The 115,343-nt window shown below is 63.4% G+C and carries 104 protein-coding genes, 1 tRNA gene, 1 pseudogene and 4 riboswitches (2 of these 110 cut by a window edge); of the genes and pseudogenes, 52 read left to right on the top strand and 54 right to left on the bottom strand.

The genetic code is table 11. From position 1 onward, the window contains the following. Together ahcY and RI103_RS00765 are read right to left on the bottom strand one after the other, a co-directional pair. Positions 1-1,115 carry the 5' portion of an adenosylhomocysteinase gene (gene ahcY / locus RI103_RS00770; RefSeq protein ID WP_310813607.1) on the bottom strand. Its footprint begins 307 nt before the window's first position, so 1,115 of the gene's 1,422 nt are visible here — the first part of the coding sequence; the start codon lies at positions 1,113-1,115; its stop codon lies off the left edge, out of view. A 33-nt stretch (positions 1,116-1,148) separates the two neighbouring features. Continuing rightward, positions 1,149-1,283: riboswitch (S-adenosyl-L-homocysteine riboswitch) on the bottom strand. 128 nt (positions 1,284-1,411) lie between these two features. Then, entirely contained in the window at positions 1,412-2,188 is a 777-nt protein-coding gene (locus RI103_RS00765; RefSeq protein WP_310813606.1) for a glycosyltransferase family 2 protein, read from the bottom strand. A gap of 254 nt (positions 2,189-2,442) precedes the next feature. Here RI103_RS00765 and RI103_RS00760 point away from each other — a divergent pair, with 254 nt between their 5' ends. Then, positions 2,443-3,405, top strand: coding sequence for a LysR substrate-binding domain-containing protein (locus RI103_RS00760; RefSeq protein WP_310813605.1), 963 nt, complete (start codon positions 2,443-2,445; stop codon positions 3,403-3,405). A 59-nt stretch (positions 3,406-3,464) separates the two neighbouring features. Here RI103_RS00760 and RI103_RS00755 read toward each other — a convergent pair whose 3' ends face one another. Both RI103_RS00755 and RI103_RS00750 read right to left on the bottom strand, forming a co-directional pair. Beyond that, on the bottom strand, positions 3,465-5,234 hold the full coding sequence (locus RI103_RS00755) for an OmpA family protein (protein ID WP_310813604.1): 1,770 nt from the start codon (positions 5,232-5,234) through the stop codon (positions 3,465-3,467). Positions 5,235-5,406: 172 nt separating this feature from the next. Continuing rightward, positions 5,407-7,065, bottom strand: coding sequence for a GMC family oxidoreductase N-terminal domain-containing protein (locus RI103_RS00750; protein WP_310813603.1), 1,659 nt, complete (start codon positions 7,063-7,065; stop codon positions 5,407-5,409). Between the two features lie 308 nt (positions 7,066-7,373). On the opposite strand from RI103_RS00750, the gene RI103_RS00745 reads away from it, so the two are divergent. Beyond that, entirely contained in the window at positions 7,374-9,059 is a 1,686-nt protein-coding gene (locus RI103_RS00745) for an isovaleryl-CoA dehydrogenase (protein ID WP_310813602.1), read from the top strand. An 81-nt stretch (positions 9,060-9,140) separates the two neighbouring features. Next, positions 9,141-10,559, top strand: coding sequence for a coniferyl aldehyde dehydrogenase (locus RI103_RS00740; RefSeq protein WP_310813601.1), 1,419 nt, complete (start codon positions 9,141-9,143; stop codon positions 10,557-10,559). 3 nt (positions 10,560-10,562) lie between these two features. Here RI103_RS00740 and RI103_RS00735 read toward each other — a convergent pair whose 3' ends face one another. The 5 genes from RI103_RS00735 to fliE form a co-directional block, all read right to left on the bottom strand. Then, on the bottom strand, positions 10,563-10,922 hold the full coding sequence (locus RI103_RS00735) for an EscU/YscU/HrcU family type III secretion system export apparatus switch protein (RefSeq protein WP_310813600.1): 360 nt from the start codon (positions 10,920-10,922) through the stop codon (positions 10,563-10,565). Next, a complete protein-coding gene (locus RI103_RS00730) occupies positions 10,919-12,373 on the bottom strand; it encodes a flagellar hook-length control protein FliK (protein ID WP_310813599.1) in 1,455 nt (484 codons plus the stop codon). Before RI103_RS00730 ends, RI103_RS00735 begins: the two co-directional genes overlap by 4 nt. Positions 12,374-12,459: 86 nt before the next feature. Then, on the bottom strand, positions 12,460-12,786 hold the full coding sequence (locus RI103_RS00725) for a flagellar protein FliT (protein WP_310813598.1): 327 nt from the start codon (positions 12,784-12,786) through the stop codon (positions 12,460-12,462). Further along, the gene (fliS, locus tag RI103_RS00720) at positions 12,783-13,217 is read right to left on the bottom strand and encodes a flagellar export chaperone FliS (RefSeq protein WP_310813597.1); all 435 of its coding nucleotides are present in this window, start codon (positions 13,215-13,217) and stop codon (positions 12,783-12,785) included. Before fliS ends, RI103_RS00725 begins: the two co-directional genes overlap by 4 nt. A 226-nt stretch (positions 13,218-13,443) precedes the next feature. Continuing rightward, a complete protein-coding gene (fliE, locus tag RI103_RS00715) occupies positions 13,444-13,779 on the bottom strand; it encodes a flagellar hook-basal body complex protein FliE (protein WP_310813596.1) in 336 nt (111 codons plus the stop codon). Between the two features lie 235 nt (positions 13,780-14,014). On the opposite strand from fliE, the gene fliF reads away from it, so the two are divergent. From fliF to fliR, 13 genes are all read left to right on the top strand, one after another. Further along, positions 14,015-15,820, top strand: coding sequence for a flagellar basal-body MS-ring/collar protein FliF (gene fliF, locus RI103_RS00710; RefSeq protein WP_310813595.1), 1,806 nt, complete (start codon positions 14,015-14,017; stop codon positions 15,818-15,820). After that, positions 15,810-16,805 (top strand): flagellar motor switch protein FliG, encoded by a 996-nt coding sequence (gene fliG, locus RI103_RS00705; RefSeq protein ID WP_310813594.1) that lies wholly within the window; start codon positions 15,810-15,812, stop codon positions 16,803-16,805. Before fliF ends, fliG begins: the two co-directional genes overlap by 11 nt. Then, entirely contained in the window at positions 16,792-17,475 is a 684-nt protein-coding gene (gene fliH, locus RI103_RS00700; protein WP_310813593.1) for a flagellar assembly protein FliH, read from the top strand. The genes fliG and fliH overlap by 14 nt, the downstream gene beginning before the upstream one ends. Continuing rightward, on the top strand, positions 17,469-19,118 hold the full coding sequence (gene fliI, locus RI103_RS00695; protein WP_310813592.1) for a flagellar protein export ATPase FliI: 1,650 nt from the start codon (positions 17,469-17,471) through the stop codon (positions 19,116-19,118). Before fliH ends, fliI begins: the two co-directional genes overlap by 7 nt. Before the next feature lie 2 nt (positions 19,119-19,120). After that, positions 19,121-19,570, top strand: a complete 450-nt coding sequence (gene fliJ / locus RI103_RS00690; protein ID WP_310813591.1) for a flagellar export protein FliJ — start codon at positions 19,121-19,123, stop codon at positions 19,568-19,570. Between the two features lie 61 nt (positions 19,571-19,631). Beyond that, positions 19,632-21,158 carry a flagellar hook-length control protein FliK gene (locus tag RI103_RS00685; RefSeq protein ID WP_310813590.1) on the top strand — a complete coding sequence of 509 codons (1,527 nt, stop codon included), beginning with the start codon at positions 19,632-19,634 and terminating at the stop codon, positions 21,156-21,158. 475 nt (positions 21,159-21,633) lie between these two features. Then, positions 21,634-22,140, top strand: coding sequence for a flagellar basal body-associated protein FliL (fliL, locus tag RI103_RS00680; protein ID WP_310813589.1), 507 nt, complete (start codon positions 21,634-21,636; stop codon positions 22,138-22,140). A 65-nt stretch (positions 22,141-22,205) separates the two neighbouring features. Continuing rightward, positions 22,206-23,204, top strand: coding sequence for a flagellar motor switch protein FliM (gene fliM / locus RI103_RS00675; RefSeq protein ID WP_310813588.1), 999 nt, complete (start codon positions 22,206-22,208; stop codon positions 23,202-23,204). After that, entirely contained in the window at positions 23,197-23,661 is a 465-nt protein-coding gene (gene fliN / locus RI103_RS00670; RefSeq protein WP_310813587.1) for a flagellar motor switch protein FliN, read from the top strand. Before fliM ends, fliN begins: the two co-directional genes overlap by 8 nt. After that, positions 23,658-24,269, top strand: a complete 612-nt coding sequence (fliO, locus tag RI103_RS00665; RefSeq protein ID WP_310813586.1) for a flagellar biosynthetic protein FliO — start codon at positions 23,658-23,660, stop codon at positions 24,267-24,269. The genes fliN and fliO overlap by 4 nt, the downstream gene beginning before the upstream one ends. After that, positions 24,269-25,093 carry a flagellar type III secretion system pore protein FliP gene (fliP, locus tag RI103_RS00660; RefSeq protein ID WP_310813585.1) on the top strand — a complete coding sequence of 275 codons (825 nt, stop codon included), beginning with the start codon at positions 24,269-24,271 and terminating at the stop codon, positions 25,091-25,093. Before fliO ends, fliP begins: the two co-directional genes overlap by 1 nt. Before the next feature lie 51 nt (positions 25,094-25,144). Then, the gene (fliQ, locus tag RI103_RS00655; RefSeq protein ID WP_310813584.1) at positions 25,145-25,414 is read left to right on the top strand and encodes a flagellar biosynthesis protein FliQ; all 270 of its coding nucleotides are present in this window, start codon (positions 25,145-25,147) and stop codon (positions 25,412-25,414) included. A gap of 37 nt (positions 25,415-25,451) precedes the next feature. Then, positions 25,452-26,234 carry a flagellar biosynthetic protein FliR gene (gene fliR, locus RI103_RS00650; protein WP_310813583.1) on the top strand — a complete coding sequence of 261 codons (783 nt, stop codon included), beginning with the start codon at positions 25,452-25,454 and terminating at the stop codon, positions 26,232-26,234. 96 nt (positions 26,235-26,330) lie between these two features. On the opposite strand, the gene flgL is transcribed toward fliR, so the two are convergent. The 12 genes from flgL to flgB form a co-directional block, all read right to left on the bottom strand. Then, entirely contained in the window at positions 26,331-27,560 is a 1,230-nt protein-coding gene (gene flgL / locus RI103_RS00645; RefSeq protein WP_310813582.1) for a flagellar hook-associated protein FlgL, read from the bottom strand. A gap of 10 nt (positions 27,561-27,570) precedes the next feature. Further along, positions 27,571-29,544 (bottom strand): flagellar hook-associated protein FlgK, encoded by a 1,974-nt coding sequence (flgK, locus tag RI103_RS00640; protein WP_310813581.1) that lies wholly within the window; start codon positions 29,542-29,544, stop codon positions 27,571-27,573. 108 nt (positions 29,545-29,652) lie between these two features. Then, on the bottom strand, positions 29,653-30,426 hold the full coding sequence (locus tag RI103_RS00635; RefSeq protein ID WP_310813580.1) for a flagellar regulator YcgR PilZN domain-containing protein: 774 nt from the start codon (positions 30,424-30,426) through the stop codon (positions 29,653-29,655). A gap of 337 nt (positions 30,427-30,763) precedes the next feature. After that, positions 30,764-31,762: a flagellar assembly peptidoglycan hydrolase FlgJ gene (gene flgJ / locus RI103_RS00630; protein ID WP_310813579.1), complete on the bottom strand. Its 999-nt coding sequence runs from the start codon at positions 31,760-31,762 to the stop codon at positions 30,764-30,766. Between the two features lie 12 nt (positions 31,763-31,774). After that, positions 31,775-32,959: a flagellar basal body P-ring protein FlgI gene (locus RI103_RS00625; protein WP_310813578.1), complete on the bottom strand. Its 1,185-nt coding sequence runs from the start codon at positions 32,957-32,959 to the stop codon at positions 31,775-31,777. A 2-nt stretch (positions 32,960-32,961) separates the two neighbouring features. Next, positions 32,962-33,660 carry a flagellar basal body L-ring protein FlgH gene (gene flgH / locus RI103_RS00620; protein WP_310813577.1) on the bottom strand — a complete coding sequence of 233 codons (699 nt, stop codon included), beginning with the start codon at positions 33,658-33,660 and terminating at the stop codon, positions 32,962-32,964. Between the two features lie 32 nt (positions 33,661-33,692). Then, positions 33,693-34,481 (bottom strand): flagellar basal-body rod protein FlgG, encoded by a 789-nt coding sequence (gene flgG / locus RI103_RS00615; RefSeq protein ID WP_179735001.1) that lies wholly within the window; start codon positions 34,479-34,481, stop codon positions 33,693-33,695. 41 nt (positions 34,482-34,522) lie between these two features. Continuing rightward, positions 34,523-35,281, bottom strand: coding sequence for a flagellar basal-body rod protein FlgF (gene flgF, locus RI103_RS00610; protein WP_310813576.1), 759 nt, complete (start codon positions 35,279-35,281; stop codon positions 34,523-34,525). A gap of 20 nt (positions 35,282-35,301) precedes the next feature. Continuing rightward, the gene (locus RI103_RS00605; RefSeq protein ID WP_310813575.1) at positions 35,302-36,813 is read right to left on the bottom strand and encodes a flagellar hook protein FlgE; all 1,512 of its coding nucleotides are present in this window, start codon (positions 36,811-36,813) and stop codon (positions 35,302-35,304) included. A gap of 43 nt (positions 36,814-36,856) precedes the next feature. After that, entirely contained in the window at positions 36,857-37,576 is a 720-nt protein-coding gene (locus RI103_RS00600) for a flagellar hook assembly protein FlgD (protein ID WP_310813574.1), read from the bottom strand. A 10-nt stretch (positions 37,577-37,586) separates the two neighbouring features. Beyond that, complete coding sequence (flgC, locus tag RI103_RS00595; protein ID WP_007179953.1) at positions 37,587-38,012, bottom strand: flagellar basal body rod protein FlgC; 426 nt, start codon at positions 38,010-38,012, stop codon at positions 37,587-37,589. 149 nt (positions 38,013-38,161) lie between these two features. Beyond that, a complete protein-coding gene (gene flgB, locus RI103_RS00590; protein ID WP_310813573.1) occupies positions 38,162-38,656 on the bottom strand; it encodes a flagellar basal body rod protein FlgB in 495 nt (164 codons plus the stop codon). Between the two features lie 217 nt (positions 38,657-38,873). On the opposite strand from flgB, the gene flgA reads away from it, so the two are divergent. From flgA to RI103_RS00565, 5 genes are all read left to right on the top strand, one after another. Beyond that, entirely contained in the window at positions 38,874-40,397 is a 1,524-nt protein-coding gene (gene flgA, locus RI103_RS00585) for a flagellar basal body P-ring formation chaperone FlgA (RefSeq protein ID WP_310813572.1), read from the top strand. Between the two features lie 201 nt (positions 40,398-40,598). Then, the gene (gene flgM, locus RI103_RS00580) at positions 40,599-40,955 is read left to right on the top strand and encodes a flagellar biosynthesis anti-sigma factor FlgM (protein ID WP_310813571.1); all 357 of its coding nucleotides are present in this window, start codon (positions 40,599-40,601) and stop codon (positions 40,953-40,955) included. Between the two features lie 94 nt (positions 40,956-41,049). Then, on the top strand, positions 41,050-41,496 hold the full coding sequence (locus RI103_RS00575) for a flagellar protein FlgN (RefSeq protein ID WP_310813570.1): 447 nt from the start codon (positions 41,050-41,052) through the stop codon (positions 41,494-41,496). Between the two features lie 310 nt (positions 41,497-41,806). Further along, entirely contained in the window at positions 41,807-41,989 is a 183-nt protein-coding gene (locus RI103_RS00570; RefSeq protein ID WP_310813569.1) for a type II toxin-antitoxin system HicA family toxin, read from the top strand. Beyond that, positions 41,986-42,396 (top strand): type II toxin-antitoxin system HicB family antitoxin, encoded by a 411-nt coding sequence (locus tag RI103_RS00565; protein WP_310813568.1) that lies wholly within the window; start codon positions 41,986-41,988, stop codon positions 42,394-42,396. The genes RI103_RS00570 and RI103_RS00565 overlap by 4 nt, the downstream gene beginning before the upstream one ends. 70 nt (positions 42,397-42,466) lie before the next feature. Here RI103_RS00565 and RI103_RS00560 read toward each other — a convergent pair whose 3' ends face one another. The 20 genes from RI103_RS00560 to flhD all read right to left on the bottom strand — a co-directional run bounded on the left by RI103_RS00560 (position 42,467) and on the right by flhD (position 64,676). Next, positions 42,467-43,201, bottom strand: coding sequence for an RNA polymerase sigma factor FliA (locus RI103_RS00560; RefSeq protein WP_310813567.1), 735 nt, complete (start codon positions 43,199-43,201; stop codon positions 42,467-42,469). A gap of 26 nt (positions 43,202-43,227) precedes the next feature. After that, the gene (locus tag RI103_RS00555) at positions 43,228-44,097 is read right to left on the bottom strand and encodes an AAA family ATPase (RefSeq protein ID WP_310813566.1); all 870 of its coding nucleotides are present in this window, start codon (positions 44,095-44,097) and stop codon (positions 43,228-43,230) included. Further along, positions 44,090-46,045 (bottom strand): flagellar biosynthesis protein FlhF, encoded by a 1,956-nt coding sequence (flhF, locus tag RI103_RS00550; RefSeq protein ID WP_310813565.1) that lies wholly within the window; start codon positions 46,043-46,045, stop codon positions 44,090-44,092. Before flhF ends, RI103_RS00555 begins: the two co-directional genes overlap by 8 nt. A 328-nt stretch (positions 46,046-46,373) precedes the next feature. Continuing rightward, the gene (gene flhA / locus RI103_RS00545; RefSeq protein WP_310813564.1) at positions 46,374-48,476 is read right to left on the bottom strand and encodes a flagellar biosynthesis protein FlhA; all 2,103 of its coding nucleotides are present in this window, start codon (positions 48,474-48,476) and stop codon (positions 46,374-46,376) included. After that, positions 48,473-49,696: a flagellar biosynthesis protein FlhB gene (flhB, locus tag RI103_RS00540; protein WP_310813563.1), complete on the bottom strand. Its 1,224-nt coding sequence runs from the start codon at positions 49,694-49,696 to the stop codon at positions 48,473-48,475. Before flhB ends, flhA begins: the two co-directional genes overlap by 4 nt. A 226-nt stretch (positions 49,697-49,922) precedes the next feature. Continuing rightward, positions 49,923-51,218 carry a DUF3443 domain-containing protein gene (locus RI103_RS00535; protein WP_310813562.1) on the bottom strand — a complete coding sequence of 432 codons (1,296 nt, stop codon included), beginning with the start codon at positions 51,216-51,218 and terminating at the stop codon, positions 49,923-49,925. A 15-nt stretch (positions 51,219-51,233) separates the two neighbouring features. Beyond that, positions 51,234-51,791 (bottom strand): DUF2844 domain-containing protein, encoded by a 558-nt coding sequence (locus RI103_RS00530; protein WP_310813561.1) that lies wholly within the window; start codon positions 51,789-51,791, stop codon positions 51,234-51,236. Between the two features lie 286 nt (positions 51,792-52,077). Then, positions 52,078-52,788 (bottom strand): protein phosphatase CheZ, encoded by a 711-nt coding sequence (gene cheZ / locus RI103_RS00525; RefSeq protein WP_310813560.1) that lies wholly within the window; start codon positions 52,786-52,788, stop codon positions 52,078-52,080. Position 52,789: 1 nt separating this feature from the next. After that, positions 52,790-53,185 (bottom strand): chemotaxis response regulator CheY, encoded by a 396-nt coding sequence (cheY, locus tag RI103_RS00520; RefSeq protein ID WP_095417937.1) that lies wholly within the window; start codon positions 53,183-53,185, stop codon positions 52,790-52,792. 75 nt (positions 53,186-53,260) lie between these two features. Continuing rightward, positions 53,261-54,349 (bottom strand): chemotaxis response regulator protein-glutamate methylesterase, encoded by a 1,089-nt coding sequence (locus RI103_RS00515; protein ID WP_310813559.1) that lies wholly within the window; start codon positions 54,347-54,349, stop codon positions 53,261-53,263. A 5-nt stretch (positions 54,350-54,354) separates the two neighbouring features. Further along, positions 54,355-55,107, bottom strand: coding sequence for a chemoreceptor glutamine deamidase CheD (cheD, locus tag RI103_RS00510; RefSeq protein ID WP_310813558.1), 753 nt, complete (start codon positions 55,105-55,107; stop codon positions 54,355-54,357). Then, complete coding sequence (locus tag RI103_RS00505; RefSeq protein WP_310813557.1) at positions 55,104-56,060, bottom strand: CheR family methyltransferase; 957 nt, start codon at positions 56,058-56,060, stop codon at positions 55,104-55,106. Before RI103_RS00505 ends, cheD begins: the two co-directional genes overlap by 4 nt. 204 nt (positions 56,061-56,264) lie before the next feature. After that, positions 56,265-58,124, bottom strand: a complete 1,860-nt coding sequence (locus RI103_RS00500; RefSeq protein ID WP_310813556.1) for a methyl-accepting chemotaxis protein — start codon at positions 58,122-58,124, stop codon at positions 56,265-56,267. A gap of 43 nt (positions 58,125-58,167) precedes the next feature. Further along, positions 58,168-58,704 carry a chemotaxis protein CheW gene (locus RI103_RS00495; protein WP_310813555.1) on the bottom strand — a complete coding sequence of 179 codons (537 nt, stop codon included), beginning with the start codon at positions 58,702-58,704 and terminating at the stop codon, positions 58,168-58,170. Between the two features lie 63 nt (positions 58,705-58,767). After that, entirely contained in the window at positions 58,768-61,080 is a 2,313-nt protein-coding gene (gene cheA / locus RI103_RS00490) for a chemotaxis protein CheA (RefSeq protein WP_310813554.1), read from the bottom strand. An 87-nt stretch (positions 61,081-61,167) separates the two neighbouring features. Continuing rightward, entirely contained in the window at positions 61,168-61,545 is a 378-nt protein-coding gene (locus RI103_RS00485; protein ID WP_007179975.1) for a response regulator, read from the bottom strand. 83 nt (positions 61,546-61,628) lie between these two features. Then, positions 61,629-62,636 carry a flagellar motor protein MotB gene (motB, locus tag RI103_RS00480; RefSeq protein WP_310813553.1) on the bottom strand — a complete coding sequence of 336 codons (1,008 nt, stop codon included), beginning with the start codon at positions 62,634-62,636 and terminating at the stop codon, positions 61,629-61,631. Between the two features lie 32 nt (positions 62,637-62,668). After that, positions 62,669-63,529 (bottom strand): flagellar motor stator protein MotA, encoded by an 861-nt coding sequence (gene motA / locus RI103_RS00475; protein ID WP_310813552.1) that lies wholly within the window; start codon positions 63,527-63,529, stop codon positions 62,669-62,671. 214 nt (positions 63,530-63,743) lie between these two features. Beyond that, positions 63,744-64,304, bottom strand: a complete 561-nt coding sequence (gene flhC / locus RI103_RS00470) for a flagellar transcriptional regulator FlhC (protein WP_310813551.1) — start codon at positions 64,302-64,304, stop codon at positions 63,744-63,746. 51 nt (positions 64,305-64,355) lie between these two features. Continuing rightward, positions 64,356-64,676, bottom strand: a complete 321-nt coding sequence (gene flhD / locus RI103_RS00465; RefSeq protein WP_013589958.1) for a flagellar transcriptional regulator FlhD — start codon at positions 64,674-64,676, stop codon at positions 64,356-64,358. 679 nt (positions 64,677-65,355) lie between these two features. On the opposite strand from flhD, the gene RI103_RS00460 reads away from it, so the two are divergent. Continuing rightward, a complete protein-coding gene (locus tag RI103_RS00460; protein WP_310813550.1) occupies positions 65,356-66,420 on the top strand; it encodes a glycosyltransferase family 4 protein in 1,065 nt (354 codons plus the stop codon). Between the two features lie 292 nt (positions 66,421-66,712). Here the strand turns inward: RI103_RS00460 and RI103_RS00455 are convergent, their stop codons facing one another. Beyond that, positions 66,713-67,015 carry an H-NS histone family protein gene (locus RI103_RS00455; protein ID WP_310813549.1) on the bottom strand — a complete coding sequence of 101 codons (303 nt, stop codon included), beginning with the start codon at positions 67,013-67,015 and terminating at the stop codon, positions 66,713-66,715. 290 nt (positions 67,016-67,305) lie between these two features. On the opposite strand from RI103_RS00455, the gene aqpZ reads away from it, so the two are divergent. The 3 genes from aqpZ (at position 67,306) to RI103_RS00440 (ending at position 69,503) form a co-directional block, all read left to right on the top strand. Further along, entirely contained in the window at positions 67,306-68,046 is a 741-nt protein-coding gene (aqpZ, locus tag RI103_RS00450; protein ID WP_310813548.1) for an aquaporin Z, read from the top strand. A 157-nt stretch (positions 68,047-68,203) separates the two neighbouring features. After that, positions 68,204-68,899 (top strand): histidine phosphatase family protein, encoded by a 696-nt coding sequence (locus RI103_RS00445; protein WP_310813547.1) that lies wholly within the window; start codon positions 68,204-68,206, stop codon positions 68,897-68,899. 286 nt (positions 68,900-69,185) lie between these two features. Continuing rightward, the gene (locus RI103_RS00440) at positions 69,186-69,503 is read left to right on the top strand and encodes a PXPV repeat protein (protein WP_310813546.1); all 318 of its coding nucleotides are present in this window, start codon (positions 69,186-69,188) and stop codon (positions 69,501-69,503) included. A 169-nt stretch (positions 69,504-69,672) separates the two neighbouring features. On the opposite strand, the gene RI103_RS00435 is transcribed toward RI103_RS00440, so the two are convergent. Continuing rightward, positions 69,673-70,494, bottom strand: coding sequence for a Cof-type HAD-IIB family hydrolase (locus RI103_RS00435; protein WP_310813545.1), 822 nt, complete (start codon positions 70,492-70,494; stop codon positions 69,673-69,675). A gap of 130 nt (positions 70,495-70,624) precedes the next feature. Further along, on the bottom strand, positions 70,625-71,506 hold the full coding sequence (locus RI103_RS00430) for a BadF/BadG/BcrA/BcrD ATPase family protein (protein ID WP_310813544.1): 882 nt from the start codon (positions 71,504-71,506) through the stop codon (positions 70,625-70,627). A gap of 140 nt (positions 71,507-71,646) precedes the next feature. On the opposite strand from RI103_RS00430, the gene RI103_RS00425 reads away from it, so the two are divergent. Both RI103_RS00425 and RI103_RS00420 read left to right on the top strand, forming a co-directional pair. Next, positions 71,647-72,243 (top strand): DNA-3-methyladenine glycosylase I, encoded by a 597-nt coding sequence (locus RI103_RS00425; protein WP_310813543.1) that lies wholly within the window; start codon positions 71,647-71,649, stop codon positions 72,241-72,243. A gap of 404 nt (positions 72,244-72,647) precedes the next feature. Beyond that, positions 72,648-73,073, top strand: coding sequence for a hypothetical protein (locus RI103_RS00420; protein ID WP_310813542.1), 426 nt, complete (start codon positions 72,648-72,650; stop codon positions 73,071-73,073). A gap of 209 nt (positions 73,074-73,282) precedes the next feature. Here RI103_RS00420 and rpsU read toward each other — a convergent pair whose 3' ends face one another. Both rpsU and RI103_RS00410 read right to left on the bottom strand, forming a co-directional pair. After that, complete coding sequence (rpsU, locus tag RI103_RS00415) at positions 73,283-73,495, bottom strand: 30S ribosomal protein S21 (RefSeq protein ID WP_006050883.1); 213 nt, start codon at positions 73,493-73,495, stop codon at positions 73,283-73,285. A gap of 362 nt (positions 73,496-73,857) precedes the next feature. Then, entirely contained in the window at positions 73,858-74,799 is a 942-nt protein-coding gene (locus RI103_RS00410; RefSeq protein ID WP_310813541.1) for an aldo/keto reductase, read from the bottom strand. 268 nt (positions 74,800-75,067) lie between these two features. Here RI103_RS00410 and RI103_RS00405 point away from each other — a divergent pair, with 268 nt between their 5' ends. From RI103_RS00405 to fliT, 3 genes are all read left to right on the top strand, one after another. Next, on the top strand, positions 75,068-76,510 hold the full coding sequence (locus tag RI103_RS00405; protein ID WP_310813540.1) for a flagellin: 1,443 nt from the start codon (positions 75,068-75,070) through the stop codon (positions 76,508-76,510). Between the two features lie 146 nt (positions 76,511-76,656). After that, positions 76,657-78,474, top strand: coding sequence for a flagellar filament capping protein FliD (gene fliD, locus RI103_RS00400; protein ID WP_310813539.1), 1,818 nt, complete (start codon positions 76,657-76,659; stop codon positions 78,472-78,474). Positions 78,475-78,493: 19 nt separating this feature from the next. Then, a complete protein-coding gene (fliT, locus tag RI103_RS00395) occupies positions 78,494-78,793 on the top strand; it encodes a flagellar protein FliT (protein WP_310813538.1) in 300 nt (99 codons plus the stop codon). A 404-nt stretch (positions 78,794-79,197) separates the two neighbouring features. Here the strand turns inward: fliT and RI103_RS00390 are convergent, their stop codons facing one another. The 3 genes from RI103_RS00390 to RI103_RS00380 form a co-directional block, all read right to left on the bottom strand. Next, positions 79,198-80,172 (bottom strand): transporter, encoded by a 975-nt coding sequence (locus RI103_RS00390; RefSeq protein ID WP_310813537.1) that lies wholly within the window; start codon positions 80,170-80,172, stop codon positions 79,198-79,200. 32 nt (positions 80,173-80,204) lie between these two features. Then, the gene (locus tag RI103_RS00385; protein WP_310813536.1) at positions 80,205-80,669 is read right to left on the bottom strand and encodes a hypothetical protein; all 465 of its coding nucleotides are present in this window, start codon (positions 80,667-80,669) and stop codon (positions 80,205-80,207) included. A gap of 129 nt (positions 80,670-80,798) precedes the next feature. Further along, entirely contained in the window at positions 80,799-81,074 is a 276-nt protein-coding gene (locus tag RI103_RS00380; RefSeq protein WP_310813535.1) for a hypothetical protein, read from the bottom strand. Between RI103_RS00380 and RI103_RS00375 the strand changes: the two genes are divergently transcribed. Next, on the top strand, positions 81,073-82,143 hold the full coding sequence (locus tag RI103_RS00375; RefSeq protein ID WP_310813534.1) for an HAD family hydrolase: 1,071 nt from the start codon (positions 81,073-81,075) through the stop codon (positions 82,141-82,143). The two genes, RI103_RS00380 and RI103_RS00375, sit on opposite strands and share 2 nt — an antisense overlap. A gap of 80 nt (positions 82,144-82,223) precedes the next feature. On the opposite strand, the gene RI103_RS00370 is transcribed toward RI103_RS00375, so the two are convergent. The 3 genes from RI103_RS00370 to RI103_RS00360 all read right to left on the bottom strand — a co-directional run bounded on the left by RI103_RS00370 (position 82,224) and on the right by RI103_RS00360 (position 84,578). After that, a complete protein-coding gene (locus RI103_RS00370) occupies positions 82,224-83,234 on the bottom strand; it encodes a sodium:calcium antiporter (protein WP_310813533.1) in 1,011 nt (336 codons plus the stop codon). Between the two features lie 82 nt (positions 83,235-83,316). Continuing rightward, a riboswitch (yybP-ykoY riboswitch) is annotated at positions 83,317-83,485 on the bottom strand. Positions 83,486-83,585: 100 nt separating this feature from the next. Beyond that, entirely contained in the window at positions 83,586-84,107 is a 522-nt protein-coding gene (locus RI103_RS00365) for an outer membrane beta-barrel protein (RefSeq protein WP_310813532.1), read from the bottom strand. 395 nt (positions 84,108-84,502) lie between these two features. Beyond that, a tRNA-Arg gene (locus RI103_RS00360) sits at positions 84,503-84,578 on the bottom strand. Positions 84,579-84,852: 274 nt separating this feature from the next. On the opposite strand from RI103_RS00360, the gene RI103_RS00355 reads away from it, so the two are divergent. Further along, positions 84,853-85,752, top strand: a complete 900-nt coding sequence (locus RI103_RS00355) for a c-type cytochrome (RefSeq protein WP_310813531.1) — start codon at positions 84,853-84,855, stop codon at positions 85,750-85,752. A 164-nt stretch (positions 85,753-85,916) separates the two neighbouring features. On the opposite strand, the gene RI103_RS00350 is transcribed toward RI103_RS00355, so the two are convergent. After that, the gene (locus RI103_RS00350; protein ID WP_310813530.1) at positions 85,917-88,007 is read right to left on the bottom strand and encodes a UvrD-helicase domain-containing protein; all 2,091 of its coding nucleotides are present in this window, start codon (positions 88,005-88,007) and stop codon (positions 85,917-85,919) included. A gap of 324 nt (positions 88,008-88,331) precedes the next feature. Here RI103_RS00350 and RI103_RS00345 point away from each other — a divergent pair, with 324 nt between their 5' ends. The 8 genes from RI103_RS00345 to RI103_RS00310 all read left to right on the top strand — a co-directional run bounded on the left by RI103_RS00345 (position 88,332) and on the right by RI103_RS00310 (position 99,719). Next, entirely contained in the window at positions 88,332-89,381 is a 1,050-nt protein-coding gene (locus tag RI103_RS00345; protein WP_310813529.1) for an oxidoreductase, read from the top strand. Positions 89,382-89,577: 196 nt separating this feature from the next. Next, a complete protein-coding gene (locus RI103_RS00340; RefSeq protein ID WP_310813528.1) occupies positions 89,578-89,928 on the top strand; it encodes a hypothetical protein in 351 nt (116 codons plus the stop codon). A gap of 142 nt (positions 89,929-90,070) precedes the next feature. Then, positions 90,071-90,172, top strand: a riboswitch (glycine riboswitch). A gap of 33 nt (positions 90,173-90,205) precedes the next feature. Continuing rightward, positions 90,206-90,359: riboswitch (glycine riboswitch) on the top strand. Positions 90,360-90,439: 80 nt separating this feature from the next. Next, on the top strand, positions 90,440-91,558 hold the full coding sequence (gcvT, locus tag RI103_RS00335; RefSeq protein WP_310813527.1) for a glycine cleavage system aminomethyltransferase GcvT: 1,119 nt from the start codon (positions 90,440-90,442) through the stop codon (positions 91,556-91,558). 145 nt (positions 91,559-91,703) lie between these two features. Continuing rightward, on the top strand, positions 91,704-92,084 hold the full coding sequence (gene gcvH, locus RI103_RS00330; RefSeq protein WP_310813526.1) for a glycine cleavage system protein GcvH: 381 nt from the start codon (positions 91,704-91,706) through the stop codon (positions 92,082-92,084). Between the two features lie 72 nt (positions 92,085-92,156). Further along, positions 92,157-95,093: an aminomethyl-transferring glycine dehydrogenase gene (gcvP, locus tag RI103_RS00325; protein WP_310813525.1), complete on the top strand. Its 2,937-nt coding sequence runs from the start codon at positions 92,157-92,159 to the stop codon at positions 95,091-95,093. A gap of 139 nt (positions 95,094-95,232) precedes the next feature. Beyond that, complete coding sequence (locus RI103_RS00320) at positions 95,233-96,363, top strand: alginate lyase family protein (RefSeq protein WP_310813524.1); 1,131 nt, start codon at positions 95,233-95,235, stop codon at positions 96,361-96,363. A gap of 30 nt (positions 96,364-96,393) precedes the next feature. Next, positions 96,394-97,782, top strand: coding sequence for an L-serine ammonia-lyase (locus RI103_RS00315; RefSeq protein WP_310813523.1), 1,389 nt, complete (start codon positions 96,394-96,396; stop codon positions 97,780-97,782). A 212-nt stretch (positions 97,783-97,994) separates the two neighbouring features. Next, the gene (locus RI103_RS00310; protein WP_310813522.1) at positions 97,995-99,719 is read left to right on the top strand and encodes a thiamine pyrophosphate-binding protein; all 1,725 of its coding nucleotides are present in this window, start codon (positions 97,995-97,997) and stop codon (positions 99,717-99,719) included. A gap of 113 nt (positions 99,720-99,832) precedes the next feature. Here the strand turns inward: RI103_RS00310 and RI103_RS00305 are convergent, their stop codons facing one another. Further along, the gene (locus RI103_RS00305; protein ID WP_310813521.1) at positions 99,833-100,318 is read right to left on the bottom strand and encodes a hypothetical protein; all 486 of its coding nucleotides are present in this window, start codon (positions 100,316-100,318) and stop codon (positions 99,833-99,835) included. Between RI103_RS00305 and RI103_RS00300 the strand changes: the two are divergent. From RI103_RS00300 to tssF, 12 genes and pseudogenes are all read left to right on the top strand, one after another. Beyond that, a pseudogene (locus RI103_RS00300) lies at positions 100,305-100,808 on the top strand (transposase); the annotation flags it as partial. The gene RI103_RS00305 and the pseudogene RI103_RS00300 overlap by 14 nt on opposite strands. A gap of 231 nt (positions 100,809-101,039) precedes the next feature. Next, positions 101,040-101,249 carry a hypothetical protein gene (locus RI103_RS00295; RefSeq protein ID WP_310813520.1) on the top strand — a complete coding sequence of 70 codons (210 nt, stop codon included), beginning with the start codon at positions 101,040-101,042 and terminating at the stop codon, positions 101,247-101,249. A 389-nt stretch (positions 101,250-101,638) separates the two neighbouring features. After that, the gene (locus RI103_RS00290; RefSeq protein ID WP_310813519.1) at positions 101,639-104,011 is read left to right on the top strand and encodes a type VI secretion system tip protein VgrG; all 2,373 of its coding nucleotides are present in this window, start codon (positions 101,639-101,641) and stop codon (positions 104,009-104,011) included. Between the two features lie 6 nt (positions 104,012-104,017). Next, a complete protein-coding gene (locus RI103_RS00285; RefSeq protein ID WP_310813518.1) occupies positions 104,018-106,396 on the top strand; it encodes a hypothetical protein in 2,379 nt (792 codons plus the stop codon). Positions 106,397-106,398: 2 nt separating this feature from the next. Beyond that, a complete protein-coding gene (locus tag RI103_RS00280; protein WP_310813517.1) occupies positions 106,399-107,151 on the top strand; it encodes a hypothetical protein in 753 nt (250 codons plus the stop codon). 515 nt (positions 107,152-107,666) lie between these two features. Then, positions 107,667-108,083, top strand: a complete 417-nt coding sequence (locus RI103_RS00275) for a hypothetical protein (protein ID WP_310813516.1) — start codon at positions 107,667-107,669, stop codon at positions 108,081-108,083. A gap of 142 nt (positions 108,084-108,225) precedes the next feature. Continuing rightward, positions 108,226-108,690 carry a hypothetical protein gene (locus RI103_RS00270; RefSeq protein ID WP_310813515.1) on the top strand — a complete coding sequence of 155 codons (465 nt, stop codon included), beginning with the start codon at positions 108,226-108,228 and terminating at the stop codon, positions 108,688-108,690. Between the two features lie 25 nt (positions 108,691-108,715). Further along, positions 108,716-109,339, top strand: coding sequence for a PAAR domain-containing protein (locus RI103_RS00265; RefSeq protein ID WP_310813514.1), 624 nt, complete (start codon positions 108,716-108,718; stop codon positions 109,337-109,339). A 93-nt stretch (positions 109,340-109,432) separates the two neighbouring features. Next, entirely contained in the window at positions 109,433-109,693 is a 261-nt protein-coding gene (locus RI103_RS00260; RefSeq protein WP_310813513.1) for a PAAR domain-containing protein, read from the top strand. Continuing rightward, positions 109,693-110,976 carry a hypothetical protein gene (locus RI103_RS00255; RefSeq protein WP_310813512.1) on the top strand — a complete coding sequence of 428 codons (1,284 nt, stop codon included), beginning with the start codon at positions 109,693-109,695 and terminating at the stop codon, positions 110,974-110,976. Before RI103_RS00260 ends, RI103_RS00255 begins: the two co-directional genes overlap by 1 nt. Then, positions 110,957-114,619: an ImcF-related family protein gene (locus RI103_RS00250; RefSeq protein ID WP_310813511.1), complete on the top strand. Its 3,663-nt coding sequence runs from the start codon at positions 110,957-110,959 to the stop codon at positions 114,617-114,619. Before RI103_RS00255 ends, RI103_RS00250 begins: the two co-directional genes overlap by 20 nt. Continuing rightward, a protein-coding gene (gene tssF / locus RI103_RS00245; RefSeq protein WP_310813510.1) for a type VI secretion system baseplate subunit TssF crosses the window boundary here: on the top strand, positions 114,616-115,343 show its 5' end (the start). Its footprint extends 1,132 nt past the window's final position; 728 of the gene's 1,860 nt are visible here — the first part of the coding sequence; it begins with the start codon at positions 114,616-114,618; its stop codon lies beyond the right edge, outside the window. Before RI103_RS00250 ends, tssF begins: the two co-directional genes overlap by 4 nt.

Here is a 115,343-nt window from a genome sequence, read left to right as displayed (position 1 = left end):
GGGAAAATGATGTGGTCGACTTGCGGCTTGATGTTGTCCCACTGGTACTGGCGGGTCGACGCCACGTCGATTTCCGAATCGAAGTGACCGATGTTGCAGACAATCGCGTTGTGACGCATCGCCTTCATGTGGTCGTGGCCGATCACATGGTAGTTGCCGGTCGCCGTCACGAAGATGTCGGCCTTGTCCGCCGCGTATTCCATCGTCACGACGCGGTAGCCTTCCATCGCGGCCTGCAGCGCGCAGATCGGATCGATTTCGGTGACCCACACGGTCGCGCCGAGACCGCGCAGCGATTGCGCGCAGCCCTTGCCCACGTCGCCGTAACCGGCGACCACGGCGATCTTGCCCGCGATCATCACGTCGGTCGCGCGCTTGATACCGTCGACCAGCGACTCACGGCAGCCGTACAGGTTGTCGAACTTCGACTTGGTGACCGAGTCGTTGACGTTGATGGCCGGGAACGGCAGGCGGCCTTCTTTTTCCATCTGATACAGACGGTGCACGCCGGTCGTGGTTTCTTCCGTCACGCCCTGAATGTGCGCGAGGCGCGTGGAGTACCACGTCGGGTCCGCGTCGAGATGCGAAGCGATCGACTTGTACAGCGCGACTTCTTCTTCATTCGTCGGCTTCGAGATCACCGAGCGGTCTTTTTCCGCTTTCGAGCCGAGGATCAGCAGCAACGTGGCGTCGCCGCCGTCGTCGAGGATCATGTTGGCGAATTCGCCGTTCGGCCATTCGAAAATACGGTGCGAGAATTCCCAGTACTCGTCGAGCGATTCGCCCTTGAATGCGAACACCGGCGTGCCGGCCTTGGCGATCGCCGCGGCGGCGTGATCCTGCGTCGAGAAGATGTTGCACGAGGCCCAGCGCACGTCGGCGCCGAGCGCGGTCAGCGTCTCGATCAGCACACCGGTCTGAATGGTCATGTGCAGCGAACCGGCAATGCGTGCGCCCTTCAGCGGCTGCTGCGCCTTGTACTCTTCGCGCGTTTGCACGAGACCGGGCATTTCCGTCTCGGCGATGTTGAGTTCCTTGCGGCCCCAGTCGGCAAGCGACATGTCGGCAACAACGAAGTCCTGGGAATTTTTGGAATCGATAACTGCGGCGTTCATCACGCCCTCCTTTCTAAAAAATTGACTAGAAATTTGACGTGAGCGCGGTTCGATGCGGTGGATAGGAAAGCGCAATGCGCATCCGAGCCCTCCGATTGAAGTCTCCGAGCCTGGCGGGCGGCCGGCGAATGCTGATTCGCGGTACCCGTCGCAACGCTCCTCGAAGACGAACGGCGATTGTAGCAAATCGAGATGGCTTCGGGGCGTGGATCGGGTTTTCGAGCGACGTGTGTTTTCTTGCGTTTTTGTGTGCGCGCGCAGCCGTGCCGACGGACGCCTCGCAGGCGTCACGCGGCCTACGACGCGGCAGCGCCGGTCGTCAGGTTGGCCGTGCGCAATTGCGCGATGCCCGAGCGCGCGGTGTCCAGGAACTGCCGGGAGAAACGAAACGCATCGGCTGTGTCGGTGGGATCGGGCACTTGCAGGCCCAGCGCGATGCGGAAGTAGCGTTCGGCGTGAATGCCCGCGTGGTAATGCATGCGCACGCGCTTCACGTCGTCCAGACGCTGGTTGCCAAAAATATCGCGCAACGCCCACGAAAACGCGCCGTCCTCTCCGCCGATGCGGCGAAACGCTTCGTCCATCGGAAAGCCGCCGAGCGCCAGGTAAACCGCACGGTGGATGATCAGACTGCTCGGCACCGTATTGCTGAGCGTTGCCGCGTGCGCGGCGAAGTCGGGGTGAGCCGTGAGTTCCCGCGGAAAATCCGTGTACTCGACGTCGAGCCGCACGGACACTTCTTTCGGGTTGTGCGCGAGAAAAGCGCCCGCGGCGGCGAGGGCGCCGGGCAGATACTCGTCGTCGGCGTCGAGGAAGGCGATCAGATCGTGCGACGCATGCATCGCCCCCCAGTTGCGCGCTCGCGCCGCGCCGCCGTTGTACGGCATCCGCAGAAGACCCACGCGCGCGTCGAAGCGGCCGCATTGGGCCACGATGTCCGCGGAGGCATCCGTCGAGCCGTCGTCCACCACGATAATCTGCGCAGCCTCAGGTTGCATCCGGCAACTTTGCAAAGCACGAGCGAGCGTCGCCGCGCCGTTGTAGCAGGGAATGATGATCGAGATGGGCGTCATGATGAACGGGCGCGTTGGGCGGATCGACGGTGGAGATCCGGCAATGTTATTCCGCTTACGGTCGAGCCCATCTTGAAATCGGTGAAGCACCTTCGGATCGGCAATCAGCCCGGCATCGGACACGGCGGCCGCGACCACGGTGCCCGCCATAACTCCGACGGTCAGCGCCATCCCCTAAGTTGCGCCGTCAACATAAATACCATGACTTACAATCATTCAAACCATTCCATTTTGGAATTCTGGAGCCTGAGATCGTGGAACTACGTGCACTGCGGTATTTCGTCGAAGTGGTGCGTCAGCAGAGTTTCACCGTCGCCGCCGAGCAGATGTTCGTTACGCAGCCGACCATCAGCAAAATGGTGAAGTCGTTGGAGGACGAAATCGGCTCCCCGCTGTTGCTGCGCGACGGACGTCAGATGGTGCTGACCGATGCCGGCCGGATCGTCTACCAGCGCGGCCAGGACGTGCTGGCGGCGCACGCGCAGTTGCAGGCAGAACTGAACGATCTCGGCACACTCGGCCACGGCGAACTCACCATCGGCATTCCGCCCATGGGCGGCTCACTCTTCACGCCGGCCATCGCCGCGTTTCGCCAGCGCTATCCGAAAATCGAGTTGAAACTGTTCGAGCAAGGTTCGCGCGCCATCGAGACGGCGCTGATCAACGGCGAGCTGGAGCTGGGCGGCGTGTTGCAACCGGTGGACCCGGAAAATATCGACGTGCTGCCCGTGACGCGTCAGCTGCTATGGCTCGTCGCGCGCACTGGCTCGCGTTGGGACGATCTGCACGAGGTGCCGCTCGCGCAACTCGCCAACGAGCCGTTCGTGTTCTACGGCGAAAGTCTCGCTCTCAATGATGTCGTGCTGACCGCGTGCCGTACGGCCGGCTTTGCGCCGACCATCGTCGGGCGCAGCGGGCATTGGGATTTCATGGCGGCGCTGGTGCTGGCCGGTGTCGGCATCGCGCTGTTGCCGGCGCCGTACTGCCGGCGGCTCGACCCGGCGCGCTTCACCTGCCGGCCGGTGGTGGAACCGGAGATTCCGTGGGAAATGGCGATCGGCTGGCGCCGCAATGGTTACCTGTCGCACGCCGCGCGCGCGTGGCTCGAGGTCGCGCGCGAGGCGCTGCCCGGCCAGGCCGGCGATGATTTCATGCTCGGGCCGGGCATCGGCATGACCGGCATCACGACGCCGTTTCCGGCACCGCCCGCCAAATGACACAATGCCGCCCGGCGCGAACCGGGCGGCATGTCTCGCACGCTTATTCCAGCCCGCAGTTACGGCTGTGCGACAAACTCGATGCGGCGGTTGGCGAAGCGACCGCTCGCCGTGTCGTTGCTCGCGACCGGACGCACCTGGCCGTAGCCTTGTGCGATCAGCGAATCAGCCGGCACGCCCGTCTTGACGAGGTAGGCGCGCACCGCTTCGGCCCGCTGCTTCGACAATTGCAGATTGGCTCGTTCGCCGCCGAGATTGTCCGAATAGCCCGCCACTTCCAGTCGTGCCGTCTTGCCATTGCCTGCGCAGGCGTTCAGCACGCGCGCCGACTGGTTCAGATCTTCCACCGCCGAAGCCGGCACTCGCGCGCTTGCACTCGCGAAGTTGATCACTTGTAGGTTCAGAACCTTGACCACGTCCGCTGCTGCGCATGAGCTGTCCGGCGCGAGCAGGCTCTTGATCGCGCTACGGAAGTTCTCGGTGGCATCGGCGACTGCATGCGCGACGTCGAACGAACCGATCTGATACGACGTGCCGAACAGCGATTTCAGCTTGTCGAGCCAGCCGAGCTTCTTATCCGCTGCGGTGCCGCTGAGTTCGATATGCGTGCCGTCGACTTTCACTTCCGCGCCCGGCAGCGACATCAGCGGCAGCAGGCCGTCGAGGTGGGCCAGCCAGTCGGCCGGCCTGGTGGCAGGATCGACGGATATGTTCGGGACGAAGTTGTATTGGCCGAGGCGCTTCGTCAGTTCGTCGAGCAATTGCGCTTTTTCGGCTTCGCTGCCGACCGTGGCCGTGAGCGTCGGCTTACCGGCGGCGTCGACGGTAAAGCTGAGCTGGCTGTCTTTGGTCGGTGCGGGTGTGGCGGCCGGTTGCTGCGCGGCGCTTGCGCCACTCGGCGCACTGGCGGACGCTGCGGCGCTGGCCGTGGGCGCGGACGCTGCCGCATCGCTGGCCGCGACTACGGCTGCAGAAGCCTGGACCGGCGCCGACGCAGGCGGCGTGGCAACTGCCGCATCGGAACTGACGTGCCCGGCGGCACGGTCAGCGTTCTGCTCGCCCATGCAGCCCTTCAGAAACAGAAAGGCCAGCAACGCCGCGATGGCGATGGCCGCGAGCAACCACCAGAGCCAACCGCGCGAGCAGCGCTCTTCGCGCACCACAGCGTCCGCGGGCACGTGGATGTTCGGCAGCGCTTCGGCCACCGGCTTGGCCGCGGGCGTCGGATGATCGATATGCGCCGACACGGCCTTCAGCTGCGCCAGAATATTGCTGGAAAACGCGCCGAGCCCGCTCAGGCCGAGCGCGGCCATCAGGCGGTCGTTCAGATAGGGCGCAACGAGCGGCAGTTGATGGCCCAGCAGCGTCGGCAACTGACCGGCGTTGCCCTGACCTTCGAGACAATGCCGCTTCAGCACGCCGAGCAGGATCGCACCGACAATGCCCGTCATGGCATGCGTGGCATGGGCCGGCACACCGGTTTGCGCGGCGACTTCGTCGCTCAGCGCGTCGACGCGGCGGTCCAGCGCGCGCTCGAGCAACTGCCGCCCGCCGATTTCCAGCTGACTCACACCGTTCGTGCTGCCGATCAGATGCGGCAGTTGTTCGGCGATATGGCCATTCACCTCCGGCGCGAGGATCGTAGTGAACAGGGAACGCGCGCCATCGAGCGTCGCGCCCTTTTGCATCAAGCCGGCGACGAGCGCCGGAGCCGTGACAGCCAGTACCTTTTGAGTCGCGTCCGGTGGCAGGCCGAAGCGCCCCGCCAGCTGTCGCACGACACCGTCCGTGATGGCGGACTGAATCAATTGAATTGCATTGATGCTCATCGCTTCGCTTCCTTGAGTTCCCGAACGCGCCACCTGACGCACTCCTTTTTGCGGCGCGATTATAGGTTTCGGGAAGTCTCATAAAAGAAGCGGCACAATTTATGACGAATTGCCGGACGTTCACCCAATTTGTCTCATATTTAGCTGGCAAATCTGAAATATCGCCTAAAGCTCAGGCGGCATTCGTCGTCACGCCAACTCCGCTCGCTGGCGCCAGCTTCAGGTCAGCTTGCAACTCGCGACGGGCCGCCGCGATCAGCTCGGCCGCGCGTTCCCCGATCATCACTGTCGGCGAATTGGTGTTGCCGCCGATCAGCGTCGGCATCACCGAGGCATCGACGATCCGCAGCCCCGTCACGCCTCGCACCCGCAATTGCGGATCGACCACCGAGCGCGCGTCGCCGCCCATCCGGCAGGTCGCCACTGGGTGATAGATCGTGTCGGCATGCCCGGCGATCGTGCGGCGCAATTCCGCGTCCGACTGGCCGGGATGCGTGTACAACTCGCTGCCGCCATGCAATGCGAGCGAGGGCGCATCGAGAATGCGCCGCGCCATCCGCGCGCCTTCCACCAGCAGATCGAGATCGCGCGAGTCGCTGAAAAAGCGCGGGTCGATCACCGGCGCGATGCGCGCATCGGCGCTTGCCAGCGTCACGGTCCCGCGACTATGCGGCCGCAATACGCACACGTGCAGCGAATAACCGTGGCCCCAATGCATATGGCGGTTGTGATCGTCGACGATGGCCGCGCAGAAATGCAATTGCAAATCCGGCCTGTCGAGTCTCGGATTGCTCTTCAGAAAACCGCCCGCCTCGGCGACATTGCTCGACAGCATGCCGCGTCCGTGACGCATGAACGTGACGAGCTGCGGGAGCATCCGCGCGATGCCGCGAATCGAAAACCCAGTCGGCTCGATCGACGAAACCCGCTTGTTGATCGTGAAATCGATGTGGTCGATCAGGTTCTGGCCGACTTCCGGCGCGTCGTGCAGCACGGAGATGCCGAGCGACTTCAGGTGCGCCGCCGGTCCGATGCCCGAGCACATCAGCAGCTGCGGCGAATTGAATGCACCGGCGGCAAGCACCACCTCGGCGCGCGCTTCAAGCGTTTCGGCGCGGCCGCCGCGCACGATCTCCACACCGCTCGCGCGCTTGCCGTTGAAGGCGACACGCAACACCGTCGCGTCGGCGATCGTGTGCAGGTTGGGGCGCTCGCGGTCGTAAATATAGGCGCGCGCCGCACTGCAGCGGCGTCCATCGCGCTGCGTCACCTGATAGAAGCCGATCCCTTCCTGATCCGCGCCGTTGAAGTCGCTATTCGGCTTGTAGCCGGCTTCCATCGCCGCCTGCACGAAACGCAGCGAAAACGGATTCTGATAGCGCAGATCGGAGACGGTCAGCGGACCGCTGTCGCCATGCCATGCGTCGGCGCCGCGCTGGTTGCCTTCGGCGCGGCGGAAATACGGCAGCACATCCGCCCATGACCAGCCTTCGCAACCCAGTTCCGCCCACTCGTCGTAATCGAGCGGGTGGCCGCGCGTATAGATCATCGCGTTGATCGCACTCGATCCGCCGAAGCCGCGCCCGCGCGGCTGATACCCTTGCCGTCCGGCGAGCCCAGGCTGCGGCGTGGTCAGATAACCGTAGTTGGTTTTGAGTTTGTGGGGCACCACGGCGGCCACGCCGACCGGCATGTTGACGAACAGATTACGGTCCGTGTGCGGGCCCGCTTCGATCAGGGCGATCGTCGCGTCCGGACAGCTATCCGCGAGGCGGCTCGCCAGCGCGCAACCGCCCGAGCCTGCACCGACGATGATGTAGTCGTATCGCATCCGCTCCTCCTGATGGACTCGCGTTGCTCGCGAACCCTCTTCCGTGCACACTTGTCTACGTGTGTTTTACCGGCATTGTAGGGAGCGTTCAGACGCCGCGGCAGGCCCGCGCCAGAGCGATTCCTCTAAACGGAAGTGGCGCCGCGACCCTATGATGGAAGACGCGTTTGCGCCGGCCGGGCGGCCGCGCACGGCATTCGAACACGGCGCCGCATGCGCCTTCCTCGCAGCGCGCGGCACGACGCGCGGCAACTAAACAGCGCACCGTCGATCGACAGCGGCGAGCATGCGCTGAACGGAGACAGCAGATGGAACGGCACAGCTTCGGCCAGACCCACGAGGTGACCAATCAGGTTCCGCCGCTGGCGGACTACAACCTGTTTTCCAGCGACGCCGCGTTGTCCGCCGCCCTCGAACGCGACGGCGCCGCGTGGCATCGCGGCGCGTTGCTGCGGCATGGCGCGGCGCTCACCACGCCCGAGACATTGGCGCTCGCCGAACTGGCAAATCGCCATGCGCCCGAATTATTGACCCACAGTCCGCGCGGCGAGCGTATCGACGCGCTGGAGTTTCATCCTTCGTGGCACACGCTGCTCGCGCTCCTGCGCCGGGAAGGTCTGCACGCGCTGCCGTTTTCCGATCCCCAACGCGGCGCGATGGTGGCGCGCTGCGCCGGTTACTTCCTGCATGCGCAAATCGAATCCGGTTCGCTCTGCCCGCTGACGATGACCTTCGCGAGTATCCCGGTATTGCAACGCGAACCCGCGCTATTCGCCACGTTGCGCGACAAGCTCTACGCGCGCGAGCACGATTCGCGCGATGTGCCGCTCAAGCGGAAAACCTCCGCGATGATCGGCATGGGCATGACCGAAAAACAAGGCGGCTCGGACGTGCGCAGCAATCAGACCCGCGCCTACTCCACCGCCGGTAACGGCCGCGGCGCCGCCTATCGGCTCGTCGGCCACAAGTGGTTTTTCTCCGCGCCGCAGTGCGATGCCCATCTCGTGCTCGGTCGCACCGACGAACACGAAGGTCTCTCGTGCTTCTTCGTGCCGCGCTTCGCGCCGGATGGCCGCAAAAACAACGTGCAGATCCAGCGCCTGAAAGACAAGCTCGGCAATCGCTCGAACGCGAGCAGCGAAGTCGAATTTCTCGACGCGTTCGGCATCATGATCGGCGACGAAGGACGCGGCGTGCCGACCATCATCGAAATGGCGAACTACACGCGGCTCGATTGCGTGATTGGCAGCGCGGCCCTGATGCGCGCGGCGCTCGTCCAGGCCATCCACCATGCGCGTCATCGCAGCGCTTTCGGCCGGCATCTCGCCGATCAGCCGTTGATGCGCAACGTGCTCGCCGATCTGGCGCTGGAATCGGAAGCGGCGACGGTGCTGTTCATGCGTCTCGCGCGCGCTTTCGAAGAGTCCACCGACGCCGCGTCCACCTCGCTTGCCGAGCGCGCGTGGCGTCGCGTCGTCACGCCCGCGGCGAAGTACTGGGTCTGCAAGCGCGCGCTCGAATTCACCGGCGAGGCGATGGAAGTCTGGGGCGGCAACGGCTACGTCGAAACCGGTCCGATGGCGCGCTTCTATCGCGAGGCGCCGGTGAATTCGATCTGGGAAGGTTCCGGCAACGTGATGTGTCTCGACGTGCTGCGCGCGCTGGAGCGCGAGCCGGAAGCCGCGCAGGCGTTGTTCGCCGCGTGGCAGGCGGACGCCCAGGCGCATCCGGCCTTGAACGCCGCGCTCGCGAGGCTCGTCGCCACGCTCAACGGGCCGGCTGGGCATCGCGAAGCCTCGGCGCGGCGGATCGCGCAACAGGTCGTGCTGATCGCGCAGGCCACGTTGCTGCTCAAGCACGCGCCTGGCGAAGTCGCCGAGGCGTTCATTGCCACGCGTCTTGCCGACGGTTGCGGCGAGAGCGGTCGCGTGTACGGCACACTGCCGGCCACGTTCGATCACGCGGCGATCGTCGAACGGGCTTTTCCGGGCTGACGCACGCCGCGACGCAGTACCCGCACATCCAATAAAAGCGCGACTCGACGCGCAACGATATTGACCAGGAAGTGGACACACATGAAAAACGATCTGCCGGAGGTCGCCGCACTCGAAGCGCTGCTGCGCGAGCAACGCCACGCTTATCTGCGCGCGCCGTATCCCTCATGGGAGACGCGCGCCGCGCATCTGAAAGCGCTGCGCAAAGTCATGCTCGACAATCGCGACGCGCTCGCCGACGCGATGAACGCCGACTTCGGCAATCGCGCGAAACAGGAAGTGCTGCTCGCCGAATTCCTGCTGGTGAAGGAGGAAATCGACGGCGCGCTGCGGCACGGCAAGCGCTGGATGAAAGCGCAGCGCCGCAGCACCAACAAATGGCTGCTGCCGGCGCGCGCGAAAGTCGTGCCGCAGCCGCTCGGCGTGGTCGGCATCATCGTGCCGTGGAATTATCCGGTGCTGCTCGCCGTCGGGCCGCTCGTCAGCGCGTTGACCGCCGGCAATCGCGCGATCATCAAGATGTCCGAACTGACGCCGCGCACTTCGGCGCTGTTCGAGCAGTTGATCGGCCAGACCTTCGCGCGCGATCACGTCGCGGTGGTGAACGGCGACGCCGCGCTAGCCGCCGCGTTCAGTGCGCAGCCCTTCGACCATCTGCTGTTCACCGGCTCGACCAAAGTCGGCCACGAAGTGATGCGCGCCGCCGCCGAGCATCTGACGCCGGTCACGCTCGAACTGGGCGGCAAGTCGCCGGCCATCATCGGCGCGCACGCGCGCTTCGACAACGCGGTGGACAACCTCGTCGCCGGCAAGACGCTCAATGCGGGGCAAACCTGCGTCGCGCCGGACTACGTGCTGGTGCCGCGCGGCAAGGAGCAGGCGTTCGTCGAGCGGGCGCGCGCGCGGATGGCGAAGATGTATCCGAATTTCGCCAGCAATCCGGATTACACCTCGATCATTTCAGAGCGCCACTTCGCGCGGCTGGAGCGTCTCGCCGACGAAGCACAGGCCGCCGGCGCGCAACTGCATGCGCTCACCGACACTTCGCCCGATGCGACGAGCCGCCGCTATCCGCTGATCGCCGTCACCAACGCGCCGGACGAATGCGCGTTGATGCAGGAGGAAATCTTCGGGCCGCTGCTGCCGGTCGTGCCCTACGACACGCTCGATGACGCGATCGCCTGGATCAACGCCCGGCCGCGTCCGCTCGCGCTGTATCTCTACGCCGACGACGCCGCCACGATTGCCCGCGTGACGCACGAAACCATCGCCGGCGGCATGGCGATCAATGAGACGCTGATGCATCTGGCGTGCGAAAGCCTGCCGTTCGGCGGCGTCGGGGCGAGCGGAATGGGTGCATATCACGGCTACGAAGGCTTCGTGACGTTCTCGAAGATGAAGCCGGTGCTGACGCAGGCGCGTCTGAACGCCCGCGGATGGATTTCGCCGCCGTACGGCAAACGGGTGAACGCGCTGCTGAAGCTGATGATGCGGTTTTGACGCTCAGCGCGCTGCCGAGCCGCCGTCGATTTCGGTGGCCACCACGTCGATGACGTCCTGCGCGCCGGCATTCGCGCCGTGCGCCGGCTCATTCTCCGCGCCGCTTTCCAGCCGATGCAGCCACGCGAGCATTTCTGCTACCGCCTGGTAAAGCTGCGGCGGAATCCGCGCGTCGAGATCCACCTGCATCAGCAGGGAGACCATTTCGGGCGCCTCGTGCACATACAGGCCGGCTTCCTTGGCGCGTTGCACGATCATCTCGGCCAGCATGCCGTAGCCCTTGGCGATCACGCGCGGCGCGGCATCGCCGCTTTGGGCGTCGTAGACGAGCGCGGCCGCGCTGCGGCGGTGTTTGCGGCTCATGACATGTCCCAATCGAAGTCGTCGAGCGGCGCGGCTTCGGTGCGGCTGGTGCGCGCCGTGCGACGCCCGCCCGCGGTTCGGTTCGCTGCCGAACCGGCCGCACTGCCCGCATCCGCCGAACTGGTCGCCGAAGCCGACCGTGCATAGGCCGACGCCGCCGCCTGAGCAGCCGCCGCAGAACCCGCGGCATGCGCGCCGGTGGCCGGCGCGCCCCCGCCGATCTCGCGAATCGTCAAGCCATTCAATTGGATACCGGCCGCCGCGAGCCGCTGACGGAAGCTCTCGCCCTGCATGGCGAGGCGCGCGGCGCCGCCGGGACTCGCCTGCACGCGCGCGACGAGCCGCGTGCCGGTGAGCGTCAATTCCGCATCGACGGTGCCGAGCGTCGGCAGCGACAGCGTCAAACGGGTACGCCACGGCTGGTCGTCCTCGCTCGCGGTGCCGCCGCCGCTGCGGTCCCATTCGTCGCCTTCCTGTTCGATGGTCCAGTCGAGTTTGGCACCCGGCCACGCTTCGCCAGTCCAGCGGAACTGCCCGGTCGCCAGCAGATCGAGTTGCTGGCGCACGAGAGGCGCGGTCGCGGGATGAACCGTGGCTGCCATCGACTGCGAATTCTGCGAGGCGCCGCCGTCGACGGTTTGCGCCGCCGCGCTGTGCGGGCTCGCGCGCGCGGGCTGGCCGTTCAGATCGGACAGCGAACTGGCCAGCACTTCGCCGGCCACGAAACGCGCGGCTTGCGCGTTAGGAATCGAGGGCGTTGCGCGAGCGGCGGCACCTGAGTCCGGCGCGCCGCCGTTCGATGATCCATTCGGCGCCGCACCCGTACCTTGACGGGCGGCCGAATTGGCGGGAGGCGCCTCGCCGGCGTCATTGGCCCAGTCGAGCGGCACCTGCGCGGCTGCGGCCACCAGTTTGTTTTGCGCTTCGCCGGCGAGCGAAGCGGGCGCACGCTGGCCCGCCAGCCATTGCGCGAGATGGGCTTCGTAAAAGAGGCCGCTGTCGCCGACGGTCCGTTCGAGCGCGGCCGCGAGCGCCGCGACCGGCACCTGAGTGGCCGCCACATTGGCGGTGGCCGTGGTCGCGGCGGCATTCGGATTGGCGCTGGGAGCAGTGGAAGCTGTCGGCGCCCCAGCCGTATCGAGTAGCGGTGACGCGCCGAATTCGACATCGAGCGCCGGCGCGGCCGGCCAGATCGGCGTCTGGCCGAGCACCGCGGGCGTCGCCTCGCCGCCCGAGCGCACGATCGCATTGAGCGCCAGCGCGACAGCAGACAGTGCGGTCTGGGCGGAAGGCTGAGGCGCGGGCGTCTCAATGAGCGCCGGCATGGTCGGCGCGGTTTCGACGCCCGCCGTGCCGGCCTGCGACGCGGCCGCACTGCCGGGCGCGATATTGAGCAGACTGTCGATCCGGCTCGCGAGCACCGAAGCGACGGCCGTGTCGATTCCGTTCATGCCGATTCCTTGGTCACATTGCCGGCGCGCTCAAACAGAGTCAGTCAGCCGGACATAGAGAGGCGCGGGCGCACGCGCGGCAAAACTCAGCGCGCCCCGTACAGCTCCTTGAGCACGCGCGTCGGCCGTCCGGCAAACAGCGCGGACAGATTGGCCATGCGCGGATTCGCCAGATCGCGGATCGCGGCGTCGTCGGCGAGGATCTGGCGGATCAGCGCATATTTGCGCAGACGCTCCGACTCGTCGAGCTTCACCCCCGTTTCGGCGTCTCTCAACCCGTCCACCAGATCGCGGTATTCCTCCTGCAAGTGGAGCAGATCGTTCCACAGTGCGCGCCGGGCAGCCATCAGCATGCGGCAGGAAATCGCTGCAATCGCCTCATAACGGGCAAAGTATTCTGCGTTCGATGTCATCTCATGCTTTCCGCGGCGGGCTGGGCTGCCATCCGCGCGATCTCCGGGGCAATCCCGATCCACGCCTCTTCGAGTGTGGCCAGAAGACCATCCACCTCGACCAGCATCGCCTCGCTCTGTTTTATATTGGCTTCGAGCAGCCGGCGCGCCATATAGCTATATAGCGCGTTCAACCGCTCCGCAATCTCGCCGCCCGCCTCCAGATTGAGCGACTGCTGCAGTCCGCTTTCGACGATCTGAATCGCCTTGCCGATCGCTTCTCCGCGAGCCGGCACATTGCCTTGCTGCACATGCATGCGCGCCTGCGCGATCGCCTGCCGGGCGCCCTGATACAACATCACGATCAGACGATGCGGACTCGCGCCCATCACCCCTGTCTCGACGCCGACGCGTGCGTACGCATTGGCTCCAGAGTGTCCTGGGGAAAACATCGGCGCTCCTCCTCTCTTGCACTGCGGTTGGTCGTGGCACCTCATCCGGGCACGCTGCCGCACCCCAATCTCTGCCCGTACCTGGTTATCGGATAGGCCGCGGGAAAGCTTTAGGCCGGTGTAAGGAAGATTGACGGGCCGGATGGCGCGAGCCACGCGACCCACGAGCGCCACACGGCATACACGCGTTCGGGCGGGCGGGACAGCCTGGCCGCCCGAGGCGCGTTTACACCGACATCTGCATGATGTCGTTGTAGGCGGACACCAGCTTGTTGCGCACTTGCAGGCCGAACTGGAAGCCCACGTTGGCCTTCTGCATATCGACCATCACGTCGTTCAGCGACACGTTCGACGAGCCGAGTTCGAACGCCTGCGATTCGCCGGCCGCCTTGGTCTGATCGCCGCTGATCTTGTCCAGCGAAGCTTTGAGCGCCGAGGCAAAACCGGTGGGCGTCGCCGCGCCGGACGTGTCGGCGACCGCATTGCTGCCGCCGGCCGCTTGCGCCGCCATCGACTGCATCTGTTGCAGCGCCGACGAAAGCGCGTTCACGGGGAAAGTCATGTTTTCTCCAGGGAAGGACGACCGGCATGCCAAACCGTACCGATCTGGACGAAAGCATAGCAGCGGGCCATCCGGGAAAGCCCCGAAACTAGGGGGGAAACCCGGCTCTATTCAAGCAATCGGGTTGAGCGGCGCTGCGGATAATTTCAAGGGTGAAAGTCTCTGTCCGTGCGCCCGCCGACCCTCGGTGCGGTAGCGGGCAGAACGCAAAAGGCATCCCGGAGAAACCCGACGCATGGATTCGTCAGCCAACTCTTTGATCAACCCCGACGCCCGCATGGGCCTCGCCGGCGCGCAGCCCGGCGCCGGTGCGGCCGGTGTCGGCCAGGCCGGCGGCGCAGCAGACCTGGGCGGCCTGGGGGGCAACCTCGGTGGCAACTTCGGTCAACGCCTGTCAGGCCTCGCGCAAATGCGCGGCAATCCGCGCGCCCCGCTGATTTTCGCGGTCGCGCTGCTGGTCGCCGTGGTGGCGGGGCTGTTCCTGTGGTCGCGGGCGCCGGACTACAAGGTGCTCTACAGCAACCTGTCGGACCGCGACGGCGGTGCCATCATTACCGCGCTCCAGGCAGCCAACATCCCCTATAAGTTTTCCGACGCCGGCGGCGCGATCCTCGTGCCGGCAGAACAGGTGCATGAAATGCGTCTGCGCCTCGCATCGCAGGGCTTGCCCAAGAGCGGCTCGGTCGGCTTCGAACTGATGGACAACCAGAAGTTCGGCATCAGCCAGTTCGCCGAGCAGATCAACTATCAGCGCGCGCTGGAAGGCGAACTGGAGCGCACGGTCGAATCGATTTCGTCGGTGAAGTCGGCGCGCGTGCATCTGGCGATTCCCAAGCCTTCCGTATTCGTGCGCGACAAGGAAGCGCCGTCCGCCTCTGTGCTGGTCAACCTCTATCCGGGCCGCGCGCTCGACGAAGGCCAGGTGCTGGCGATCACTCATATGGTGTCGTCGGCGGTGCCGGATATGCCGGTGAAGGGCGTGACCATTCTCGATCAGGACGGCAATCTGCTGACGCAGCCGTCCACCGGCAGCGGACTCGACGCCTCGCAACTGAAGTACCGCCAGCAGATCGAGCGCAGCACCCAGCAGCGCATCGACGCCATCCTCGCGCCGCTGTTCGGCTCGGGCAACGCGCATTCGCAGGTCAGCGCCGACATCGACTTCTCGCATAGCGAGCAAACCTCGGAAAACTACGGCCCGAACGGCAACCCGCAACAGGCGGCGATCCGCAGCCAGCAATCGAGCACCGCCACCGAAATGTCGCAAGGCGGCGCCTCGGGCGTGCCGGGCGCGCTGTCGAACCAGCCGCCGCAGCCGGCTTCCGCGCCGATCAACGCGCCGAACGGCGCGAGCGGCGCGACGACCACGCCGGTCAGCGACCGCAAGGACTCGACCACCAACTACGAACTCGACAAGACCGTGCGCCATCTCGAACAGCCGATGGGCGGCATCAAGCGTCTGTCGGTGGCGGTGGTGGTGAACTACATGCGGGTAGTCGACGCCAGGGGTCACGCGAGCATGCAGCCGGTCACCGCCGACAAGCTCGCGCAGGTCAACCAGCTGGTGAAAGACGCAATGGGCTTCGATCAGGCGCGCGGCGACTCGGTCAACGTGGTCAACAGCCCGTTCACCACCGAGGTCGACCCGAACGCCGACCTGCCGTGGTGGCGCACGCCGGATATGATCGCGCTCGCCAAGCAGATCGCGACTTACCTCGGCATCGGCGCGGTGGCCCTGTTCCTCTACTTCGTGATGGTGAAGCCGGCGCTGCGCCGCGCTTTCCCGCCGCCTGAGCCGGTTGCCGCCGCGGCGCTGCCGTCGCCGGACGAGCCAATCCTGCTGGACGGCATCCCCGCCGCCGAGCGCGCTGGCGCGAATGGCAGTACGGTCGCCGAACTGGAAAGCGACAGCGAACTGCTCGCCCTCGAAAACGCCAAGCACAAATATGAGCGGAACCTGGAATTCGCGCGCAACATCGCGCGCCAGGATCCGAAGATCGTTGCAACCGTCGTGAAAAATTGGGTGTCCGATGAGCGCTGAAGGCGTAATGAAGAGCGCGCTCCTGCTGATGTCGATCGGCGAGGAAGAAGCCGCGCAGGTGTTCAAGTTCCTCGGGCCGCGTGAAGTCCAGAAGATCGGCGTCGCGATGGCCGCACTGAAGAACGTGACCCGCGAGCAGGTCGACGAAGTCCTGCAGGAGTTCGTGCGCGAGGCCGAGCAGCACACCGGCATGTCGCTGGATTCGAACGAGTACATCCGTTCGGTGCTGACCAAGGCGCTCGGCGACGACAAGGCCGGCGCGATCATCGACCGGATTCTGCAAGGCAGCGACACCAGCGGTATCGAAGGCCTGAAGTGGATGGACTCCGCGGCGGTCGCCGAACTCATCAAGAACGAGCACCCGCAGATCATCGCGACCATCCTCGTGCACCTGGACCGCGATCAGGCGTCGGAAATCGTCGCCTGCTTCACGGAACGGCTGCGCAACGACGTGCTGCTGCGGATCGCGACGCTCGACGGCATCCAGCCGGGCGCGCTGCGCGAACTCGACGACGTGCTGACCGGCCTGCTGTCCGGCAGCGACAACCTCAAGCGCAGCCCGATGGGCGGCATCCGCACGGCGGCGGAAATTCTCAACTTCATGTCGAGCAACCATGAAGAAGGCGTCATCGAGAACGTTCGCCAGTACGACGCGGAACTCGCGCAGAAAATCATTGACCAGATGTTTGTGTTCGAGAACCTGCTCGATCTGGAAGACCGCGCGATCCAGTTGCTGCTGAAGGAAGTCGAGTCCGAGGCGTTGATCATCTCGCTGAAGGGCGCGCCGCCCGCGCTGCGCCAGAAGTTCCTGTCGAACATGTCGCAGCGTGCCGCCGAACTGCTCGCCGAAGACCTCGACGCGCGCGGTCCGGTGCGCGTCTCCGAAGTCGAGACGCAGCAGCGCCGCATCCTGCAGATCGTGCGCAACCTGGCCGAAGGCGGCCAGATCGTTCTAGGCGGCAAGGCCGAAGATGCGTATGTCTGATCAGAACTCCGCAGCGAAGGAACGCCTCTCGGCCTACCAGCGCTGGGAGATGGCCTCGTTCGATCCGGTGCCGCCCGCACCGCCCGAGCCCGAAATCGACGACGGCGCGTTCGAAGCCGAACTCGAACGCCTGCGCGACGCCGCGCATGCACAGGGCATCGCCTCGGGCCACGTGGCCGGTCAGGCGCTCGGCTACCAGGCCGGTTACGACCAGGGTCACGCGCAGGGTTTCGAGCAAGGCCAGAGCGAAGCACGCGAAGAAGCCGCACGGCTCGCCGCGCTGGCCGAAACCTTCAAGGCCGCGCTCGACGGCGCTCAAGGCGCGATCTCCGAGACGCTGGTCGCGCTCGCGCTCGACATCGCGCAACAGGTGGTGCGCCAGCACGTGCAGCACGATCCGACCGCGCTGATCGCCGCCGCGCGTGAGGTGCTGGCCGCCGAGCCCACGCTGGTCGGCGCGCCGGCTTTGATCGTCAGTCCTGCCGATCTGCCGGTGGTCGAAGCCTATCTGATGGAAGAACTGCAAACGCGCGGCTGGACCGTGCGCACCGATCCGGCGGTGGAGCGCGGCGGCTGCCGCGCGCAAGCCAACACCGGCGAAGTGGACGCCGGCATCGACACGCGCTGGGAGCGTGTGGCTGCCGCCCTCGGCAAGGTGAGCACATGGTGAAGCCGACGCTCGAAGAGATCCGCGCAAGCGACCTGACGCCGCTCGAGCGCGAACTGGCGCTGGCGTCGTTCGGTGCCGAGGCGCTCGCGGAAGAACCGGCTGCGGTGACGCCCGCTGCGGCCGCAGTCGCGGCCATCGAAGCCGCCTTGCGGGATCCGGCGCATGCCCATCCGGGGACGGGCGCCGCCGCGAGCCGCGTCGCCGCTGCCGCGAGCCCTGCTTCCGCCGCGATCGCGTACCCGCCGCACGATCCCGCGCTCGACAGCAACCCGCACGTGCAAGCGTGGCGCGGCCGCCTCGACGCACTGCGCGCGCGCAATGCGATCGCCAAGCCGATGCGCGCCTGCGGACGTTTGACGCGCGCGGCCGGTCTGGTGCTCGAAGCCGTGGGCCTGCGTCTCTCCGTGGGCGCCGAAGTGATGATCGAACTGCCGCAAGGCAGTTCGCTTTCGATGGCTGAAGCCGAAGTCGTCGGCTTCTCCGGCGACAAACTGTTTCTGATGCCGACCACCGAAGTGATCGGCTTGCTGCCCGGCGCGCGCGTCTTTCCGCTCGAAAGCGCGCCGATCGCCGATCCGATGGCGGGCGCCAAGCGTCTGCCGGTCGGTTGGGAATTGCTCGGCCGTGTGCTGGACGCCTCCGGCCGTCCGCTGGATGGCCTCGGTCCGCTCGGCGCGCATGCCGACGCGCCGCTGTCCTCGCCGGTCATCAATCCGCTGCACCGCGAACCGATTCACAAGGTGCTCGACGTCGGCGTGCGTGCGATCAACGCCCTCCTGACCGTCGGCCGCGGCCAGCGCATGGGCCTGTTCGCCGGTTCGGGCGTCGGCAAATCGGTGCTGCTCGGCACGATGGCGCGCTACACCAGCGCCGAAGTGATCGTGATCGGCCTGATCGGCGAACGCGGCCGCGAAGTGAAGGAATTCATCGAGCAGATTCTCGGTGAGGAAGGCCTGGCGCGCTCCGTCGTGATCGCCGCGCCGGCCGACGTCTCGCCGCTGCTACGCATGCAGGCCGCATCGTATTCGACATCGCTCGCTGAATATTTCCGCGACCAGGGCAAGCACGTGCTGCTGCTGATGGACTCGCTGACGCGTTATGCGATGGCGCAGCGCGAGATCGCGCTGGCGGTGGGCGAACCGCCCGCCACCAAGGGCTATCCGCCTTCGGTGTTCGCCAAGCTGCCGGCGCTCGTCGAGCGGACCGGCAACGGGCCGGCGGGCGGCGGGTCGATCACCGCCTTCTACACCGTGCTGACTGAAGGCGACGACCAGCAGGATCCGATCGCCGACTCCGCGCGGGCAATTCTGGACGGCCACATCGTGCTGTCGCGCTCACTGGCTGAAGCCGGCCACTATCCGGCGATCGACATCGAAGCGTCGATTAGCCGGGCAATGACCGCGCTGATCGACGATAACCATCTGGACAAGACGCGTATGTTCAAGCAGATGCTGTCGCGCTATCAGCGCAACCGCGATCTGATCAACGTCGGCGCGTATTCGAGCGGACGCGACGCGCTGCTCGACCGGGCCATCGCGCTGTATCCGCGGATGGAAGCATTTTTGCAGCAAGGTTTTCGCGAGTGCGCGAACTTTGAACCGAGTCTCGCGATGCTGGACGCGCTGTTTGCCCAAGGAGGCTGACGATGGCGAAACACTTTCCGATCAAGACCCTCATCGGCCTCGCCCAGGACGATGTGGACGCCGCCGCGCAACGTCTGGGCCGCGCGCAGCGCGAGCGCAACGACGTGCAATCGCAGCTCGACGCCCTCATTCAGTACCGCGACGAATATCACGCGCGCTTCACCGCGACTGCCCAGACCGGCATGCCTGCGGGCAACATGCGCAATTTTCAGGCGTTCATCGACACGCTCGACGCCGCCATCGAACAGCAGCGCAACCTGCTGGCGACGGCGAATGCGCGCGTCGAGGCCGCCAAGCCTGACTGGCAGCGTCAGAAGCAGAAGCTCGGCTCGTACGAAGTGCTGCAGGCGCGCGGCGAAGCAGCCGAAGCCAGGACCACGGCGCGGCGCGATCAGCGCGACGCCGACGAACACGCCGCCCGAATTCTGAGGATGCGCGCCGAAGGCGTGTGAGGTGCAATGAGCGGCGCCTTTGACAGACTGAACACCGTTTGACCGATTGACAGGATTCCCTATGTCGCCTCTTTCACAGATCGGCTCGCTGCTCGGCTCCGCCAGCAGCACGTCAGCCAGCGCGGCCATGGCCGCGGCGGCGAACGCCATACCGTTCTCGCAAACCCTTCAGCAGAGCATCGACCAGCAGAACAGCGCGGCTGCGCAGAGCGCGAGTCAGCAGCAGACTTCGGCGTCCTCTTCCGGATCGGCGGCTTCTTCCGGATCGCCGTCCTCGTCTGGATCGGCGCCTTCGTCGAGCGTGCACGACGCTCCGCCGCCGGCTGATCCGGCCACGAAAAGCGCGGACGACACGAGCAGCAGCAAGCCAACGAGCTCAACGTCGACTACGGCTGCGTCGAACAATACGCAGCAGGCTTCGAGCGACCAGGCAAGCGCCACGCCGGCGAAGACCGGCAATAACGCGAACCAGACCGACGCGGGTACTGCGGCGGCGGCTGCCGCTGCCGCTCAGGCGCAGGCACAGGCGCAAGCTCAAGCCGATGCGAACAACGCCGCCACGCCTGCAACCGCCGACCCTGCCACGGCGTTGACCGCCGCCGCGATCGCGCTGCCCGGCACGACCACGGCCACGGACACCACGACCGGCGGCACGCCGGGAAAAAAAACCACCGCCACGGATCCGAAGTCACTGCAAGACGCACTGCAAGCGGCGCTGGCCGCGTTGGCGAACGGCCAGGGCGTTCCGGCACAAGCGCTGTCGACCGGCGCGGCAGCGAACGCGGCGACCTCGGCAAACGGCTTGGCTGGTAAGAACGCCGGACTGAATGGCACCGCGGACGGCAAGACCTTGGCGACCGGGCTGTTCGGCGACGGCAAGGGATCGACGGCATCGAAAACCGCCATGACGACGACGGCGACGACCGCGGCCGAGCCATCTGCTGCGGCAAAAGCGGCGGCCGATGCGTTGACGGCAACGGCAGCCACAGGCGCTCAACCCGACGACCTGGCCTCGTTCAAGGTTGCCGCCGACGCGGCCACAGCGGCGCTCGCCGCTTCGCAGGCCGCGGCGAGCGCCGCGAGCACGACGGCCGCCGTCCAGACCACCGGCAACGCTGGCGCGGCGCAAGCCGCGAACGCGTTGTCACCGCAGGTCGGCACGACTGACTGGGAGGACGCGTTGAGCCAGAAGGTGGTGTTCCTGTCGAACGCGCATTCGCAGAGTGCCGAGCTGACCTTGAACCCGAAGGATCTGGGGCCGCTACAGGTTGTCTTGCAGGTTGCCGATAACCATGCACATGCGTTGTTCGTTTCGCAGCACCAGTCCGTGCGCGAAGCCGTCGAGGCCGCGTTGCCGAAGCTCCGCGAAGCGATGGAATCGAACGGCATCGGCTTGGGGAGCGCGAGTGTGAGCGACGGCTTTGCGCGTCATGGCAGCCAACAGCAGAGCGCTGACTCTGGCCGTTCCGGCGCCCACTCGAACGGCGCGAGCGGATCGTATGGTGGCGGCAGCGGCACAGATTCGATCGACACGGCGGTCAATGTCCCGGTGCGTCGCACGGTGGGCCTGGTCGACACATTCGCGTGACGTCGATGCCTTGAGCGCAGGCGTTCGCCGCGCGCCAGGGCATCAACCGAACTTGATTTGCAGATAGCTGGTCATCGGCGCCCTCCAGAGGGCGCCGATTTGCGTCCAGCGGTCGAATGAAGTACCGCAACGGCGCGCGCAGCGCCGCCGGAAGAATGACGGCCTTGTCACTCACGCGGAGTGTGCGAGAACACGGATTCCAGATGTGCCACTAACGCGACTGCGCGAGGGGTCCGCTTGGAGGCTGGCGGTGTGAAGCGGCTTTCTTTGCCTACTTTCTTTGCCGCAGCAAAGAAAGTAGGTGCCGCCCCGCACAGGGGCAACGCCAATAGACCACAGCGATCTCAAGGAAAGGCCAACAAAACCCCAAAAACAAGAGATAGCCCGCAATCCCCCTTCTTTTCGACCCATCGCGCCGCAGGCAAATCAACAACAATCACCATCACCAGCACTAAAGGCAAGCAAAGCAAACCTCATGGCAACCACGACCGCACCCCAGCAAGCCGCGCCCGCCTCCCCGGGCCCGATGAAGCGCATCATCCTGATCGTCCTCATAGCGATCATTGCCGCGGCCGCAGCCGGCGCGGGCGTGTGGTTCTTCATGTCCAAGCGTGCCCCCGCGGCCGCGTCGGCTGAAACCGCCAGCGCGCCAGCGCCCCTCGCCGTGCCGCTGTTCTTCCCGCTCGAATCGATGACCGTCAACCTGCAATCGGACGACGGTCAACAGCATTTCCTGCGCATCGGCCTGACACTCAAGCTCAGCGACGCAAAGACCCAGCAGGAGCTAGCCGACCATATGCCCGAAGTGCGCAGCCGCATCCTGCTCGCACTCTCGAACAAGCACCCCGACGACCTGGCGCCGCTCGAAGGCAAGCGCGCGCTCGCCACGGAACTGCGCACGCTGATCGAGCAGCCGACCGACAAGGGCGCCGCGCCGATCCAGGTCCAGGACGTGCTGTTCACCGAATTCGTCGTGCAGTGACCTCGGTCTTGACGTTAATCAGCGCTGCCATCATCAACCGCCACGGGACGCACGAGGAATAAGGAATGGGCCACGAAGAGTTCATGTCCCAGGAGGAGGTCGATGCCCTCCTCAAGGGCGTAACCGGCGAAACAGACTCAGAAGCCGAGCAAAGCGAGCGTGCGGGCGTACGGCCCTACAACATCGCGACGCAGGAACGCATCGTCCGCGGCCGGATGCCCGGCCTGGAAATCATCAACGACCGGTTCGCGCGCCTGTTGCGCGTCGGTATTTTCAACTTCATGCGGCGCTCGGCGGAAATCTCCGTCGGTCCGGTGAAGGTGCAGAAGTACAGCGAATTCACCCGCAACCTGCCGATCCCGACCAACCTGAACCTGGTCCACGTGAAGCCGTTGCGCGGCACCTCGCTGTTCGTGTTCGATCCGAACCTGGTGTTCTTCGTGGTCGATAACCTGTTCGGCGGCGACGGGCGTTTCCATACCCGCGTCGAAGGCCGCGATTTCACGCAGACCGAGCAGCGCATCATCAACAAGTTGCTGAACCTGGTATTCGACAACTACACGACCTCGTGGAAAAGCGTGCGTCCGCTGCAGTTCGAATACGTGCGTTCGGAAATGCATACGCAGTTCGCCAACGTGGCGACACCGAACGAAATCGTCATCGTCACGCAGTTCTCGATCGAGTTCGGCACGACGGGCGGCACGCTGCACATCTGCATGCCGTACTCGATGATCGAACCGATCCGCGACATTCTCTCGTCGCCGATCCAGGGCGAGGCGCTCGAAGTCGACCGCCGCTGGGTCCGCGTGCTGTCGCAGCAGGTGCAGGCGGCGGAAGTGGAACTGACCGCCGACCTCGCGCAGGTGCCGGTCACGTTCGAACAGATCCTGAACATGCGCAAAGGCGATGTTCTGCCGATCAACATTCCCGAACACATCACGGCGAAAGTCGATGGCGTGCCGGTGATGGAGTGCGGCTACGGAATTTTCAATGGTCAGTATGCGTTGCGGGTCCAGAAGATGATCAGCGCAGCCGAAACGATGAAGGAAGGTGGATATGAGTGACCTGAACGCAAAGACTGAGGCCGAACTGGCCGCTGGCGAGCCGCAATTCGCCGCCGACGCGGCCGCTGCCGAAGACGACGCGGCCATGGCGGACTGGGCCAGCGCGCTGGCCGAGCAGAACGACAATTCGGAAGTCAGCGCAACGACGGCCGGCGTGTTCCAGCCGCTGTCGAAAGTCGAGCCGACCTCGACGCGCAACGACATCGACATGATCCTGGACATTCCCGTTCAGATGACCGTCGAGCTCGGCCGCACCAAGATCGCGATCCGCAACCTGCTGCAACTCGCGCAGGGTTCGGTGGTGGAGTTGGACGGCATGGCCGGCGAACCGATGGACGTGCTGGTCAACGGCTGTCTGATCGCGCAGGGCGAAGTGGTGGTGGTGAACGACAAGTTCGGCATCCGTCTGACCGACATCATCACGCCGTCCGAACGTATCCGGAAGTTGAATCGATGAAACGCGTTGCCGGTCGCGCCGTGTTGCGCGCTGTTCTGATTGGCGCTGCACGGGCTGCGAATGTCGTGGCGCCGATCTGCGCCCTGGCGTCGATCTTCGCGCTGGTCGCACCGTCGGCCGCTCACGCGGCGGACATGAACGCGGTCAACAACGCCGCGAAAATCGCCTCGGCCGTCGGCGCGGGAACGGCTGTTCCGGCGCTCGGCGTCGGCGCCGTGCTGCAAACCATCGTCGGCCTGCTGGTGGTGATCGGTCTGGTGTTCGGTTGCGCATGGCTCGCTCGCCGCTTCGGCTTGCAGCCGGCGAGCCGCGGCGGCCTCGTGAAGACGATCGGCGGCGCCTCGCTCGGCGGCAAGGAGCGGGTCGCGGTGGTCGAGATCGGCGATACGTGGCTCGTGCTCGGCACGGCACCCGGCAATGTCCGTCTTCTTCACACGATGCCCGCAGGTTCGGCCGCCATCGACCCGCTCGGCGCCACGCAATCCGGTCCGGCGAGCACGCGAACTACGGGCACGACACTGCCTGGCACCTTCGGCCAACGCTTTCGCGACGCGCTGAAAAGCGAAGTGGGCAAACGTTTCAACGGGCAAGGCGCCGGAGTTCGGTAATGCAGTTCAGTCTATCTTCGGCGCGTCGCGCGCAATCCGCTCGCATGTCCGGCACCACCTCGAAAGTCGTTTCGGCCGTGCGCCGCGTCGCGCCCGTCGCGCTGCCGGCGCTGATGCTCGCGCTGCCGACATTGTCGTTCGCTCAAGCCGCCGGCTTGCCGGCCTTCAACACGAGTCCCGGCCCGAACGGCGGCACGACCTACTCGCTGAGCGTGCAGACGATGCTGCTGCTCACGATGCTGTCGTTCCTGCCGGCAATGGTGTTGATGATGACCAGCTTCACGCGCATCATCATCGTGCTCTCGCTGCTGCGCCAGGCGCTCGGTACGACCACGACGCCGCCTAACCAGGTGCTGGTCGGGCTCGCGCTGTTCCTCACGCTGTTCGTGATGTCGCCGGTGCTCGACAAGGCCTACACGGACGGCTACAAGCCGTTTTCGGACGGCACCATGCCGATGGAGACCGCAGTGAACCGCGGCCTCGCGCCGTTCAAGACGTTCATGCTGCGCCAGACCCGCGAAAGCGATCTCGCCCTCTTCGCCCGCATCTCGCACGCCGCGCCGATGCAAGGTCCGGAAGACGTGCCGCTGTCGTTGCTGGTGCCCTCGTTCGTGACGAGCGAGTTGAAAACCGGCTTCCAGATCGGTTTCACGATTTTCATCCCGTTCCTCATCATCGACATGGTGGTGGCGAGCGTGCTGATGTCGATGGGTATGATGATGGTGTCGCCCGCGACCATTTCGCTGCCGTTCAAGTTGATGCTGTTCGTGCTGGTCGACGGCTGGCAACTGCTGCTCGGCTCGCTGGCACAGAGCTTCGTTTAACCGCGCTTTTTAACCGCGCCCCGCGCCCTTCACGCTTCCGGTCCCATCGCCATGAATCAAGAATCCGTCATGACGCTCGCGCACCAGGCCATGTATGTCAGCCTGCTGCTTGCCGCGCCGTTGCTGCTGGTCGCGCTGGTGGTCGGTCTGGTCGTCAGCCTGTTTCAGGCCGCCACGCAGATCAACGAAACCACGCTGTCGTTCATTCCGAAACTGCTCGCGATTGCTGTCACGATGGTGATCGCCGGGCCGTGGATGCTGACAACCATGCTCGACTATCTGCGCCAGACACTCACCAATATTCCGACGCTCGTCAACTGAGCGGCGCGCCGGTCCTCACCTTCCCTTCCCACCCGCGATGTTTTCCGTCACCTACGCGCAACTGAACGCCTGGCTCACCGCGTTCCTGTGGCCGTTCGTGCGCATCCTCGCGCTGGTCGCCGCTGCGCCGGTACTCGGCAACCGCTCGTTGCCGATGCGCGTGAAGATCGGCCTCGCGGCCTTCGTGACGATCATCGTCGCGCCCACGCTCGGCACGCTGCCGCAAGTCACGGTGTTTTCCGCCGAAGGCGTGTGGATCATCGTCAACCAGTTCCTGATCGGCATCGCGCTCGGCCTCACCATGCAGATCGTGTTCGGGGCGATCAGCGCGACGGGCGACTTCGTCGGGCTCGGCATGGGTCTCGGCTTTGCGACCTTCTTCGACTCGCAGGCAAGCAGTTCGAGCCAGGTGCTGGCGAGCTACATGAACACCATCGCCATGCTGGTGTTTCTGGTGATCGACGGGCATTTGCAGATGATCAGCGCACTGCTCGCCACGTTCCAGTCGCTGCCGGTGTCGGCGAACATTCTCGGCGCGCCCGGCTGGCGCACGCTGGCGAACTTCGGCGGCACGGTGTTTTCAGCGGGACTGCTATTGTCGCTGCCGGTGGTCGCCGCGCTGCTCATCACCAATCTCGCGCTCGGCATTCTGAATCGCGCCGCGCCGCAGATCGGCGTGTTCCAGATCGGTTTCCCGCTGACCATGCTGATCGGCATGCTGCTTCTGCAACTGATGATCCCGAACATGATTCCGTTCTTCACGCGGCTGTTCGATGTTGGGATTGATCAGATGGGGCGGGTGGCGGCGGGGTTTAAATAGCAAGGTTCGCCCGCCACGTCGTGCAATGAAAAAGAAGAAGGGCGGAGCCGGTTCACACCGGCTTCCGCCCTTCTCCGTTTCAGACTACGTGCGCTATCAGTTCAGGTACTGGAACAGCGAGATGTTCTGAATCTTCGCAAACGCCTGCTGCGCGGCTTGCAGCGCGTTCTGCGTCATGGTGTACTGGCCGATCACCTTGACCATGTCCGTCTGCGTCAGATCCGCAAGATTACTTGTGTTCTGGAGCGTGTTGGTCTGCGTGACCGTCTGCAATGCCTGCACTTCCTGCTCGCGGCCGCCCACGGCTGCTTGTGCCGTCACGACGTTGTTCATCGTGTTCTCGAGCTGCGTCATGCTGGTGGTCAGCGCGCTCTGGAAGCTGGCCGTCGAGGCGGCGCCCGACACCGGCGTTTGCAGCGTGGTGATCAACTGGCTCAGATTGGCGAACACGTCCATGCTGCCTTGCGTGGCCGGCGTCACCGTGAAGCTGTCGTTCGCATTCGGCGCGCCGGAGATCGATACCGACTGGCCACCGTTTCCCAGCGGGATCGACGAGCCGGCCGTGAACGCCTGCGGGCCGGTCGTGGTCACCACGCCGGTAGCCGGATCCTTCTGGCTCACGGTGTAGGTAGTCGCCGACGAGAAGTTGATCGTGTACGTGTCCGCATTGGTCGGATCGGTCGGATTGTTCAGACTCACCGTGCTGATCACGCCCGTGCCGCCGTTGCCGTTCGCTGCGGCCGGCACGGAACTGGTGCCGATCGACGCCACGCTGCCGAAGATCGCAAGGCCGTTGTCGCCGGTCTGCACGGTGTGTGAGTCGGTGATCTGCACGACGGGCGTGCCGGTGTCGCCGGAATAGGTCACGACGCCTGCCGAATTGGTGGTGTACGGCTGCGCGCTGCTCTGATAGCCGGCGAACAGGTAGTTGCCCTGCGGGTCGGTCGAATTGGCGAGCGTCATCAACTGGCTGCGCAGGCTTTGCAATTGCGTCGCGATCGAGCCGCGGTCGTTATTGTTCAGCGAACCGTCGCCGGCACGCAGCACCAGCGTATGAATGGTCTGCAGCACGGAATTGACGCTGCCGAGCGTGGAGTCTTCCTGCTGCAGCGAGGCCAGCGCGGTGCCCTGATTGCTCGTGTATTGCGACAGGGCCGTTGCCGTCGAGCTCAACTGCACGGCCTGCGCCGCGCCGAGCGGATTGTCCGACGGCGTGGAGAGGCTCACGCCGCTCGAAATCTCGGCATACAACTGCGACAACTGAGCTTGCTGATCGCTCATCGTCGCGACGTTCATGTTGAAGTACTGCGTGCTGGAGATGCGCATTGTCAACGCCTCACTGGAAGATGCCGAGTATCGTCTGGAACAGGGTCTGCGCGGTCTGGATGACCTTGCTGTTCGCCTGATACAGCTGCTGATACTGAAGCAGGTTGGCTGCTTCTTCGTTGATGTTCACGCCCGAAACCGATTGCTGCGCGGTGGTGATCTGCGTCACCAGCGCGCTTTGTGCCGTGCTCGAGGTCTGAATCTGGTTGGTCTGGTTGCCGACATTGTTGACGTAGTTCGCATACGCGCCCGTCAGCGTGACCGTGCCGCCCGAGAGCACCTTCGCGGTGGACAGGTTCGACAGCGCCAGCGCGTTGCGGCCGTCGTTGGTCGCGCCGGTGTTCGGGCCAATGGTGAACTTGTCGCCGGCGGCCGGTGCGCCGCTGATTGTCACCGAGACGTTGTTCATCTGGCCGGCGGTGGCGTTGTTGATCGTCAGCGTGGCACCGGTGGCGGCCGAATACGGCACGACGGTCGTCGCGCTGGTGATCGAAAACGTGGTGGGAGGGGAACCTGCCACCGTCACCGTCGAACCGACCGGGAAGCCCGACAGACCCGTGCCGTCGTACGACAGCGTGGTGGTCGAATTCGGCATGGTGTAGCCGGCCGTCACCGTGCCTTGCGTGATCGTGCCGGTGCCGGTGTTGGTCGACTCGGCGGCGCCCAGCACCGGCGCTGCGGCGGCGATCGCCGATGCGTCGGTGGTGGCGGTCGCGAAACTGTTCAGTGCGCCACGGGTCGGCTCGACCGTGAACGAGTCACCGGGTTTCATCGTGCCGGTGGTCGAGAAATTCAGGCCGTTGATCGGCTGGCTCAGATTGGTCGCCGAACCCACCACGTTGCCGGTCGAATTGTCGGTGAGCGTGTAGGTGGTGCCGTTGTAGGCCAGCGTGTAATCGCCGGTGGTCGGCTGCGTGGGGTTCGCGAACGATACGTTCAGCGACGCATTGCCGGTGTTCTGCGTGTTCGCATAGACCGTCGGGCCGCCCACCGAGAACAGCGCGCCACCCTTGGCGCCAGCGAGCGTAATACCCAGCCCGTTCTGCGCATTGACCTGCGCCGAGAAGCTCACGGCGATCGCGCCGAGTTGCGCCTCGCCCGGATCGAGCGTCTGGCTGCGGAACGCGACCAGGCCGCCGAGCGCGCCGCCGTCGATCTTGCTATCGGGCAGGTTCTGCGGCGGGGTTGCCGGGTTCGCGCCTGCCTGGCCGAGATACTGCACGGACAATTCGCTGGTGTCGCCGGTCGAAGGCGCCGTGCCCAGGTTGTAGCTGTTGGCGGAGGACACCAGCGGCTGGCCGTTGCTCATGAAGACGCTGTAGCTGCCGTTGCTGTTCACGACGTTCACGCCGATCAGTTGCGACAGATTCGACACGGCGAGATCGCGCTGGTCCATCAACTGGTTCGGCGGTTGCCCTTGCGTGCTGGCCTGGGCGATCTGAGCGTTCAGCTGCGCGATTTGCTGCGAGTAGCTGTTGATCTGCGAAACGGTGTTGGTGAGCTGCGTATTGACGCTCTGGCGCAGCGCGTCGTATTGCTGACCCGCGGCGTTGATCTGGTTCACCAGCGTCTGCGCGCCGCTCATCGCGGTCTGACGCGTGGCCAGACTCGACGCATTGTTCGAGACGTTCTGCAAGCCGGTGAAATAGCTGGTGATCGAGCTCGCAATCCCGGAGGTCGGGCTGCCGATCAGATTGTTCAGTTGCGAGATCAGCGAGTTGTACGTCGACAGCGCGCTGCCCGACGACTGCGCATTGTTCAGCTCAGTGGTCAGATACTGGCTGTACTGGCGCGTCACGGTCGTGGTCGAGACGCCTTGCGGCAGGTAGCCCGAGCCCGTGTACTGGCCGCCGCTTTCCGCATACACCGGCGTTTCGATGGTGTAGCCTGGCGTCGACGCGTTGCTGATGTTCTGGCCGGTCGTCGTGAGTCCCCACTGAGCTGCGTTCAGTCCACTGAGGCCGAGATTGATGAGATTGGACATGCGTCATCCTGAAGGGCGACACCGTACACATGCCGCCGCGTTACTAGAACATCTTGTTTAACGGCCTCAACAACGAAAAATTGAGGTCATTCCGATGCGTGCCGGACATCAGCGCACCAGCGAACGGCGCTTCATCTCGAGCTGCGTGATCAGACGTTGCAGCGTGTTTTCCGTGCTGCCCGGCAGCGTCAGAAAACGGAAGCCGAGTTGGAAACGCTGCGTGCCGTTCGGCAGCGCGGTAGAGCGATGCGACACCAGCTGCAGATCGAGCGAGAGGCGGCCGAGCGCACCGAGCACCAACTCGCAATCGAGCAGGCGCGTGCCCATCGGCAATTCGGCCACGCGTTCGTCCGTGGTGCGCATGCCGACACCGCCGAGCGACAGATCGTGCACCTCGAAGCGAAACGTATCGCCTTCGGGCAAACGGCCAGAGCACATGTACGGATCGAGAATCGGTGCATCGACGCGGAAGTACTCGCGGCGCTGCACGTAGAACAGCACCTCGGGGAAGTCGGCCTCGAATGCGGGCAGTCCTTCGAAACGAGTCTCGCGCGGCGTGCCGGTGGCGAATTCCACGCGCACGCCGTCCGGCTGCGCGTGGAACTGGCAGCGCGGTGCGCCCAGCAGGCCTTTGTTCTGATCGGACAATGCGCCCCAATCGAACGTGAAGGTGCGGCCGCGCACGTCGACGTCGAGTAGACGCGTAACGAGCTGTCCGCCTGCGTATTGAACCGTGAGGAAATCGCCGCGATTGACGAGATTGCGCAACTGAACGCCGATCTCCAGCGGATTGCGACGGCCGAAATCGTTGCCGCCTTCGTCGGTCTGAGCGTGCAGCTGGCCGTGTGTGTCGGTCTGGCCGTTCGACTGGGTAGTATCCATGGGCTTGCCGGTATGCTTGTTCTTGCGGGCGCGTGCCAGGGCTCCTGCCGGGGCTTTCGCGCGGTCTTCACCGAAGCCGCAGCACGCGCATCCCAACCAGACATTACAACGCTTTCCGGTATCGGGTCTAACTGATTAGCGGCAGCATCCGGCCAAAATTTAGGGGCGTGTAATGAATTTTTTTGCCGCAAACGTTAAAACGCGCCTTACTTGTCGCGGGTAAGCCGGCCGTCTGTGGGCGGCCAGCCTCGGCCGTTTTGTTATGCGCCTGGCCCCGTCGCGCGCATGCTTTCGATTCGGTTAAGTGAGTGAGCGACTCGAATTGCGCTCACACGGCTCAGCCCATCTTCTGCATGATGGACATCAGTTTTTTTGCGTAATGCGGGTCGGTGGCGTAACCGGCGCGCTGCATGCCGGTGGCGAAACCGTTCACGTCGTGCGCCGAATTGATCACCTGGGCATATCGCGGATTGCCCCTGAGCAGGCTCGCGTAATCGGTCATGGCTTCCTGATACGAGTCGTACGCACGGAATTTTTCTACCGTGCGCTGCGGCTTGCCGTTCACATATTCGGTCGTGACCGTCGACACGGTCTTGCCGGTCCAGTCCTTGGTCGCCTTGATGCCGAACACGTTGTGGCTGGTCGAACCGTCCGCCTTCCTGATCTCGCTCTTGCCCCAGCCCGATTCGAGCGCCGCCTGGCCGATGATGAAGCGCGCCGGAATGCCGGTCGCGGCGCTGGCGGCCTGGGCCGGCGCGGCGAGCTTGTCGACGAAAGCGTCGACCTTCGGCGAGCTGCCGTCGCCCTTCAGCGGCGGCGTCAAAGCGCTGTTGGCCGAGTAGCCCTTGCCCATCGCCAGCTGGCCGTTGGCCTGCGCATTGCCGTACGCCCTGGCGAGCGCGTTCAGCGCCGCGGTCTGGCCTTCGTCGCCGCCGCTGCCGCCGCCCAGTGCGTTGGCCATGCCGGCCAAACCGCCCGCGCCACCCGCGCCGCCGCCCACCTGCATGCCCTGATTGCGCATCAGCTGCTTGAGCATCGCGTCAGCCACGCCAATGCCCTTTTGCGACATCTGTTGCGACAACTGCTGATCCATCATCGACGTGAACGTGGCGCTGTCGTGCGAATCGAACGGTCCGTCTTGCGGCGTCGCGTCGCGCATGCTCTTCAGCATCATCTGCGTGAACACCGCGTCGAACTGCTGCGCGGCCATCTTCATGCCGGCTTGCGGCGACGCCTTGGCCTGCGCGCTCAGCTTCGCGAACCCCTGCACGTCGAGCGCGAAGCGCTGGGTCAGGTCGTTCGCCGAGGCGGCGGAATTGGTCGTATCCGAATTCATCCTGTGTCTTCCTTAGATGATTTCCAGGTCGGCGCGCAGAGCGCCCGCCGCTTTCATCGCCTGCAGGATCGACATCAGATCCGCGGGCGTCGCACCCAATGCGTTGAGCGCCTTCACCACATCGGCAAGATTGGCGCCGGCGGACACCATCTTCAGTGCGCCGTTGTCCTGCTTCATCTGAATCTGCGACTGCCTGGCGGCCACCGTCTGACCGTTCGAGAATGGGCCTGGCTGGCTCACCACCGGCTGTGTATTGATCACGACCGAGAGGTTGCCGTGCGCCACCGCGCAGTTCTGCAGCGTGACCATCTGATTCATCACAATCGAGCCGGTGCGCGCGTTGAGGATCACCTTCGCGGCCGCTTGCGCCGGCTTGACGTCGAGATTCTGCAATTGCGCCATGAACGCGACCTGCTGCTCCGGATCGCTCGGCGCGCGCAGTTGAATCGTGCGGCCGTCGAGCGCGGTCGCCGTGCCGCCGCCGAACGCGTTGTTCACCGCGGCCACCACGCGCTGCGTGGTGTCGTAATCCATTTCGTTCAGGTCGAGCTGCATGGTGCCCGCTTGCGACACCGAGGTCGACACCGCGCGTTCGACGATCGCGCCGCCTGCGATGCGGCCCGCGGCCAACGTGTTCACCTGCACTCTGCTGCCGTTCGCGCTCGCGCCCGCGCCGCCGACCGCCAGATTGCCTTGGCCGAGCGCGTACACCTGGCCGTCGGCGCCCTTCAGCGGCGTGAGCAGCAGCGTGCCGCCGCGCAGGCTCTTCGCATTGCCGAGCGACGATACCGTCACGTCGATCGCTTCGCCCGGGCGAGCGAACGGCGGCAGCACCGCCGTCACCATCACCGCGGCGACGTTCTTCAACTGGATGTTCGACAGCGACGACTGCTGGTTGGTCGAGCCGGCCGCCTGGTTGTTGATCGAAATGCCGAGGTTCGCCAGCATGTTGGCGAGCGTTTGCGTGGTGAACGGCGTCTGCGTGGTCTGGTCGCCCGTGCCGTCCAGGCCAACGACGAGGCCATAGCCGATCAGCGGATTGTCGCGCACGCCCTGAATCTGCACGAGGTCCTTCAGACGTTCGGCATGAGCAGGCGTGGCCGCCGGCAGCGCCGCGCAGGCGAGCGCGACGAAGGCCAGCGCACGGCACAAACCGCTGAATCGCGCGAGACGGGTGCGGGAAAAGACGGTACGCATGATCACCACGGCGACACGTTGAGGAAGAAGCGCTGCAACCAGCCCATGTTCTCGGCTTCGTTGAGATAGCCCTTCGCTGAATATTCGATCTTCGCGTCGGCCACCTGGGTCGAGTACACGGCGTTCAGGTTAGAGATCGTGTTCGGATTCACCACGCCGGAGAAACGCACGAATTCATCGCCCTGGTTGATCAGCATCTGCTTTTCGCCGCTCACCATCAGGTTGCCGTTCGGCAGCACGCCCGTTACCGTCACGGTGATCGTGCCGTTAAACGTATTCGACGCGTTCGCGCCGCCCGTACCGTTGAACACGTTGGCGCCATTCGCGCTCAGATTGGCCTTGCCGAACAGGCCGGCAAGGAAGCCCGCGGTCGGCACGTTGATGTTGGTGCTGCCGGAGCGGTTCGCATTGGCGCCCGACGACTTGGTTGCGTTGACGTTTTCCTGAATCACGATGGTCAGGATGTCGCCGACATTGCGTGGCCGCTGGTCTTCGAACAGCGGCCGGCCTGCGTAACCCGGGTTGTAGATCGAGCCCGGCGATTGCGCCTGCGGCGGCATCGGCGGCAGCGCCGTCATCGGCTGCTGCGTGATCGGCTGCCTCGGCACGAGGCCGCAGCCACCCAGGGCCGCGAGCAGCGTGAGCTGCACGAGCGCCTGAGCGGTGCGCGAATGAACCGGATTACGAGTGAAGTGCGACATCTTGATTACTGCCTTTCGAGAAAACGCCGGCCTTAAACCTGCATCTGGCTCAGGGTCTGCAGCATCTGGTCGGAAGTCGTCACGGCCTTGCTGTTGATTTCGTAAGCGCGTTGCGTCTGGATCATGTTCACCAGTTCCTGCACCACGTTCACGTTGGATGCTTCCACGTAGCCCTGATTCAGCGTGCCGGCGCCGTTCAGGCCCGGTTGCGCGACGTTCGGCGCGCCCGACGAAGCGGTTTCCGCGAACAGGTTTTCACCCTTCGCATCGAGGCCGGCCGGGTTGATGAAAGTCGCGATCTGCATCGAGCCGAGCTGCTGGGTGTTGGTCGAGCCGGCCACGGTGATCGACACCACGCCGTCGCTGCCGATGGTGAGCGAGGTCGCGTTGTTCGGGATCGTGATCGCCGGGATCACCTGGTAGCCGCTCGAGGTCACGAGCTGCCCTTGCGCGTTGGTCTGGAACGAGCCGTCGCGGGTATAGGCGGTCGTGCCGTCGGGCATCTGCACCTGGAAAAAGCCCTGGCCGTTGATCGCGACGTCTTTCGAGTTGCCGGTCTGCTGCAGGTTGCCCTGCGTGTACAGACGTTCGGTGGCGACCTGCTGCACGCCTGTGCCGAGCTGGATGCCGGACGGCAGTTCGGTGTTCTGCGTCGAGTTCGCGCCCGGCTGGCGGATGGTCTGATACAGCAGATCCTCGAACACCGCGCGCGAACCCTTGAAGCCGTTGGTGCTGACGTTCGCGAGGTTGTTCGAGATCACGTCCATCTGCGCCTGTTGCGCATTCATGCCGGTCGCGGCGATGTAGAGTGAGCGATTCACAATTCTTCTCCTGGAAGTCCGGGCGAAGCCGGGGCAATCCGTTAGCTAAAGCTGAGCAGCTGGTTGGCGGACTGGTCGTTCTTGTCGGCGTTCTCCAGCAGCTTGGTCTGCATCTGGAACTGGCGCGCGTTGGTGATCATCGCGACCATCGCGCTGACCGGATTCACGTTGCTGCCCTCGAGCGAGGCCGGCGCCAGCGTGACGGTCGGGTCGGCGTCGGCGGCATTGCCGTCGCCGGTGCGAAACAGACCGTCGTCGCCGCGCGTCATGGTTTGCGGATCCGGATTCACCAGCTTCAGCTGATCGACGGTCACCACTGCCGTCGGCGGATCGCCCGGCGTCAGCGCGGACACCGTGCCGTCCTTGCCGATGGTGATTTCCGCGCCCGGCGGCACCGACACCGGGCCGCCGTTGCCGAGCACCACCTGATTGGTGGCGTTCACCAACTGGCCGTTTTCATCGACATGCAGATTGCCGGCGCGCGTATAGGCTTCGCCGCCGTCGGCGGTTTGCACCGCCAGCCAGCCCGGCCCCTGAATCGCCACGTCGAGCGGGTTGCCCGTCTGCTGGATCGGCCCGGGCGTGTAGTCCGCGCCCGGCGTCGACGACAGCACGAAAGTGCGGGTGGTGTCGTCGTTGATCGAACTGCCGTCGCCGAACGACATCGGCACGGCGCGGAAAGTCGCCAGTTGCGCGCGAAAACCGGTGGTCGATGCGTTGGCCAGGTTGTTCGCGACGATTGCCTGCTGTTCGAGCGCCTGCGTGCTGCCCGACATCGCGGTATAGATCAGCCGATCCATGATGGGTGGGTCCCGGTCGCTTACAGGTTGATCAGGGTCTGGTCGACGGTCTGCTGGGTCTTGATCGTCTGCGCGTTCGCTTGATAGTTGCGTTGCGCGGTGATCAGGTTCACCAGTTCGCTCGTCAGATCGACGTTCGAGTTTTCCACCGCGCCGCCTTGCAGCACGCCGTGGTTGGTCGAGCCCGGCGCCGAAATCTGCGCGACGCCCGATTGCGAGGTCTGCTGGAACTCGTTGTTGCCGAGGTCCACGAGACCGTTCTGGTTCGAGAAGTTCGCCAGCACGATCTGACCGAGTGCCGCGGTTTGCTGGTTCGAATAGTTGCCGGTCAGCGTGCCGTCGGCGCCGATCGTGAAGCTCGTCAGCGTGCCGGCGGCGTAGCCGTCGGGCTGCAGCGAGTTGACGCCGTCTTTGCCGCCGAACTGCGTCGTGCCGGCGATGTTCAGCGTCAGATTCTGCGGCGTCGACGAGCCGTCGGTAGTCGGGATCGAGAAGTTGAAGGCAAACGGCGTGGTGGTCGCGACACCGGCTGCGTTCGTCGTGCCGAGCAGCGTACCCGACGAGTTGAAGTTCGCGTGGCCGATCAGTTGCGCGGTGCCCGTCGAGGTGCCGGCATACACGTTCCACGTACCGGCCGAGGTCTTGGCGAAGTACATGTTGACCGTCTGCGAGCCGCCGAGCGAGTCGTACACCGTCGTGCTGGTCGAGTAGTTGTACGTCGACGAGCTGTTCTGATTGAACGCCACCGGGGTCGGCGCGATCGCGACGCTGTCGCCGGTCGCCGGCACGCCGTTGAACGTGATGGTCTGGCCGTTGCCGAGCGAGATCGCCGTGCCCGCCGTGTACGGCGCGGCGGCAGTCGTCGTGCCGAGCGTGGTGTCGGTGACCGTATAGGTCGTCGGGCTCGTGAAGTTGACGGTGTAGTTGTCGTTGTTCGTGCCCGAAGCGGTGTTCGTGACGGTCGGGCCGGGCGTCGTCAGCGTGCTGCCCGCGACGAGCGTCGGCGTGAAGGCCGGCGTGCCGAGCATCAGCGGATCCTGCGCGTTCAGGTTCAGGCCGGCGGCGATCTTGGTGGTCGGTTGCGGCGCGATGTTCGCGGTCGGCACGCTGAGCGGCACGGTCTGCGCGGTGTTGATGATGCCCGAGCTGTTCGCGGCGTAGCCCATCAGCTGCAGGCCTTGCGCGTTGGTGATGAAGCCGTTCTTGTCGAGCTGGAACACGCCGTTGCGCGAGTACACCAGCGAGCCGTTGTTGGACAGCTGGAAGAAACCGTTGCCGTTGATCGCGACGTCGAGCGCCTGGTTGGTGCTGGTGATCGTGCCTTGCGAGAACTGCTGCTGGACTTCGGCGAGCTTGGTGCCGATGCCGACCTGGTTGCCCACCGACGTCGCCACCGAATTGGCGTACATGTCGGCGAATTGCGCGGCGCCGCTCTTGAAGCCAACCGTATTCGCGTTGGCAATGTTGTTGCCGATCACGTCGAGGTCGCTCGACGATGCCGACAAACCGCTCAAACCTTGCTGGTAACCCATGACGGTCTCCGTATCTGGAAAGTCGTAGTTGACTGAATCTGAATCAGAGGATGGCGGCGACGCTGGTCAAGCCGACTGTCGAGCCGTTCGAGAGCACGAGGCCCGGCGCGCCGTTCTGCATGACGACGCTCTGCACCGTGGCGCCCGTGAGCGTGGTGGCCGTGGCCTGCTGACCGTTGATCGTGCCGACCGCGCTGATCGTGTAGGTGCCGTCGGGCAGCGTGGCGCCCGTCGTATCGGTCGGCGTCCAACCCACCGGAATCGTGCCGGCCGACTGCTTGCCGAGGTCGATCGTGTTGACGATCTGGCCGGCCGAGTTCTTCACGACCACTTGCAGATCGCCCACCGAGTTGGCGAGCTGCACGCCGAACGCGTCCGCCTTGCCGCTCGCGACCGACACCGAGCTGCCCGGCGCGAGCACGGTCGAGCCGATCAGCAGCGCGGCTTGCGACTGCTGGCCCGCCGACATCTGCGTGGCGAGCGAGCTGAGTGTCGTGTTCAACTGGCTGATGCCCGAGACCGTGTTGATCTGCGCCAGCTGGGAGGTCATCTGCGAGCTGTCCATCGGATTGGTCGGATCCTGGTTCTTCATCTGCGCGACGAGCAGTTGCAGAAAGGTGTTCTGCAGATCGGTCGCCGAGGTGCCGGACGTGCTGCCGGTCGAACTCGTGGAACTCGAGGCACTGTTCGTGCCGTTCATCGTATCGAGCAGCGTCTGCGACACGGTCGTGCCGCTGCTGCCGATGGTGGTGTTGGTGGTCAAGGAGCTCTCCTCAGGTTCCGATCGTGAGCGTTTTCAGCATCAGTGTCTTGGCGGTGTTCAGCGTCTCGACGTTGGCCTGGTACGAACGCGAGGCCGAGATCATGTTGACCATTTCCTGCACCGGATCGACGTTCGGCAACGTGACGTAGCCGTCCGCGTTCGCGGCCGGATTGCCGGGGTCGTAGGCGGTCTTCATCGGCGTCGGGTCGTCGACCACGCCGGTGACCTGCACGCCGCCGACCTGCTGGCCGGAAGCCGTGCGCGCGCCGCCGAGCGGGCTGACCGCGAACACGACCTGCTTGGCCTTGTACGGCTGGCCGTCCGGACCGGTCGTGCTGTCCGCGTTGGCGAGGTTCGACGCCGTCACGTTGAGCCGCTGCGACTGCGCCGACATTGCGGAGCCTGCAACACCAAAAATGTTCATTAAAGATGGCATGTTTTCCTGACCTCTCCTATGTCGGCCGGTGTTAGTGCTTCAGCACTTACTCCGGTCCCATGCAACGCAGTTGCACGGTTCGAACCGGCTTCAAGTTAATTCCCGTAGCGATTGTTCTTGCGTACTGCTGAGTCTGTCGGCGTGGCTTCTTACGAGCCCGACTGGATCGCCGACAGCATCGTTTTGATCTGGCCCGACAGCACCGTCATGCCCGATTCGAAGTGCAACGTGTTATCCGCGAACTGCACCCGCTCGGTATCGATGTCGACCGTGTTGCCGTCGAGCGCGGGTTGGGTCGGCACGCGGTATTGCAGATTGCCGTAGTCGTCGGACGTGCCGCCGGTCGGCGTCAGCGTCGACTTGCCGGCCATGTGGCCCGGCGCGGTCGCCGCCATCGACATGCCGCTCGTCACACCCGCGGGCTGCGTCATCGCCAGCGTCGAATTGTTCGACGCCGCGGTGCCGCTCGCGCCGGCGCTCTTCTTCAGCGCGCCGGCGAGCGACGAGGCGAAGTCGATATCGCGCGCCTTGTACCCAGGGGTATCGGCGTTGGCGATATTCGACGACAACAACTCCTGCCGGTAGGCGCGTACATCGAGCGCTTCACGGCCAAAGGCGAATTCGGCATCGAGTTTGTCCAGCATAAGAATCTCCGGAGAACGTTCCCGAGGCTTCCCGTGCACGCCTCGCATGAGGACTGCTCCAGGTGGGAAGACCTTTTTGCATGAGGTGCATCTTATGGGCCGAACGCAAGCGGCAATCGGACGAATAACCGGGAAAGGGGGCTTCTATTCAACGTTTGCGCAAAGGGGGCGCTCACTAGAATGCAAGGCGTACCGATGCATTCGATGGAGAAACACGATGGACCAGCCCACCTTCGATCCGACGCACCGCGCGAATGGCGCGGCGGCGCATCGCGTGGGTGCGGGCGCTGGCGTCGCACGGCGTGCTGCTCGCACGGCTTGGCGTCTCCTGATTCGCCTCGTCGTGAGCCTGACGGTGTGGGTCGCCGGCGGGATCGTGCTGTTGCCGGCCAGCACCCAGGCTCAGGAAGCCGGCGGCCCGATCGTGATTCCAGGTCCGGGCGAAAAAAATCCGGCCGCGCTCGCCGATCTGGCCGAACACATGCAGGCCGCGCCCGCGAAGCGCGCTGGTTCCGCTGCGACGCTGGCCGCGGCCACCGCGCAGTCGCTGACGCCGAATCCAACCGCGCGCGACGCCGATTCATTCACGCGCGCCGCCAATGCGAGCGGCTCGATCGTCATTCCGGGCGCGGGCGAACCGCCGGCCACGCCGCAAATGATCCGCACCAGCTTCCGGCCCGACGCCAATGGTGTCGTGACGATTCCGGCGCCGGGCAGCGGCAATGCCAATGCCAATGCCATGGACGGCGTCGCGAGAGTCAATGTCGTGCCGGGTTCGCGTCAGGCCGTGCCGGTCGTCGTCGCGCCCGCGCCGCAGATCAACAGCGCGCGCCAAGCCACAGGGGTCCAGCCGGTGGCCGCCAATGCGCCGCTCAATGCGGCGGCCGGGGCATCCGCGGTGGCAGGTTTCGACAGCCTGGCTTCGCGTGGTGAGCCGCCGCAGTTGGGTGCGAACGGCAAGCCGGTCGTGACGAAGGCAGTCGCCGCGCCGGCTCCGACGGTCGCACCGCCCGCACCGGCCACCATTGCCCGCATGCCGGCGGCTCGGCAAGTCGCACCCGCCGTCGCGCAACAGAATCTGCGGCCCGCGACGCTTGCGCCAGCCGCGCCGCTGCCCGGCCAGCAGGACGCGGAAGCAATCCGCAGCGCCGCGCTCGCATTCCTGCAGCAGCAGTCCGCCGGCTTGCCCGGCAAGGTCGACATCACCGTGGCGCCGGCGTTTCCGCGCGGCCTCGCGGCTTGCACGATGCTTGAGCCGTTCATGCCGAGCGGCGCGCGCCTGTGGGGCCGCATGACCGTCGGCGTGCGCTGCGCGGGCGAGCGTCCGTGGACCATTTATCTGCAGGCGCGCATCTCGCTGCACGCCACCTACTATCTGGCCGCCCGCGCAATGGCGCCGGGTGAAGTGCTCACCGCCGCCGACCTCGTCGCGCGCGACGGCGACCTGACCGGCTTGCCGCAGGCGATCGTCACGGATCCCTCACAGGCGGTCGGCTCGGTCACGCTCACGCGCGTCGCCGGCGGCATGCCGCTGCGCCGCGACATGTTGAAAAGCGCGTCGGCGGTGTCGATCGGACAAACGGTGCGGGTCGTGGCGGCCGGCGAAGGTTTCGCGATTTCGGCCGAAGGCAGCGCAATGAACAACGCGTCGCCGGGCCAGCAGGTGCGGGTCAAGACGGCCAACGGCCAGATCATTTCCGGCGTCGTGAAAGACGGCTCGACCGTGGAGATTCAGCTATGAACCGCGGCGGCGCGCGCGCCATGACGGGTCCCCGCGCGACGCCCGTCCCGGCGGGCGCAAGCGGCGCGGCGGGAAGCACAGACATCAGAGCTGTCAAAGGGCCGGATCGGCGTGGAAGACAAGGCAAAACCTGGAGCGATTGCGCTAAAGTTTTGATCAACGGTTGCCGTTATCAGGATCAAATCGTTCAGGAAGCCAATCGTGAAAGTCGATTCCACAACCAATTCGAATCTGCCGACGTTGAAAGACGCTCTGTCCCGCTCGCAGCAAGGCGAAGCGGCGAGCGCGAACAGCAACGCGCAGAGCGCGGGCACGGCCTCGCAGACCACCACCAGCAGCGGGTCGGGCGACGCCAGCGTCAGCCTGTCGGGTCTGTCGCAGCATCTGCGCAGCCTCGCGGCGTCCGGCTCGGCGGACATCGACACGGCGCACGTCGAGTCGATCAAGCAGGCCATCAAGGACGGCTCGCTGAAGATCGATTCCGGCAAGATCGCCGACGGCGTGCTGAACACCGCGCGCGAACTGTTGCAAAGCAAAACCTCGTCGGCCGGCAACTGATCGACGCATCGAAGTACGGTGAAGTGCCGGGCGACGTTCGACAAACCCGGCTCGCGGATCATGCGCGAGCCGTCGTGTTCAGCGAGTTGTTGAGATGAAAGACGCCCTGCTTGCCACCCTCATCGAAGAATATTCGGCCGTCGAAGCGTTTGCCTCGATTCTGACGCTCGAAACCAAGGCGTTGACCGCCTTGTCGCCGCTGGAATTGCTGCCGCCGATCGTCGAGAAGAAAACCGAACTGATCGGCGCGCTCGCCAAGCTCGAAGCCACGCGTGACGGGCTACTCGGCGAAATGGGCTTTCCGGCCGGCTGGCCCGGCATGGAGTTCGCGGCCAGCAGCGACGCGCGCGTCGCCGAGCAATGGTCGCTGCTGCAGAAAGCCGCCGAACGCGCGCGCCGCTGCAATAGCAGCAACGGTGAACTGATTCGCGTGCGGATGGACTACAACCAGCGGGCGCTGACGGCGCTGCAGGTGGCCGTGCCGCAAAAGGTCGGTTTTTATGGTCCGGATGGCCGGATTCCGGCGCGTCCCGCCGTATAGAGTTTGTCGCTGGACCCGCATGGCCTGACGTGCGGATCCAGCCGTTTCCGGTGTATTGAAAAGGGCTCGTCTGTTGACGAGCCCTTTTTGCTTTTCAGGGCCGCCCTGCGGGCGCGTCTCGCTCCTTCATCCAGGCGTTAGCCATCCGGCCAGGTGGCGCGGATTGCCCAGCCGCGTTGAAATCACTGCTTCCCCCTTACTGAGTCGCTCCACCGTCCCAGGCTTTTTTAAGGCCGTCCGGACGAGCATCAGCGGAGTGCTGTCTACTAGCGAGGTTGTGTAATGGTGTGTATGATTCGAGGAGTGCAGTATGAAAAGTGCCGAGGTCGTGAAACTCATTCAGGCGGCGGGTTGGCGGCTGGTCCGTGTATCGGGCAGCCATCGTCATTATCGTCACGCGGCAAGAGCCGGGCTCGTGACCATCCCGCATCCAAAGAAAGATCTTCCGCCCGGCACGTTGAACAGCATCCTGAAACAGGCGGGCCTGAAATGAAAAACCTGATTTTCCCGATCGCCATTGAATCGGGCGACGCGGACCACGCGTTCGGCGTCATCGTGCCGGACATTCCGGGTTGTCATGCGGCGGGCGATACGCTGGAAGAAGCCTATGCGAATGCGAAAGAAGCGATCGAAGCGCATCTGGATGTGCTGCTCGACGAGGGCTTGCCGATCCCCGGCCGGCTCACGTTAGAGAAGCATCGACAAAATCCCGAGTACGCGGGTTTCGCGTGGGGGTTCGTCGCGACTCGGAATATTCCCGCCTTGAAGAAGGCGGTGCGTATCAATATCTCGCTGCCCGAAGTGCTGGTCCATGAGATCGACACTTATGCCCAGACTCGCGGCATGTCGCGCTCTGCCTTCCTGGCGCTGGCCGCGGAACATGAAATGGCCGATGCATGAAGCGGGCGGAGGTTCAAGGCCGCCGTTATAAGGGCGATTGGTTCGCGCGGTGAAGCACTGAACGCGCGCGTCAGGTCGCCTCGGCGTTTGCCCAGGCCATCTCACGCAAGCGCGTGCGCAAACGGGCCACGGCCTGGCTGTGCAACTGGCACACCCGCGATTCGCTGACTTCCATCACCGCGCCGATTTCGCGCAGGTTCATGCCGCGCTCGTAGTACAACGACATCAGGAGCTTCTCGCGGTCCGGCAGGCGGTCAATGGCATCCACCAGCGCCGAGCGCAGGCTGTCGTCGAGCAGCGCCGACAACGGGTCCGAGTGATCGACGCAGTAGCGGTCGAGAAACGGCTCGTCGTCCGCCGAACGGTCGAAGTCTTCGTAATAGATCAGCTGGCTGCCGTGCAGATCCTGCAGCATCGACTGATACTCGTCGAGCGGCATTTGCAGATGCTCGGCGATCTCCGTTTCGCTCGCCGAACGGCCCAGATTCTGCTCCACCTTGTGCACGGCCGTTTCCACTTCACGCGAGGTGCGCCGCAAGCTGCGCGGCAACCAGTCGTTGCTGCGCAACTCGTCGAGCATTGCGCCGCGAATCCGCTGGCTGGCGTAGGTCTCGAACTGCGCGCCCTGGTCTTCCTTGTAGCGGCCTGCCGCGTCCAGCAGTCCGATCATGCCGGCCTGGATCAGATCGTCGAGATCGACGCTCGCCGGCATCTTGGCGACGAGCTGCAAGCCGAGGCGACGCACGAGCGGTGCGTACTTCGTCAGAACTTCGGCTTGGGAAATCTTTCCCTGAGCGTTATACATCGTGCTCCCCTTGTCCTTGTGCCGCTCTAGGCGTGCTGCGCAGACGGTTGGTCGGCGTGTTGCGCCGCTGTAACTGTCGCGGGCGCCATCCACGGCGTTTGCGACGACATCGCTGGCCGCATCGGCCAGTACTGCAATTGGGCGGCGAGTTGCCGGAAGTCGCGAGCAGCGGGTGTCGACGGAAACGCATCGACGACACAACGCGACAACTCCAGGGCTCGCGCCACGCGCGCATCGGCGGCAATACAACCAGCGTCCTCCAGCGCTACCGTCAGATAGCGCCCGGCCACGCCGGCCAGGTTGGCAAACGCGGTATGCGCGTCGTTCACGCTCTGCACATGGTTCACCAGCACGCGGAACTGCGCGATGGCGTGCGCATAGTGCAGGCGCTTCATGCATGCGTACGCGTCGGTGATCGCCTGCGCGGCCATGCGCGTAACGATCATCACGTCGTGCGCCTGCATTGCGAGCGCCGATAGGTGCACTTGAGGATCGAGTTGGGCGTCGATCAGCACGACGTCGGCGGAGCCGCGCAACAGCACGCCGAACTCCGCGGCCGTGTGGCCTTCCCGGTGCGCACGCGAGGCGGCCAACACCGAGAAGCCGAGCGCGTGCCGCGCGGCGGCATCGTCGAGCGTCATCTCGCCGCGCATCACGGCAGCGAAATTGGCTGCGCCGCGCACGCCGCCGAGCATCGCGCTCACCGACTTCTCGCCGAGGCATTCGTCGATCACCAGCACGTCCTTACCCTGCTGCGCCAGCGCCGCGGCGAGGTTCACCACCGTGGTCGTCGAGCCGACACCGGCCGAGCCGCTCGTCACCGCAATCACGCGCGAGCTGCTGCGAGCCAACATCCGCCGCAGTCCTTCTGCCTGATCCGGAATGAGCTTATCCAAAGCGGACCTCGTGCAATTCGGCCGTGGAACGCGCGGACAGTGCGGACAGCAAAGCCGGAATGTCGTCGTCGTGAGGCACGAATGGCGAGTTGTCGCGCGGTATGCAGAACGCGCTCTTGATCAGGAATTTTCTGGTCGCGACGTACAGATTCTCCGGCACCTTCTGGCCGGTCGACACGTAGTGCACCGGCAGCTTGTAGCGGATCACCGTATCGAGCACGCCGCCGAGATTGGTGGCTTCGTCGAGCTTGGTCAGAATGCAGCCGGCGAGCGGCTGCTGGTCCGGCGCGCGCTGATAGGCCTGCACGACTTCGTTGAGCGTGTCGCCGTGGCTGGTTGCGTTGAGCAGCAACAGGCGCTGCACCGGCTGGCCGGCGTGGCACAGCATCGCGATCTGGTCGGAGACGAGGCGGTCGCGCTGGCTCATGCCGATCGTGTCGATCAGCACGATGTGCTTGTTGCGCAATTCGGAGAGCGCGAGCTGCAGGTCGGCGCCGTCTTTCACCGCGTGCACCGACACGCCGAGAATCTTGCCGAAGATGCGCAGTTGTTCGTGGCCGCCGATCCGGTAGCTGTCGGTGGTGAGCAGCGCGACCTTGCTGGCGCCGAAACGCATCACACAACGCGCGGCGAGCTTGGCGGTGGTCGTCGTCTTGCCGACACCCGTCGGGCCCATCAGCGCGAACACGCCGCCGCGCTCCATCAGCGAGTCTTCGTCCTCCATCACCGGCAGGTTCGAATCGAGCACCGAGCGGACCCAGTCCATGCCGTCTTCCATGTTCTCGACGTCGTCCGGCAGGTTGTCGACCATCATCTGCACGAGCTGCGCGGAGAATCCGGCGGCGAACAGATGCTTGGTGAGCGAGGCGCGCACCGGATTACGGCGCTGGCGCTCGCCCCACAGCAGGCCGGCGAAGTGTTCTTCCATCATCCCGCGCATCGACGACAGTTCGCTCATCACGGTGTCGTTGACGACCTGCTCCATGCGCGTCTTGATCGCTTCGGCGACTGAAGCGGGCGTGCGGGCGTCGTCGTTCGGGGACGGCGGCGGTGCGTTCTTCTGCGCGGCGCGACGCGCGGCGACTTGCGCGCCTTCACGCGCCCAGTCGGGCGTATCGACGGCTTGCGGCGCGGCGGCCTTGCCCGGTTCGACGGCCGCGCCGAGACCCCTGGCCGTTGCAGCCGCCGGCGTCATCGCGGCGGGACGCGCGCTATATGCGCCTTGCTGCTGCTGTTCGGCAGCAATGCGGCGCGCGTGGTCGATCAGCCACGGATTCGATTCGGCCATCGTGCGCGGCGTCTGCGCGTCGGCGCTCGGCGCGGCAGGCGCAGCCGGCACGCCGGCCGCTTTGGACAGATCGGCGCGGATGTCTTCGTTCAGACGTGAGGCTGCGGCACGGGCACTCGGTTGCTCGAGGCTGGCCGGCTTCGACGGCGATGCTGCGGCCGCCTTGGCCGGTGCGGCAGGCGACGCCTTGGGCGTGCCCGGCAATGCGGCCTTCGGCGCGCTCGCGGCCGGCTTCATGACGGCGGCCGGTGCGTCGCTCGCGTCATCGTCGGCGTGGCTGGAATTGGCGTGGGCCGCGCTGTTGCCCGAATTCTCCGCGCCGGCTTCCGGGCTTGCGCCGAACACCGACGAGAACACATCGGGCATGCCGCTCGCATACGGATTCGCCTGCATCGTCGATGCAGCCGGCATGGCGCGCGGGGCGACCAATGCGTGGTGTCCAGCCGTGGCATTCATCGGCCCAGCCTGCGGTGCGCCGGCGCTTGCGCGCGGAACCTTCGGCGTGATGGCGGCGAGGTCGCTGTCGGCCAGTGCGACGATCTCGACGCTGCCGTCGTCCATCGTGCGATTGGACAGTACGACGGCATCCGCACCCAGCGCTTCGCGCACGAGACGCAGCGCATCACGACTGGTAGCACCGACAAATTTACGAATGTTCAAGCTGGACCCCCGATGAGGTAAACGGACTAACGGACCGGCAACATACCGCTTCCCATTGAGGCCATTATTGCGAAACCTGTCGGGTCACGATCGATGGATAAAGACCGTTAAACGTGGGCAATTCGGGCGATGGAAACACGTTGCAAGTCACGCGCGCGGCGGTATTAAACTTCCCTTTTCGATGCGCGCGGCGGTGCTTTCGCAGACGCGGCATGGACTGCGCCGTCTGCTTGCGGCATGAAAAGTCAGGCGCCGAAATGAAAACCGGCGCTCGATGGGCGCCGGCAAGAGACATCAGCCAGAAGCAGGCCGCGGTGAGTTCGGCGCGTCAGCCGTGCGCGCCGATCAGATTCACCACCTTGATATTGCGCGTGTCGGGGACTTCCGCATACGACAGCACCTTCAGCTGCGGCAGGCTGCGGCGCAGGAAGCGCGCAAGCATCGGCCGCAGTGCATGCTGCACCAGCAGCACGGGCGCGAGCCCGAGGTTCTGCTGACGCGTCATCGCCTTCTGGGTTTCGTTGAGCAGCGTATGCGCGAGGCCCGGCTCGAGACCCGGATTGGCGCCGGTCGAGAGCGCCTGCGAGAGCACCCGTTCGAGATTCGAATCGAGGCCCATCACCTGCATATCGCCGACGCCCGGGAACCATTGCTGCGTGATCGCGCGACCCAGCGCGAGGCGCACGGCGGCGGTGAGATCGTGCGCGTCGGTGATCTTCGGCGTGTGTTCGGAGAGCGCTTCGAGGATCGTGCGCATGTCGCGAATCGGCACGCCTTCTTCCAGCAGGTTTTGCAGCACCTTTTGCAGCGTGGTGAGCGGCAGCGACTTCGGCACCAGGTCGTCGACGAGCGACGGCGTGTCCTTCTGCATCCGTTCGAGCAGCGCCTGTACTTCGCGGCGGCCGAGCAGTTCCGACGCGTGCGTGACCACGAGATGGTTCAGGTGCGTCGCCACCACCGTGCTCGAATCGACCACCGTGTAACCGTACACCTGCGCCTGTTCGCGCAGGTTCGTGTCGATCCAGATGGCCGGCAAACCGAACGCGGGGTCTTGCGTCGGCGTGCCCGGCAGCGCGGCGGAGACCTGGCCCGGATTGATCGCCAGCCACTGACCCGGATACGCTTCGCCGACGCCCACTTCGACGCCCTTGAGCGCAATGCGATAGCCGTTCGGCCGCAATTCCAGGTTGTCACGAATATGAATGACCGGCGGCAGAAAGCCGATCTCCTGCGCGAACTTCTTGCGGATGCTCTTGATCCGCTTGAGCAGTTCGCCGTCCGAGTTCTTGTCGACGAGCGGAATCAGCCGGTAGCCGACTTCGAGGCCGAGCGTGTCGATCATCGTCACGTCGTCCCAGCTCGCTTCGGTGTTTTCGACCGGCGCCATCGCGGCCGGTGCGACATCGACGAGCGCCGTCGTGTTCTTGCGTTCCTCGGCGCGCTTTTTCATCGTGCGGCCAAGCTGGATCAGACCGCCGCCGAGAATCAGAAACGCGAAGTGCGGCATGCCAGGAATCAGGCCCATCAGCACGAGAATGCAGCCGGTGATGATCAGCACGCGTGGATTCGTGAACAGCTGGCCGGTGAGCTGCGTGCCGATGTCTTCATTGGTCGCGACGCGCGAAACGATCACGCCGGCCGCCGTCGAAATCACCAGCGACGGGATCTGCGCGACGAGGCCGTCACCGATCGTCAGCAGCGTGTAGTTCTTGCCCGCGGACGCGAAGTCCATGCCGTGCTGGACCATCCCGACAATCAAGCCGCCGAGAATGTTGATCACCATGATCAGCAGACCGGCGATCGCGTCGCCGCGCACGAACTTGCTCGCGCCGTCCATCGAGCCGTAGAACTCGGCTTCCTGCGCGACTTCCATGCGACGCTTGCGCGCCTGTTCTTCGTTGATGAGGCCGGCATTCAGGTCGGCGTCGATCGCCATCTGCTTGCCGGGCATCGCATCGAGTGTGAAGCGCGCGGAGACTTCCGCGATCCGCCCCGCGCCCTTGGTGATCACCATGAAGTTGATCACCATCAAAATGACAAAGACGACGATACCGACCGCGAAGTTGCCACCCACGAGGAAGTGGCCGAACGACTCGATCACCTGGCCGGCCGCGTCCGGACCGGTGTGGCCTTCGAGCAGCACGACCCGCGTGGACGCCACGTTCAGCGAGAGGCGCAGCAACGTCGAGAACAGCAGCACGCTCGGGAACGCGGCAAAGTCGAGCGGCTTCATCGTGTACATGCTGACCAGCAGCACCATCACCGAGAGCGCGATGTTGAAAGTGAACAGCAGGTCGAGCAGGAACGGCGGCAACGGCAAAATCATCATGCCGAGGATCATGCAGATCAGCACCGGCCCGGCGAGGGCGCGCAAATTGGTGCCGCTCAACGCATCCGGCCGTCGAGCGAGGAAACCGGCGCGGGCGTTCATGCGGAAGCTCCTGAAGCGTCGTCGTTATCTGGGTTGGTAGCGGGGTTGAGCGTGTCGGCGGCTTCCTGGTCGGCTTCGTCATCCGATACACCGCCCTTGTCGAATTCCGCGGGCACGTCGAGTTCGGTTGGCGCGAGCGGCACGTCGCCGCCTTCGGCCTTGAAGCGCCGCAACTGATACACCCACGCGAGCACTTCGGCGACCGCGCTATACAGCGGGCCCGGAATCTCGCGGTCCAGTTCCACGTTGTGATACAGCGCCCGCGCGAGCGGCGGCGCTTCCAGCAACGGCACGTTGTTTTCGGCCGCGATTGCGCGAATCCGCGCCGCCACCAGGTTCACGCCCTTGGCGACGACCTTCGGCGCGCGCATCTCGCCGTCGGTGTATTGCAGCGCCACGGCGAAGTGCGTCGGGTTGGTCACCACCACGTCGGCCTTCGGCACGTTGGTCATCATGCGGCGCCGGGCAATCGCGCGCTGCTGCTGGCGAATCCGGCCTTTGACGTGTGGATCGCCTTCGCTTTCGCGGTGTTCGCGCTTCACTTCTTCCTTCGTCATGCGCAGCTTCTTGTGGAATTGCCACAGTTGATACGGCACATCCATCGCGGCGACGACGAACATGCCCGCCACCGTCATGCCGCAGCACACTGCGATCAGATGCACGGTGTTGGCGAGCGCGAGCTGCAGCGGCTGGGTCGCCAGCGCGAGAATCTCTTCGCGGCGATTCCAGATCGCCGTGCCGCCGATCCCGCCCACCACCAGCGTCTTCGCGAGCGACATGCCGAGCTGGATCGGTCCGTTGATCGAAAATATCTTGCCGAGGCCGGCGATCGGATTGAGGCGGTTGAACTTCGGTTCGAGGCCTTTTGCCGACAGCTGCCAGCCGCCCAGCGCCATCGGCGCAAGCAGCGCGGCCGCGCCGGTGAAGGCGAGAACCGGCAGCAGCGCGTAAAGCCCTTCGCGGCCCGCCACGCCGGCGCCGATCAACATGCGGCGGGTTTCGAAGGCGCCGGCGCGATCGAACGTGAAGGCCGCGCGCAGCATGTCCTGCAAATGTTCGCCGATGCTGCCGGACATCCCCCATACGCCGAAGAATCCCGCCGCCAGCAGCGCAAACGTGGACAGCTCCCGCGAACGCACGATCTGCCCTTCCTCGCGCGCCTTCTGCAGGCGCCGGGGAGTGGCTGATTCGGTTTTTTCGAGGTCGCTATCCTCTGCCACAAAAGCTCTCCAGTCGGCTGAGGCACGGCGCCTCTTTCCAGTGAGAGCGATTATTCCCGCTCGACGCAAGCACCGATCGGCGGATAAGGGCGGAGAAAGGGGGGTATTTCGAGGGATGGAACCGGCGGGAAGCCGGCCCGTCGGCCTTGCTGGCGGGGCCGGGGCGGCGCAGCGCGCTGGGTATGAGCGCGCCAGGCCGGCCCCAGTCTTCAGTGCGGCGCTTCGATCAGAATGCTACGAAAGGCGTCTGGCCGCCGCTCGCGGTCTGATCGATGCCGTAGTAGACGTGGCGGCCGTAGAAGAACGGCAAGCCGAGATCGAAGCTGCCGCTACCGCCGATCTGTCCGGCCAGGTCATTGAACGCAAAATTGTTGCCGTTGCCGAACAGCGTCGCCGCACTCAGGATGCCGATACTGGCGCTCGTCTGCGCGTTGTTCAATCCGACCAGCGTCAGCGACCGGGTTTGCGCCGACGACGGACAGTAAAAGCCCGCGAAGTTACTGCCGCACAGGGCAATGGAGCTATCGGAGAAGAAGTAGCCGTTCGAACCCGAATCGAGGAAGGCTTGCACCGTTGTGCCCTGGAACACGCTGTTGTTCAGATCGCCGAAGGTGTCGGTCGTGAAGCTCTGCACGCCGGTGAGCGCATTGTTCGACTGCGTGCCGATGCCGAATACCAGCGTACCGGTGGCCGACGGCGCGCCAGTGGCCGGCAGTGGCGGCATCTGCACGATCACGCCGTTGTTGTCGGCAGGGAAATGCGCGACCGGATTGGCCACCTGCTGCGCGAGCGGCACCGCCGTGCGGGCGCACGACACGCCGCCCGGACAGGCGAAGTAATTGCTGAAGGTGGCGGCCGTCCCCGCGTTGGCGCAGGTGTTGCCGCAATCGTTGGGCGACGTGCCGATACCGAGAATGCCGTTGGCGCCAAGATCGCCAGCGGTGTTTTCGGACGCACCACTGCCGCAGCCGCTCGTGGGCACCGTGCTCGAGTCCTTGTCGCCGATGATCTGCATCGGAATGGCCGCCGTCGTTCTCTCGCTGCCGATCGCGATGGTCGCGGTGCGCACCGTCCCCCACGTGAAGCCGTCCGCAAAGGTCGCACACTCGGCGAGTTGCGCGCCGCTGCCGCCGATGGTGCTGACCGGCAACGCATTGAGCAGCGAGGCGTTCAGGACCGAGTTGACCACGCGCAGCCCGAACGAACCCGTATCGACCTGGATGTTGCTGATAGTCTGGCAATTCGAGGTCGAGCCGGGCGCGCAAATCGTCACGCTGACCGTCGGAATATTGACAACGCCGCTCACGCCCTGACCGACCGTAATGGGCACGGTGTTGGCCGCCGTCGCGGCGATCGGCTGTTGGGTCGGACTGGCCGGCAGCGAGCCGCCGTTCAGCGTGGTCGACGAATCGTTGTTCGAGCCGCCGCCGCCGCCGCACGCGACGAGCGTCGACACCAAAGCCACGGCCACGACCGCCTGCATCCAGTCCTTGAGCTTCACAGCAATATGCTTGGTTCGCATGTTTCGTCCTCGCTATTACTGGATGTCTGAACCGCTGACGCCAGCGGGCAACGCGGCAGGCAGCCACGCCTGGCCGTTGAACGCGCCCATGTGGCCACCGGAGCGCACCACGAGGCTGCTCTGATCGACCGAGACGGGACCGTGGCCGCCGCCGCGCGCCGCGCGCACGGCCTTCACGCCGGCCACGTACTGCGGGAAATAGCTGCCGAGCAGATCGTTCAGATCCGGCATTTGCTGGCCGCGCCATGCAATGCCAAAGACAGTACCGTTCGTGGCGAGATATTCGCGGATCACGGTGTCGTTGCCGAGCGTGGTCTCACGCACGGTGTAGGACGCGGAAGTGGAAGCGGAAGACCCGGCGTTGGACGCGGAATGCATCACGCCCTGCGCCGCGTCGGCGGCGCCAGCACCGGCACCGGCACCGGCCTGGACGGTGCGGGAGGAAACTGACGCGCCCGTGGGCGGCGTCATGGGTGCGCCGCCCAGTCCCGCGTGAGCGGACTGCACGGCCAACAGCGAACAGGGCAAAGCAAGCGCCGTCACGACTCCGGCGCGGCGTACACGACTCCACATGACGAGGCTCCTCCCGAGCTGCCGCTCGGCTCGCGCGTCGGCGCGAACCGGCTGCATGTATGCAGATCATACGGCACCGCGACGGTCGCACTATTGAGGATTACCTCACCGTGCCACCGACCAGCGTGTGTTTTCACTGGAGCGCCGTGCCGCTGCTTGAGCTCGTAGTATGCCTGCGGTTTGTGTCGGTAGACAGCAAGCGCACGCGAAAGCGTGGCTTGCCATGTGCACTGATTCGATCCGGCGCCCTTGCCGGGCCGCCGCGACGTGTTGTGACCCGGGCGTGTCAGAAGCCGAGGCTTGCCAGCAGATCGTCGACTTGCGACTGGTCCTGCACCACGTCCGCTTTACCTTCCGGATTGATCTGCGGACCGTTCAGCAGATGTTCGGGGCTGCCGGTCGACGAGACTTCGGCCGCCAGCGCCGCCGCGTTCGCCGCGAACTGCTCGCGCCGCTCGAGCGCGATGTTCTCGACCAGCACGCCGAGCAATTGCTGCTCGATCAGGTACACCACATCCGTGATCTTCTTGATGACCTGGCCGGTCAAATCCTGGAAGTCCTGCGCCAGCATGATCTCCATCAGTTGCGAGTTGGTCGCGCTGGTCGCGTCGGGCACGCCGCGCAGAAAGCTCCGCGTGTCGTTCATCAACGCGCGCACTTCCCCCCGCTCCATCGGCGCCGCGTACCACTGCTCCCAACGCGCGTCGAGTTCGCCCGCGTCTTTCTGCAACTGCTCCTGGATCGGCTTGGCGATGTCGATCGCTGACAGGACGCGCTCGGCGGCCTGCTCCGTCATGTTCGCGATGTACTTCAGACGGTCACGGGCATCGGGCACGGCTTCGGCCGCACGCTCGACATGCTTGTCGAGCCCGAGCTCGCGCATCGAGTCGCGCAGCGTGCGCGTCAGTTGTCCAATGCGGGCGAGGATGCGGTCGGACGCGAAGTCGCCGCTCTCGTTGACCGCGTCGGCGCCTTGCGCGTTGGTCGGCAGATTCACATCAGCTCCCGGTCTTGGCCATCTTCTCGAGAATCTTGTTGAGCTTCTCGTCGAGCGTCGCGGCCGTGAACGGCTTGACGACATAACCGCTCGCGCCGGCCTGAGCCGCCGCGATGATGTTTTCCTTCTTCGATTCAGCCGTCACCATCAGCACCGGCAGGTGCGTGAGGTTGGCGTCCGCGCGAATTTCCTTGAGCATGGCCAAACCGTCGAGGTTCGGCATGTTCCAGTCGGAGATCACGAAGTCGTAGGTGCCCCCGCGCAGACGCGCGAGACCGGCCTGGCCGTCTTCCGCCTCGTCGACGTTCGAGTAACCGAGTTCCTTGAGGAGGTTGCGGACGATCCGGCGCATCGTCGGAAAGTCGTCAACAACCAGAATCTTCATTCCCTTATCCATTTCATTCCCTTTGCTTGATCCATGGTGCGGCGCCTGACCACCTCAAACTAGCGCCTCAAATCCTACCGGCGCGCATCATACCCGCTGAACGCGATCGCCCATCGCCGAGAGACGCGCCATCACGCGTCGGCTCATTTCCGGCAGCGCGGCGATCTCGTCCGCCGCGCCGAGCGCAATCGCTTCACGCGGCATGCCGAACACGATACAGCTCGCTTCGTCCTGCGCAAGGGTGTACGCCCCTGCTTTTTTCATATCCAGCAATCCGGCGGCGCCGTCGCGCCCCATCCCCGTCAGGATCACGCCGATCGCGTTCTTGCCCGCATGCTGCGCGGCCGAACGGAACAGCACGTCCACCGACGGACGATGCCGGTTGACCGGCGGCTCCTCGGACAGGTGAGCAATATAATTCGCGCCGCTGCGGGCCAGCAACAGATGAGCGTGGCCGGGCGCGATATACGCATGTCCCGGCAGGACGCGTTCGCCGTGCTCTGCCTCTTTAACGGTAATCCGGCACAAACCATTGAGGCGTTGCGCAAAAGATTTTGTGAAACCCGGCGGCATATGCTGCGCGATCAATACGGCGGGCGCATCGGGCGGCAGCGGCACCAGCACTTCGCGGATCGCTTCGGTGCCGCCCGTCGACGCCCCGACGATAATCAGCTTCTCGGTACTGAGCAGCGGATTGTTGAAGAGCGGCGCGGCGCCAACCGGCGCCTGCGCGGCATGCGCTGCCGCGTGCTGCGCAGGCGCGGCCTGGCGCACGCGTGCGCGGGCCGCCGCGCGAATCTTGTCGGCGAGCTTTTCCGAGTAGTCGAGCATGCCGTCGCGAATGCCGACCTTCGGCTTGGTCACGAAGTCGACCGCGCCGAGTTCCAGCGCGCGCAGCGTGATTTCATTGCCGCGCTCGGTCAGCGACGACACCATCACAACCGGCATCGGCCGAAGACGCATCAGTTTCTCGAGGAAGTCGAGGCCATCCATGCGCGGCATTTCGACGTCGAGCGTCAGGACGTCCGGATTGTGCTGCTTGATGAGTTCGCGCGCGACCAGCGGGTCGGGTGCGGTCGCCACCACCGTCATGTCCGGCTGGCCGTTGATGATTTCCGTCATCAGGCTGCGGATCAGCGCCGAATCGTCGACGCACAGTACTTTGATCTTTTGCACAGCGCTCACGCCTCCTCTGTAGTTCTGGCGTTGTTTGAATTAATCGGGCGCGAGCCTGCGCCGAACAGTTCGACCTTCGGGCGGGTGGCGGCGGCGGTCGAAAACAGTTCGACCCTGGGTCTCGGCGCGGCCGGCGTCGAGAACAATTCCACCCGCTTGCGCGCCGCGGCAAGCCGCTCGGCACGCGCTTCGGCGCTTTGCCGCATCAGCGCCTGTTCGCGCTCGGCCACGCCCGCTTCCTGCTGCAGGCGCAACTTCTTCACCATCACCTGTCCGGTGCGCGGCATGAAGGCCACCTTGCGCGGATGCGAGCCCTGCAAATCTTCAGCGACGATACGGATTTTCTCGAGCGCCAGATAGCGGCGCACGAACTCCGAATTGCGGTCGCCGATGTTCATCGTCGTCATGCCGGCGAGCACGGCGCCGCCGCCGAACACCTTCGCCTCGAAGCGCTCGCGCCGTCCGCCGGCCTTGATCAGTTCGTTGATCAGCACTTCCATCGCGTAGGCGCCGTAGCGCATCGAATCCGACGCGGCCTGCCCGACATCCGCGCCGTCGTCGGGCAACATGAAGTGATTCATGCCGCCGATACCGGCCGTGCGATCCTGAATGCAGGCCGCGACGCAGGAACCGAGCACGGTGACCAGCACCATGTCTTCGTGCGTGGTGTAGAACTCGTTCGGCAACAGCTTCACGCCGGGGCGCTGGAAGTGGTTGTCGAAATACAGGTTGGTGGCGATCGGCAGGGCGCTGCTCATGCCGTCACCCCGCTCGCCGTGTGATGCGACGCCGTCGCCGAGCCGCGGGTCGCCGTCGGCGTACGCGCGCCGGTTGCGTCACGCGTCAGTTCGTAGACGGTCTGGCCGCGCAGCTTAAAAGCCTGCGTGACATACGTGAAGTTTTCCGAGTGGCCGGCGAACAGCAGGCCGCCCGACTTCATCAGCGGCTCGAAGCGCGCGAGCACTTGCGCTTGCGTCGGCTTGTCGAAATAGATCATCACGTTGCGGCAGAAGATCGCGTCGAACTGCGAGCGCAACTGGTAATCGCGGTCGGTGAGATTCAGTTGCTCGAAACGCACCAGCGCGCGCACTTCCGGGCGGACTTTCACCATGCCGGCATGCGCGCCGGTGCCCTTCAGGAAGAAGCGCTTGAGCCGCTCGGGCGAAAGGTGCTTCACCTGATCGAACTGGTACATGCCGGCTTCGGCCTTGGCCAGCACCTGGGTGTCGATGTCGGTGGCGAGCACCGAGGCCTGACGCGCGCCGCTGTCGCCGAGCGCTTCGATCAGCGTCATCGCAATCGAGTACGGCTCTTCACCGGTCGACGCCGCCGAGCACCATACCGAAACCGGCTGCGCGCGGCGCGGCACGAATTCGGCGAGGATCGGAAAGTGATGCGCTTCGCGGAAAAACGCCGTCAGGTTGGTGGTCAGCGCATTGGTGAACGCTTCCCACTCGGCTGGATTGTCTTCCGCTTCGAGCAGGTCGAGATACTGCTTGAAAGTGTCGAGCCCGCGGGCACGCAGACGGCGCGCCAGACGGCTGTACGCCATGTCGCGCTTGTGATCCGACAGCGAAATGCCGGCGCTGCGGTGAATCAGTTCGCGAATGCGAGCGAAGTCCGCCGACGTGAACTCGAAATCCCGTGTCTGTTCGCTGGATCTGACCGGGTCCGCCCGGTCAGGACGTTGCTGTGCGCGCGTTGCCATCATGAGAGTTCCTGCCTGCGATACGAGCCATCCCGCTTTCCGCCCAGCCAATCGACTTGGGAAGAAGGGATTGTGTTCGCGTGGCCGCGCCCGCCCGCGAGTTCCGCCAACACGCAGTCGGCCCGCGACACGCTGATAGAGCGTGCTTCGATGATTCGCCCCTCATGGAGCGAGATGCCGAATGACTGCATGTCTTTGTGCCACTTCCTAGAATGTTTCCCAGTCCGCGTCCGAGCTTGTCGTGGCCGCGCTTGCCGCGGCCGGACGTGCTGTGGATTCGGGTGCCGCGCGGGCTGTCTTCGGCCTGAGCGCCGGTTCGACGCGTGCGGCACCCTCGTCGTGATTGGTCGAAGCCGGCTCTGTGTTCGTTGCTGCGGTGCTTGCCGTCAGGTGCGCAGCGCCCTTCGCGGACGCTGGCGGTGCCGACCTGGTGGCCGGCTTGGTGCCGCTGCTGGTCACGTGAGACGCCGTCTGGTTGGGACGCGTTGCCGCCGCGCTGCTGCGTGCCGGGCCGCCGGCCACTTTCCAGCCGTTCAGCACGGCCTGCAATTGGCGCGTCTGGTCTTCGAGCGATGCCGCCGCGGCCGCCGCCTGTTCGACCAGTGCGGCGTTCTGCTGCGTGACTTCGTCCATCTGCACGACCGCGCGATTCACCTGTTCGATGCCGCCCGACTGCTCTTCGGACGCCGCGCTGATTTCGCCCATGATGTCGGTCACGCGGCGCACGGCCTGCACGATCTCGTCCATCGTCGTACCCGCGCGGCCGACCAGCGCCGAGCCGCTTTGCACCTTGTCGACGGAGTCGCCGATCAGCTCCTTGATCTCCTTCGCGGCACTCGCGCTGCGCTGCGCGAGGCTGCGCACTTCGCCCGCCACGACCGCGAAGCCGCGGCCCTGCTCGCCGGCGCGCGCGGCTTCGACCGCCGCGTTCAGCGCGAGAATATTGGTCTGAAAAGCAATGCCTTCGATCACGCCGATGATATCGACGACCTTGTTCGAACTGCTCGCGATGTCCTGCATGGTGGTGACGACCTGGCTCACCACGTCGCCGCCGCGCGTGGCGATTTCGGAAGCGTTGACGGCCAGCTGGCTCGCCTGACGCGCGTTTTCGGCGTTCTGCCGCACGGTGCCGGTCAACTGCTCCATGCTCGACGCGGTTTCCTGCAGCGAAGCGGCCTGCTGTTCGGTGCGTTGCGACAGGTCGGTGTTGCCCATCGCGATTTCGCGCGCGCCGGTGTCGATCGATTCGGTGCTGCTGTGGACCGCCTTCACCATCGACGACATGCTGTCCTGCATACGCTTGATGCCGGCGAACAGGCGCCCGATTTCGTTGCGGCTGAAAACGTTGATGGTCTCGGACAGATCACCCGAAGCGATGCGTTCAAAGCACGCCGTCGCGTCGGCGAGCGGCTGCACGATCAGGCCGCGCAGCGCGAAGCGGATGCCCATCACCACCAGCAGCGCAAGCACGGTGACGGCGATGATCAGCGTCGTCATCAGCGAGACGTTCGATTGCGCGCTCGCCTGCTGATCCACGGCGCTTTGCTGCAACGCCTTGATGACCGCCGACGCCGCCCCGTCATAAGCGATGAACATCGGACTGATTTTCGTATCGGCGATCGCGTGGTAGGCGGCCATGTCGTTCGCATTGAGCGCCGCGAACTCCGGGTCGACGCCATCGCGCATCACACTCGTGCGCCTCGCGAGAACGTCGTCGAGAAGCGCCTGATCGACGCCGGGTTTCGGTGCGTCGAGATAAAGCTGCCAGCTTTGGTTGCCCTTGCTCAGCAGTTCCTGCGCGCGGTCGATCGCTTTCTTCGCTTCGTCCGCGTTGCCCGCGGCGGACAGCGTGTTGAAGCGGTCTATGGCGAGACGCGAGCGCAGCAGGTACGACGACGCATCGTCGAGTGCATGAATGGCGACCAGATCGCCGCGCGCAATGCGGTCGAGCGACTGGCTCGCGCCATTGAGCGCGGTCAGCCCAAGCACGCCGACCACCATGGTCAGCGCAACCAGAATGATCCCCACCATCGTCAACGACGTGCGAATCGACCACCTGCTCAGCATTTCGGTGCTCCCTGTCCCAATCGTTTCGTGAAGACTGCCGCCGTTAGCCGCCGAGCGTTTCGATCAGCGCCATTTCGCGGCTGGTCATGAGTTTCTCGATGTCCATCAGGATCAACATGCGGCCGTCGACGGTGCCCAGGCCCGTGAGGTACTCGGTCGTCAGCGTGGCGCCGAATTCCGGCGCCGGCATGATCTGGTCGGTGGCGAGCGTGAGCACGTCCGACACGCCGTCCACCACCATCCCGACCACGCGATGCGCGACGTTCAGGATGATCACCACCGTCTGGTGGTCATACTCGACACGGCCCAGATGGAACTTGATGCGCATGTCGACGATCGGCACGATGATGCCGCGCAGATTGATCACGCCCTTGATGAACTCGGGCGCATTGGCGATACGCGTCACGTTGTCGTAGCCGCGGATTTCCTGCACCTTGAGAATGTCGATGCCGTACTCTTCGGCGCCGAGCGTGAAGACGAGGAACTCCTGACCGCCGGCGTCCGCCTGCTGCGCGTCGCGGCGGCCATTCGTACCGGTCGCGTTCGTCACGCTCGAATTGATGGATTGGACTTCTGCCACGTTAGCCCCCAAACGGTTGGGATGAAATGAGTTGAGTAAGTGTTACGATGAGTTTGACGGACATCATGCGAGGCTCATCGCGCCATGCGCGTGGCGCGTTTCGCGGTTCAGCGCCGCGACGTCCACGATCAGCGCGACACTGCCGTCGCCGAGAATGGTCGCGGCGGAAATGCCGTGCACCTTGCGGTAGTTCGTTTCCAGATTCTTCACCACCACCTGCTGCTGGCCCACCAGCTCATCGATCAGCATCGCAAAGCGGCGCCCCTCGGTTTGCATGATGGTGACGATGCCTTGCGTCGGTTCCTGCTTCGCCCCTTCGACGTTGAACACTTCGTGCAACGCCACGAGCGGCAGATATTCACCGCGCACCCGCACCACACGCTCGCCGTTGGCCACCGTGTAGATGTCCTCGGCTCGCGGCTGCAGCGACTCCATCACGAAGTTCAGCGGCAGAATGAAGATCTCGTTGCCGACCTTGACCGACATGCCGTCGAGGATCGCCAGCGTGAGCGGCAGCACGATGCGCGTGGTGCTGCCCTTGCCGGCGTGCGAGGTGATTTCCACGTGACCACCCATCGACTGGATGTTGCGCTTCACCACGTCCATGCCGACGCCGCGGCCCGATACGTCCGTGACCTGCTCCGCCGTCGAGAAGCCCGGCAGGAAGATCAGGTTCCAGACTTCTTCGTCGGTCATGGTTTCGCTGACCTGCATGCCCTGCTTGGCCGCCTTCGCGAGAATCTTGTCGCGGCGCAGGCCCGCGCCGTCGTCGCTCACTTCAATGACGATGTTGCCGCCGTGGTGAGCCGCCGACAGCACCAGCTGGCCGGTCGAATCCTTGCCCGCCGCGCGCCGCGCTTCCACGGTTTCAATGCCGTGGTCGAGACTGTTGCGCACGAGGTGAGTCAACGGATCGATGATCCGTTCGATGAGGCTCTTGTCGAGTTCGGTCGCTTGCCCGAAGGTGACGAGTTCCACTTCCTTGCCGAGTTTCGCCGCCAGATCGCGCACCAGACGCGGGAAGCGACTGAACACGTAATCCATCGGCATCATGCGGATCGACATCACCGCTTCCTGCAGATCCCGCGCATTGCGCTCGAGTTGCGCCATGCCGTTGAACAGGCGATCGTGCAGCGCCGGGTCGAACGTGCTGGTGGTTTCCGCGAGCATGGCTTGCGTAATCACCAGTTCGCCGACCAGGTTGATCAGCTGATCGACCTTTTCGACGCCGACGCGAATCGAGCTGCCTTCCGCGCCGCCCGCTGCCGCGGCCGGACGTGCCGCCTTGCGGTCCTGCTCCGCGGGTGCGGCTGCGCTTGCCGCGCTCCCCGCGCTTGCCTGAGCCGGGGCCGGTGCGCTTATGGCCACCGCGGCCTGAGCCGCGGCCGGCGCCAGCGCGGCCGGTGCGTCGAGCGGCCCGTGCGTGGCCGTTGAGGCAGGTGCAGCGGTGTCGGCCGCCGGTGCCGACGATGCTGCCTGGCCCGCCTGAGCCGCCTGTACTGCTTGCGCCGGGGACGAACCGGCAGCGTCGGGCGTTCCAGGTTCGCCTTGCTGCATGTCGTCCGCCGGTGCGGTGCCGCGGCCGATCACGATCTGACTTTCGTCGATCACGAAACAGCACACGGCGATGATGTCGTCGGAGGTCACATCGGTCGCGAGCCACAGCGTCAGATTGCCGCCGCTCTTGACCTGCCCGACGATGTTGCCCAGGTTGCCGAGCTCTTCGGCCAGCAGTTCCTGGTCCTTCTCACCAACGCCCCGTAGCGTAATTTTCAGATGGGGACCGGCGCTGTCGTTGCCTCCGACATCATCGTCTCCCGCGGCTTGCCCGGTCTGTGCCGGATCGCCGTCAATCCATTCGCCCGCCGCCTGCACCGCCTGTTCGACGACGTGCTCCGGCGGGGTGCCGCCTTGCACTGCCTGTGTTGCAACTGGCGCCACGCTCGCGGCAACAGGCGCCGCCGCAGCCGGCGCCGCGCCGTCGCCGCTCTCCGCGTTCAAACGTTCGAGCTTCGCGCAGATTGCCTTCGCAGTGGCCGCGTCCGGCTCGGCGCTCGCGCGGTAATCGGCGAGCTGGCCGGATAACACGTCCTTGGTTTCGAGGAACGTGTCGATCATGTCCTTGCGCAGCACGAGTTCGTTATTGCGCGCGCGGTCGAGCAGCGATTCGAGAATGTGGGTGGTTTCCGTCAGCGCGGTAAAACCGAACGTCGCCGCGCCGCCTTTGATCGAATGTGCCGCGCGGAAAATTGCCGCGAGGTCTTCGGGATCCGGGTGGGCGATATCCAGATTGAGCAGCAGCTGCTCCATCTGCGCGAGCAGTTCGTCCGCTTCGTCGAAGAACGTCTGATAGAACTGAGTGATGTCGAGTGTCATGCCTGGTTCACCGCGAGAGTTCCTGTCTTGGCTTGGGCTGCCGTGCCGCTGCGTCGAGAGCTTCTATAACTGGTCTATGGGTGGCGCTTACGCGTGATCTGGCTCGGCCAGGGCCGCCACCAGTTCGGTCAGCATGTCCGGGTCGAGCGGCTTTTCGATCCAGCCGGTCGCGCCGGCAGCCCGCGCAGCTTCCTTGAACGGCTCGCCCGATTCCGTCGTGAGGACGAGGATGGGCGTGGCCTGGTAAGCCGGGTTGTTGCGCAGTGCGGCGATCAGATCGAGGCCGGTCTTGCCTGGCATGTACTGGTCGGTCAGCACGAGGTCGAACGACATGGCGAGCGCATTTTCGAGCCCTTCGTTGCCGTCCGCCGCGAGCGTCACCTCATAGCCGGCCGTCGTCAACGTGGCGGCGAGAATCTGCCGCATCGATGCCGAATCGTCGATTGCCAGGATGTGCCTGATCATGAAAACCTCGCTGCACGTACGCTATGGATCACCCGGCGGCCCGCGCCGGCAGGGCGCGTGGACCAGCGAGCGGTCGCTGTCTGTTACTGGGCCGCCGGCGCTGCCGCCGGCAACTTCGGTGCAACCGTTACCGGCTGCGCAAGCTTTTGCAGCAACGGCTTGGAGCCGGCTGCGTCGTCCGACAAGGTGGTCGTGGTGGAGTCGTCATGGTCCAGCGCCTCCTCCGACTTCTTGTTCAGCACGATGATGCTGATGCGGCGGTTCTCCGGGTCCATCGGATCCGCCTTGTTCAGGTTCTGCGTCGACGCGAGGCCGAGCACGCGCATCACCTTCGCCTCGTCCATGCCACCGGCGACCAGCTCGCGGCGCGACGCGTTGGCGCGGTCCGCGGACAGTTCCCAGTTGCTGTAGCCCTTCTCGCCGCCGGCGTACTGCGCGGCGTCGGTATGGCCTTGCACGATGATGCGATTCGGCACGTCGTTCAGCGTATGGCCGATTTCGCGCAGGATGTCGCGCATGTACGGCTCGACCTGGTCTTTCGCGGTCGCGAACATAGGCCGCTTCTGCGAGTCGACGATTTCGATGCGCAAGCCGGTCAGCGTCGAGTCGATGCGGATCTGCTGCTTGAACTGGCGCAGCACCGGATTCGCTTCGATCGCGGCCATCAGCTTGACCTGCAGATCGTGCAGGCGGACCTGCTCGCGGCGCTCCATCTCGCCCTGCAACTGCTTCATCGAGTCTTCGTTGTTGTGCGAGACGCTGCGCTCGGAACGGTTGTTCGAACCGTCGCTGGAGCGCGTCACGCCTTGCGCGTCGGTCGAGATATCGCGGCCGCCGCCCTTCAGAATGCTCGAGTCCTCCGCGCTGCGGTCACCGCCCCACAGCGTGATCTTCAACGGCTCGTTGAAGTAATCCGCAATGCCCTTCAACTGCACCGTGGAGGCCGAACTCAGCAGCCACATCAGCAGGAAGAACGCCATCATCGCGGTCATGAAGTCCGCATACGCGAGCTTCCAGGCGCCGCCGTGGTGGCCGGATTTCTTCGGCGCGGAGCGCTTGACGACAATGGCGCGGTCTTTGTCCTTGCTCATCGGTTCGGTTCCCGGTGCCCTTTATCTGACCTTTACTTGGCCTTGACGCGGCGCACGTGCTCTTCCAGCTCGGCGAACGACGGGCGTTCGGTCGAGAAGAGCACCTTGCGGCCGAACTCGACGGCAATCGCCGGCGCGTAACCGTTCAGGCTGGCCAGAATCGTCACCTTGATGCACTGGAACATCTTGGTCGACTCGGTCACGCGCTGTTCGGCGACGCTCGCAAGCGGCCCGATCAGCCCGTACGAAAGCAGAATCCCGAGGAAGGTGCCGACCAGCGCCTGGGCGATCATCTCGCCGAGCACCGCGGGCGGCTTGTCGGCGGAGGCCATGGTGTGCACCACGCCCATCACCGCGGCCACGATCCCGAACGCCGGCATTGCGTCGCCGACCTTGGTCAGCGCGTGCGCGGGCGCTTCGCCTTCCTGGTGGTGCGTCTCGATCTCCTCGTCCATCAGGCTTTCGATCTCGAACGCGTTCATGTTGCCGCCCACCATCAGACGCAGGTAGTCGGTCAGGAATTCGATGATGTGCTTGTCGGCAAGAATCTTCGGGTACTGGGTGAAGATCGGACTCTTCGACGGATCGTCGATGTCCGCTTCCAGCGTCAGCGTGCCTTCCTTGCGCGCCTTGGCCAGCAGGACGTACAGGAGCGCCATCAGCTCCATATAGACATCCTTGTTGTACTTCGCGCCCTTGAAGAGGGTTGGAATGACGCGCAGCGTCGCCTTGATCGTCTTCATTCCGTTACCCAGAATGAACGCGCCGACGCCTGCGCCGACGATCATCAGCACTTCAACGGGCTGCAGCAGCGCGCCGAGATGGCCGCCTTCCAGCGCGTAACCGCCGAAAACGGACAAAAGCGTCACGAGTGTTCCCACGAAAATCAGCACTGCCGAGCCCTCACAAAGAAGCGACGGTGACCGTCGTTAATCTGGTTTACGGCAACGAAGCGGAAAACTTTCGCGGAAAAGCGGCTCGTCGCTCCGGTTTAAAGCAGAGGCGGATGCGGGCGGTCCGGCTGGACCAGGCGTCGTGCGGACGGCCCGGAAAGGCCGCCGCACGGGAGATGGAAGGCGCACCGCGCACCGGCGGCCGACTTCCCGATCAAACTTCGAGAACGGCGAGGGTCTCGCGGGCCCGGGCGTCGGCAAATTTCTTTGTCTTACCCGCGCGCGACGGCGGCTGGCACAGTCCGCAGACGAACGCGTGCTGCGGATCGTGCGCGTGCGCGACAAAATGGCCCCCGCAACGGCAGCAGGCGGTCATTTGCAACATCCCGGAGTCGAAAAATCGCACCAGCGTCCAGGCGCGCGTGAGGCTGAGCACGGGCTCGTCGTCGTGCAGCTGGACGTGTTCCAGATAGAGCCGGTAGCTCTTCACGATCGACTGGATCGTCAGGCAGCCGCCATGGCCGGCCATGAACCGGTAGATGTTGTAGAACAGCGAAGAGTGAAAGTTCGGCTGCCAGGTCATGAACCAGTCGGTCGAAAAGGGCAACATGCCCTTGGGCGGCGAGACCCCTTTCAGTTCCTTGTATAGCTTGATGAGCCGGTCGCGCGACAGACTGGTTTCCGCTTCCAGCAATTGCAAACGCGCGCCAAGCTCGATCAGTTCGATTGCCAGGGTAATTTCCCTGACTTCGAGCACAACACTCTTATAGGCCATCCGTTTGCGTGTCCCCCGTCCTGATCGCTTTGTTTGAAATACAACGAGCCATCAGCCGAGTTGCTCGACTGGCTGGCTTGCCATCAGGATCGCGGAATGCGCTTGGGCCACGGCGCTGGATTTGCCTTTATCCGCCAGAGCGGACAGCACGGCATGGTCGTCGAAACGGAAACGGCACAACACCTGATTGGACGCTGCCAGCTTGACGGTCTGCGCCAACGACAGGTTGGCGAGCACATCGGCTAACTGGTCCGAAATCCCCATGCGAAACATGCCCATCGGCTTGTCTTCGCGCAGTAGTCGCTGGGCGAGCAGGAGATAAGACAGGTTAACTTCTCTGATCTCATTGAGCATATCGCTTGTCGCGCTCATGATTCCCCCGGGGTGTATCTGGCTGGTCAGGCCGTTACGGAAACGTTTGCTCGAACGCGCGCACTGAAACCGCACGAATCGGCTCGTTTCTGGTCTTGCGAGCATTGTGGCGAAAGGGGGGGCGGACGAAAATCGGACAGACACCCAGCCTGATTGACGGATTAATCCGTCATTGTTGTAGGAATTTTTCCTACAAGAGCCGGGTCAGTGAGCGGATTGATGGAACCCCATAGACGCAATTTGGAACTTTCCATGCGCCTTGGTGAGGTTGCTGCTGGCAATGTGAACCAAATGGTGAGTCTGATTGACTCGCTGTCCGCACCGTGCAGCGGTGAGGAAGAATTATAAGACGTTTTCACTTCTCTGCAACACACCGCGTGTAGGCGCCGTTCTGTCTATGCCGGGCCCGCGCCTTGCTGATTGTTTCGCAGCGTTCGCGGCCATCCATACGTCCACACGACGTGTAACGGACCATGTTTCGCGCTGTAACAACATTAAGCGTTTGAAAAATAACTCGAATTAGCGCGGCCGATCCCGATAATGAAGCTAAGGGATAACCCGATGCAGGTTCGGAGCACCCCCGGGCGGCGGCTTACCGCGCCCAACCGTCCGTCAGGCATTCGCTCCTCGCTCTACCCGAGCGCCGCTGTGCGATGCCGTTCTGTTCAGGAGAAAACGCATGCGAATCGCACAAATTGCGCCGTTGTATGAAGCTGTCCCGCCGAAACTCTATGGTGGCACCGAACGCGTCGTGTCGTATCTGACCGAAGCGCTTGTCGACCTTGGCCACGACGTCACGCTGTTTGCGAGCGGCGACTCGGTCACTTCGGCGAACCTCGACGCCTGCTGGCCTCGCGCGCTGCGTCTCGATCCGACAATCCGCGACGCACTGGCTCCGCACGTGCTGATGATGGAAAAGGTGCGCAAGGTTGCGCATGAGTTCGACGTGCTGCACTTTCACCTCGACTACATGCCATTCCCGCTTTTCACGACGATGGACACGCCGTTCGTGACGACGCTGCACGGCCGCCTCGACTTGCCCGAACTGCAACCGGTGTTCGATGCGTTCTCCAACGTGCCGGTGGTCTCGATTTCCGATTCACAGCGCGCGCCGCTACTGCAAGCGAACTGGCTGAACACGATTTACCACGGTTTGCCGGAGCAACTGCTCACGCCGCAAACCCACAAGAAGCCGGAATACCTGGCGTTCCTCGGCCGTATTTGTCCCGAAAAGCGCGTCGATACAGCTATCAAGATCGCTGCACAAAGCGGTTTGCCGCTGAAGATCGCCGCCAAGGTGGACAAGGCCGATCAGGAATACTTCAAGCGTGAAATCGAGCCGCTGCTGTCGCAGGCGCACGTGGAATTCGTCGGCGAGATCAATGAGGCGCAGAAGCCCGAATTCCTTTCCGGCGCCAAGGCGCTGCTGTTCCCGATCGACTGGTCGGAGCCGTTCGGCCTCGTGATGATCGAATCGATGGCTTGTGGTACGCCGGTGATCGCGTTCAACCGTGGTTCGGTGCCGGAAGTGATCGACCACGGCGTGACGGGTTACATCGTCGAAGACGTGCAAGGCGCGGTCGCGGCGCTGCAACGCCTAGACGAACTGTCGCGCACTGAAATCCGCGCCCAGTTCGAACGCCGCTTCAGTTCGAAGACGATGGCCCAGAATTACGTGGATGGCTATTCGGCACTGATCGAAGCGACGCGCCGGCCGGTATTGCGCCAAGTCGCGGTGGGCTAAAACGCCGCGTTCATGCGGCTGGGCAGTTTTCGCCCAGTCGCTCGAGTATCGGAATCCGCCGCGCGCAGCTTTTCCGATTGGCAGATCAATAGTGGGACAAATTGTCGTGTGAATCGTTTGCGCAAGCGGTAAGTTCAGGTTATCCCGCTTGTTTGTCCAGAAAAGCCGCCCCTCGAGGGCGGCTTTTTTTAATACGGGTATGGATGCGCTTCCATCGCGGATTAGCCCTCAGCGAATAAACACCGAATGCCAATAGACCTTCAGTTGGCTTTCGCCGCGGCCGGCAATCGGCTCAAGCTGCGCCAATCAGAAAGCGCTCGCGATTCTTACCGATGATCCACTTGGGCGGTTTGCCGCGCCCGCTCCACGTATTGCCCGACTTGGGATCCTGGTATTTCGCCGGCAGCGGCGCCTTCTTGGGCGGGCGGCCGCGCTTGGCGGCGACCGCAAAGCCGAGGTCCTGCGCTGTCAGACCGTATTCAGCGATCTTTTGGCGGATGTCGGCGACCACATTGTCGATTTCAGTACGGCGCGCTTCTTCTGCTTGTGCCTGCAATTTGGCGATCTGCGCCTTGAGGTCTGCATATTGAGACATTCCGGTTCTCCCCTTTTCTAGAACTCATTGGCTCGCAGACTAACTGCAATTATAAAAATTCGCAATGGACAAGAATACCGATTTAGCAAGATATCCTCTGATAATTATTAAGGCCGGTGAATTGTAAAACGGTATCTTTATCTCGCAATAAAAAGGTAAAGGCGACACCACATTGACAATTCTTGACACCTGATTTGGCGGGTCTTCCCTAGAATTGCGCGTTCAAGGCATGCCGACGGACTTGGCCGCGCGTGCTAGCGGAAGCATCAATCTTTTTAGGATTACCAATCATGCAGCTGTCAAAACGCCTTGCCGCCGAGTTGTTCGGCACTTTCTGGCTCGTGCTCGGGGGCTGCGGCAGCGCTGTCCTCGCCGCTAACTTCGCCGGCCCGGTCCACGGTCTGGGCATCGGCTTCGTGGGCGTGTCGTTCGCGTTCGGCCTGACGGTGCTGACCATGGCTTTTGCGATCGGCCACATTTCAGGCTGCCATCTGAATCCGGCGGTGAGCGTCGGCCTGACCGTCGCCGGCCGCTTTCCGGCGCGCGACCTGCTGCCGTACATCGTCGCCCAAGTGATCGGCGCGGCGCTGGGTGCGCTGGCGCTGTCGCTCATCGCGTCGGGCAAGCCCGGCTTTGACCTCGTCGCCAGCGGCTTCGCGAGCAACGGCTATGGCGAACGCTCGCCGGGCCATTACTCGCTCGCTGCGGCGTTCATTTGCGAAGTGGTGATGACCGGCTTCTTCCTCTTCGTCATTCTCGGCGCGACCGACAAGCGCGCGCCGGCCGGCTTCGCACCGATCGCCATCGGCCTGTGCCTCACGCTGATCCACCTGATCTCGATCCCGGTGACCAACACGTCGGTGAATCCGGCGCGTTCCACCGGCCCGGCCCTCTTCGTCGGCGGTGCGGCGATGGACCAGCTGTGGCTGTTCTGGGTTGCGCCGATCCTCGGCGCGGTGATCGCGGGCGTGTTGTACCCGGTCATCGCTGAAAGCCGCAGCGGCAATTCACAGAAGCTGGCGCTCGACTGATCCTCGCGCGCTGTCATACAGGCAAGCAAAAGCGGGCGCCACGGCGCCCGCTTTGCTTTGCCGCCGACTGCGCCGACACCTCGACAAGCGCCGCGACGGTTCGCTCGTCGCCGCTGCTAGAATTGTGCGACTTCCCAAGCTCGCACAGGTGCTACCTATGAAGCGTTTCCGCGGATTCCTGCATGGCGTCGCACTCTCCGTCGTGAGCTTGTGCGCGGGCGTGTTGGCGCTGCCCACTGCGCATGCGGCCGACGGCCAGACGGAAACGCTCATATTCGTGCGGCATGGCGAGAAACCCGCCAAAGGCTACGGCCAGCTCAACTGTCAGGGACTCAACCGCGCGCTGGCCTTGCCGGCCGTGATCGCGGCCAAGTTCGGCAAACCGGATGCGATCTACGCACCCGATCCCGGCCAGCAAAAAGACGACAGCGGCAAGCCCTACTACTACATCCGGCCCCTTGCGACGATCGAGCCGACCGCCATCCAGTTCCAGATGCCGGTGCAAACCCCCTATGGTTTCGCTCAGATCGACCAGCTCGGCACTGCGCTCGTCAATCCGGCCAATCGCAACAAGCTCATCGTCGTGGCGTGGGAGCACAAGCTCATCGTGAAGCTATTGCGTCAGATGCTGAGCGCGCATGGCGGCAATGCCGCGGATGTTCCGAACTGGAAGAGCGACGACTTCGACAGTATCTATATTGTTCGCCTCGACTGGCAGAACGGCACCGCGCGCGCCAGCTTCAAACATGATCGCCAGGGGTTGGATGGACGCGCGACCGATTGCCCTTGTGCGGCGCTGCCGGGCGCGTCGGCGGCGGCTGGATCGACGGCTTCCTCGAGCGCGGCAGATTAATTGGGTAATACAGATGTAAGCCGCAATTACGCAGGCGTCCGCCGGATTTGGTTAGAACGTGGCGCCGAGCGCGCCTGGCTACGGTTCTATGGGCCGCGGACCTATGCACGGCAGGGCTTTGACGCGACAGTGCATGGTTCGAGGCTCATTCGCGTCCTGCTGTTCACGCCTTTCAAACCCTGCGACGATGCTTGCAGTCCGTAACATCTCGTCGCAGCACCTATCGACGGGAGTGCGTAGATTGGTCCTGTGCGACAAACATACGTCGCCTCACAGGAGAACAAACATGAAACGCATCGTCACTCACTTGCTGGTTGCCGCAGGACTCGCAGCGGGCGCATGCGGTGTCGCGCAAGCGCATACGGATCTGAACATCGGCCTGTCGCTCGGCGCACCGGTTTACACCCGCCCGGCTCCGGTCTACGCGGCGCCGCAACCGGTCTACTACGGCAACGGCGGCTGGGACCACCGCTACGATCGCGGCGACTACTATCGTGGCGATCATCGATATGATCGCAACTGGAACCACAATGACCGCGGCTGGGGGCACGATAACCGGGGCGACCATGGCGACCGCGACCGCCGTGGCGGATGGCACGGGTAATCTTTTGGTCGGTCAGCGGTTCAGCGGCTAATAAGGCGGTTTGCTGGCCTCGGCCAACCGTCGGCGCGCAACGCCTCCGATAACCGCAGGAACCGTAAGAAAGAAGCCTCGCACGAAGAAACGGGCCGCGTCCATGAGGATGGACGCGGCCCGTTTTCATTTCCACTCACTAGGACATCAGTTCGTCGTCGAGCGAGAAAAGCTTGCGCAGATGGTGCGCGACGCCCGCTTCGAAGTTGTTGCCGATGCGCGGCACGTTCGGCAGACGCGTCATGAGGTCGGGATTGGCGTTGTTCATCATGAACGGATGGCCGGCCGTCTCCAGCAGATCGATGTCGTTCATGTTGTCGCCGAAAGCGACGCATTGCGAGGCATGGACGCCGAGGCGCTCGAGCACGATCTGCAGCGCGCGGCCCTTGGATACGTTCGCCGTCATCACTTCCAGGCAGTCCGGCAGCGAATAGGTCACGTACAGGGCGTCGCCGAATTCGCGCGCGAGATTCGCCGCAACCTGCGCGAGATCGGCGGGCTCACCAATGTAGAGGGCTTTCGCGATGTCGACGCCGTCGTGTTTCGGCAGATCGGTCACCTCATAGGTGAAGCCCGAGTCCTGGTGAAACTTCAGCAGATCCGGTGCGTCGCGGTCGATCAGCCACGCCTGATCGGCGAACAGGTTGACGATCACGCGGCCATGCGTGCCGGCGATTTCCGGCTGCACCAATCTTTGCACGATGGCCGGAGGCAGGTCGTCCGCATGGATCACCGTGTTGTCCGGCGCGTGGATACGCGCGCCATTCGACGTGATCAAATACGGACTGATGCCCAGCAGGTCGCGAATACCGGCGACGTCGCAATAATGGCGGCCCGTTGCAATCACGAACCGCAACCCGTCGCCCTCAAGCTTGCGCACGGTGGCGACCGTGAACGGATCCACCTGGTGATCCGCGTTGAGCAGCGTGCCGTCGAGATCCGTGGCGATGACTTTGTACATGGTGTGAGGAGTCGGGCAGCGTCAAAGCGCGTATTTTACCGTTGCCGGCCGCATTCGCCGGAAAGCGGCCGCCATGCCCGGCGATTCCCAGCCCCGACGGCATGACTCGGGCGCGCCGCGGCTCGCCGTTTTAGCCGCTGACGCGAGCCGCTTCGCGCTGTGCCAGCTGCAATCCGCCGTGCGCCGAGTCGGCCAGCGGTTCGCGCAAACGCGCCTGATAAATCTGGGGCACGTACTCGCGCAGCGGCGCGCCGAGCCCGCCGCACAACGCGACCGGCAGGCTCGTCGAGGGATCCAGCGCGGCGATCATCTTGCCCACTTCGACGCCAGCCTCGCCCAGCAAACGCGCCGCGAACGCATGCTTGCGGTGGGCGATGACGATCGGCGCCAGCCTCGCATACGCCGTCTGATTGGCTTCGCACAGCCAGACGACGAGGCTGTCGCGGTCGTGCGCGCCGGTGTGGGCGATCAGCGCCTGCGCCAGATCGTCGTTGGGACCGCGCCCGTCGAGCGCTTGCTGCGCATGCACGATGGCCCGCAGTCCAAGCCATGCGCCGCTCGCTTCGTCGCCTGACGGGAAGCCGTAGCCGCTAACCTGGCGGCATTCGCTTTCGCCATCCAGCACGGCCGCCACGCTGCCGGTGCCGAGCGCGACGATCACACCATGCGCGCCGCCGTGCGCGCCCAGCAAGGTGGTGTAGGCATCGCTTTCCACGGCGAGTCCCGCTAGCGCGGGCGCTTGCGCGCGAAACGCTGCCAGCCAGTCGCGATTGTTGACGCCTGCCAATCCGCAGCCGAGCACGCAGCGCGACCAGTCCAGCGCCATGCCGGCACTTGCAAATGCGTCGCCGCAGCCGGCCGCGATGGCCTGCCACGCACGTTCGACGCCGAGTCCCAAACCCGACGGCCCGCTTGCCGCCTGTGCCAGCTCGCGGCCTTGCGCGTCGCCGAGCACGACCCGCGTGCCGCTGCCGCCGCCGTCAATGCCGATCAGAAAGAGGTCTTTGTTCATGGAATCGAATGGGTTCCGTGGATGAATAACGCATAGCGTGGCAGGTCGGTTTCAATCCGGCAATTGGCCGAACGGCCAGCTTGCAGTGCGCACCGCTTCGGCTATGCTGGCGGGCGACATCACAACGCAGGAGCGCGACAGTGACACAGCGATGCAACTGGGTATCGAGCGAAGCGCTCGCACAGTATCACGACACCGAATGGGGCGTGCCCTCGCGCGACGACCGACATCTGTTCGAGATGCTCGTGCTGGAAGGCGCTCAGGCCGGCTTGTCGTGGTCGACGATTCTCAACAAACGGGCCGGGTATCGCCGCGCTTTCGCGGACTTCGACATCGCGAAGGTGGCGCGGTTTACGCCAAAGCACGTGGAGACGCTGGTGAAGGACGAAAGTATCGTGCGCCATCGCGGCAAGATCGAGGCGGCCATTACCAACGCCCGCGCCGTTCAGCAGATTCAGGCCGAACACGGCTCGCTCGCCAACTTCGTGTGGTCGTTTGTCGATCAAACGCCGATCCAGAACGATTGGGCTTCGTACAAGCAGGCGCCTGCGTCGACGGAGATTTCGGACGCCCTGAGCAAGGGGCTGAAGCGCTACGGCTGCAAGTTCGTCGGCTCGACGATCTGTTATGCGTTCATGCAGGCGGTCGGCATGGTGAACGACCACGAGGCGAGTTGCATGTGCCGCGCGCGATGCGCAGCGCTTGGCAAGAAAGGACGTAATCGCAAAGCGGGCTAAGGCGCCCGGTATTCACCCGCGCTTAGTGCCGCTGTTCTAACAAAGAAGGGCGGCTCAGGGAAACTCCCAGGCACCGCAGCGCGTGTCCGGCCATTACCTTGCGACGCAAGGCCGGGAGGGCGAGAACACGACGCACCATGTCGCCGGATCCAGCGCGGTGCGCTCATCCGGTAAAGCCCTGCTGCGCTTCCGGGGTATGTCGGTCGTTATACGGTTATGAGCTGCGGTTGCGGCAGTCGGCGAACCCCGTGGCATGGGGAGCATCGTGGAAAACGAGCCAAACCCGGGAATTGGCGGCGTTTCGCCGTGTTAGTCCGGGCTTCGCCGAACGGAGCACGCCCGATACTGCTGGTCATGCGCTCAGACAACGAATAACCGCTGCGCAACGCCCCGGGAGACCAACCATGAAAACTCTTAACTTCCTGACGCAACAGGAGATTTTCGACCAAGCCGTGGGTCATTTGTTGAGCCAGAAGCGCGCCGCGCTGCTGCCGCGCGGCGGCGGGGCTTATCGCGGCTATTGCGGCGGCTGCCCGGTCGGCAGCTTCATCAAGCCGCGCGACTATATGACTGCGATGGAAGGCATCCCGGTGCGCTTCATCGGCAAAACGCCGGCGGAGATGCCGGCGTACATGGACGTCGGCGTGTCCGCGCTGAAGAAGGCACTCCTGCGCTCACGCATCAATGTGTACGATCCGGCCACCGTCGACCTGCTCAGTTGCCTGCAAAACGTCCACGACGTATTCGGCACCTGGGAATGGCTTGAACGCCTAAGCTCGATCGCCCGCCAGTTCGGCCTTTCCGCCGACCGCCTGAAAAGCGCTGCATAAACCGATTCCCCGGGATACCGATGCGGCGCCGGCGTCGCAGTGCACCCACCATTAGCCATCTACAAGCGCGCCCCAAGGCGCGCGAGCCACGCGGGCCGCGTTGGCCGCCCATTTCAGGCTAACCGCTCCACCGCACGCCCAAAAAGCAAAACGGCGATGTGGCTTCTTTCGAAGCTCACACCGCCGTTCGGCCGTGCGGAAAAGCGTGCTTAGTGCAGCTTTTTCGGCAGCATCTGGCTGCGCAGGCGCTTGTGCAGGCGCTTCACAGCAGCAGCCTTCTTGCGCTTACGTGCCGTGGTCGGCTTTTCGTACGATTGGCGTTCACGCAGTTCAGCGATCAGGCCATTCTTTTCGATTGCGCGACGAAAGCGGCGAATCGCCACTTCGAACGGCTCGTTTTCTTTCAGAAGAATCGTCGTCATTTAATTCCTAACTCAATCACTTGATAGGGGTAAATTGCGTGGCGGCATACCGCTCACGCGCCGGCCCTCCGGTCGTTTCAGTTCATGGCCAGTAACAGGCAAACGCGGGTAAAACCCGGCCAAACCACGAATGAAACGAGAGGCAAAGCGGCCACGGAGGCCGGAAAAGAGAGGTGGGGAGTTCACCGCGGAACGCGGACAGACACAATGCAAAAGCCGCGTCTGCTGCCGTTTCGCCAACCTTTCATCAACGAAAAAGCATTGACGAAACAGGCAAAGATCTCAATTCACTCCCGATGATATCAGGAAACTCCCCATCCTACCAGGGGTTTAGGGATTGCGCCAGGTCGCCTGCCGCGCCTTCAGACGCTCGCTTCGTCCAGTTCGCGCATATCGGCGCCCGTCAGCATCAGGTGGACGGCCGCCGCGAGACTTTCGAGCTGGTCGACCGACGTCGCGCTGGCAATGGGGGCCGTAACGCTCGGCCGCGCGATCAGCCATGCCAGAGCGACGGTGGCCGGCGTGCTGCCATGCGCCTCGGCAACCCGGTCTAGCGCAGCGAGAATTCGCAAGCCGCGTTCGTCCAGATACTTTTCGACCCGGCTGCCGCGCGCCTTGTTGGCCAGATCCGCCTTCGAACGGTACTTGCCGGACAGAAAGCCGCTCGCCAGACTGTAATACACCACCACGCCAAGCTGATTGGCGAGCGCCACCGGTTCGATGTCGCGCTCATATTCCGTGCGGTCATACAGGTTGTACTCCGGCTGCAGCAGTTGATATTCAGGCAGGCCATGCTGGCGGGACGCCGCGAGCGCCTCCTCGACCCGCGCGCCGCTGTAGTTCGACGCCCCGATCACCCGCACCTTGCCGGCCTCGATCAGCTTCTGATAGGCGCCGAGTGTTTCGGCGAGCGGCGTTTCGGTGTCGTCGTCGTGAGAAAAGTAGACGTCGATGTAGTCGGTTTGCAAGCGCCGCAGCGAATCCTCGACCGCCGCCTGAATGTTCGCCGCCGATAACCCCTTGCGTTGCGGATGCTTCGAGACCTTGGTGGCGAGCACGATCTTGTCGCGCTTGCCGCTCTGACGAAACCACTTGCCGATGATGGTTTCCGATTCGCCGCCCTGGTTGCCGGGCACCCATGCGGAATAGACATCGGCGGTATCGATAAAGTCGAGACCTGCGTCGACAAACGCATCCAGAATCGAAAACGAGGTGGCTTCATCGGCAGTCCAGCCGAAAACATTGCCGCCGAACATAAGCGGAGTGACCTGTAATTCCGAACGCCCAATCCTTCGCTTTTGCATGATTTCTCCAAGGTTTGTCACAAGAGAAAAGGAGAATACGCCGCCTTTTCAATACTTGCAGCGCGTCTGCCGAGCAAGGCTGCAAGCGGCTTTCAGCGACATTGCAATAAGCCCGCATGGAAAACGTTTGACTCGCCATTGCACAAAGTCCCCTCAAGTTTTTTTTAGTGGGGCCGTCAACCTTCACTGAGGCGGCCAGCAATGAACGAGTGCTTCCGCCGATGCCAACGTGGCGTATTGGGCTCAAGGCTTATTTAGGAGATCTTCCATGCTCGGAATCAATAGCAACATCAACTCGCTGGTTGCACAGCAAAACCTTAATGGCTCGCAAAGCGCCCTTTCGCAAGCCATCACGCGTCTGTCGTCGGGCAAGCGCATCAACAGCGCGGCTGACGATGCAGCAGGTCTGGCAATCTCGACTGGCATGCAAACGCAGATCAACGGCCTGAACCAGGGCGTGTCGAACGCGAACGACGGTGTGTCGATGATTCAGACGGCATCGAGCGGTCTGAGCCAGATCACGGCCAGCTTGCAACGTATTCGCCAGCTCGCGGTGCAAGCTTCGAGCGGAGGCCTGACGGCTGATAACCAAGCATCGCTGCAACAGGAAGTTGCGCAGCAAATCGCTGAAGTGAACCGTATCGCTTCCCAAACGACATACAACGGCAAGAACATTCTGGACGGTTCGGCAGGTAGCGTGTCGTTCCAGGTCGGTGCAAGCGTTGGCCAGACGGTTAACCTGAACCTGACGCAAAGCCTGTCTTCCGCAACGCTCGGAGGCGGCAAGGTGCAGGCAGGCGCAACGCTCGGCTCGATCGCCGTGTCGGTCGATTCGGCAGGCGCAGCATGGGTCAACGGCACGAGCGCAGGCAACGAGATCACCCAGATCAACGTGCTGTCCGACGGCAATGGCGGCTACACCTTCACCGATCAGAACAACCAGCAGCTTTCGACTGCCGCTGGCGGCGCCGTCCAAACGTTGTTCGGCGCCACGCCGACGACCGGCTCGCTGACCGCTGCTGCCGGTGGCGCCCTGGATCCGACAACGGCTCTGGCTGGCATCAACGCCAACAATGTGGCTGGCGTGACCTCGGGCACGGTGCTGGGCACGATCGGTGGTATCAGTATCGACTCGAAGACCGGTGTGGACATCGCTGGCGCGAGCCCGTCCAACGCGATCACCTCGATCACGGCGAAGTCGGACGGCAGCGGTGGCATGGTTTTGTTCGATCAGAACGGCACACAGTTGTCGGCTAGCGTCACGGCGGCGGTCTTTGGCACCTCCGCCAACGCGGTTGCCGGCCCCCCCGTTGCCCCCGCTACGCTGGCATTCTCCGGCACCATCGGCGCTGCACCGGCCAGCAACTTCGGCACGATCGCAGCCAACAACGCGCCGCCGACGGTCTCGAACATCAACATCAGCACGACGACCGGTGCAAACCAGGCAATGGAAGCCATCGACAACGCGCTGACGACGGTGAACAACATCCAGGCAACGCTGGGTGCAGCACAAAACCGCTTCACCGCAATCGCCACGACGCAGCAAGCTCAGTCGACCGATCTGTCGCAAGCTCAGTCGCAAATCACCGACGCCAACTTCGCACAAGAAACGGCGAACCTGAGCAAGGCGCAAGTGCTGCAACAAGCTGGTATCTCAGTGCTAGCCCAGGCGAACTCGCTGCCGCAGCAAGTTCTCAAGCTTCTGCAGTAAGGCTTCACGCAGTAAAAACATACGCGCCGCACATAGCGCGCGACGCGTATGCGATAGTTCGAGGTTGACGGGAGGCACGGCCTCCCGCTCTGCATTCCAAATAAACACCTACGCCTTACTGACTCACCGACGCCCGGAGCCGCTCCATGTCAACCGTCTCGACAGCATCAACCGCTGCCGCCACAACCGCAGCCAACAATGCCGCGCTTCAGCAGGCAGCACAGTCGATCATCAGCGGCTCCACAGGCAACTCGTCGCTTGATGTCTCCTCGCTGGTCACAGCGCTCGTCAACTCGAAGACGGCCGGCCAGCTATCGGCACTGACCGCCCAAAGCACCGCGGACAACACCAAGATCTCCGCAATCGGCACGCTCAAGGCCGCGCTGGCGGCATTGCAAGCCAGCCTGACCAACCTCGCGAACGGTACGACGCTCGCGTCTTACACCGCGACCGCGAGCGGCTCGGGCCTCACCGCAACCGCCGGCGTCGGCGCAGTGGCGGGTAGCTACTCCATCTCGGTCCAGCAGATCGCGCAGGCTCAAACAATTTCCTCGGGCGCGTTCAGCCCGATCGCGCAGATCGGCACCGGAACGTTGAACGTCTCGCTCGGCAGTCAGACGATGAGCGTCAACATCGACTCGACGAACAACACCTTGAGCGGCATTGCCGCGGCCATCAACTCCGCGACCAACAATCCGGGTGTGTCGGCGACCATCGTGACCGGTACGGATGGCGCGCACCTGGTGCTGCGCTCGACCACCACCGGCGTCGCGAACACCATCAGCGTCTCTTCAAGCAGCACGGGCCTGTCGAGTCTCGGCGTGACCTCGTCGCCGGCGCTCTCGTCGAACACGTTCGGCTCGACGCAGGAACTCGGTAGCGGCACGCTGACGTTGGCGCTCGGCAGCAACTCGATGAGCGTCAACATCACTTCGCCAAACGACACGTTGAGCGCTATTGCCTCGGCCATCAATGGCGCCGTCGGCAATCCGGGCATCAGCGCAAAGGTTGTCACCACCTCGAGCGGCTCGCAACTCGTGCTGAGTCCGACGAGCGGTGGCACCACGGCCATCACCGCCAGCGTGAGCAACGTATCGGGCGATAACGGAATCTCGAGTCTTGGCAGCATGGCGACGAGTTCGTCGGTCACGTCGGCGAGCGGCGGCAACTGGACCCAAACGCAGTCCGCGCAAGATGCGCTGTTTACGGTTGACGGCACGTCAATCAGCAGCTCGAGCAACTCTTCGACCACCGCAATCGCAGGCGTCACGTTGAACCTGACCGCCGCCGCGCTCGGCACCACGTCGTCATCGGGCACGACCACGGGCAATACCCAGACGCTGACCATTGCGTCCGACACGACCTCGGAAGTCACGGCGATCACCAACTTCGTGAGCCTGTACAACACAATGGTCACGACGATGGGTACGCTCACGTCGTTCGACGGCACGCAGGCGCAAGGCTCGCAAGCGGGCCCGTTGCTTGGCGACTCGATGGTCAACACAATCCAGAATTCGCTGGCGAGTATCGTCAGCGGCGGTGTGAATAGCAGTACCACGTCGCTCTCGCTAGCCTCGATCGGCATCACGTTGAACGCGGACGGCACACTGACGTCGGACAACACCGCACTGACTGCCGCACTGACCAACTCGTCGTCGACCGTTGCGGCCTTGTTCAACCCGACGACCGGCATCGCCGCCAAGTTGAACAACAGCATCACGACGTTCACGCAGACGGGCGGTATCATGGATACCGAAACAACCGCGATCAACGCCGACCTGACCAGCATTGCGGCTCAACAAACCTCGCTGAGCGATTACACCGCCCAGCTCACCAGCCAGTACCAGGCGCAGTTCACCGCTCTGAACACCTTGATGGCGACGATGAACAACAACTCGCAGTATCTGACACAACTGTTCGGCGGCTCGAATAGTGCCGGCGCGCTGGCAAACGGCAAGAACTAAGCCGAAGAGGTGATCTGACATGACATCGCGTGAACAGGCCGAAGGCCTCCTTAACTTGACACAGGCGATCGGGCACGCCGCGCAGCAGTCCGACTGGCCGGAGGCCGCCCGGCTGACCGAGCAGCGCGCCCCTCTGCTCATGTCGCTGACGGGCGACGTCGACGGCGAGACGCTCAAAATCATGCGCAGTATTCAGGCGATCGACGCAGCCGTGATGGCGATGGCGGCGAACAACAAGGAAAAGCTCGATGCCGACTACAACCGGGCAATGCGCTCCGCGAGCGCCATGAAGGAATATCACCGCGTCGCGATGCTCTGATCGCGGCACGGCAAAAAAAAGAATAACAATAACTACACCTGGTGTACTCGTTCGTCTCACGCCCGCCTCGCGCGGGCGTTTTTGTTGGTGCTCGCGACCGAATTAAGGGCATTTCCCGACGCTGCTCGGCGCTTTGGCGTTTACGACGCGCCCATAAACTCATTCGGTCGACACCGTCGTCATTCGCCGACGCCATTGGAAATAGCCGCCTCATATCCGGCGTCATTCCGCAGGCGCTCCTCGCCAGAAGTCCGGCGAAAGCCCTCAGGCAGGACGATGCGCACCTTGCCGCCCGCCTCGCGTGGTCTTGACACTATTACCTCTCCTTGCGGCGACGACCTATGAGACCTGCACTGAAGCACACACCCAACAAGAAGGATCCGTAGCACGGTGGTACGCCAGGGTTACTGAAAAGTCGCGTTGACCGACAGTTGCACCGCATTGCCCTTCGGCCGGTTGCTGGTGTTGAATTCGTTGACCCACCGCAGCGCAGCCGACACGGGCGTCTTCTGGATCTTGCCCGACCAGGTGACCATCGGCCCGAGGCCCACCGCATGCCCCTGACTGCCGCCGAGGACGTTCGCAATGCCGCCGGTGTCATGACCGATCTGCTGGATATAGCCGCCCACCACGCCGACGCCCCAGCCGTTGCCGAAGCGCTTGAGGGCCAGCAAATCGAGCACGCTGAGCGGCGCGTTGTGATAGTGGGTGTCGCTGTTCGGCGTGTAGAACTCGAGGCCATAGTTCAACGACAGCTCGATGTCCTCTTTCGGAAGCAGTTTCGTATAGGCGATGGTCGGCGTGAAAGTCCACGTGTTCTGCCCGGCATTGGCGAGCCGGTTCGGGTTATACGCACCGGTCGGCGCGTAGATCTGCACGCTCAATGCGACATGATCGGTCTTGGTCAGGTGATAGCCGGCAATGACCGGCGTGAAGAAGAAATCGGCGAACTGCGTGCCGTGGTCGTTCGGCAAGCTGCCGTGAAACGACGAGATGTTGGTGTACTGAACCGGCACGCCGAACGACGACGCGAAGTTCCAGCCGCTCGCGGTGATCCCCCATGTCTTGACCGCGGCGAGGATGGTGTATTCGGCCGTCGCGTTGACGCCTGCCGTGACCTGTCCAGCGATCGGAATCGACTTGCTAGCGCCTAACGAGCCTTCGTAATAGATCGTAGCGGCTGACACGATCCAGTCGCTGGTGGGCGGCACGACGCCGCCGTATGGCGTGACCTGCATGCCGGTGATCGGGCGGCCGATGCCGCCTTCAGTCGCCCACGCTGTTTGGAAAAGACTCACGCAAACGGTGCTCAGAAGCGCGCCCTTGCACAATCCGGCAACGAGTCGCCTGGCTGCGAGGAAACAGTTAGGTTGACTCATGATCGTCCTCATTGAATGAAAGTTCGGCATTCTCATTCCTGCGGAACCGCATCTGGGCGAGCTGCTTCGGCGAGCCGCACCGCGCGCGTTGGCGTCCGCGTCGGGCTTCGCGCACAATTGGCGGCGGTGGCCGGCGCGCTCGTCTGCGCCGCCGCTTGCAAGCACGGCAACACGATCAACGCCAATCCGGCGATCCAAGCCTGGATTCCCGCGCGTTTTAAGGACAGCATCGAGAAAGTGCCACGGAAGATTTGCGGCACGCCGATCAGGCTGTGCGGGCCAAGCGGCACGGTGGGTCGAAGCAGCAGGTCGTTGGTGTGCGCACTCGCGCCGAACACACTCGGCGTGTAGTAATTCTGGAGATTGAAAGAGGCAGCGAGATTGAGCGGGTTATTGCTTTTATTAGCGTCGTCGGCGGATGCCTGAGAGAAGCCCGGCGACGGCATGAACGCGGCGGCGCATAACGCCCCCACCCCAAACGCGCAGTTGTAACCCATTATCGAGCCTCGTTTTACGGGTATTTCTTATAGGCGATGAGGCGCGCTATGTCACTTGAACGATCTGGGAAGGCGGTGCAGCTTGATACAGGCTTTGCATGAGCGCTCCTTGAAACGAGAAACGCCGCATCAAATGAACCATGCGGAAAGAAGAAGATTCACCACGCTGGCATCGTTAGGAATACTAGCAACGATTCTGGAAGTGACAGAGATAAATTTGTAACACGGCCGAAAGCCAGGCCCATTCGCGTTCAATTTCCCGCTTATTCGATTGGCATTTTGTTGTGGCCGGACAGGCTCGACCGTCATGTCGAAAAAATCCCACAACGGCTGCAATAACCGCGCTGGCCCATTAGACTGGCGCTCGCTCAAAGTTCGACCCACCGCTTTCGATGAGGCTTTCATGATTCGCACGTTGCATCGATATTGCATCGCCTTCACCGTTGTCCTTCTTTCCGCTTGCTCCGTGACGCCGCGCCAGGACGAGGTATCGCAGACCGGCACAACGACGGCCGCCGCGTTGGCGTCATGGAACGACACGAAGACCAGACGCTCGCTCGTCGACTTCGTTACGCTGGTGACGACGCCCGAGTCCAAGGACTTCATCCCGCGCGCCGACCGGATCGCCGTGTTCGATAACGACGGCACACTGTGGCCGGAGCAACCCGCTTCGGTACAACTGGTGTTCGCGCTGCAACGGGTGAAGACGGTGGCCGGGCGGCATCCGGAATGGAAGCGCCAGGAACCGTTTCGCTCGATCCTCAAAGGCAATCTCAAGAATGTGGCGGCAAGCGGCGACGCCGGCTCGATGCGGGTATTGGCGGCGGCGCACGCCGGCATGACGGGCGATCAGTTCGCCGCACTCGTGCACCAATGGTTCGATTCGGCGAGCGACCCACGCTTGAACCGGCGTTACACCGATCTCGCGTATCAGCCCATGCTCGAGTTGCTCGCCTATCTGCGCGCGAACGGCTTCAAGACCTATCTGGTGACGGGCGGCGACGTCGAGTTCGTCCGCGACGTGGCTCAGCGCATGTACGGTATCCCGCCCGAGCAGGTGATCGGCAGCACGGTCAAGTACCGGTACGGCCAGACTAACGGCGCGGTCTCGCTGGTGCGCCTCGCGCAGGTCGACACGCTGGTCGACGGCTCGGCCAAACCGCTGGCCATCGATCGCGTGATCGGCCGACGTCCGGTGATGGCGTTCGGTAACGCGGACGGCGACGCGCCGATGCTCGAATGGACCTCGGCAGGCGACGGCCCGCGCCTCGCCGCGCTCGTGCATCACACGGATGCGGAGCGCGAATACGCGTATGACCGCGCGGCGAAGAGCGGCAAGCTCGACAAGGGTTTGGACGAGGCCGGCGCGAAGGGCTGGCTCGTCATCGATATGAAAGATGACTGGAAGACCGTGTTCAAGCCGGACAGTGCGACGACGGCAGTGTCGGCGTCGACCACGCCTGCAAAGAACTGAGCGTGAAACGCAGAAGGCCGCTGGTGAGCGGCCTTCTGCGAATGTTCGCCTGGTTCGCGGTGACTGGCTGAGCAGCGCGCCTAGCGAGTCAGCGTAATCGCCAGATACGCGGCGTACAGCACGCCGCAAACCAGCAGCGCCCAGACCGGCACGCCGCGCTCGCGCACGTTGATGCGCAGCCAGGCCGCGGCAGCGAGCGTGATCACAATGCCGGTCACCACTTCGATGCGCGGCACCCACGGCGTCAGCAGAATACCGATCGCGGGCAGCAAGGTGCCCTGGAACACCATTGCACCGGTGATGTTGCCGAATGCCAGCGTGTCCTTGCCGCGGCGAATCCACAGAATGCTGTTGACCTTCTCCGGCAACTCGGTGGCGATCGGAATGATCAGCAGCGAGAGCAGCAGCGGCGACACGCCGAGCACCTGCGACACGCCGCGCACACCATGGATGAAGCCTTCCGCGCCCCATACCAGCAACGCGACGGCGAGCGCCAGTTGCACCGCGATGGTCGCGAGGTTGGTCGGCACACCGAGGCGCGAGATCAGCATCTTGCCCGGCGCTTCGGTGCCGTGACCGGCATCGACTAACTGATTGGATGCGCGGAAGGTCATCACCACATAGGTGACGTAGACGCCGACCAATGCCACGCTGAAAAGCGCCCGCACGATCATCTGGTCGTGCGGCACGTACATCGCGGCGGCGGCCAGCACGAACGCGCACAGGAAATAGTTGAGGTCGCGCGCGAAGCCCGTGCGTTCCGGCGCAACCCAGCCGCGCGCGCCGCGCGAGCCGAGAACTGCGAGCGTCATGAGGAAGGTGGAGAGGGTGGAAAGCATCAGCGGCGCGCCGAGAATCGCGCCGACGCCGATCTCCTGATTGACCGCGCTATCGCTCGTGCCGCCCGCGATCGCGAGCAGCGGCACGAGGGTCTCGGGCAACGCGGTGCCGACGGCGGCGAACAGTGAACCCGTCACGCCTTCGGAGATCTTGAGGCGTTCGCCTAGATGCTCGAGCGCATTGGTGAAGAGTTCGGCCGCCACCAGAATGATGACCAGCATGATGGCAAGTTCGAACAGGAGACCGGTCATGCGCGGAGCTCCGCAAACACGCAGAGGCGCGGCGGATGGACTGGGAGGGGGCAACGATTTTTCACAGGGCAACTCCGCGGTCGGACGCAGATGACAACCAATGACGCACGCCCCCGTCCGACCGGAACGAAGCAGTGCGTCAATGGTCTCGCCAAACCGACCCGGTCGAACGCGCCATGACCCGCAGGTCAAGTATGTTGACGCGCTCTCCTTCAAAGGATGAAGGAAGGCTACTCCCCAGTGACCGGGCGATTCTAACGGCAAGGGACGCTTTCAACAACCTTGTTGCGGCGAAGGCGTTTGAAATATGGCGCTTAAAGCGCTAACCACTCGGCCGCGAATCGAACGGGTTTAGTTGAAGTGATATTGCACGCCGATTGTGAAACTGTTATTTGTTCTTTTGGTGCCGTCGTGATTGCTGGTGTCGGTTGTCCATTCGCCCACTGCGCTTACGTGTTTGGCGAACTTATATTCGACGCCTAGACCCCAGTGGAAACGTACATCCGGCCAGTCTGTCGTCAATCCAGCACGTACATATGGCATGAACTGATTGAACGGCATGCCGAATTTCGCATCGATCCCGCCGTCTTTATATGTTGCCGAGCCGTGATGCAAATCAGCGAAAGCCTCGGCGCCCAGCACGAAGCGGTTGACATCGAAGTTGTATCCAGCTGTGAAACCGGGGAAAACCGTGGTGTGCGACGATTTGTTGACGACGCCCGAAGCATCGGAATTATTCACGCCCACCTTGAAACCCACATAGGGACCCGCAAACTCGCTCACGCCCGTTTCAGGAGCCACTGATTGCGCGTGGACGAAATTGGATAGCATCGTGATCGATGCGGTTAGAACCAGCCGGGTTATTTTGTGCATGACCTGCGAAATAAAACAATCGGCGCGCGAATACTTTCGCAACACCTTTATTGATCAGGGAAGTGGATGTCGAAATACCGCTCCGGAATATCCACCCGTTATGCAATTTGCAGACCAATGCATGCTAATTATGCGGATAGGATGCGGCAATGCGAAATTTCCGCTGACAGACGCTCACACTTCCGATTTCTTAATCGAAGCGCAGATACGGCGAACGTTTTTAGGACGATTCCGCCGATGTGCACGAGATCGTGGGCGGTCGCCGGTGAGCTATGCGCGGGAGTATCGGATGTTGGGGGCGTCCGTCGGAACACGACGAGACCGTAAAAAGACAAAAGGGCTCAGCGCATTCTTCTGTCTGTCTGTGTAAGCCCTGGAGCGAGATCGACTCTTTATGGTGCGCCCGGCTGGGATCGAACCAGCAACCCCTGCCTTCGGAGGGCAGTACTCTATCCATTGAGCTACGGGCGCTTCAACACGAAAGCGCGGCAACCAGAGCGGATGCGACGCCAAAGCGAGACCGGAAGGATACCCGGTTTCGGCCACACCGTCCACCGGACGGCCGCAATGGCGGTATCCGGCGCCTTTCGGCCGACTCTCACGATGCGGGTAAACGCCTGCTGAACACCGCGCCGCGCCCCTCGCCGCCGTCGAAATGTTGCGTCTATAATCGTCCTGGCTGATTAAAGAACAAGAAGTTGCCGTCACGCTGTACCGCTCACATACCCACGGAGACGAGACAAGCATGAGCGAAGCACCACACGGAGCCCCGATCAAAACCCCCGGACAGCTCGTCGCCGCGATCATTGCCAGTTTTGCGGTACCCATCGTCATCATCGTTTTGCTAGTGATCTACGTCGACAATTCGACACGCACCGGCGCCGGCACCGACTCTCTCTCCGAAGCCGAGGTCACCGCCCGCATCAAACCGTTCGCCCAGGTCGACATTCGCGACGCCAACGCGCCGCGCGTCTACAAGAGTGGCGAGGAAGTCTACAAGGCCGTTTGCTCTGCGTGTCACGCGTCGGGTGCGGCAGGCGCGCCGAAATTCACCAATACCGCCGACTGGGCACCGCGCATCGCGCAGGGCTTCGACACGCTGCTGCACACGGCGCTCGCCGGCAAAGGCGCGATGCCGCCGCGCGGCGGCACCAGCCCGGACGACTATAGCGATTTTGAAATCGCCCGCGCAGTCGCCTACATGGCGAACAATTCCGGCGGAAGCTTCCCTGAACCGGCTCAGCCGGCGCCGGGCGCGGCAGCGGCGGCATCCGGTGCAGCGGCAGCAGCGCCGGCCGGCGCTTCGGACGCGGGCGCGGCTCAGGCCGCCGCGGCGATGGCCGCCCTGGCCAGCGTGCCGCAAGCAGCCGCGCCAGCAGCGGGCGGCACGCAAAGCGCGGACGCGTCGCAAGCCGGCAAGGCGTTGTATCAGCAGGTTTGTCAGGCCTGTCATGCGGCCGGCGTGCTGAACGCACCCAAGTTCGGCGACAAGGACGCCTGGGCGCCGCGTCTGAAGGAGCCGATGGACACGGTCTATAACTACGCGCTGCACGGCAAGGGCGCGATGCCTCCGAAGGGCGGCTCGACCGCCTCCGACGCGGACGTGAAGGCCGCTGTCGACTATATGGTCAGCGCGGTGAAGTAAAACGCTCGCGGCGTTTGCCGCACCACTAAAAAATCCCTGCACCGCGTCGCCGCCGTGCAGGGATTTTTTTAACTCGGTCGGCATACAGGCCTGCGCGGTTCGCGTCGTGCGTCAGGCTGGCTGCTATCCGGGGCGACCGCGAGCGCAACGTTCGCAGCGCCCGCTCAAGGCTTCTGCAACAGCGCCTTCAAACTTGCGAGCCGGTCTTTCGGCGACATCGGCGCTTCTTCGGGCGTCGGCGGCGGGGCGTCGTCGAGCAGCATTTCGGGGATGAAGCGCGACGGCTCGCACACCACCGTCTCTCTCGCGCGCTTGCGCTTCTTGCACCAGTTCAGATGCAGGCTGCGCTGCGCACGCGTGATCGCCACATACATCAGGCGGCGCTCTTCCTCGATGCGCGCGTCGTCGATCGGCTCGTCGTCCGGACCGCCGCGATGCGGCATGATGCCTTCCTCGACGCCGACCAGAAACACGTGCGGATACTCCAAACCCTTCGACGCATGCACCGTCGAGAGCCGCACCGCGTCGGGATCTTCCTCGCGGCCTTCGAGCATCGACATCAGCGCCACGGTCTGGATCAGGCCGAGCAGATTCTTGCCGGTGTCGCCGAGACCGTCGGCGGTGTCGTAGCCGGTGGCTTCGTCGTTACCGGCACCTTCGGGCTCGGCCTTCGTGCCTTTACGCTTGAGCCACTCCATGAACTCCAGCACGTTTTGCCACTTCGCCTGCGCCTGACGTTCGTCGAACGCATCGTAGAGATAGGCTTCGTAGTGAATCGCATCCATCAGTTCGTCGAGCAGCGTGCCGGCGGCGTCCTTCTCGGCGCGATCGGTGAGCCGCTGCATGAAGTCGCAGAACACGCGCATGGGTTCGATCTGCCGCGGCGACAGACGCGCCTCGATGCCGCCCATATACACCGCCTCGAACAGCGACACCTTGGCCTGGCCCGCGAACGAGCCGAGCGCCTCGAGCGTCGTATTGCCGACGCCGCGGCGCGGTGTGGTGATCGCGCGGATGAACGCGGGGTCGTCGTTCGCGTTGGCGATCAGACGCAGATACGCGCAGATGTCTTTGATTTCGGCTTTGTCGAAGAACGACTGGCCGCCGGACAGCACGTACGGAATCCGCTCACGCCGCAACACCTGCTCGAAGATGCGCGCCTGGAAATTACCGCGATACAGGATCGCGTAGTCGCGGAAATTCGCGCGCCGTTCGAACTTGTGCGCCGACAGCCGAAACACCACGGACTCGGCCTCGTGCTCTTCGTCGTTGCACGGCGTGACGGTGATCGTGTCGCCCATGCCGTGTTCGGACCACAGCTTCTTCTCGAACAACTTCGGATTGTTCGCGATCACGTTGTTCGCGGCGGTCAGAATGCGCACCGTCGAGCGGTAGTTCTGCTCCAGCTTGATCAGATGCAGCTTCGGAAAATCCTTGCTGAGCTGCCCGAGATTTTCGAGCGTCGCGCCGCGCCAACCGTAGATCGCCTGATCGTCGTCGCCAACCGCCGTGAACGCCGCGCGCTTGCCGGCCAGCAGTTTCACCAGTTCGTACTGGCAGGCGTTGGTGTCCTGATACTCGTCGATCAGCAGATAGCGCAGCTTGTTCTGCCAGCGGTCGCGCACCTGCTCGTTCTTCTCGAAAAGTTCGGCGGGTAGACGAATCAGGTCGTCGAAATCGACTGCCTGATACGCGTGCAGTGTCGCCACGTAATTGCGGTAGACGATCGCGGCCTGGTGCTCGTCCTCGTTCGCGGCGATCGCGATCGCCTGCTCGGGCATGATCATGCCGTTCTTCCACAGCGAGATGATCGACTGGATCTTGCGGATGAAGCCTTTGTCCGTCGAGCCGACCTGCTCCTGGATCATGCCGAAGCAGTCGTCGGAATCCATGATCGAGAACTGCGGCTTCAGGCCGACGTGCTCCGCTTCCTGCCGCAGAATCTGCACGCCGAGCGAGTGGAACGTGCAAACCGTCAACTGATTGACGGGCACTTTGCGGCCTTCCTTGCCGGGCGTGGTGAGCGTCTTGCCTTCGAGCAGCTTGCCCACGCGCTCGCGCATTTCCAACGCGGCCTTGTTCGTGAACGTGACGGCGGCGATGTGGCGCGGCTCGAAGCCCTTGGCCTCGATCAGGTGCGCGATCTTCTGCGTGATCACGCGCGTCTTGCCGCTGCCGGCGCCGGCGAGCACGAGACACGGACCGTCAAGATAACGGACCGCTTCATTTTGAGCGGGGTTCAGGCCTGCGGACATCGTCTGTGGATGGGTAATGCGGTTGAAAGCAGCGGTTGAAAGCGGCGGTCGAGGGCGTAGCAGCGCAAATTCGCCAGCCGAAGGCCCGGGGGCATGCTGCGCGGTCCCGGCCGCTGGAACGGGCGCCCCGCGCGCTGCGAAGGTGGTCCGGCCCGCTGCGGTTCGCGCGAGAGCAGCGATGTTAACACGATTGTGCAGACGGATATCGGCGACGGACGCCCACCACGACGCTGACGGCCCACCCTCAGGACATGCCACAATTGCGGTGTTGCGCGCCGCCGCCGCGGTGGCAAAGCGGCGCGCCGATTTTGCAGGAAGACACGCATGTCCGCATCGCTGAAGATTGGATTGATGGGTTACGGTTTCGCCGGCGCGACCTTTCATGCGCCGGTGATCGAGCACTGCGGCCGCGCGAGCGTCGCCGCCATTGCCACGAGCCAGCCCGAGCGCGCGCTCGCCGACTATCCGCACACGAAAGTGGTGGCGGACCTCGACGCGCTGCTGGCGCTCGATGAACTCGACTGCATCGTGATCGCCACGCCGAACGACACGCACTTCGACCTGGCGCGCCGCACGCTGGAAGCGGGCAAGCACGTGGTGGTCGACAAGCCGGTCACGCTGAACGCCGCCGACGCGCACACGCTCGCCAATATCGCGCTCGCCCGAAGCAAACTCTTCATACCGTTCCACAACCGTCGCTGGGACGGCGATTTTCTGACCGTGCGCGATCTGCTCGCGAGCGGTGAATTGGGACGGATCACGCAATACGAATCGCATTTCGACCGATTCCGGCCGGAAGTGCGGCAGCGTTGGCGCGAGGAAGCGTCGCGAGGCGGCGGCTTGCTGCTCGACCTCGGGCCGCATCTGGTCGACCAGGCGCTGGCATTGTTTGGAGCGCCGCAGACCGTGTCGGCCACGGTGCGCAAGCATCGCGACGACGCCGGTGCGCCGGACTACGTGCATATCCAGCTCGGCTACGCTGAGTTCGAAGTGGTGTTGCACGCCAGTGCGTTGACGGCGCTGGTCGCGCCACGCTTCACCATCCACGGCACGCGCGGCAGCTATATGAAATACGGGCTCGATACCCAGGAAGATCAGTTGAAGGCGGGCCTGCGTCCGGGCGACGACGGCTTCGGCGCGGGCAACGCCGCAGGTGCGCTGCGCGTGCTGGAAGGCGATAAGGAAGTCGAGCGCGAGTTGCCGACGCGCAATGGCGATTACTCCGGGTTCTATATCGCGGTGGCCGACGCCATCCAGAATGGAGTGAAATTCCCGGTGAGCGCACAGGACGCTGTCGACGTAATGACGGTTATCGAGCTTGCCGGCCGTAGTTCGGAAGAAGGCATCCGGTTGCCGTTCGAGCGGATTCGCTGACTGCTTTGCCTGCGCGTCGAAACGGTCTGTGTACCTAAAACGGCACTCGCCACCCGCGCCGCGCAGGTCAAAACCCTGACACGCCCGAAAGGAACATAACGTTACAAATAACGCCGCGCCTCCGGTCAGCGCGTTGCGGCTGTCATCCGTTCCTACCCGGGTAGCACCGCAAACGACAATGACTTCCGGAGAGTCCATGCCCCGTACTATCCGCGCGCTCGCCGCGTGCGCCCTGCTCAGTTCTCTCGCCGCCTGTGTGGTGGCACCTCAGCCCGCGCCGGCGCCTCGTCCCAATCCGCAACAGATCGCGGATCAGCGGCTGCGTCAGGTCGACGGCCGCATCGACAATCTCAGCCGCCGGATCGATAACCGCGTCAGTCAAGGCTACTACCCGCCTCCGCAAGGCGGCGCGCTGCACCATCGCCTCGACGTGATCCGTCACGAAGCACACGACATGGCCGCGCAGCACGGCGGCGGACTGTCCAGCGACGAACAGCGCCTGCTGAATCAGGAACTGGACAACGCGGCACACGCCATAGGCGAATAATCGCTCCAGGTCCGGTATCGAAGTAGCACGAGCGCGGCCATCACGTCCCGCGCTTTTTTTGACAGGCATGAAGGCGGCCCGTCAACGTCCGCGCCGCTCGCGGGCCTTTATTTGACAAGCCCCCGGCCCTCGCGTACATTCGCCGCACGCGTCGGGAGAGCGCGCTGGCCGCTGGAAACCGCAGGCCGCGCCGCCGAAGGGGCACACCCGCAAACTCTCAGGCAAAAGGACCGACCGCGTCGAAAAACCCGCGTCCAGGCAACATCAAGGCACCGGTTTTTCGCACTCTGGAGAGCGGCAGTAGCCGTCTGCATCGTTTAATCGAGCGGATTCTGGCAGGCTGCCCACCGAAGGGGCGCGCGTTTCACCGTGGCACGTCAACGTGACCCCGGCAGCGCAATCTCTCAGGTATCGAGGACAGAGGGGTCATGCAGAACCACGCTCGCAGCCGCAAGGCCGCGAGGCGTAGCGCCGCATGGCCTTTTTCGTTTCGCGAGATGCCCGAGGCCCCATGACCGAACTCAAACACACCCCGCTCAACGCCACCCATCGCGCGCTCAATGCCCGCATGGTCGATTTCGGCGGCTGGGACATGCCCGTCAACTACGGCTCGCAGATCGACGAACACCGCGCCGTGCGCACCGACGCCGGCATGTTCGACGTCTCGCACATGTGCGTCGTCGATTTCACCGGCGAGCGCGTGCGCGCCTTCTTCGAATACGCGCTGGCGAACAACGTCGCCAAACTGCAAACGCCTGGCCGCGCGTTGTACTCCTGCCTGCTGAACCCGAATGGCGGCGTGATCGACGACCTGATCGTCTATTACTTCGGTGAAGATCACTTCCGTGTGGTCGTGAACGCCGGCACCGCTGACAAAGACATCGCCTGGTTCGGCCAACTCAACGCCGAAGGCGGCTTCGGCCTGACCATCACGCCGCGCCGCGACTTCGCGATCGTCGCGGTGCAAGGTCCGAACGCACGCGAAAAAGTCTGGCAAACCGTGCCGGCCGCGCGCGCCGCCACTGAGGCTCTGAAGCCCTTCAACGCCGCCCGCATCGAAGGCACGCCGTTCGGCGAATTGACCGTCGCCCGCACCGGCTACACCGGCGAAGACGGCTTCGAAATCATCGTCCCGGCGGATCACGTCGAAGCGCTGTGGAACGCATTGCAAGCCCAAGGCGTGCGCCCGGCCGGTCTCGGCGCGCGCGACACGCTGCGCCTCGAAGCCGGCATGAACCTGTACGGCCAGGACATGGACGACAACGTCTCGCCGCTCGACGCCGGTCTCGCCTGGACGGTCGACCTGACCTCGCCGCGCGACTTCGTCGGCAAGGGCAAGCTGGAAGCGGACGGTTCGCAGGCCGCGTTCGTCGGCCTGATCCTGCTGAAGGAAAACGGCAAGGCGGCGGGCGTGCTGCGTGCTCATCAGAAAGTGGTCACGCCGCAGGGCGAAGGCGAAATCACCAGCGGCACGTTTTCCCCGACCATGCAGGAATCGATCGCCTTCGCGCGCGTGCCGAAGGGCGTGCAGCCGGGCGACACCGTTCACGTTCAGATTCGTGACAAAAACGTTCCTGCAAGCGTGGTAAAACTGCCGTTCGTGCGCAATGGCAAAGTGCTCGCGGTTTAAGCAAACCGGCGCGTGCGCAAACCTTCACGAGAAAACGCCGGGCCGCCCCAAGTTTTCTTGTTCCCTCTGAGACGGCCTGGCGCGAAGCGACAGGTTGGAGGGCCCTTTTTAGTTACTACCGAATCACACCGCATAGGAGCATCCGATGAGCATCCCGGCCGATCTGAAATACACCGAATCGCACGAATGGGTCCGCACCGAAGCGGACGGCACGCTGACGGTCGGCATCACCGACCACGCGCAGGAAGCGCTCGGCGATATCGTCTTCTTCGAAGTGCAGGAACTGGGCAAGACCGTCACGGCAGGCGACACCGTCGCTGTCATCGAGTCGGTAAAAGCCGCTTCGGATATTTACGCGCCGGTCTCGGGCGAGATCATCGAAGCCAACACCGCCGTGGCCGACACGCCTGATTCGGTCAACACCGCGCCGTACGAAAGCTGGCTCTTCAAGATCAAGCCGGCCGCGGACGCCACGCAAGACCGTCTGATCGACGCCGACGCGTACACCAAATCCATCGGCGCCTGAATTTACCTTTACGTTTAACCCGACAGGTGCGGTGTCCTTTTCGAACGGACAGCCGCACCGCCAGGAACACCCATGAAGCTCGAACACCCGGATCGTCTGATGAACCGCACTCCTCTCTCGCTCGCCGCGCTCGAAGTGCATGACGCCTTCGCTGAACGGCACATCGGCCCGGACACGGCCGACCAGCAAGCGATGCTCGAAGCTCTCGGCTTCGCGTCGCGCGCGGCGCTGATCGACGCCGTCATTCCGAAGACGATCCGCCGCGCCGAAACGCTGCCGCTCGGCCCCTTCACGCAACCGAAGAGCGAAGCGGAAGCGCTCGCCGCGCTGCGCGAACTCGCGGACAAGAACCAGGTGTTCCGCTCCTACATCGGGCAGGGCTATTACAACGCGCACACGCCGACGGTGATCCTGCGTAACGTGCTGGAAAATCCGGCGTGGTACACCGCGTACACGCCGTATCAGCCGGAAATCTCGCAAGGCCGTCTGGAAGCGCTGCTGAACTTCCAGCAGATGATCGTCGACCTGACGGGTCTGGCGATCTCGAATGCGTCGCTGCTCGACGAAGCCACGGCCGCGGCTGAGGCGATGACGCTGCTGCAACGCATCGGCAAGCCGAAGTCGAACGTGTTCTACGTGGCCGACGACGTGCTGCCGCAAACCATCGAAGTGGTAAAGACGCGCGCCACGCCGGTCGGCATCGAAGTGAAAGTGGGCCCGGCCGCGGAAGCGGCGAACGCGAATGCGTTCGGCGTGCTGCTGCAATATCCGGGCGTGAACGGCGACGTGCGCGACTATCGCGCGCTCACCGATGCGATCCATGCTGCGGGCGGCCACGTGGTGGTTGCCGCCGACCTGCTCGCGCTGACCGTGCTCACGCCGCCGGGCGAATGGGGCGCGGACGTGGCCGTCGGCAATACGCAGCGTTTCGGCGTGCCGGTTGGCTTCGGCGGCCCGCATGCTGCTTACCTCGCCGTGCGCGACGAATTCAAGCGCCAGATGCCGGGCCGCCTCGTCGGCGTGACCGTCGACGCGCAAGGCAACCCCGCGCTGCGTCTCGCGCTGCAAACGCGCGAACAGCATATCCGCCGCGAGAAGGCCACCTCGAACGTGTGTACCGCGCAAGCGCTGCTCGCGATCATGGCCAGCATGTACGCCGTCTATCACGGCCCGCACGGTCTGAAGACGATCGCGCTGCGCGTGAACCGCATCGCCGCGTTGCTGGCCGAAGGCGCGAAGCAACTTGGCTATAAGCTCGTCAACGAAACTTTCTTCGACACACTTACTTTCGACACCGGCGCGCGCACGCAAGCGCTGCTCGACGCCGCTACCGCCAAGCGCATCAATCTGCGTCGAGTAAGCGCCACGCAAGTGGGCCTGTCGATCGACGAAACCACGACACGCCACGATCTCGCCGATCTGCTCGCCGTGTTCGCGCAAGCGGCTTTCACCAGCGACGTGCCGCAAGTCGACGCACTCGACGCCAAGCTCGCGGCGTCGAACACCGCATCGGTGCCGGCCGCGCTCGAACGCACCAGCACGTACCTCACGCACCATGTGTTCAACCGTCATCATTCGGAAACGGAAATGCTGCGCTATCTGCGCAGCCTGTCCGACAAGGACCTCGCCCTCGACCGTTCGATGATCCCACTCGGCTCGTGCACGATGAAGCTGAACGCGACCTCGGAAATGCTGCCGGTCACGTGGCCTGAATTCGGCCAGATCCATCCGTTCGCGCCGGCTGAGCAAACCGTCGGCTACCGCGAAATGATCGATCAGCTCGAAGAGATGCTGGTCGCGGCCACTGGCTACGCGGCCGTGTCGCTGCAGCCGAACGCCGGCTCGCAAGGCGAATACGCCGGCCTGTTGATCATCCACGCGTATCACGCGTCGCGCGGTGAAGCGCATCGTAACGTCTGCCTGATTCCCGCTTCGGCACATGGCACGAATCCGGCGTCGGCGCAGATGGCCGGCATGCAGGTGGTCGTGGTGGCCTGCGACGCGCAAGGCAACGTCGATATCGAAGACCTGAAGAAGAAAGCCGATCAGCACGCCGACAAACTCGCGGCGATCATGATCACGTATCCGTCCACGCATGGCGTGTTCGAACAGAACGTGCGCGAAATCTGCGAGATCGTGCACGCGCACGGCGGCCAGGTGTATGTGGACGGCGCGAACATGAACGCGATGGTCGGCCTGACCGCGCCGGGCCAGTTCGGCGGCGACGTCTCGCACCTGAATCTGCACAAGACTTTCTGCATTCCGCACGGCGGCGGCGGACCGGGCGTCGGTCCGGTTGCGGTCGGCGCGCATCTCGCGCAGTTCCTGCCGAACCAGATCTCGTCGGGCTATGAACGCGCGCCGAACGGCATCGGCGCGGTGTCGGGCGCACCGTACGGCTCGGCCTCGATCCTGCCGATCTCGTGGATGTACATCGCTATGATGGGCGCTAAGAATCTCACCGCCGCGACCGAAACCGCGATTCTCAACGCGAACTACGTCGCCAGGAAACTCGCGCCGCACTATCCGGTGCTGTATTCGGGTCCGGGCGGACTGGTCGCGCACGAGTGTATTCTCGACCTGCGTCCGATCAAGGAAACCAGCGGCATCACCGTCGACGACGTCGCCAAGCGTCTCGCCGACTACGGCTTCCACGCGCCGACGATGAGCTTCCCGGTGCCGGGCACGCTGATGGTCGAGCCGACCGAATCGGAATCGAAGGAAGAGCTCGACCGTTTCATCCAGGCGATGATCGCGATCCGCGAGGAAATCCGCGCGGTGGAAGACGGCCGCTCGGATCGTGAAGACAATCCGTTGAAGCATGCGCCGCACACGGCGGCGGTGGTCATCGCGAACGACTGGAAGCATGCGTATGCGCGCGAAACGGCGGCGTATCCGCTGCCCACGCTGATCGCGAAGAAGTACTGGCCGCCGGTCGGCCGCGCGGACAACGTGTACGGCGACCGCAATCTGTTCTGCTCCTGCGTGCCGATCGCCGACTACGAGTAAGCTGGGTCGTTGCCAGACATCGCCCGTTGCCTCGAAAAGAGGCGGCTGGGCGGTGCGCGGTTCGGTCCTCGGTTCTCTGTCGCTCCTGGCCGCAAACGGCTAACATCACACACCGAATCAGCCTAACGAGGAGTTTCGCATGGCGCGAAAGGTGCGATTGATGCAAAGCCGGACCGAAGCAAGGCGAGCGCGGACGTGGCGGCAAGCCTGCACACTGCTGTTGGCTGGCGCAGCCGTGCTGCTGCCGCTGCGGCAAGCGCAGGCTGCAATGAATTTTTGTGCGGCGCCCGCACTGCAAACCAGCGAACGCACTAACGCCGATCCCGGCGTGAAAGCGCTGGTGAGCAATGTCCAGGCCCATCTGAACGACCAGCCGCATGCGCTGGCGAAACTGCATACCGAAGGCACGCTGCCGCACGAAGGCATTTACGACCAGAGCGTCGAAGCGGAGAAAGATCTTGATCTGCTGCGCGACGCCGCGCTCGCCTGGCGCGCCACCAGCGACGACCGTTATCTGAAACTGGTCGATCGGCTGCTTTATGCCTGGGTCACGACCTATCAACCGAGCTTCAATCCCATCGACGAAACCCACTTCGAGGGACTGATTCTCGCGTACGACATGACGGCAAGCGCGTTGCCGGTGAAAACGCGCAATGCGTCGATGGCGTTCCTGACGAAACTCGCGAACGGCTACATCGGGCAAATCGACGCGCAGCCACGGCCGCTCAAAGGCACGTTCAGGAACAACTGGCAGAGCCATCGGATCAAACTGATTGCCATGGCTGCGTTCACGCTGGACAACCGCAAGATGATCAATGCGGCCCAGCGTCTGTTCGTCGAGCATATCGGCGACAACATCGAGCCGGATGGTTCGACGATCGATTTCAGCGAACGCGACGCCTTGCATTACGTCACCTACGATCTGCAACCGCTCGTGACCGCCGCGCTCTCCGCGCGCCGCCATAACCGTAACTGGCTGCCTGAGAAGGGCGCGGACGGCGCCTCGCTGGAAGCCGCGCTCAACTGGCTGGCGCCGTACGCGGCCGGCAGCAAGACGCATGAAGAATTCGTGCATTCGAGCGTTCCGTTCGATGCAAAACGTCGCGAGGCCGGCTTGCCCGGCTATTCGGGTCAATGGGACCCGAAGAACGCGACGGAACTGTTTCACCTGGCGGCGCGCCTCGACGGGCGCTATACGCCGATCGCGCTACAGCTCGCACCGACGCCGCCCGCGTGGCTCGCCGTGTGTTTGCCGCTGCCAGCGCGGTAAACCAACTTTATGATCAGCAGGGAGCAGTAAATGGCAGTCAGCGTGTTCGACCTCTTCAAAATCGGCATTGGTCCGTCCAGTTCGCATACGGTCGGGCCGATGCGCGCGGCGCTGATGTTCGCTCAAGGGCTCGAACGCGATGGGCTGCTTGCTGCGACCGCATCGGTGAAAGTGGAGCTGTATGGCTCACTCGGTGCGACGGGCAAGGGGCACGGCACCGATCGCGGCGTCATGCTCGGCCTGATGGGCGATGCGCCCGATACCGTGGACCCGGATACGATCGCGCAGCGGCTCGAAGCCGTGCGTGTGTCCCGCAAGCTGGCGCTACTCGGCACGCACGAGGTGCCGTTCGTGCAGAAGGATCAGATTGCGTTTTATCGTCAGGCGCTGCCCGAGCATCCGAACGGCCTCAAGCTGCGTGCACTCGACGCGCAGGGCGAGACGTTGCGCGAATCGACCTATCTTTCGGTGGGCGGCGGTTTCGTGGTGACGGCCGGCGCGCCGAACACCAAGGTGCTGAGCGCCGTCGATCAACTGCCGCACTCGTTTCGCAGCGGCAACGAGTTGCTTGCGCTGTGCGAATCGACCGGCAAGAGCATCGCTCAATTGATGTGGGAAAACGAGCGCGTCTGGCATACGGAAGAGGAAACGCGCGCGGGCTTGCTGAAGATCTGGGACGTGATGCAATCGTGCGTGTCGCGGGGCTGCGGCATCAACAATCCGGATGCCGACGGCAACTTGCCCGGCCCGTTCCAGGTGAAACGCCGCGCGCCTCAGCTGTATCGCACGCTGTTGGGCAATCCTGAACTGGCGCTGCGCGATCCGCTCTCGATGATCGACTGGATCAATCTCTATGCGATCGCCGTCAACGAAGAAAACGCCGCCGGCGGACGCGTGGTGACGGCGCCGACCAATGGCGCGGCCGGCATCATCCCGGCCGTGCTGCATTACTACACGCGCTTCATGCCGGGCTCGAATCAGCAAGGTGTGATCGACTTCCTGATGACCGCCGCGGCGATCGGTATTCTGTACAAGCTGAACGCGTCGATTTCCGGCGCCGAAGTGGGTTGCCAGGGCGAAGTAGGCGTCGCCTGTTCGATGGCGGCGGGCGCGCTCGCCGCAGTCATGGGCGGCACGCCGCGGCAGGTCGAAAACGCCGCGGAAATCGGCATGGAACACAACCTCGGCCTGACGTGCGATCCGGTCGGCGGCATGGTGCAGATTCCGTGTATCGAGCGCAATGCGATGGCATCGGTGAAGGCGGTCAATGCGGCGCGCATGGCCTTGCGCGGTGACGGCAGCCACTACGTGTCGCTCGATTCGGTGATCAAGACCATGCGCGAAACCGGCGCGGACATGAAGACCAAGTACAAGGAAACGTCGCGTGGCGGGTTAGCGGTGAATATCGTCGAGTGTTGAGTTACGGGCTTTACGGGGTTTAACACGAATGACGACGCGGGCTATAGGCCCGCGTTTTTATTTGCGCGGCGCGCTATGCGCGAACGGTACGGTTGCACTGCGCCGTGACAGCGCAGGCGCGCTCGGCGTAAGCTGTCGAAGCGCCGCATCGGCCAGCGTTCCGCCGACGCGGCATTCTCACACTGCACTCACTGCCTGGAGGCTTCATCGCAATGTTGCAGCCGAATGTTCCTGTTTCCGGTTCCGCCGCCGCTCAAACCACTGGCGCGCGTCTCGTCGTCGATGCTTTGCTCACGCACGGTGTCGAGCGTGTTTTCTGTGTGCCTGGCGAGAGTTTTCTCGCCGTGCTGGATTCGCTGCACGACGAGACCGAACGCATCCAGACCATTGTTTGCCGTCACGAAGCGGCCGCGGCGAATATGGCGGAGGCCGTCGGCAAGTTGACCGACCGGCCGGGCGTCGCGCTCGTCACACGCGGACCGGGCGCCACGCATGCGTCGATCGGCGTGCACACCGCGTTTCAGGATTCCACGCCGATGATTCTCCTGATCGGCCAATGCGCGCGTGAGCATCTCGACCGCGAGGCGTTCCAGGAAATCGACTATCGGCGTATGTTCGGTCAGATGGCGAAGTGGGTCGCGCAAATCGACGATCCGAAGCGCATTCCCGAATATTTTAGCCATGCGTTTCACACGGCGACTTCGGGACGGCCCGGACCCGTCGTGTTGTCCTTGCCGGAAGACGTGTTGAGCGATGCATGCGACGCCGTAGCCGGCGCGCCGGCGTATCAGCGCGTCGCGGCGTCACCGTCGCCGGCGCAGATCGAGAAGTTGCGCGCATTGCTCGAAGGCGCGCAGCGGCCGATGGTGATCGCGGGCGGCAGCGGCTGGACGCCTGCGGCATGTGCGGACTTTCAACGCTTCGCCGAAAACTGGCAACTGCCGGTCGGCCTCGCGTTCCGCTTTCAGGACACGCTCGACAACGAGCATCCGAACTATGCCGGCGACGTCGGCCTCGGCATCAATCCGGCGCTGGCGCAACGTATCCGCGATGCCGACGTGCTGCTCGCAATCGGACCACGTTTGGGCGAAGCGACGACCAACGGCTACACGCTGCTCGACATTCCGAAGACCAAGCAGACGCTCGTGCATGTGCATCAAGGCGCGGAGGAATTGGGCCGCGTGTATGCGGCGGATCTGCCGATCGTCTCCGGCATGCCGGAGTTGGCTGCGCTGCTTGCGGAGATGAAGCCTTCGTCGCATAAGCTCGCCTGGTCGGGCGCGGCGGACGAGGCGCATCGCGCGTATCTCGACTGGCGCAAACCGCGTCAGATTCCCGGCGACGTGCAGATGGGCGAAGTCATCCAGCAGTTGCGCGCGCATCTGCCGGACGACGCGATTCTCACCAACGGCGCGGGCAATTACGCGACCTGGCTGCATCGGCATTTCTCGTATCGCCATTACCGTTCGCAACTCGCGCCGACGAGTGGCGCGATGGGCTACGGCGTGCCGGCGGCGATCGCGGCGAAGTCGATGTATCCGCAACGCGCTGTCGTCGCGCTGGCCGGCGACGGCTGCTTCATGATGGCCGCGCAAGAACTCGCGACGGCGATGCAGTACGACCTGCATGTGCTGTTCATCGTCGTGAATAACGGTCACTTCGGGACGATTCGCATGCATCAGGAGCGGCATTATCCGAACCGTGTGCACGGCACTGGTCTCACGAATCCGGATTTCGCGGCGTTCGCGCGTTCGTTCGGCGCGCATGGTGAGACGGTGGAGCGGACGGAGGATTTTCTGCCCGCGCTGAAGCGCTCGATGGAGGCGAAGTGCGCGTCGGTGATCGAGATTCGCATGCCGCAAGAGGCGAGTACGCCGGGCGCGACGCTGGAGCAGATTCGGGAGCAGGGGAGGAAGATGCGCGGGGAGTCGGCATAAGCGCTTGCTACCTGCTTAAGCGATTTGACCCAAAAAGGTTGGGTGCGTATCCGACCTTTCTGGGCGCCCTTGAAGTAAATTGCAGGCTTTGTCGCGCTGTGGGCGCGCGGCAGCTACGCATAAACCACCGACAGCACCCCGAGTTTTCTGATCAGCTCAGGGTTGCGTGACTCAACGACGTCCGCATGAAACTGGTAGATCACCGACTTGATAACCTCCGTCTGAGTCAAGATCGTGTCGGGCATCAGTGTCTTCAAATCTTCCACGATACGTGGCGGCACTTTCATGGAAAACCGACGACGAGCCTCACCGCGGCGCTCCCTGAAGCGTTCCGACGTCGCAAGATGTGCCCTGATCAGCCCAGCTCGCGGGAACTCGCCGGAAGCAAATCGATGCAGATAAAGGATCATCAGAACCTTGCGGAATTCGGTTGAACTGGCGCTGTCGACCATATAAGCGGCAAGGTCGAGCACATCCAGATAGATGGCCGGCAATTGCGCCTCGATCGGCCAGACCTCCTTGCGTCGCGCTTCCCGGACGGCCGGAGTGGATTGCGCCGGAACAGCCGCCACTTTTCCGCATTGGGCAATCCGCACCATCGACGCGCCGGGGCGCGAACGCGTGCTACTGACTTCCTTGGGTGATCGTCGCCGTTTCAAGCCCGCTGATATCCTGGTCTGCTACGAGCGTCGCTGGCAGATCGAAACCAGTTACCGCGAGCTTAAACAATCAATGCTCGGCTCGGAGTTGACCTTGCGCAGTCGCACCGTCGAAAGCGTGTACCAGGAAATATGGGGAGCTTTAATCGCCTACAACCTGATTCGCCGTGAGATCGCCAGCGCCGCATGGGAAGCGAAACTCGAGCCGACTGATGTCAGCTTCGTGCGCGCCCTGCACACGATCCAGCACGAAATGATGAGGGCCGCGCTAACGCCGGTCTATGCAAAATTGCCCGCCTGTCTGAAGCGCCTGCGCGAGTGCCACAAGTGGCTGCCCAACGAAAAACGACCCGACCGCACTTGCGACCGGGTCGTCAAATCTCGCCCTCGACGTTACACCGTTCGATTCTTGAAGAAAGACCCTAACTGAACGGCCTTAGCCCTCAGGCAGCCCTTCAGTCGCGCGAGCGTAACGGGTATTCCCGCGGGCGCGACCGGCAACAGCTTTACGGTCATGACGGGCAGCACGAATATGTCGATCATTGCGCTGAATGCCGTCAACCTCAGCTACCAGATGTACGACTAGAACGTTGGGTTCACATCGTCGAACACCGTCAGCGCAGGCAACGCGAACAGCGTCACGGAGAACTACAGCACGAGCGTGAGCAGCCTCGTCGTCAACGGCAATACGACGAACGGTTCAATCGGCCCGGGCGGTGATGGCTCCAATCTTCTCGCCATCGGCGCGCTCACCGGAATCGCGGACGCGAGCGCCACATTCGGCGAAGTCGTCCAGTTCGGCGCGCTACTCAACGCGACCGATCAGAGCGCGTTGTACGCGAGCCAGAAAAGTTACCGGGGCACGCCCTAGACGTGCCGTTTCCGGTTACAGCAGGTCGCTCTTACGCGGGCCGCGGAACAGTCCAACACCCTCGCCGCGAGCCGTTGCGAACCCATCGACGTGGTGGCCGAGAGTTCCGCATCCACGCTGCAGCGACGGGCAGCGAACCATGGCAGCGCTCGTCCTTGATGCCTGCTATTTCCATCCGGCAAACCGGTCGCTGAATGCATATCGAGCAATTCAATCTCAAAAAATGAGAGGAGTCCGATTTGTCGTTATTTGACGAACCATGTTGGAATTTTCAGACACCAGCCGATCTGGGTGATTGACGTCTTTCTGTTGCAACCCTCAAATGCTCGGCAATACGTGCGGATGCAACGATTTCGCCTCGTTCCTTTCAACCGGGCAAGGGATGCTTGATGAATGCTTTGACAAAGAGCTTTACGGATACGTTGCGCCACCCGGGCGCGCGCCTGAGCCAGCGTCTGCGGATCTGGGTCGGCCCGCTCGATCTCGGGCTCGATGTGCTCGACTTCAAGGTGAAGGCGGGGTTCTGCAAGGACTATACGGTCGATATCACGGTCACGTCGCCGCAACTCGATATCGACGGCAAGCTCTGCGTCGGACGGCGGGCCGGTCTACAGATCGACGAGCGCGTCGCGGTGCCCTCCGTCAGCTGCGATGAGCCCGCCGACCGTGAGGCGGCCACCTTCAATGGCGTGATCACGCGCTGGAAGCGTATCCGCACGAGCCGCGACGAGGCCGCGTACCGGCTGCGCATCGAGCCGCGCTTCGCGGCCCTGCTCAAACGCGTGCACCGGTCGGAGACGTTCAGGGACAAGACGTTTCAGGAAATCGTCACCGAACTGGTTGTCGACCGGAAAAACTTCGACGCCTTCGATATCGAATTTCATATCGAAGCGGCGCAGGAGAAGCTCGAACAGGTCGTCATGTACGAGGAATCCGTGTGGGCGTTCATTGTCCGGCATGCGAAGCGCAAAGGTATCTTCTGGTTTTACAAACAGGGACGCGGCAAGGAAGGCGCGCTTGATACCCTCGTTTTTACGGACAATCCGCGCGCCTATATCCGCTCGCTTGAGCTTCCGCTCATGCCGGATTCGGGTCTGACGGATAACTGGCACGAGGCGGCGCTCAAGGTCAACGAGCGACGTACGCTGGTCGCGGCCACGATCGAGCTATGGGAGCGCAACTACCGGACGCCCGAGGAACCGTTACGGGCGACGGCAAGCGTCTCCGATGACGCCGACGACCGCTCGGTATCCGGGCAGATCAGTCGCAGCGCGGAATTCCATCTGACGCAACAGCAGGGCGACGCACTCGCGCAGGTACGGCGCGACGAGCAGATTGCGCGGCAGGCGACGCTTTCGGGTACGACCAATGCGAAGGGCGTGGCGCCGGGCGTTGTCATGAAGCTGACCAACACGAAGCTCGCGAGCGCCGAATACGGCCTCGTCATTACGTCGATGAAGATGAAGGGCAGCCGTACGAACCCGGCCTATACGCGGTTCAAGGCGATGCCCGCGCACCTCGCCTACCGTCCGGAGTTCGTTTTTGAGCGGGACTGGAGATTTCTGAACGGCCCCGTTGTGGGCGTTGTTACGACGTTTGATACGGCGCCTTACGCGTGTCTCGACGAGCGCGGTCGCTATCCCGTCCTCCCGAAATTCCTGCAAGGTTCGGCCAGTGCCGAAAAACAGGTCCTCTATCTGCGCCTGCTGCGTCCGTCGTCGTCGTATCAGGGCGGCTTTCACTCGCCGCTGCTCCCGACGACTGAGGTGATGCTCGAAGCGGCCCATGGGGACGTCGACCGCCTCCACATATCCGGCGCCCTGCACGACTATTCCCACGGCGACGTCGTTCATGGGGCGCAGGCGATGTTTAGCTATGCGATTTGGCGCTCGCCGCTGCGCGGTGCGGAAATCGTGTTCAACGATCTGGTGGGCAAGGAAAGCGCACGCATCGCGACGGTCTACAGCCAGACGGCGATCAACCAGGGGTACCTGCTCAACAGTAAAAAGCTCGAACGGGGGGAGGGGTACGAAATCACCTCCCAGGCGTGGGGCACGATGCGCGCGGCGAAGGGGCTGTTCCTCTCGGCAGATGCGGCAGCCGGGGCGGATACGCCGCACCTTGAAATGCCTGCTGCCGTCGCGCAGCTCAGGGCGGCGCTGCAGCGCGTAACGGACCTCGCGGCGGCGACCACGCAGGCGAAGGCTGATCCTGCCGACCGCGCCACACAGGCGGCGCTCCTCGATGGGCTGAACCAGCTTCGCGATGCGGGGCTACTCGCGAGTGCCCCCGGCGGCATGGCGTTCGTGACGCCGAAATCGGCTCAGCATTCGGCGGGCGAGAATGTGATCGTCACTGCAGGCCAGGACATGGACGTGAGCATCACGAAGCGGCTGCGCATGGTGGCGGGCGAGCTGATCTCGTTGTGCGCGCACAAGCTCGGGCTGAGTTTTGTCGCGGCGAAGGGGAAGGTGCTAATGGCGGCGCTCACCGAAGGGATGGACCTTTTCTCGCAAAAGCAGTTGCGGGTCGCGAGCGAGAGCGCGGACGTGCAGGTGTCGGCGAAGTCGAAGATCACGTTGAATTGTGGGGGCGCTTCCGTCGTCCTGGAGGGCGGCGACATCACGTTCCATTGTCCCGGCGCATACACCATCAAGGCGGCATCGTTTACCTTCGTCGGACCGGACAGCATGCCGACGACGCTGCCCGTCCTGCCCCAAAGCGATCTTAAGTTCGACGACCTGTATTGCCATACGCACTAGACCGCCATGATTATCAGCCCCCCCTTTCTGCCCGCATCGGGCCTGACTTCGAGCGATGCCTCGAAGCCTGATCCCATGATGGACGCCGTCGACAAGTTCGAACTCGCACACGGTATCTATCCGGTTGCGTTCGACCGGCGCTGGCATTGTGGCGTCCATCTGGCGCCTGACACGCACGGCGCGGTTTATGCCATCGCAGACGGCGACGTCGTCGCGTACCGGGTCTGTCAGCACGCGATCGACTCCGACAACAGCAACGCGGGCTTCGTCCTGCTCAGACACTCGACCGAAACTGGAGATGGCCGCAAGCTGACGTTCTATTCGCTCTATATGCACCTGCTGCCGCTCGCCGAATATCACACGTTCGGGTACGGCGCGACGGGGCTGCCGGATTTCCTGTGCAAGCCTTCCGGCGAAGCCCCACAGGGACAGGTTACGCCTGCGGCTGCGGGAGGCGTCCATAAGGTACAGCGCAAGGATATCGTCGGTTATCTCGGGCGCTACCAAGGCGTCGTGTATCTGCACTGCGAAGTCTTCATGACACCGGGCGATTTCGATACGTTCTTCAGCCATACGCAGCTTGGCAATGCGGCACCTGACACGCCGACGACGACGGACTGCTGGGGGCATACGTACTACATGATTCCTGCGGGGCAACAGTTCTACGCGCTGCCGCCGGGAACGGATGCACACAATAAGTTGCGCGGCATCGAGTTCGAGTCGGGCCACACGGATACGAACGCGCTGCCGCTCGTTGTCGAGACGTACTTCAGCAAGGGAACGAAGTACACCAACGTCTGGAGCGTCGCGGCGGACGGCTCGCGCACGCCGCTGACGGATCAGTCGGTATCCGAGCCCGATTACGAATACGACCTTTACAAGCGTGCGACGGCGCTCTACAGCACCTGTCCGAGCGATGGGTACGAGATGCTGCGCTTCGGACGTATCCTTTCGCCGGCCACGCTAACGGATCAGCCGGCCAATTCACCGCCTTCAGCCGACGGGGCATTGCCTGGCAATCCTCATCCGACGAATATCCCCGGCCAGCGCGTTACGTGGGCACGCGTTCCTTACGCGACGGGCCGGTTCGGTTATATCGATATCAGTGCCCGGGCGATCAAGAAGTTGTCCGACGCCGATTTCCCGTCGTTCATGGGCTGGCAGAAGCTCGGAGACGGTAATACGCCTTTCGGCAGTGACGGGCTGTGCGATATCGACGCGCTAAAGAAAATCGTCAGGGACGCTGCGGCCAGCGAACAGCCTACGGTCTCGGCGGCAACGACTGAAGTGCAGAAGGCGGACGCGCTTTCGCGCTACGTTAAGGGCGACGATGGCGTACGCCAGGCGTTGCGTGGATTTATCTGCAACGCTCCGAGCGAATGGGACAGTACGAACAACGAGACACGCTACGCGAAGCTGCTCAACGAGGGCGGCTTCTATCACGGAAACGAGGAGGGCTACAACAAGTTCCTTATTTACCTCAAGGAAATCCAGTTCTGGGATGTGACCGGATTGCCTGCCGGGACAAAACTCTGGTTCTTTCATCCGCTCGCGTTTATCCGGCATTTCAGGAAATCCGGGTGGCTCAGCCTGCAGGAACAAATTCAACTGCTACCTCGTAAATCGATATCAGATGCTGGCGGTCACATATCGTGGATTGAGAGCAAAAAACGATTTGCCGAAGGAAACGACGATGCCAGGGGGCAATCACCTCAGGGTATGTGGCCGGCACTCAATCATACGTTTTGCAAATATGGATTTAGCGGTAGCCTCCGGAAGGCTCATTTTCTTGGGCAGGTCTTTAAGGAGACCGGAGCCTTATGCTCAACGAGAGAAAATGGGAACGCAGATTATTTCAGAAAAATGTACGAGAACTATACGGAAACTGATGCGGCCTACGATTTCGATCACAAACATGCATGGCTTGCGGGACTTGGCTTTTTAAAGAATCGTGATCGCGCTACTTACATAGCTCAGCGCCCCGGGGAAGTTCACAATAAAGCTGTAGCTGGTGGAAACGTTCAGCCGGGTGACGGCGCTCGCTTCTGTGGTCGAGGTCTAATTCATCTTACATGGCGAAATGGCTACAACGAATATGGGGAATATCGCGCAAAAGATTTTACGACAGATCCAAACCCCACGTTATTGCAGTCCGATGCTGAAACCGCGGCGGACTCAGCAGGTTATTTCTGGGCTAAGACTCGCATTAATAGAAAGGCTGACCATGGTTCCGCTGATACTGACGTTCGGGCATGTTTTCTTCTTGTCGGTGGGGCGGGTGGCTTGCCGGCGCGTCAGCAGTTCTTTCGCTACATCTATTTCATCCTTGGCGATACACCAAATATTGTGACAGATAATACGCTAGAACGTCAGAAGGAGGATTAATCGTGATTTATTGTTTCCCACAAAAATGGCGGCGTTTTTGGATAAATTTCACTACGCCTGCTCGCTCGTCGAGGCATATTTTAGAAAAAACTAATAGAGGCTTGGCAATTATGCATAATCGACGAATTTTTTCGCCTCACTTCTTTTTGACATTTATTTTTCTGTTCTTTACGCTACGGACTTATGCAGCTGATATTCCTGAAACAGTTCAGATCGCAGTGAACGCTCGCACCGACGCGAGCCATAAACTGCAGCCGCCGATTATTGACGCAGGGCCAGCGATGCAAAATGTGTATATCTACTTTGTAACGAATACGTCTGATGAGCCTGGATATACCAAAAACAATAGGCCGTATATGTTGGATGCGCATCTCTTGTTCGTTGACGGAAACCATATTTGGCACGATCAAACATTCGATCGCTACGCGAAGGATGACGGTGTGCCGGAAATTGCCGCTGTATTTTTTGCGAATGCAGATCATGATCAGAAAAATAAAAATGTTGTCATTTTGGTTAGGACGCCCCTTAATCATTACGATTATGGCGGTGACTACTACGATGGTTATGTCTATAAGCTAACGGGGAGCGCCCAAAAAGGAGCCGTCTTTGCGGGACTGCAGAGTGATGCCAGTGCACCGTTCTTGGATCAATGTGAATGTAGTTTCCGCGATGGTCGTTCTACGCACGCATTATATAAAGATGCCAAGTCAATTCGAAAGAAGCTTGAAAAAAAATATGCCGATGCGCGAAGGTGATGCGGTAGCTATGAATGCTATAAAGAGAGTTATCCCGCGAAACATCGTGCATTGATGGCGAAAATTCCTGCGCGCGTTGATAGTCCTGAAGTTATCGCGACAGAGCCAGAGAATTGCTTGGACTCTGGGGCGTGGTATGTAACCTCCCTTCGGCCGAAGGTTGTCCGTGTCATTGATAGCGACAGTTTCCAATTACCGAAAACCGCAGTGGAACTCACAAAAAAGCTGGCTTGGCGGCGGATTGGAGGGGGCAAGGGTTCAGAAATGCTCTCTATGAACTGAACGATGAAGTGGTGGCAAATCCAGATTATAAACCTGTCGTGTGAGGAATAATGAAACGAATTACTTTGTTTGTGTTGAGTATTTTATACTTTGTGACATGGGCGGGGCCGACGAATGGCAAGGAGTCAAATAAAATATTGAGGGATGACTGTCATCTATCGTTTCTCGTTCCGAGACACCTCGAATATGTGGAAGTAGATAATGCTATAACTACCGGTAAGGACGAGTGTTATATGGCATTCAAGTACACGGGCGATATGCAAACGAAGCCAGTGGGACATATTCCTGCGGCACCCGAAGATTGGCGTGCTATGACGGATTTCTCTCTAACTGTTAAAAACATTTCGTTGTTGGAAAACCTTGCCAAAATTGAGTCGGGGGATGGGGCGCAGCAACACGGCATATTCCATTTGGTATCGAAGAAGCATATTGTATTGCCGGGCGGAGGTTTGTATGTCCTAAATTATTCCGCTATAAAGGCGACGGCAAATATGAAAAAATTGAGGCAGTTAAAGGAAATGGTTTTTGTTGCTGGTAATAGTGTGCGCTCGATTTCTTTTTTCTTGTACTCAGGGAATCAATTGAGCGGAATGGAAAAAATGAAAAATAAGATGTTTATGGATCTATTTTCTTCGTTTCAATTTCTATAACTGAATTGCGTGCTGTTTGTCGCTTTGAAGTATAAGTCGACTAATCTGAGAGTGCCGGCATGATTCCCGCGAGACAACAGTTCTACACGCTGCTGCCGGGAATGCATGCACACAACCAGTTGCACGGCATCCGGAGTGACCTATGAGAATCATCAGGGTTTTGATGGCTGTGGCGATGCCCGCGATTTCGTTTTCGACGTGTGCCGCCGATATTTCAAAAACTTTTACTCCATCTCCCGGGGTTGCGGCTGTGGTAGAAGTTAAGGGCTCCAATTTAGTGTGGAGGTTATCCGGAAAGAATGGGATTAAGCAGGATGGGGTGAGCCTCGACACTGAAAAAACCCCGCGCATCGAAATCGGCAGTTATGATTTTAGCGGGCGCCTTGGTTTTTTGGTGTCGCATATAGACGATGGGATGGGGACGTATGAGGTTGACAGGGTTTTTACATTTTCTCCATCGTCTAATGAGTTTGTAGAGAGATCCCCCTCATGTGGTGATGGATTTGTTAACCTCCGGGTATATAAGAAGAGGCGCTACTTGGTTAGTACTTATTGGGACCAAAATATCCCTAAAATATGCGTAACCAGGTTGTCAATCGCTAGATGATAAGAAAATTAATTTCAACTACAACATGAATACAAAATCACCGATCCGCAAAGGAGATGAGCTCGAACATGGCGGCGAAGTGACGAGCTGCTCGCCGTGGACCAACTTGATGGGCAGGCCGCTCGCCCGAAAGGGCGACGCGGCACTCTGCGTGCGACACGGCCCGACTCTCATCTTATTCGCGATTTCCTTGGCCAGCGCTCACGCACAGGTTGTTAATTCATGTGACGGAGCTTATTCGGCTAAGGTCATCGGTCGTGGTGAAATATTTGTGGGGCGCGCCGGTAAAAACATAGGCGTGGCTAAGATCAATCACGATGTTGCGGGAGGGGTATTTGATTTGGCTGGTAGATTGCTCGTTGTTTATGGGGTTCCGAACAGAGTGGATCTTCGGAGTCCTCAGGCCGAATTCCTATCCATTTATACTCTAAAGCCGAAACTTCGCCTGATTATGAGGAGAACATATGGCGGCGGGATATATGATGCCGCGATTGGTTTTAATCAAAATTTGATATTTGTTTCCAATCGATTCGGTTTTGATATCGTTGATATAAAAACTATGGAAATTAAATCTTTTGATCCGCTGTCCGAGCCACCCTTTTCAAGGCAGCAGTGTGAGAATGGCCTTACCAATTTCGGTGCCAGCTAAAGGCTGCCATTCGAATTGGTGAGAAACTCGAACACGGCAGTGACACGCGGCTTGCCGTAAGCCCAGTATCTACCGCATGACCATTTGCTAACTATGAAATCTCCCATCCGCAAAGGCGACAAACTCGAAAACGGCGGTGAAGTCACAGGCGGCTCGCCGTGGACGGAGTTCATGGGCCGCCCGCTCGCCCGCAAGGGTGACGCGGCCATGTGCGAGCGTCACGGCCCGACCGTCATCGATGAAGGCTACGACAAATTCCCCGACCGCGACGGCAAGGCGGTCGCCATGCACCATTACCGCTGCGCCTGCGACTGTCGCCTGATCTCCTCACTTCAGAACGTCAGCATCGAGTAATGCCGGTCGACCTTTCTTCAGCGGGACGCCCGAGCGCTTATCCGCGCCGTCCCCGGTTCTGGCCATGGTGGTTTTGCCTGTGGCTCGCCTGCAACGTATTCGGAGTCGCCATTGCAATGCTTCTGTGGCCGAAGGGGCAGCCCGCGAGCGGCGCATGGTTCTGGTTCTGTTTTTTCGGCGCTCCTAACGGTGTATTCATGCTCCTGTTCTGCATCGAGCGCGCTGGCTATGAGGGGCTCTGGTATCGGGCCCACTGGCGCAATTATCACCGTAGCCGGTGGCTGGCGGAGCGGCTACGTACGGCACAAAAGCCCCTCCAGGTGCTCGGTGCCGGTTACTGTCTGCCGCTTGGCGGGCAGACACTTGCCAGCGCAATTGCCTCCGGGAAACGCCTGCCTGCTGCGCAAAGCCCGCGCACCGGCCTGGGGCTTATCCCTCATGCCCGCTTTCAGGACACGGACTGGATGGTCGATGAACCAAGTACCAGCAATCCTCAGGATAGCGAAGAAAGCGTCAGCGCGGAGCGGGTAACGAAGCCGGTTTCGCTGCTAACTCTCAAGATCGTTGATGCGCTTAAGCCGCTAGAGGCGAGCCTGCGTGCCCTGACGTGCTACGAGCGGGTGTGGTGGCCGCAGGTTCGCGTACTGAGCGCCCGAGGCAGGGAGCAGGAGGACGTCGCGCGGATTGCCGAGGCGCTGCGCATCGCGGGCCTGCCGCCGCTCATGGTGCAGGCGGCACCGGCCTCAGACGCGTTGATGGCGGCTGATGCCTGGCTCGACGCAAGGGAGTCGCGTCCATTGATGGTGGTCGCGACGGCATGGCATGAGGACGGCCCGCCAGAAGACAGCACCGAGGGATGCGTTGCCGTGCTGCTCGCGGCGGGGTTCTTCCGGCTGCCGGAAACGGTCAGAGTCGCGGCGCTGCTGCACCGACCCGTCCGGGGCCTCGCCGCCGAGGTTGAACACGGCTTTGCCAATGCTGCGGTATGGGGCAAGTCCGACTATGGCTCGCTGGTGCGCGCATGGATTACCCGGCCCATCGATGGATGCGCGAAGGCGCTGCGCGCGGCCCATATGAACGCCATTGCGAAAGACGAAGCACAGCGCAGGCCCGACCGGATCGTTGGCGACTTTGGCGACGGCAACGGCTGGCTGTCCGTCGCCGCGGCCATCGAATCTGGCGCGGCAGATGGCCCGCAACTCATTGTTGACGGCCTCCAATCCGCAGTCCTGCACGTAACACCAGATAACAACCGGATTTCCGATGACAAACCCGAGGCTTAACCTGCGCTCGCTTGAAGCCGCAACGACAACGACGGAATCCGCTCCATCGAGCCGTCTGGCGATCTGGGGGCTACCAGCTGTGGCCCTGATCGTCGCCTTGCTCGCGATCGGTGTCGTGTCTCTGCGTGGCGATATGGTCGGCGTCACCTCCGGCGAGTCGCAGCTCAGGGCGGTAATCGCCATCCTCTCGACCTTCGCGGTCGTTGTCGTCGTTCACCTTGTCCTGTTTGCCGTTGGAGCCTACGGTTTCGCCGCGCGGCAGTTTCATGGAGAAACCGGCGACCGCGCGAAGGCGGCCAAACCACTCAGGCGCGACGCACGGCTGCAACGCATGGCCGAAGAACTGCGCATGGCGCACGGCTGGTTCTGGCGTCGCCGCCTGCGCTGGCTGATGGTCAACGGTACGGACGAGCACGTCGATCAGGTCGCACCCGGTCTGAAGCAGGCGGGCGTCATGCACGTCGACGAAACCATCCTCGTGCACGCTTCCCCGGACGGCATCGAGGCCGGGAAGTGGCTCAGCCAGATCCGCCAGTTGCGCCCCCGCTATCCGGTCGATGGCCTGGTCCACGTTGCGCGCGCCGACGAAGCCGATACGGACCGCCCGCGTACGCTCTCGATGGTTGCCACGGCGCTCGGCTGGGCCGCGCCCGTTACGTTCGTACATCCGGTCGAAGCGACAGGCAGCCAGCCCGAACGCTTCGACGCCATCGGCGCCTTCATACCAAGCGGAACGAGCAGGCAGGCGCAAGCAACCGCCGCCAGCCTGCCGGAACTGTTCGACGAAGTCGAGCAGAGGACGGCCCACGCCGGTGTGCGCCAGTGTGGTGAGCCGCAGTGGACGACCTGGATGCTGGATATCTCGAAGTATGTCGGTGCTCACGGCGGACGAATGGTCGTGAGTCTGCGCAAGCTGGCTGCATCCGGATGGCTGCGCGCGCCGCTGGCGGCCGTCATGTTCGCACCGGTCTTTCCGGGGCCGTCTGTCGTACCTGTCCCGGTCGTCGACGGAGACGACATGCCCGGCCAGCCCTGCGAAGTGCCTGCCGCGCAGACAGTGACGCGTGAGCAGCCCGCCGCAATGCTGCCGGTGTGGCGCGAGATTGCGGCAGGCTCACTCAACTATCGCGGTCGCCGCACCGGCTTGTACTGGCCCAACGCGCTCGCTGCGTGCGCCCTCGCTACGGTAGTTATCTGGACGGTCGCGTTAGCGGTATCGGGGCTGGGCAATCACGCGCTCATTCGGGACGCAGAAACAACCGCTGCCGCCGCGCTGGCGGCCCCACCCGGCACCGCTCAGGCGATGCGCACCCAGCTCGCCCTCCAGCGGCAGATCGGGACGCTCGAATACCGGCGTCAGCACGGGGCGCCGTGGTACCTGCGCGCGGGCCTCTCGTGCAACGACGACCTGCTTGATACGCTGTGGCAACCGTACAGGACCGTCGCCATCCGTAACCTGCGGCAACCGGTCGTTCAGGCGCTGGAAGGCCAGCTCGCCCAGCTCTCGCAGGTTCGCGCCGACGAGCATCAGAGCCACGACGCGCAGCGGATCGCCTACAACCGTCTCAGGGCGTACCTCATGCTCGCGACCCCGGCGCATACCGACGCGCAGTTCCTCACGACGCAACTGATGGACGTATGGCCCGCGCCCGCCGGCATGCGCGCGGGGGAATGGCTCGACACCTCGCAGCAGCTCGCCGGCTTCTGGTCCGATCACCTCAGGGCGCATCCCGACTGGCGGATCAGCACGTCGATGCCGCTCGTCACGCAGATGCGGTCGACGCTCGTCAACCAGATCGGCCTCGCGGCAAGCGACGACGTGCTCTACCAGCGCGTGCTCGACGACGCGCGCGGCAAGTACGCGGACATCTCGCTCGCGACGCTGCTCGCCGGTACGGACGCGCACGGGCTTTTCACGACGACGCAGATGGTGCCGGGCATCTTTACGCGCGCGGCGTGGGAAGGGATGATCGGGAAAGCCATCGACGACGCCGCGAAAGAGCAGCACGTCGAGGGAGACTGGGTGCTGACCGGCAACCAGCCGACCGCCCAGGTGAGCACCACCGTCGTTGAAGGGACGGTCGGCGCGGCGCGTACCGCACTTGATACGAAGCGCGAGACCGACGATCTCCGGCAGCGGCTGCGCACGCGTTACTTCACGGACTACACGGCGGCCTGGGCGACCTTGCTCAACAGCGTCCAGTGGATTCCCGCGACGAGTTTCTCCAGCGTGATCGACCAGCTCACTCGCATGACCGATGCACAAACATCGCCGCTGCTCGCGCTCATGAAGTCGGTGCAGTACCAGGGCGGGGCGGGCCGTCCTTCGCAGGCGCTCACGGACACGCTGGTGCGCAAGGCGCAGGGCCTGCTCGGCGGCGCCGACAGCGATCAGCCGCAGGCGGCGGTCAACCCGCTGGACCGCTCGTTTGGCCCACTGCTCGCGTTGCTTGGTGACGCAAACCCGGCAGCGGGCGGCAGCAAGGCAGGCAACGGCAATGCCGCAAATACCGCCGCATTCAGCGGCGTGAGTCTCTCGCGTGTGCTGACCGCCGATACGACCGTACGCCTGAAGTTGCAGCAGATCCAGGCGAGTCCGGACGCGCAGGCGATGGCGCGCGGTCTCGCGCAGGCGGTATTCCAGGGCAAGCTCTCCGATCTCACGCAGGCGCGCGACGACGCGGCGCTGACCGCCGCGAGTCTGGGCGCGCAGTGGGCGGCGTTCGGACAGACGATGTTCGTGCAACCGCTCGACGCAGCCTGGCAGGCGGTCCTCCAGCCCGCCGCGGCGAGCCTGAACGACGCATGGCGCGCGGGCGTGACGGCACCCTTCACGACGACGTTCGCCTCGCGCTATCCGTTCTCGCCGGCGAGCGCCGACGCGTCCTTTGCCGAGTTCGGTCGTTACGTACGACCCGATACGGGGCTGATCAACCGCTTCATCGAGATCGAACTCTCGGGCGTGCTCAAGCGCCAGGGCGACCAGTGGGTACCGAACGAACTTGCGCCGCAGTCGCTCCAGTTCGACCCGAAGTTCCTCGCGATGCTGCGGCTGATCGGCCCGCTGGGCGCGCGTCTTTACGCGCAGGGCGACGCCGGTTATCACTTCGCGATCATGCCGCAGCCGACGCCGGACGTCACGCGCACGGAGCTGACGGTAGACGGGCAACAGGTCGTCTATTTCAACCAGCACGAAACGTGGACGCCGCTCGCGTGGCCGGGCAATGGCCTGAGCGGCCATGCGTTGCTGACCTGGCAGACGCTGAACGGGGGACTCCGTGTTGCGTCCGACGCTACAGGCGACTGGGCGTTCCTGCGGATACTGGAGAAAGCCCAGGTGAAGCCGCTCGACGATACGCGCTATGAACTGACCTGGAATGCCGGGGCGGTCGGCGACGCGGCGGCGGCTGCTTCCACGGCGACGGCCGCCTCCGCGCCCCCCAGCGACACCGTGGACGGGACGACGGCACCGCTGCACTACGCGCTGCGTTACGTGCTGCGTACGCAGGCGGGAGCCGGACCGCTGGAGCTTCTCAGGCTGCGCGGTTTCCGCATGCCGGAGCGCATCTTCGTGACGGGCCGCGCCGGCGTCCTGTCCACCGTGCCATCCCTGCCGCCGCTGCCGCCGGAGTTACAGCCATGACTGCGCCGTGGAAGAAGAACCCGATTGAACACGAGAATCCGTTCCTGACGTATTACGACGGGGAGATGCGCTATCTGCGTGAGGCAGGCCGCGAGTTTGCGCAAGCCCATCCCGACGCCGCGCGTCGCATGGGAATGCTCTACGGCGAACCCGAGGGGTCTGTCCGCGCGGTGAACGAAGGTTTCGCGATGCTCGCGGCGCGGATGCGCAGCAAGCTCGACGACGGCATGCCGGAGATGACCGACGCGCTGCTCGACAACCTGTATGAGTATGCGGCGCGGGCGATTCCGTCCCTGTCGATCATCGAATGCACGCCGCTGAATCGCACGGCCTCGACCGCAGCGCAGATACCCGCCGGAGCCGTGGTGCGCTCGGCACCCGTTGGTTCCGAAGAGGTGCAGTGCCTGTACCGGACGACACAGCCCGTGAAGCTGCTGCCGCTCTCGGTGGAGGACGCGGCCGCGGCGGTGCGTGCCGACGGGCGCACGGTCATCCGCCTGACGTTCGGCCTCTGGCTCGGCGAGCAGCGCGAACGCATGGACCTGTCGCGCATCCGCCTTTACCTGCACGGCGACCGGCCCGCCGCTGCTGCGCTGTACGCGGCGCTGACGCGCCAGGTCGCGTCAATCGGCCTGCGTCTGCCTTCAGTACTCGACGGCGCGCTGGAACCGCAGCGGGGGGTGCATTTCGAGGCGGCAGGCTTCGGCCCGTCGACGCGGCTGTG

This window comes from Paraburkholderia sp. FT54 (assembly GCF_031585635.1).
In the GTDB taxonomy this organism is placed as follows: domain Bacteria; phylum Pseudomonadota; class Gammaproteobacteria; order Burkholderiales; family Burkholderiaceae; genus Paraburkholderia.
This window is presented reverse-complemented; position numbering and strand designations above follow the sequence as displayed.

Coding starts and splice junctions, on each gene's coding strand:
- RI103_RS00765 (WP_310813606.1), bottom strand. CDS start 2,188: ATGACGCCCATCTCGATCATCATTCCCTGCTACAACGGCGCGGCGACG.
- RI103_RS00755 (WP_310813604.1), bottom strand. CDS start 5,234: ATGAGCATCAATGCAATTCAATTGATTCAGTCCGCCATCACGGACGGT.
- RI103_RS00750 (WP_310813603.1), bottom strand. CDS start 7,065: ATGCGATACGACTACATCATCGTCGGTGCAGGCTCGGGCGGTTGCGCG.
- RI103_RS00745 (WP_310813602.1), top strand. CDS start 7,374: ATGGAACGGCACAGCTTCGGCCAGACCCACGAGGTGACCAATCAGGTT.
- RI103_RS00740 (WP_310813601.1), top strand. CDS start 9,141: ATGAAAAACGATCTGCCGGAGGTCGCCGCACTCGAAGCGCTGCTGCGC.
- RI103_RS00735 (WP_310813600.1), bottom strand. CDS start 10,922: ATGAGCCGCAAACACCGCCGCAGCGCGGCCGCGCTCGTCTACGACGCC.
- RI103_RS00730 (WP_310813599.1), bottom strand. CDS start 12,373: ATGAACGGAATCGACACGGCCGTCGCTTCGGTGCTCGCGAGCCGGATC.
- RI103_RS00725 (WP_310813598.1), bottom strand. CDS start 12,786: ATGACATCGAACGCAGAATACTTTGCCCGTTATGAGGCGATTGCAGCG.
- fliS (WP_310813597.1), bottom strand. CDS start 13,217: ATGTTTTCCCCAGGACACTCTGGAGCCAATGCGTACGCACGCGTCGGC.
- fliE (WP_310813596.1), bottom strand. CDS start 13,779: ATGACTTTCCCCGTGAACGCGCTTTCGTCGGCGCTGCAACAGATGCAG.
- fliF (WP_310813595.1), top strand. CDS start 14,015: ATGGATTCGTCAGCCAACTCTTTGATCAACCCCGACGCCCGCATGGGC.
- fliG (WP_310813594.1), top strand. CDS start 15,810: ATGAGCGCTGAAGGCGTAATGAAGAGCGCGCTCCTGCTGATGTCGATC.
- fliH (WP_310813593.1), top strand. CDS start 16,792: ATGCGTATGTCTGATCAGAACTCCGCAGCGAAGGAACGCCTCTCGGCC.
- fliI (WP_310813592.1), top strand. CDS start 17,469: ATGGTGAAGCCGACGCTCGAAGAGATCCGCGCAAGCGACCTGACGCCG.
- fliJ (WP_310813591.1), top strand. CDS start 19,121: ATGGCGAAACACTTTCCGATCAAGACCCTCATCGGCCTCGCCCAGGAC.
- RI103_RS00685 (WP_310813590.1), top strand. CDS start 19,632: ATGTCGCCTCTTTCACAGATCGGCTCGCTGCTCGGCTCCGCCAGCAGC.
- fliL (WP_310813589.1), top strand. CDS start 21,634: ATGGCAACCACGACCGCACCCCAGCAAGCCGCGCCCGCCTCCCCGGGC.
- fliM (WP_310813588.1), top strand. CDS start 22,206: ATGGGCCACGAAGAGTTCATGTCCCAGGAGGAGGTCGATGCCCTCCTC.
- fliN (WP_310813587.1), top strand. CDS start 23,197: ATGAGTGACCTGAACGCAAAGACTGAGGCCGAACTGGCCGCTGGCGAG.
- fliO (WP_310813586.1), top strand. CDS start 23,658: ATGAAACGCGTTGCCGGTCGCGCCGTGTTGCGCGCTGTTCTGATTGGC.
- fliP (WP_310813585.1), top strand. CDS start 24,269: ATGCAGTTCAGTCTATCTTCGGCGCGTCGCGCGCAATCCGCTCGCATG.
- fliQ (WP_310813584.1), top strand. CDS start 25,145: ATGAATCAAGAATCCGTCATGACGCTCGCGCACCAGGCCATGTATGTC.
- fliR (WP_310813583.1), top strand. CDS start 25,452: ATGTTTTCCGTCACCTACGCGCAACTGAACGCCTGGCTCACCGCGTTC.
- flgL (WP_310813582.1), bottom strand. CDS start 27,560: ATGCGCATCTCCAGCACGCAGTACTTCAACATGAACGTCGCGACGATG.
- flgK (WP_310813581.1), bottom strand. CDS start 29,544: ATGTCCAATCTCATCAATCTCGGCCTCAGTGGACTGAACGCAGCTCAG.
- RI103_RS00635 (WP_310813580.1), bottom strand. CDS start 30,426: ATGGATACTACCCAGTCGAACGGCCAGACCGACACACACGGCCAGCTG.
- flgJ (WP_310813579.1), bottom strand. CDS start 31,762: ATGAATTCGGATACGACCAATTCCGCCGCCTCGGCGAACGACCTGACC.
- RI103_RS00625 (WP_310813578.1), bottom strand. CDS start 32,959: ATGCGTACCGTCTTTTCCCGCACCCGTCTCGCGCGATTCAGCGGTTTG.
- flgH (WP_310813577.1), bottom strand. CDS start 33,660: ATGTCGCACTTCACTCGTAATCCGGTTCATTCGCGCACCGCTCAGGCG.
- flgF (WP_310813576.1), bottom strand. CDS start 35,281: ATGGATCGGCTGATCTATACCGCGATGTCGGGCAGCACGCAGGCGCTC.
- RI103_RS00605 (WP_310813575.1), bottom strand. CDS start 36,813: ATGGGTTACCAGCAAGGTTTGAGCGGTTTGTCGGCATCGTCGAGCGAC.
- flgC (WP_007179953.1), bottom strand. CDS start 38,012: ATGCCATCTTTAATGAACATTTTTGGTGTTGCAGGCTCCGCAATGTCG.
- flgB (WP_310813573.1), bottom strand. CDS start 38,656: ATGCTGGACAAACTCGATGCCGAATTCGCCTTTGGCCGTGAAGCGCTC.
- flgA (WP_310813572.1), top strand. CDS start 38,874: ATGGACCAGCCCACCTTCGATCCGACGCACCGCGCGAATGGCGCGGCG.
- RI103_RS00575 (WP_310813570.1), top strand. CDS start 41,050: ATGAAAGACGCCCTGCTTGCCACCCTCATCGAAGAATATTCGGCCGTC.
- RI103_RS00570 (WP_310813569.1), top strand. CDS start 41,807: ATGAAAAGTGCCGAGGTCGTGAAACTCATTCAGGCGGCGGGTTGGCGG.
- RI103_RS00565 (WP_310813568.1), top strand. CDS start 41,986: ATGAAAAACCTGATTTTCCCGATCGCCATTGAATCGGGCGACGCGGAC.
- RI103_RS00560 (WP_310813567.1), bottom strand. CDS start 43,201: ATGTATAACGCTCAGGGAAAGATTTCCCAAGCCGAAGTTCTGACGAAG.
- flhA (WP_310813564.1), bottom strand. CDS start 48,476: ATGAACGCCCGCGCCGGTTTCCTCGCTCGACGGCCGGATGCGTTGAGC.
- RI103_RS00535 (WP_310813562.1), bottom strand. CDS start 51,218: ATGCGAACCAAGCATATTGCTGTGAAGCTCAAGGACTGGATGCAGGCG.
- RI103_RS00530 (WP_310813561.1), bottom strand. CDS start 51,791: ATGTGGAGTCGTGTACGCCGCGCCGGAGTCGTGACGGCGCTTGCTTTG.
- cheY (WP_095417937.1), bottom strand. CDS start 53,185: ATGGATAAGGGAATGAAGATTCTGGTTGTTGACGACTTTCCGACGATG.
- cheD (WP_310813558.1), bottom strand. CDS start 55,107: ATGAGCAGCGCCCTGCCGATCGCCACCAACCTGTATTTCGACAACCAC.
- RI103_RS00505 (WP_310813557.1), bottom strand. CDS start 56,060: ATGATGGCAACGCGCGCACAGCAACGTCCTGACCGGGCGGACCCGGTC.
- RI103_RS00500 (WP_310813556.1), bottom strand. CDS start 58,124: ATGCTGAGCAGGTGGTCGATTCGCACGTCGTTGACGATGGTGGGGATC.
- cheA (WP_310813554.1), bottom strand. CDS start 61,080: ATGACACTCGACATCACTCAGTTCTATCAGACGTTCTTCGACGAAGCG.
- RI103_RS00485 (WP_007179975.1), bottom strand. CDS start 61,545: ATGATCAGGCACATCCTGGCAATCGACGATTCGGCATCGATGCGGCAG.
- motB (WP_310813553.1), bottom strand. CDS start 62,636: ATGAGCAAGGACAAAGACCGCGCCATTGTCGTCAAGCGCTCCGCGCCG.
- flhC (WP_310813551.1), bottom strand. CDS start 64,304: ATGGCCTATAAGAGTGTTGTGCTCGAAGTCAGGGAAATTACCCTGGCA.
- flhD (WP_013589958.1), bottom strand. CDS start 64,676: ATGAGCGCGACAAGCGATATGCTCAATGAGATCAGAGAAGTTAACCTG.
- RI103_RS00460 (WP_310813550.1), top strand. CDS start 65,356: ATGCGAATCGCACAAATTGCGCCGTTGTATGAAGCTGTCCCGCCGAAA.
- RI103_RS00455 (WP_310813549.1), bottom strand. CDS start 67,015: ATGTCTCAATATGCAGACCTCAAGGCGCAGATCGCCAAATTGCAGGCA.
- aqpZ (WP_310813548.1), top strand. CDS start 67,306: ATGCAGCTGTCAAAACGCCTTGCCGCCGAGTTGTTCGGCACTTTCTGG.
- RI103_RS00445 (WP_310813547.1), top strand. CDS start 68,204: ATGAAGCGTTTCCGCGGATTCCTGCATGGCGTCGCACTCTCCGTCGTG.
- RI103_RS00440 (WP_310813546.1), top strand. CDS start 69,186: ATGAAACGCATCGTCACTCACTTGCTGGTTGCCGCAGGACTCGCAGCG.
- RI103_RS00435 (WP_310813545.1), bottom strand. CDS start 70,494: ATGTACAAAGTCATCGCCACGGATCTCGACGGCACGCTGCTCAACGCG.
- RI103_RS00430 (WP_310813544.1), bottom strand. CDS start 71,506: ATGAACAAAGACCTCTTTCTGATCGGCATTGACGGCGGCGGCAGCGGC.
- RI103_RS00420 (WP_310813542.1), top strand. CDS start 72,648: ATGAAAACTCTTAACTTCCTGACGCAACAGGAGATTTTCGACCAAGCC.
- rpsU (WP_006050883.1), bottom strand. CDS start 73,495: ATGACGACGATTCTTCTGAAAGAAAACGAGCCGTTCGAAGTGGCGATT.
- RI103_RS00410 (WP_310813541.1), bottom strand. CDS start 74,799: ATGCAAAAGCGAAGGATTGGGCGTTCGGAATTACAGGTCACTCCGCTT.
- RI103_RS00405 (WP_310813540.1), top strand. CDS start 75,068: ATGCTCGGAATCAATAGCAACATCAACTCGCTGGTTGCACAGCAAAAC.
- fliD (WP_310813539.1), top strand. CDS start 76,657: ATGTCAACCGTCTCGACAGCATCAACCGCTGCCGCCACAACCGCAGCC.
- fliT (WP_310813538.1), top strand. CDS start 78,494: ATGACATCGCGTGAACAGGCCGAAGGCCTCCTTAACTTGACACAGGCG.
- RI103_RS00390 (WP_310813537.1), bottom strand. CDS start 80,172: ATGAGTCAACCTAACTGTTTCCTCGCAGCCAGGCGACTCGTTGCCGGA.
- RI103_RS00385 (WP_310813536.1), bottom strand. CDS start 80,669: ATGGGTTACAACTGCGCGTTTGGGGTGGGGGCGTTATGCGCCGCCGCG.
- RI103_RS00375 (WP_310813534.1), top strand. CDS start 81,073: ATGATTCGCACGTTGCATCGATATTGCATCGCCTTCACCGTTGTCCTT.
- RI103_RS00380 (WP_310813535.1), bottom strand. CDS start 81,074: ATGAAAGCCTCATCGAAAGCGGTGGGTCGAACTTTGAGCGAGCGCCAG.
- RI103_RS00370 (WP_310813533.1), bottom strand. CDS start 83,234: ATGACCGGTCTCCTGTTCGAACTTGCCATCATGCTGGTCATCATTCTG.
- RI103_RS00365 (WP_310813532.1), bottom strand. CDS start 84,107: ATGCACAAAATAACCCGGCTGGTTCTAACCGCATCGATCACGATGCTA.
- RI103_RS00355 (WP_310813531.1), top strand. CDS start 84,853: ATGAGCGAAGCACCACACGGAGCCCCGATCAAAACCCCCGGACAGCTC.
- RI103_RS00350 (WP_310813530.1), bottom strand. CDS start 88,007: ATGTCCGCAGGCCTGAACCCCGCTCAAAATGAAGCGGTCCGTTATCTT.
- RI103_RS00345 (WP_310813529.1), top strand. CDS start 88,332: ATGTCCGCATCGCTGAAGATTGGATTGATGGGTTACGGTTTCGCCGGC.
- RI103_RS00340 (WP_310813528.1), top strand. CDS start 89,578: ATGCCCCGTACTATCCGCGCGCTCGCCGCGTGCGCCCTGCTCAGTTCT.
- gcvT (WP_310813527.1), top strand. CDS start 90,440: ATGACCGAACTCAAACACACCCCGCTCAACGCCACCCATCGCGCGCTC.
- gcvH (WP_310813526.1), top strand. CDS start 91,704: ATGAGCATCCCGGCCGATCTGAAATACACCGAATCGCACGAATGGGTC.
- gcvP (WP_310813525.1), top strand. CDS start 92,157: ATGAAGCTCGAACACCCGGATCGTCTGATGAACCGCACTCCTCTCTCG.
- RI103_RS00320 (WP_310813524.1), top strand. CDS start 95,233: ATGGCGCGAAAGGTGCGATTGATGCAAAGCCGGACCGAAGCAAGGCGA.
- RI103_RS00315 (WP_310813523.1), top strand. CDS start 96,394: ATGGCAGTCAGCGTGTTCGACCTCTTCAAAATCGGCATTGGTCCGTCC.
- RI103_RS00310 (WP_310813522.1), top strand. CDS start 97,995: ATGTTGCAGCCGAATGTTCCTGTTTCCGGTTCCGCCGCCGCTCAAACC.
- RI103_RS00305 (WP_310813521.1), bottom strand. CDS start 100,318: ATGGTGCGGATTGCCCAATGCGGAAAAGTGGCGGCTGTTCCGGCGCAA.
- RI103_RS00290 (WP_310813519.1), top strand. CDS start 101,639: ATGAATGCTTTGACAAAGAGCTTTACGGATACGTTGCGCCACCCGGGC.
- RI103_RS00285 (WP_310813518.1), top strand. CDS start 104,018: ATGATTATCAGCCCCCCCTTTCTGCCCGCATCGGGCCTGACTTCGAGC.
- RI103_RS00275 (WP_310813516.1), top strand. CDS start 107,667: ATGGCATTCAAGTACACGGGCGATATGCAAACGAAGCCAGTGGGACAT.
- RI103_RS00270 (WP_310813515.1), top strand. CDS start 108,226: ATGAGAATCATCAGGGTTTTGATGGCTGTGGCGATGCCCGCGATTTCG.
- RI103_RS00265 (WP_310813514.1), top strand. CDS start 108,716: ATGAATACAAAATCACCGATCCGCAAAGGAGATGAGCTCGAACATGGC.
- RI103_RS00260 (WP_310813513.1), top strand. CDS start 109,433: ATGAAATCTCCCATCCGCAAAGGCGACAAACTCGAAAACGGCGGTGAA.
- RI103_RS00255 (WP_310813512.1), top strand. CDS start 109,693: ATGCCGGTCGACCTTTCTTCAGCGGGACGCCCGAGCGCTTATCCGCGC.
- RI103_RS00250 (WP_310813511.1), top strand. CDS start 110,957: ATGACAAACCCGAGGCTTAACCTGCGCTCGCTTGAAGCCGCAACGACA.